Here is a 115,343-nt window from a genome sequence, read left to right on the forward strand (position 1 = left end):
CGGGCCATCAGTGGCTGGTCGCGCATTTCCCCGCGGCCTAAAGGGGCGTCAGCCCCCACCGGCCGGCACCCGGCCTCCGGCGTGAGGGGACGTGCCGGGGCGTCCGAGCGCCGCGCTTCCCGGCCGACCCGACTACCTCAGAGTGGCGCTCGGATGCCCCGGCGCGGCCCCGCCCCACAACCAACCCAGGGGCGCGGGGAACTGCGCGACCAGCCCCCACCCACCCGCAGACAAACGCAAACGACTCAACCCCGACTCCGCCAAGCCCGCAGCCGCGAATACGCCGCCAACCCATCCGGCACCCAAGCCCACTCCGCCAACCGCCGCCCCACCTCAGCCTCCGGCAGGAACCCGTACCAGTCGACCTCCTCCACCTGAGGCTGAACCGGCAACTCGCAGCGCACCTCGTACACGGCCGACCACCAGCTCTGCCCGGCCCCGTCGTCGTACAGGAACTTGAACAGGAACACCGGCCGAGGAAGCCCGGAGACCCCCAGTTCCTCCTCGGCCTCGCGGAGCGCCGCGTCGTCGTACGTCTCGCCCGCCCCCACGACCCCGCCCACGAACATGTCGTACAGGGAAGGGAAAACCAGCTTGGTCGGCGTGCGCCGGTGGACGAACAACCGCCCCTCCGCATCCCTGACCTGGATGAAAGCGCACCGATGCCGCAACCCCCGGGCGTACGCGTCACCCCGCCGGGCCTGCCCGACCACCTCGTCGTTCTCGTCGACGATGTCGAGGATCTCGTCTGCGGAACTCATACGGCCATCAGCGGAACTCATACGGCCATCAAATCGCACGCCACCTCATCAGCGAGGATGAACCTCATCAGCGAGGCTGAAGATCCCTCACCCGCTCCTTGGGCGCGGCCCCACTCGGCATCGCGGGATGCAACCCGAGCAGCACAACCCCCACCACAATCCCGGAAAGCCCGGCGGCCTCCCAGGCCAGCGCCCCCGCATCCGCCCGCAACCGGTCCCCGAGGAACCCCACCCCACAGGCGATCCCGGCGAGAGGCTGCGCGGCGGTGAGCGCGGGCAGCGACATCCGCAGCGGCGCGGTCTCGAAGGCGCTCTGGACCAGTACCAGGCCGGTGATCCCGAGCACGACGACCCCGTACACCTGCCACCCGGTGACCAGCGCCAGGAACCCGCCCTCCGAGAAACGCTGCCCGCTCACGCGAGTGAGAGCGTCCTGCACGCCGTACAGCAACCCGGCCGCGACTCCCAGCAGCACCGGCCCCGCACTCATCACCGACCGCTTGGCGTACGTGGTGAGGAGCAGCGCGAGCCCGAGCATGACCCCGATGATCAGCCAGTGCCGCACCGGATCGGTGATGGCGTCGCCGCCTTCAGGCTGACCGGCCACGATGAACGCCGTGACGCCGCCCGCGAGCAGCAGGAGTCCCGCCCAGCCCTGCCGCCCGAGCGGCTGCCGGGTCTGGCGGCGGGAGAGTGCGAGCGCGAAGAGGAGATTGGTCGCGAGCAGTGGTTCGACCAGCGAGATCTCGCCGTGCGCGAGGGCGATCGCGCCGAGCGCCATGCCGACGACCATGAACCCGATACCGCCCAGCCAGCGGGGCACCCGCACCAGGTCGAGGAGGAGCCGGGGGGAGAGGAAGTCGCCCAGCGGCGCGCGCGCCGCCGCGTTCTGCTGGAGAACGAAGCCGAAGCCGAGGCAGCAGGCCGCGCCGACGGCGAGGACGAGAACCAGAACCGACACGCGCGTACCTCGATACTCTCGGAACCTCGCGCGGCGGGGACGGGGCGAGGCGGGGGTATCGGGCGACTGTAGCCCGACTGCGTGGCGCCCGGCAGTTGACTGGGTCACTTCGTTGCCCAAGGATCTGACCGACCAGTAACAAAGCCGAGGAAGGGCCTGCTCATGGCGTACGACGCAGATGTGATCGTGATCGGGGCGGGCTTGGCAGGGCTCGCGGCGACCGCGGAGCTCGTCGACGCGGGGCGCAAGGTGATTCTTCTCGACCAGGAGCCGGAGCAGTCGATCGGCGGCCAGGCGCACTGGTCCTTCGGCGGCCTGTTCTTCGTCGACTCGCCCGAGCAGCGCCGGATGCGGATCAAGGACACTCACGCGCTGGCGCTCCAGGACTGGATGGGAACGGCGGCCTTCGACCGTCCCGAGGACCACTGGCCCCGGAAATGGGCCGAGGCCTACGTCGACTTCGCGGCCGGCGAGAAGCGGGCCTGGCTGCACCAGCAGGGGGTCCGCTGGTTCCCCGTGGTGGCGTGGGCCGAGCGCGGTGGCTATGACGCGAACGGGCACGGCAACTCCGTACCCCGCTTCCACATCACATGGGGGACCGGGCCCGGCCTCGTCGCTCCCTTCGAGCGGCGGGTACGCGCCGGGGTCGCCCGCGGCCTCGTACAGCTGAAGTTCCGTCACCGTGTGACCGGCCTGTCCCGCAGCGCGGGCACGGTCGACACCGTCAGCGGCGAGATCCTGGAGCCCTCGGACATCCAGCGCGGCAAGCCCAGCAGCCGCACGGTCAGCGGCGCCTTCGAGCTGAGGGCCCAGGCGGTGATCGTCACCTCCGGAGGCATCGGCGGCAACCACGAGCTCGTCCGCGCCAACTGGCCCGAGCGCCTTGGTAACCCGCCGGAGAAGATGATCTCCGGCGTGCCCGCGCACGTCGACGGCAAGATGCTCGCCATCGCGGAGGACGCGGGCGCGCACCTGATCAACCGCGACCGCATGTGGCACTACACCGAGGGCGTCCAGAACTGGAACCCCATCTGGGAGAACCACGGCATCCGCGTCCTGCCCGGCCCGTCCTCGCTCTGGCTGGACGCCCGCGGCAAGCGGCTGCCCGTCCCGCTGTTCCCCGGCTTCGACACGCTGGGCACGCTGGAGCACATCACGAGGACCGGGTACGACTACACGTGGTTCGTGCTCGACCAGAAGATCATCGGCAAGGAGTTCGCGCTCTCGGGGGCGGAGCAGAACCCGGACCTCACCGGCAAGTCCATCAAGGGTGTCTTGGAGCGGGGACGGGCCGATGTGCCCGGCCCGGTGAAGGCGTTCATGGACCACGGCGTCGACTTCGTCGTCGAGAAGGACCTGGGCGCGCTGGTGCGCGGCATGAACGCGCTCACCAAGGAACCCCTCATCGACGAGGCGGACCTGCGCCGTGAGATCACCGCGCGCGACCGGGAGATCGCCAACCCGTTCACCAAGGACCTTCAGGTGACGGCGATCCGCGGGGCCCGCAAGTACCTCGGTGACAAGCTGATCCGTACCGCCACCCCGCACCGCATCCTCGACCCCAAGGCCGGTCCCCTCATCGCGGTGCGCCTCAACATCCTCACCCGCAAGACGCTCGGCGGCCTGGAGACCGACCTGTCGTCCCGCGTCCTGACCGAGGGCGGAGACCCCCTGTCCGGTGTGTATGCGGCGGGCGAGGCGGCCGGGTTCGGCGGCGGCGGAGTGCACGGATACCGGTCCCTGGAGGGGACGTTCCTCGGCGGCTGCCTGTTCTCCGGGCGGACGGCGGGCCGAGCGGCGGCGAAGGCCGTGAACTGAGGCCGTGAACTGAGGCCGTGAACTGAGGCGGTGAGGTGAGGGTCGTGAGGTGAGGCTGGGTCAACTGTGGGTGGTTCGTGAAAAGTTGACGCGTGTAAGGATTCTGTCAGGTCTTGACGCGAACCATTGGCTCGGGGTTGGCTGTGCGTGATCGCCAGCTGACAAGCCGCTGACGGACCGCTGACATAAATCAACAGCTGCTGAGCGCTGAGAAATCAGTCGCTGACAGACCGCGTCGTGTGAGGAAGTTCCCGCGGTGTCCCCACCCCCGCCACCCCTCGGCCGCGCCCGCAAGCGCGCGGCTCAGGCCTTCGACGCCGCGCTCGACGACGCCGAACTCGTCGCCGCCCGCACCGCGTTGGCCCAGGGCCGGTGGACCGCCGTACGTGCCCTGCTCGTCGCGACCGGCGACGACTGGGACCGCCGGGGGCACCGCGTCACCGTCCTCGCGCAGGAGACCGGCACCTTCGCCTGGACCCGCGACTGGCTGCTCGCCGAACCCGAGTCGGGCGACGCCTCCGTCCTGCTCGCGCTCGCCACCGTGCAACGCGCCCTGAACGGCAAGGACAAGCCGGCCAGGGCGCGCGAGGCCTGCCGCACCGCGGCCGCGCTGCTGCCCGCCGACCCCACGCCCTGGCTCGGTCTGCTGATGCTGGAGCGCGTGCTCGGCGTCGAGGAGGACGTGGTCCAGCTCTTCGACGAGGTGCGCCACCGGTACGCCGACCACCACCACGCCCACCATCTGATGGTCGCCCGGCTCGCCGAGCGCCGCCCTGAGGCCGGCCAGGATCCGCTGCACGAGGTCTACGACTTCGCGACCTGGTCCGCCGAACAGGCGCCCGCCGACTCGCCGTTGGCGATCCTCCCGGTCATCGCGCACGCCGAGCGCTACCGCGTCCTGGCCCGTGCCGGGATCGAACCCACCGACCCCGTGGCCTCCGGGCACTGGGTGGGCCGCCGGGCCCGCCAGGTCATGAAGGCCGCCTTCGACTGGTGGCTGGAGTGGGAGCGCGACGACCACCCGCGCAGCCATGTCGACCTCAACTACCTTGCCCACGCCAAGTTCTGCGAGGGCCGGGGTGCCGAAGCCGCCGCCCTGTTCCACCGCATCGGTCCGCACGTGACCCCCGTGCCGTGGTCGTACCCCGACCGTGATCCCGCCACCGCCTTCCGTGCCGCACGCGACAGCGTGCTCGGCACGGCGTGAACCATCACCCCCGAGATCCCACAACGAGATCTGAAAATCCGAAAGGACAACCCCGCCATGACGACGGGCAGTTCGAAAACCCCGAGTGCGTCGAGCACGAGCGGACCGGCCACCGCGGACAGCGGCATCAGTACCTTCAAGGGCCAGGACCGTGCCCTGCGCGCCGACCGCCTCGGCACGGGGGGTCTGCTGCTCTCCGTTCTCGCGGCGACCGCCCCTCTCATGGTGGTCGCGGGTGTCATGCCCACGGCATTCGCGGTGATGGGCATCGTCGGCCAGCCGCTGCTCTTCGTCATCCTCGGCGTCGTGCTCGTCCTCTTCAGCGTCGGGTACGCCGAGATGAGCCGCCACGTCCACAACGCGGGCGCCTTCTACGCGTACATCTCCCGCGGCCTCGGCGGTACGGTGGGCTCGGGCGCCGCGGCGGTCGCGCTGGTTGCCTACAGCGCCCTGCAGGTCGGTATCTTCGGCATCTTCGGCTTCGAGGTGTCCGGCCTGTTCGCCACCTACCTCGAAGTCGAAGTCGCCTGGTGGATACCGGCGCTGGCCGCCGCACTACTCGTCGGCGCGCTCGGCTGGCTGAAGATCGACGTGAACGCGCGCGTGCTCGGTGTGCTGCTGCTCATCGAAGTGGCGCTCGTCGTCATCTTCGACGTCGCGGCCGTCGCCGACCCCGCGAAGGAGGGCCTGTCGCTGCACGCCTTCAACCTGGACACCCTCACGGGCGCGGGCATCGGCACCGCCCTGTGCTTCTGCATCGCTGCCTTCACCGGCTTCGAGCAGGCCCCCGTGTACGCGGAGGAGACCAGCCGTCCGCACATCCTGGTCCCGCGCGTGATGTTCCTCGCCATCGGCTTCGTCGCCGTCTTCTTCGCGCTCAGCTCCTGGGCGCTGACCGTCGCCGCCGGGCCCTCGGCAATCGTGGGCACCGCGCAGGAGCAGAGCGCGGGGCTGCTGTTCTTCCTCACCGAGTCGCGGCTCGGTGAGACGTTCACGGACGTGCTCCATGTGCTCTTCGTGACCGGCATGTTCGCGGCGCTGCTCAGTTTCCACAACGTCGTCGCGCGGTACGCCTTCGCCATGGGCCGGGAAGGCCTGCTGCCCGCCGCCTTCGGCCGGACGACGGGTGCGAGTGGCGCCCCCGGCACCGGCTCGCTGCTCCAGTCGGTCGTCGCCGTGGTGGTCATCGCGGCGTTCGCCTTCGCCGACGACAAGCCGACCGGCGACCCGACCGCGCCCGTGCTGCACCTGTTCACCTGGATGGGCAACATCGGAGCGCTCGGCGTCACCCTGCTCATGGCCACGGCCTCGCTCTCGGTCGTCGTCTTCTTCGCCCGCCGGGGTGCCGCGCGGGCCCAGGCCTGGCGCCTGGCGACCTCCGTGATCGCCGGCGTCTCGCTGCTCGTCATCGCGGGCTACACCGTGAAGGACTTCGACGTCCTGGTGGGCGCGGGCCCCGACTCCTCGCTCAGCTGGGTGCTGCCCGGCATCATCGCCCTGGCCGCCGTCGTGGGCGTCCTCCAGGGCGTGTTCCTGCGCACCCGCAAGCCCGAGGCGCACGCCAGGATCGGGCTCGGCAACGAGGCGTTCCAGCTGGACAAGGCGGCGGGGGCCGACTCCTGAGGCCCCCGCTCCTGAGAGGCACGTAGGAGTGATCACGTAAGACACGTAAGACAGATCATGTAAGAAGTGATCACGTCAGAAGTGATTACGGAATGCTGACGGGCACCCTTGGCCACTGGCTTACGGGAGCCAAGGGTGCTCGAATCAGTGTGTGAACTCGGAACAACCGGCAGCGGCCGCGCAACCACCGACAGCGGCCGCGGACCAGCCGGAAGAGGGCGGGACACCCGTGGGCCGGCGGCTCGTGCTCGGGATGCTCGGGCTCGGTGCGCTCGGCGTGGCCGCCGCGCCGCCGCTCCAGCGCGGTCTGGAGTCCTTCCTCGGCAGCGCCGCGGACAAGGACCCCACCGGCCTGACCGGCCTCCTCCCCAACGGGGGCGGCTTCCGCTACTACTCGGTCGCCTCGTCCGTCCCGCGCAAGGACGAGGACACCTACCGCCTCACCATCGACGGCCTGGTCGACAACCCCACCACCTACTCCCTCACCGACCTGCGCGCCCTGCCGCAGACGAGGATGGTCCGCGACGTCCAGTGCGTCACGGGCTGGCGGGTGCCCGACACCCCCTTCGAGGGGGTACGCCTGTCCCAGCTGCTGGACGCCGCGGGGGTGCGGGCTTCGGCCGGGGCAGTGCGTTTCACCTGCTTCGACGGGATGTACACGGAGAGCCTGACCCTGTCCCAGGCCCGCCGCGCCGACGTCCTCGTCGCCCTCCGCATGCAGGACAAGGACCTGAGCCACTCCCACGGCGGCCCCGTCCGCCTCTACGTCGCGCCCATGTACTTCTACAAGTCCGCGAAGTGGCTCTCAGGCATCACCGTCACGTCGGACGTCAAGCCCGGCTACTGGGAGAGGCGCGGCTACGACGTGGACGCGTGGGTGGGCCGCTCGAACGGACGTGACGATGACGCGACCTGAGATCGAGACCGGGGAGCCGCAGGCGGTGAGGACCGGGGAGCCCAGTGAGCCCCGTGAGCCCGGGGAGCGCTTGGCGAGTTCGCTGCGGGTACGTCGCTTCTCCCGCGCCGAGCGCTGGGTGCACCGGGTGACGGCCCTGCTGATGGGGCTGTGCGTGCTGACCGCGGCCTGCCTCTACGTGCCCCAACTCGCCGAACTCGTCGGCCGACGCGAGCTGGTGGTCAGGGTGCACGAGTGGTCGGGCCTGCTGCTGCCGGTCCCCGTTCTGATCGGTATCGCCTCACGCGCCTTCCGCGCGGACCTGCGGCTGCTCAACCGGTTCGGGCCGCACGACCGCGTGTGGCTGCGTTCGGCGCTGCGCCGCGACGCCCGCCCCGAGGCTCGGCCGGCCGGGAAGTTCAACGCGGGGCAGAAGACGTACGCGGCCTGGATCGCCGGAGCCGTCCTGGTCATGCTCGGCACGGGGCTGCTGATGTGGTTCACCCACCTCGCCCCGCTCGTCTGGCGTACGAGTGCGACCTTCGTCCACGACTGGCTCGCCCTGGCCATCGGTATCGTCCTCGCGGGTCACATCGGCATGGCCCTGGCCCACCCGGAGGCCCGACGAGGGCTCCGGACGGGCGAGGTCGACCGTGAGTGGGCGAAGCGGGAGCATCCGCTCTGGCGGCCTTAGCCGCCGCGGCTGTACGGGGGCCGCCCGAGCCCTGGCCCGGCCAGGGCTCGGGCCGGCCTGGGGCCTGGCCTGGGCTTATGCCAGCGCCGTCGCCAGCAGGGCGGCGGTCTCGGCGACGAGAGGTTCGTCCATCGGAGCGTCGGGGTCCGCCTTGGTGGTGAGGACGGCCAGCACGACGGGTGACCCGTCCGGCGTCCACGCGATGCCCACGTCGTTGGTGGTGCCGTACTTACCCGTGCCGGTCTTGTCGCCGAGGGCCCAGTCCTGCGGCAGGCCCTTGCGGAAGCGCGCCCCACTGGTGGTGTTGGCGAGCAGCCACGCGGTCAGCCGCTGCCGGTCGCGGGGGGTGAGAGCGTCACCGAGGGCGAGTTTCGCGTACGTCCGCCCGATGGCGCCGGGGCTCGTGATGTCCGTCGTACGCCAGGGTTCGGCCGAGTTCAGTGCCGGTTCCCAGCGGTCGAGGCGGGTCGTTCCGTCCCCGATCGAGCGGCAGAAGCGCGTGATGGCGGTCGGGCCTCCCAACTCGCGGAGCAGGAGGTTCGCCGCGGTGTTGTCGCTGTGGGCGATGGCGGCGTGGCACAGCTCGGCAACGGTCATGCCGTTGGCGAGGTTCTCCTTCAAGCCCGTGACGGGGGCGCCGCCCGACTCCTTGACGTCCTCCGCGGTGTACCGGATCCGCAGGTCCAGGTACTCGCCGTGCCGGTCGAGGTCCCTCAGCACGGCCGCGGCGGCGAGTGTCTTGAACACCGAGCACATCGGGAAGGCCTCATCCGCGCGGTGCCGCACGGTGGTCCCGGTGACCGTGTTGTGCGCGAAGACGCCGAGGCGGGCGGAGTGTTCGCGCTCGAGCTTGCTCAGTGCGTGGGAGATGTCGTCCCCGGCCGCCTTCGTCGCCGCGTGGGCCGACGGGGTCGCAGTAGCGGCGGCCAGTGCCGCCCCGGCGCCGAGGGCGAGTGCGGTGCGGCGGCTGCGGCGGGTTTCTAAGCCTTCCAAGGTTGTTCTCTCCTCCGAGCGGTGATCAGTACTCGTAGAGGCAGACTCGCTGGAGAGCTTCTGTGGTTCCCGATGCCTGGGGGAGAGGGGGTGCGTGGGAGGTTGCGGGCCGGTGGGGGTTGACCGCGCAGTTCCCCGCGCCCCTTAAGTAAGGGGCGCGGGGAACTGCGCGACCAGCCACGACGAAGCGGCACCCGGCAGACCAGACCTCAAACCCCCCACCTTCGCCGAGTCAGCCGTTCCCTCCGAAGTCCAGCAGTACCTTGCAGGACTCAGAGCGGTTCGCCGCCAGGGCGAACGCCGACTCCGCCTCTCCCAGCGGAATCACCGAGCTGACCAACAAGTCGAACCGCTGCTCGCGCGCGAGCAGCGCCAACGCGTCGTCGAACTCTCCGTCGAAGCGGAAGGCTCCCCGGAGTTCGATCTCTCGGCTGACCACGAGGTTTCCGGCGAAGGGGCTCTGGCCGGGGGGCAGCATGCCGAGCTGGACGACGACTCCGCCGCGTCGGACGAGGCGGAGGCAGGTGTCGAGGCCGGCGGCCACACCGGAGGCCTCAATGGCCGTGTCCACCTCGGAGGGCCACCCGGGAGAGGACGGATCGTCGGCGCGTACGATCTCGTCCGCGCCGACCGCCGCCGCGTACTCCAGAGCCCTCGGCAGCAGATCCGTCACCGTCACCCGCGCGGCCCCCGCGGCCTTCGCCGCCGCGACGACCAGACAGCCGATGGGCCCCGCACCGGTGACGAGGACGTGCTTCCCGGCGACGTCACCGGCTCGCCGTACCGCGTGCAGCGCGACGGACAGCGGCTCGGCCAACGCCGCCCGCCGCAGCGGAAGTCCGGAGGGAGCCTCCCGCAACTGCTCGACGGGCACGACGACTTGAGCCGCGAACCCGCCCTGGACATGCGGCATACGCGCCGCACTGCCGAGGTAGCGGGTGTCACGGCATACGTTCCGCCGCCCGGCCGCACACTCCGGGCACACGCCGCACGGCGACGCGGGATGCACGGCAACAGCCGTACCGGGAGAGAGCAGACCGTCACCCCCGGCCCCGTACGCCACCACCGTCCCCACGACCTCGTGGCCGAGCACCATAGGCTCCCGGAGCCGGAAGTCGCCGACCCCGCCGTGCCGCCAGTAGTGCAGATCGGACCCGCACACCCCGCCGTACCGCACGGCGACGAGCGCTTCGCCCGGGCCGGGGACGGGAACCGGCAGTTCGTCCACCCGCAGGTCACCCTGCCCGTGAATCACGCAACCGAGCATCGCGAAAGCTCCTTTCAGCCTTGCGGGGGACTCAGAGAACACTGGTCATGCCGCCGTCGACGTACAGCACCTGTCCGCTGACGAAGTCCGCCGCGGGGGAGGCGAGGAACAGCACCCCGCCGACCAGGTCCTCCGTACGCCCCCAGCGTCCGGCCGGGGTCCGTCGGCGTACCCACGCGCTGAACTCCGGGTCGTCGACGAGGGGTTGGGTCAGCTCGGTCTCGATGTAGCCGGGGCCGAGCCCGTTGACCTGCACGCCGGACGGTCCCCAGTCCGCGCACATGCCCTTGGTGAGCATCTTCAGCGCGCCCTTGGTGGCGGCGTACGGGGCGATCCCGGGCCGTACCACCTCGCTCTGCAGGGAGCAGATGTTGACGATCTTGCCGTGGCCGCGTGCGGTCATCCCCCGGGCGGCTTCCCGGCCCACCAGAAACGCGCTGGTGAGGTTGGTGTTGAGGATTCGGTGCCAGTCCGCGTCGGCGAACTCCAGGAGCGGAGCCCGCAGTTGCATACCGGCGTTGTTGACGAGGATGTCCAGCGGGCCCACCCGCTCCTCGACATCCGCTATCCCAGCGACCACTGACGGGCCGTCAGTGACATCGAAGGAGGCCGTGTGGATGTCGCCCGGCAGTTCCGCCGCGGCCTTGGTGAGCCGGTCGGTGTCGCGGCCGTTGAGCACCACCGTGCAGCCGGCCTCCGCCAGCCCCCGGGCCAGTGCGAGGCCGATGCCCCGGCTGGACCCGGTGACCAGCGCCGTACGGCCGCTGATGTCGAAGAGAGGATGAGTCATCGCCGTACTCCAGGGTTACGAGCCAGATCAGGAGCTAGATCACGAGGGACAGGAGGAGGACCAGGCCTCCCGCGACCACGGAGATGATCGTCTCCATGACCGACCAGGTCTTGATCGTCTGCCCGACGTTCAGGCCGAAGTACTCCTTGACCAGCCAGAACCCGGCATCGTTCACATGGCTGAAGAAGAGCGAACCCGCACCGATCGCCAGCACCAGCAGCGACGCGTGCGTGGTCGACATGTCGGCCGCGAGCGGGGCGACGAGACCGGCCGCCGAGATCGTGGCGACGGTCGCGGAACCGGTCGCGAGCCGGATCGCCACCGCGATCAGCCAGGCGAGCAGCAGCGCGGGGATCGACCAGTCCTCGGAGATGTCCAGGATCATCTGGCCGACGCCCGAGTCGATCAGCGTCTGCTTGAAGCCGCCGCCCGCGCCGACGATCAGCAGGATGCCCGCGATCGGGGCGAGGGACTTCTCGACGGTCGAGGAGATCCGGTCCTTGGTGAACCCGGCCGCCCGGCCGAGGGTGAAGATGCCGACGAGCACGGCCGCGAGCAGCGCGATCAGCGGCGAGCCGATCACGTCGAAGACCCGCTGCACCATGTTCTCGGGGTCGTCGATGATGATGTCCACCAGCGCCTTGGCCAGCATCAGCACGACCGGCAGCATGACGGTGGCGATGGTGACGCCGAAGCCGGGGCGCTTGTCCAGGTCCTCGGAGGCACGCTGGGGGATCATCTTCTCCGGGGCCGGTACGTCCACCCAGCGGGTCGCGTACTTCGAGAAGAGCGGGCCCGCGATGATCACGGTCGGGATGGCGACGAGGATGCCGAGAGCGAGCGTGACACCGAGGTTCGCCTTGACCGCGTCGATCGCGACCAGCGGGCCGGGGTGCGGCGGGATCAGCCCGTGCATCACGGACAGGCCCGCGAGTGCCGGGATGCCGATCCGCATCAGCGAGTAGTTGCCGCGCTTGGCCACCATCAGGACGACGGGTATCAGCAGGACTATGCCGACCTCGAAGAACAGCGGCAGACCGATCACCGAGGCGATCAGCACCATCGCCCACGGCATCGCACGGCCGCCCGCCTTCGCGAGGATCGTGTCGACTATCTGGTCGGCGCCACCGGAGTCCGCGAGCAGCTTGCCGAGGATCGCGCCGAGCGCGATGAGCACGCCCACGCCGGCGACGGTCGAACCGAGACCGGTCGAGAAGCTGGCGATCGCCTTGTCGAGCGGGGCCCCGGCGAAGGCGCCGAGGGCGAGTGACCCGATGGTCAGCGCGAGGAAGGCGTGGAGCTTGAACTTGGTGATGAGCAGGACGATGACGGCGATGCCCGCCAGAACGGCGATACCCAGCTGAGCGTGTCCCGCCGAGGTGATCGGCTCGACGGGATCCGCTGCCAGCATCTCGACGCTGAGTCTGGTCACGGTGCTTTTCCTTGAGGGGAGAGGGAGTTGGAGCAGGGGGTTACAACGGGGCAGTTGCTATGGGGGAGTTACTCGTCGAGGCCGTGCAGAGCGGTCACGGCCCGTTCGGTGATCTCCTCGGGGCTGCCGGAGACGTCCACGGCGACACCCGACTCGTCCGCCTGGAGCGGCTGCAGGGTGGCGAACTGGGAGTCCAGGAGCGCCGTCGGCATGAAGTGCCCCTGACGGTGCGCCATCCGCTCCTCGATGAGCCCCCGGTCACCGGTGAGGTGAACGAAGACGATTCCGGGAGCGGCGGCCCTGAGCCGGTCGCGGTAACTGCGCTTCAGCGCCGAGCTGCTGACCACCCCGCCGAGCCCAGCTCGTCCGTGTGCCCAGACGCCGATGGCGTCCAGCCAGGGCCAACGGTCCTCGTCGGTGAGCGGGGTCCCGGCCGTCATCTTGGCGATGTTGGCCTCGGGGTGGAAGTCGTCGCCCTCGGCGTAGGGAACGCCGAGCCGGCTCGCAAGCAGGGGACCGATGGTGGTCTTGCCCGTGCCTGCCACGCCCATGACCACGACGACGTGGGGGGTGCGCGGTTGCTTCATCATGCTCTCGCTGTCTTCTTCGACATCCGGATGCCGGATGAACGTGAGGTGCCGCATCCGTCACGACACTGAAACCTATAGGTCAGATGAATTCAAGAGTCTGTGACGCAAAAGTCTGACTTTTTGTTCCCGCCGCCAGCCTCGTAGGCTGAACCTCATGAGCACACCGGGCCGGGGGCTGCACGGCCATGTACTGGAGAGCCTCGGTCCCGCGATCACGGCCGGCGAGTATCCGCCCGGCAGCGTGTTGCGCACCGACGAGTTGGCGCAGCGCTTCGAGGTCTCGCGCTCCGTGATGCGCGAGGCCGTCCGCGTCCTGGAGTCGATGCACCTGGTCGAGTCCCGGCGCCGGGTCGGTGTGACCGTCCGTCCCACGAACGAGTGGAATGTCTACGATCCCCAGGTCATCCGGTGGCGTCTGGCGGGCGCAGACCGCCCGCGCCAGCTGCGCTCGCTGACCGTGCTGCGGTCCGCCGTCGAACCGGTCGCCGCCGGCCTGGCAGCCAAGCACGCCACGGCCGAGCAGTGTGCCGAACTCACCGAGTGCGCCCTGGGCATGGTGGCCAATTCGCGCGGCCACAAACTCGAGGCGTATCTCGTCCACGACATCGCCTTCCACCGGATCGTCCTGAACGCGTCCGGCAACGAGATGTTCGCCCGCCTCGGTGACGTGGTCGCGGAGGTCCTCGCGGGCCGGACCCACCACGAGGTCATGTTCGAGGACCCCGACCCGGCCGCTGTCACGCTCCACGTCCAGGTCGCGGAGGCGGTGCGCGAGGGCGACGCGTCCCGCGCCGAGGAACTCACCCGCGAGATCACGGTCGGCGCGCTCCAGGAGCTGGACATCCTGGCGCCCTGAGGCGTCCCGCGCCTGGGAGCTGCCGGTGTCAGCCGGGAGAGGCGAACGGAGTGGCCGTCAGTACCTCCGGCGTCAGCGCATCCGGCTCGAGTCGGGGCTCTCCCATGGCGAGGCGGTTGACCATGGCCGCCCGGGAGGACACCTGGAGCTTCACGAAGATCCGGCGCAGATGTGAGGCGACGGTCCAGGCGCTGATCTCCAGGACGGACGCGATCGTCTTGTTGGGGTGACCGCACGCGACCATGCGGGCGATCTCACGCTCGCGCGGGCTCAACAGACTGATGGGGCCCGCCCTGTCGCAGCGGATCACCAGGCAGCGGACTTCGTCGATCTCGAGATCGAGCAGGACCCGCTCCGGTGAGGAGGACAGCCTGCTGATCAGTGCCAGGGCCAGCGCTTCGGCGTCGTCCCTGAGCTCGTCCCTGGCTAACACGCCGCTGCTTGCCCCGTGATTCACCCGAGCCCCCTTGCCTCAGCGGACCGGCGGCTCAGCCGGACCCAGACCCACAGGCAGTGGGCGCACTCTAACAGCGGGGCCGACCGGTGCGTGCCCGGTTTGCGCGTAGCACGTCCGAGCGACGCTCATCCGGACGCGACCGGACCCGTCGTCTCCAGGACGTGTGACTGTCGGGCCAACCCGCCGCCGCCCAAGCTGAGTTGTCCGACCGCGTTGAGGGAGGCGGCCATGCAGATGCGCCAGTCCCAGCTGGAGTACGAGGACGAAGCGGCCCTGGAAGGTGAGTTCGAGGGCGCCGGCGAGGAGGAGGACGAGTACCTCTACGAGGACGAAGGTGAGGGCGAGGAGTTCCTCGGCCGCATCATGGGTGCCGTCGGCGGCCTTCTCGGTCAGGGCGAGGGGGAGTTCGAGGGCGAGTACGAGGACGAGTACGAGGATGAAGGCGAGTTCGAGGGGGAGTACGAGGACGAGGCCTTCTTCCGCCGTATCCGCTCCTTCGTCCGCCGGGCCGCTCCCGTGCTGCGGAGGGTCGCCCGCGCCGCCGCGCCCGTCGTGGGCAGGATCGTCGGCGGTCCGATCGGCGGCATGGCAGGCGACCTCGCGGCCAGGGCCCTGAGCGAGGGCGAGTTGGAGGACGAGTACCTCTACGAGGACGAGGGAGAGGACGAGTTCGAGGCGGAGGCCGAGGAGGAAGCGACCCGCCCCCTCACCCAGCAGGAGGCCATGGCGGAGATGATGGCCGCGGTCGCCGCCCAGTCCCGATCCGAGGCCGAGGCCGAGGGCATGATCGGTGCGGCGACGGTCGCCGCGCTCTCCGCTCAGGACCGTGCCGCCCTGCGCCGTGTGCTCCCGCACATGGTCCGGGCGACCTGCGTGCTGACCCGGATACTGCGCCGCCAGCGGATCACGCGGCCCGCCGTACGGACCGTGCCGGTGATCGTGCGGCGCACCGCCCGGGTGCTCAGCAGTCGCGCTGCCGCCGGCCGGCCCGTGGACCGGCGCGCCGCCGCCCGTGTGATGGCCGGCCAGACTCGTCGCGTCCTGGGCAGCCCGCAGCAGACCACCCGCGCTCTGCAGCGCAACGTCCGCGCCGCCACCGCGGTCCGACGTGCCACCGGCCCCGCCGCGCGCACCGGAATGCCCCGCCGTCCCGCCGCGGGAGCGCGGCCGCGCCGTCGCGGATACGCCCCCCTGCGCTGACAGCGGCGCCCGGATCAGAGAGGACCAGCGGTCATGAGCGTGAGTACGAACGGCGCCGGCCCCAGGACGTCAGGGGCACCCCCGCTTCCCGAGTTGGAGGGGGAGTGGGAGGCCCTGTACGAGGACGAGGGCGAGGAGTTCCTCGGCGGCCTCTCGGGACTCGCACGCAGTGCGGCCCAGTCGGCGCTCGGCGCGCTCACCGGCGGCGGCCAGAACCAGGAGTGGGAGACGGAGTTCGAGACCGAACTGGAGGGCGAGTCCGAGGACGAGCTCCTCCACGAGGAGGAGGGCGAGTTCGAGGACGAGTACGAATTCGAGGGGGAGCATGAGGGGGAGTTCGAGGGCGAGTTCGAGGCGATGACCAATCCGCTCCGGCGGATCTATCCGGACGCCTTGATGGAGCACCTCGGCCACGCCGCCGCCGAGGCCGAGAGCGAGGCGGAGGCCGAGGCGTTCGCCGGCGCCCTTGCCCCCCTCGCCATCGGACTTGCCCGGCGCGCCGCGCCCGCGATCGTCAGGACCGCCCCGCAACTGGTGCGCGGACTCGCCAACGTGACCCGCACGCTGCGCCGCAACCCCGCCACCCGCCCACTGGTCCGTGCCCTGCCCGCGATCGCCGTGCGCACCACCCGCAGCCTGGCCCGCCAGGTGGCTCGCGGCCGGCCGATCACCGCGCGGTCCGCCGTGCGGACTCTGGCGGGGCAGACCGCCGCCGTGCTGTCCGATCCACGGCGGCGCCGCGCGGTCGTACGGCGGTCCCGCACGCTGGACCGCAGGTACCACCGCGGGATGCGCCCCGGAGCACCGGCGAGTGCGCGCGCCGCCGTCGCTCCCCTTTCCGCGGGAGCCGTCCGCTCCGTGGCCGCGGGACCGTCGTCCGCACCGGCCCCGGTGTACCGGCGGCCGCCCCGGATCCGCCCGGCCACCGGAGCACGTGGCGTCCCGGGCCGAATCGCCGGCCTGCCGCCGATGTCCGTCGCCTGGGTGCCGGTGCCCGTCTACCGCCCGGACCGCAGGCGCGGCGCCCGCGGTCCGTACGGCTACTGACCGGCGGCCGGCCATGACCGCACCCACGGCTCCCGCCGAGCCGACCGGCACGCCGGATCCGGGCACCGCGACCGCCCGGTCCGGCCGGCCGGCACCCGGTCCACGGTCCGCGCCCGTCCGGCAGCCCTGGGTGCGTGCCCAGGGGCTGAACGTCACCCGGCACGCCGCCGCCCTGCGGCCGTTCCGCGCGGGCGAGTTCGGCGCCGGGGCCGCCGCGCCCTCCGCCGGTCACCTCCAGGCCGTCAACGCCCTGATGCGACAGCTGCGCGGCGAGTTGCTCCGGCTCAGCGGCCGGGTCGAGCGGCAGGCGCGGCAGGCGCTCCGGCAGCCGGACACCCGGCGGCTCCAGACCCTGGTCACCACCAAGGAACAGGCGCACACCTGGGTACGCGACGTCGAACGCATCTGGGACTTCTACTTCGAACTGTTCGGACAGCGGCAGTCCGTGTTCGCCGACGCGTTGCTGTCCTGCGACCGGATCGCCCTCTCCTGCTACCAGGCCGCGTACCTGGGCGTCGGCGAGGCCAAGCCCCTTCCGGCCCCGCCTCCGTTCTCGTACATGCGGACCGGTTTCTCACCGGCGACCTTCCGCCGCGGCATCCCGCTGCGCCGGCTCGGTCGCCGGATCAACCCGTTCCCGCTGGTCCAACTCCCGTACCACCGCCTGGTCAATCCCTGGACCCTGGGCGCGGTCCTGCACGAGGTGTCCCACAACCTCCAGAGCGATCTGGGTCTCAACGAGGCGGTGCCGCGGGCCGTCGCCCGGCGCCTCCTCGACGAGGGCTGCCCACCCGGCGTCGTACGCACCTGGGTGCGCTGGAATCGCGAGGTGTACGCCGACCTGTCGGCCCTGCTTCTCGGCGGACCTGCGGTGGTCGGTTCGCTGCTCGATGTGGTCGGCCGTTCGCCCGCTTCAGTCCTCTCCTTCAATCCGCGCGGGCCGCATCCCACTCCCTGGTTCCGGGTGTGGATCTCCGTCGAACTGCTGCGGCGTATGGGTTTCTCCGAACAGGCCGACCGTTACGGCCGGTTGTGGTCGAGGATCTATCCCGACCCAAGGGCCGGAACGCTGCCGCGAGAGCTCATCTCGACCTTCGCCACCGCCTGTCCGGCCGTCGTGGACGCCCTGTGCCATCGACCGTTCCCGCAGCTCGGCCGGCGCAGCCTCGCCCAGGTGATCCCCTTCGGAGCCAAGGAACACGCCATGCAACTGGAGGCCGCCGAGCGTCTCGCGGCCGGCACCGACCCCGGCATCATCCCGGCCCGCTTCCTGATCGGGGCCGCCCGCTCCGCCCTGGACCGGGGCCTTGCCTGCCCGGGCGTGATCACCCGCAACTTCTACACCGAGCTGGCGAGGCGATGACGGTGACTGTGCAGTCCGCGTATGCCGGTCTCGCGGCGTCGGTGCGGCGGCTTCGGGACACCGCCCGCGAGCTGGAGCTGATCGCGGTCTCCGACCAGCCACGCGGCGGCGACGTGCTCCTGGTCGACGTCGTGGCCAACGCGGCTCTGGAGGTGACGGGCGCGGCGGAGCAGGCAGCCATCGCCCTGGACGGGAACGACCGCACCTCGTCGGACGTGTCGCACTGCCAGTCGCACGTCCAGACCCTCGGCCGGGTCCTCGTCGACCAGTTGGCGGCGCCGGAACGGCTCGCCGAGCTGGGCGCGTTCGGTGCCGAGCACGGCCGGGAGGCCGAGGCCTGGGCGGACGAGGTTATCCGGTGCGTTCACTCATGTCAGCAGTCGCTCTGGAGCGATGTGCTGCCGGCGCTCTTCGCCCACGGGCAGGAGATCGCCGCGCTGAAGAGTCCATGCTCCACGTCCGGCGCCCGCCGCTGACCTGGAGAGGAAGGAGAGCACGATGCCGAAGCTCACGATCCGGGTCTTCCTCTGCCCCCGACGAGTGGTGAAGGACCCCGACAGGTGGCAGGCGGGCTGGCCGACGCCGTCCGGTGTCGTACTCGAACTGAGCAGGGAGAACGGAGCCGGTAAGGGCATTTACGATCCGCCGATCATGCTGGACGCTTCGGACGGCGGGGGGTTCATCAGGCGCGACAAACTGCCGGCGGGCACCTACCGGGTCCGCGTCGCCGACGGCCCCGATGAATTCGACATCCCGCGGGTGGCAAACGGTGGTTCCAAGCAGGTCCTCATCATGCCCGCCGTGGAATTCCCGGACGCGGAGATCGTCCTGCTGTCCGATCGTGGCAGGCGGCTGTTCCTGCTCAACGCCCAGTTCGAGAGCGGGCGACCGCTCTCCGGCGTCGAGGTCGAGGTGGCGGGGCACGACTTCACGAGTCGATCCGACGGCGCGGTCTACGCGGCCTGCCGGGACGAACTGGTCATCGTCAGCCCCCACAGCAGTTCCACGCCCAAGGCCACCCCCCTGGACGGCGATTTCGTGGTCGACCGGGGCGGACAGCCGCTGCCCGAGGACACCGTGAACGTGTGCTATCGCGCCGCCACCGCCCAGCTCAGCATCAAGCCCGAGCTGGGCGGTGAGCCGGTCTCCGGCGTGGTCTTCGAGGTGACCCGCGCCGACAACCGCGACCTCCCCGCGCAGCGTCAGGCCACCGGTGACAGCGCTCCCAAGTGCGTCTTCGACGACATCCCGGACGGGATGGTCACCGTGGCCGTCGCGGACACCTCCCGTGCGACGTTCGGAAAGGCACGGCTGCCGGTCGTCGCCGTCCCCGGAAAGCACCGGATCAACTGGAAGGTGTATCCCGGCGACGACCAGGATCTCTCTCCGTTCTTCGCCTTCAGGCCGCTGCCCATCGCCTCCGGAGACCTTCATGGCCAACTGGTGGACGACAACGGCACTCCGGTGCCGGGCGTGGACATCGTGGCCCGCCAAGGGGACCGTGAACGGGCAGACGTCACCAACGGCCAGGGCCGCTACGACATCACGGGACTGCCGGTCGGTGACTGGACCGTTTCCCCGCGCCGGACGCCGGTGCACATCGGCGGACGGCGGCTGATCCCCGATCCCCCCGCCGAGTACACCGTGACGGTGACGGACCAACGTGCCGTAGTGGTCCCCGACATCGTGCTCGGCGAGGAGAAGCACGGCATCAGGGGACATGTGAAGGACGAGGCGGACGAACCGGTCGCGTTCGCCACTGTCGAGATCCACAACGCCGACGGAAGCAAGCGCCTGGGCACCGCGCAGACCGACAAGAACGGCTTCTACGAATGGTTCTCACCGGTCCCCGGCACGTTCCTGGTGAGCCTGCTGAACCAGCAGGGTGCTCTGGTGCAGCGGTTCCCGATCGAGGTGAACTCGATCGCCGCCGGGAACATCAAGGTCAAGGGCGGGCGCGCACCGGCCACTCCGCCAGGTGGCACGCCGCCGCCCCCCACCAACCAGGCACTGTCGGACTTCTCGTCCTTCCCCGTCCTGACCGAGGAGGTCGGCGGGGCAGGTCGCGCACCGGCATCCGGCTCCGGTGACCGATCGGCCTCGTACGGACAGACCGTCGAGGGAGCCCTGAGGGACGTCCTCGGCTGGCGGCCCGGATCCAACACCTCCGGATTCCGGGCGGCGTTGACCGGCGCGTTCGAACTTCGCGACGTGCAGGGCCACACCGAGTTCACCTGGCACCCGCGCGGCTACGCGGTCCAGGCCGACCTGGGTGCGCTGACCGGCGCGCAGGCCAGCATCTACCAGCGGGCGAAGAACGCCCTGGAACAGATCACCCCGCTGCTCGACGGCCTGACGTCGCTCGACCCCGCCGCCGACTCCCAGGACACCGCGGCGATCCGCACCATCGTGCGTACCGAACTCGGGGAACTCGTAGACGAGTTGGCGGTCGAGGGTGGACCGCGCGTCCAGCGCGTCGACGAACTGTTCGTCCTGCTGCTCGGCCCCAGGACACCCGCCACCCGACTCGACCCCGACGCGGTGGGAGGGCAGTTCGCCCAGCTGCGTGATCGGTTCGGACTGAGCTCCAGCCGGGTCGGCACGCTCGACGAGGAACGGATCGTCACCAACTTCCGTATCGTCGTCGACCATGTGCTCGCTCTCGCCGCCGGCTGGGACAGCGACAGGTCGCTCTTCCTGGGCACCACCGACCAGACCTCGCTCGGCACCGTTCTGATCCAGCTGTCCCGGAGCCTGGACGTCGTCGCGCAGTCCGTCGAGGAGACCGTCTTCACCCTGGACTCGGTGTACGTGGACGCGGCGCAGCGCCAGACGATCCAGCTGCGCTTCGCCGGCCTGAACGCCCCGCTGCCGATTCTGCTGTCGGACCTGCTCGACTGGATCGTCCGGGTGTCCACCAGCGAGGGGCCGCGTCTGGTGCGTGAGGCCGGCAAGGACGGTGTGATCGCGCTCGCCCCGGTCCTCGGCCAGCTGGCCGACATCGTGCGGGCGACGGAGCAACTGGCGGTCGGCGACCCGTCCTTGCCCGATGGCCTCCGCACCCCGCGCGTCCTGCGCGCCCTGCGGGAGCTGCGCACGCAACTGGCCGACACGGTCCGCCTGGCCAGGGCCGTGCAGCGGACCGAAGCTCCTGTGATCGTCTTCGTCGACGACGTGGACCTCGACAACGGTGTGACCGTCACTCTCGTCGGCCGTGGCTTCCTCGCCCCGGCGACGGCCGTCATGTCGGCGATCGAACGTCCTGGTCTGGGGGAATTCACGGCAAGCACCGTGGACCTGAGCAGGGTCGGTCGCGCAGACGCCATCTTCCCCACCCTGCCCACCAACATCGTGGGCCTCACCTGGCAGGTGACGCTCATCAACCCGGGCGGCGTACGAAGCAACACGGTCGAGGCACTGCGGACCTGACGGAGGAGCCCCACGATGGCGAATGAACAGGACTACCAGGCCTTCCTCGACCGCATCGCGGCCCTTCGGGAGACCGTCACCGACCGACTGTCCGCACAGCTGGTGGCCGACCCCCAGCTCGCGGACGTGCTCACCAAGCAGATCGACGACCTGCTGCAGTCCGCGGTCAGGACCGACCTGGCCGAGAAGCCGCCGCCGGACAAGGGCCTGGCCCAGCTCGTCGGTATCGGGGACCAGGCGGCCGACTCGCTCGGCCAGACCCGGCTGCCGCAGGCCATCACGCCGTACGACGAGACGGTGTCGTCCGAACGCCTCGTGGCGATGGGCGATCTCTACTACATCTACCAGCACGAGATGATCGGCGTCTTCCGGGCGGTGCAGAAGCTCCAGGAACTGTTCCGCGCGGGCGCCGTCTATCTCTCCAGCGGCGCGGGTGCGTACGCGCTGTACCAGTTCGACCGGCGCGAGGTGCTGCGCTACAGCCGACGGGACCGGCTGGCCGCGTACCGCAGGGCGTTCGGCTACGGCCGGGCGCCGGTGCCGGCCGGCTCGCGGGCCAACGGCGACTTCCACGGCCAGTTCGAGCATTTCGTCAACCAGATCGCGCTGTTCCACCGCGACAAGCGGATCGCGGACGTGGTGCGTGAGCGGGCCTACGACCCGAGTTTCGGGAGCATCGCCGTGGTCCGCAGGGCGGGCCTCGATCTGCGCAACAACCTGAAGTTCACCTCGTACGGGCACGTCAACGTGTTGCGGGTCGAGGTCATGCAACTGCTCGACGAGGCGTACCGGATCCTCGACTCCGACGACATCCGGCGGTTGTACGGCGCGGACACCGCGTGGGACGTCGTCGAGATCGTGCTGGCCCAGTACTACGGCGAGCGGCTGGTCACCTCGCCGCGACAGCGGATGGCCGTCGCCGGTCGTGAGGTGCTGCGCTGGCTCGCCCAGCCGCATCTGCTGCAGACGCAGCGAGCGAAGTTCGAGACCCTGCTGCTGGAGATCGCCGAAAGCGCGGAGGAGTGGCTCACCAGCGCCCAGTCGTTGGGGCTCGTGGGCCCGCAGGGGGCCCGGCCGGGTATGCCGTGGGACCGGTCGGCCGCCCCGGCGGCCGGTGCCCAGCGGATCACCCGCAGGCCGCCCGCACCGCCCGCCGCGCGCGGCGGGGGTACGCGGGGCCGGGTGCCCGCGCCGGTCAACGGGACCCGCATGTGACCGCACGCCGGACCGCCTCCCGCGCGGGGACGGCAGCCGCACTGAACCATGCCCGCGCCCGCCGCCCGGCCACCCTCGGCCTGCTGGGCGCGATGATGAGCCATCCCACGGTGAGCGCCGCGCCCGCCCACCGTGCGGACCTGCGACGGTGTGCCGAGTGGCTGGCCGGCCGGCTGCGCGGCATGGGCCTGGACGCCGTCGCCGTCCGGCCCGGGCGGGTCGCGCCGGTCGTCACCGCGGAGTGGCTGCATCGCCCCGGTGCGCCCGTGCTCCTGATCTACGGGCACTACGACGTGCAGCCCGCCGGGCCGCGCGATGCCTGGGCGACGGATCCCTTCCGGGCGGTGGTCGACGGTCGGTATGTGTACGGGCGCGGCGCCAGCGACGACAAGGGCCAGCTCACCGCCCATCTCGCCGCCGTCGAAGCATGGCTCACCGCGGGGGGCGGGCCGCCCTTGAACCTGCGGCTCGTGCTGGACGGCGAAGAGGAGATCGGCAGTCCCACGCTGTTGCACGGGCTGCGCGACCGGGGCCGGGTGCCGGAGTACCTGTGCGCCGATCTGGTGGTCGTCTCCGACACCCGGATGCGGGACGAGCGGACGCCGGTGCTCGTCAGCGGACTGCGCGGGTCGCTCGCCGCACGGCTGGAGGTGACCGGCCCGGCGGTCGAACTGCACGCCGGCGCCTTCGGCGGCGCGGTGGCCGAACCCGCCCGGGTCCTGTCCGAGCTGGTGGCGAGCCTGCATGATCCCGACGGCCTGGTGGCGGTGCCCGGCTTCTACGACGACGTACGGCCCCCGACAGCGGCCGAGCGCGGGCAACTCGCCCGTGACGGGCCCTCGGCCGGCGAACTGCTCGCGCCGACGGGCGTCGCCACCGGCCACGGTGAGCCGGGGTACTCCCCCTTCGAGCGCACCACGATCCGTCCGGCGGTGGTCGTCACCGGGCTCTCCACCTCCGGCACCGCCAGATCGGCGATCCCGGCGCGGGCCGCGGCCGGCCTGAGCGTCCGGCTGGTGCCCGGGCAACGCCCGGCCGCAGTGGCCCGGTCCCTGCGTGCTCACCTGGCGGAGCGCACTCCCCGGACCGTACGCGCCCGGCTGGTCGTCCTCGCCGGCTGCCCGCCGTACACGCTCGCCCCGCGGAGCGCGGCTGTCGATGCCGTGTCGCGCGCGTGCGCGAGGGGCTTCGGCCGCACGCCGGTGCTGCTGCCGTCGGGTGGGTCGATCCCTTTCGTGAGCGCCTACGCGGACATGTGCGGCACCGAGGTACTGCTGCTGGGGTTCGGGCTTCCGGACGACGGGATCCACGCGGCCAACGAGCGCTTCCTGCTGCCCAACCTCTACCGGGGCACGGAGGCGTGCGTCGAGTTGTACGCGGAACTGGGCCGGTCGTGCGAGACGCGGGCGCCACGCGCGCGCACGCATCGGGCACCCGTCACTCGATGAAGTCCCCGTCCACGTACACCCATGCCCCGTCGACCCGCTCGAACCGGCTCCGCTCGTGCAGCGAGCCCCCCGCGTAGGACGCCCGGAACGTCACGGTCCCGGTGCTGTGAAAGGCCGATCCCTCGCCCGTGGCGAGGATCTCCAGGCCGGTCCACCGCATCCCCGGATCGAATGCGATCCGCGCCGGCCGGGTCCGCGGATGCCAGGTCCGCAGCAGATACGCCTCGTCGCGCTTAACGAACGCGCAATACCGCGACCGCATCAGCGCCTCGGCGGTCGGTGCCGCACTCTCACCCCGATGGAATCGGCCACAGCACTGTTCGTACGTCTCCGCAAGATCGCAAGGGCAGGAGGGGTTGTGCGCGGGAGTGGAAGAGCGCTGTCGGCGGGGTTGTGGGGTGCGTCGGGCCATGCGCCCATTCTGCTGCACCATCGCCCGTGGGGAATCGGTGAATCACCCGTCCCGACATGCGCACATCATGTGCGAGCTGTGCGCCGCCCCCTCCATGGAACCTCCCTCATGGGTGGCGTGAACATGTCTTGTTCTGCAACTCCCGACCTACGACGGTGGGTTCAGCACTTGAGCATCAGGAGTCACAAGCGTGCTGCTTGACCCCGGGCGGCCGTCTGTCCGGGGCACTGACGGGGGAAGCTGATGCGGTGCCGCGGACGGGCGCGTTGCTGCGCGCCCGGACCTATTCGCGCGCACCGCCCGAGACGTCTCCCTCTGCCGCCTCTTGGTGCCTTTCACCCGGTGCCTGAGAACGGATTAGGAGGGGGAATGCCGATGAGCGCGGTGAACACTGCCAGGCCGACGTATCCCGGCGTCTACGTCGAAGAGCTTCCCAGCAGCACCCGAACCATCTCGACCGTCACCACCTCGGTGACCGCCTTCGTGGGACACACCCGACGCGGCCCGCTGAACGAACCGGTGCGGGTCACGAGCTTCACCGAGTTCGAGCGCCGCTTCGGCGGCCTGAGCTCGCAGAGCGCCGTCGGCTACGCCGTGCACCAGTTCTTCGGCAACGGCGGCACCGTCGCCGTGATCGTGCGCGTCGCCAGGGCGGGCAGCGGCAAGGCCGCCTGCGTCACTCTGGAGTCCACCGAGGGCCACAGCGAGTCGCCGGTCCTCGAAGTGCACGCCAAGGAACCGGGCGTGTGGGGCAACGGACTGCGCGTCGCCGTCGACTACGACACGCCGAAGCCCGACGACACCTTCAACGTGCGCGTGTACGACGCCAAGGGTGAGGCCCGCGAGAGCTTCACCGGCCTGTCCATGGACGCCTCGCACGGCCGCCACGCGCCGACCGTGATCAACGCCGGTTCCCGGCTGATCCGCGTCGAGGCCGTGGGCGAGGGCCGCCCCGACCCGTCCGGCACCGTCTCCAAGCCGTTCGGGCACGAACTGCCCGACCTGGCCGTCGACCTGACCGTCAAGATCGGCGAGGTCGAGCGCGAGTTCACGCTGTACGACCCCGACTCGGACGGCGAGGCCCCGAGCGGCGTCGCCGAGCTGGCCCTGCTCCTGGAGCGCAAGCTGCGGGCCCTGCCCGACGCGCCGGGCAAGCACGCCTTCGCGGGCGCCGAGGTCACCGCCTTCGGCAAGCGCCTCCAGGTCGTCGCCGGCTCCACCGACCCCGAGGACGTCGTCCGCTTCCTCGGCGAGTGCGCCAACGACCTGGGCCTGGAAGCCTCCGTCAACCCGCCCGTGTTCCCGCTGGAGGGTGGCGAGGACGGCGAGGCGCCGGGACCGCGCGACCTGATCGGCGGCGAGGCCGACAAGACCGGCATCCAGGCACTGCGCGGCGTCGCCGACGTCAACCTGCTCGTCCTGCCCGAGCTGGCGTCGTACGAGTCGACCGAGGACATGGTCACCGTCGTCTCGGCGGCCCAGCGGCTCTGCCAGGAGCGGCGGATCTTCCTCCTCGTCGACGCGCCCGGCACCTGGGTCAGCGTGGACACGGCCCGTGCCGGACTCGCGGCCTTCGACGCCGTACGCGGCAACCACGCGGGCCTGTACTTCCCGCACCTCCAGCTGACCGACCCGCTCACCGGGCGGCTGCGCTCCTTCCCGCCGTCCGGCGCGGTCGCGGGCGTCGTCGCGCGTACGGACTCCGAGCGCGGCGTGTGGAAGGCACCGGCCGGCACCGAGGCACGGCTCTCGGGCGTGCACTCGCTCACGGTCAACCTCACCGACCGGGAGACCGGGCTGCTCAACCCGCTGGGCGTCAACTGCCTGCGCACCTTCCCGATGGTGGGCCCGCTGGTCTGGGGCGCACGCACCCTGGAGGGCTCCGACGCGCTCGACAGCGAGTGGAAGTACGTGCCCGTGCGGCGGCTCGCCCTGCATGTGGAAGAGAGCCTCCAACGCGGGCTGCAGTGGGTCGTGTTCGAGCCCAACGACGAGAACCTGTGGCAGCAGATCCGCCTCAGCGCCTCCTCGTATCTGCACAACCTCTTCCGTCAGGGCGCCTTCAAGGGCGGCACGCCGCGCGAGGCGTACTTCGTCAAGTGCGACCACGACACCACGACGGACGAGGACATCGCGAACGGCATCGTGAACGTCCTGGTCGGCATCGCTCCGGTCAGGCCCGCCGAGTTCGTGGTCGTCAGGATCCAGCAGACGTCCGGGCAGTTCGAGCTCTAAGGAATCTTGAGGAAGAGACTTGAGGAAGAAGATCGATGGCTGAGTTCACTGTCAACGCCCAGCGCTTCGACCCGTACAAGAACTTCAAGTTCCTCGTCCTGTGGGACGGCCGTACGGTCGCGGGCATCAGCAAGATCAGTCCGCTGAAGCGGACCACCGAGGTCGTCAAGCACCGGCACGGTGGCGACCCCAGCTCCCCGCGCAAGTCGCCGGGGCGCTCAGAGTTCGAGGGCATCACGCTGGAGCGCGGGGTCACCCACGACCCCGAGTTCGACCGCTGGGCCAACAAGGTCTGGCAGGTCGGCGCGGGCCTCGGTTCCGAGGTGTCCCTCGCCGACTTCCGCAAGGACATCGTGATCCAGGTCCTCAACGAGGCCGGTCAGGTGGCCGTCTCGCACAAGCTCTACCGGACCTGGCCGAGCGAGTACCAGGTCCTCGGTGAGATGGACGCCAACGCCAACGCGATCGCGATCCAGTCGCTGAAGCTCGAGTGCGAGGGCTGGGAGCGGGACTACGAGGTGCCCGAGCCGGAGGAGCCCTCGTTCCTCAATCCCGCCTGAGCAGCGGTGAGTTGAACGGAAATCGGGCCCCGGGGGCAGCGGGGCGCGTACGGAACGGGGGCGGGCATGGCGATCACTCGGGCGACTGAACTCCTGGACACCTGGGAGACCGGGCTTGCCCAGGCGCCGTCCGCACGCGCCCTGCTGCTGCACGGCGTCGCCCGCCCGGACACCGGCGGCGAGAAGCTGTCCACGCTGCCGGTGGGCGAGCGGGAGGCGGACCTCTTCGCGCTGCGCCGGGCCCTGTTCGGCGAGCGGATGCAGGTACGCCTCGCCTGCGGCACCTGCGGCGAGGACATGGAATTCGACCTGGACGCAGGGGAGTTCGCCCGGTCACTGGGTACTCCCGCCGACTCGGTGGTGCGGGTCGCCGAGGGCGGCTGGGAGGTCGAGTTCCGGGTGCCGGGCGTCGCCGACCTGACGGCGGCGGCCCGGCACCCGGACGCCCGGCGGGCGCTGCTCGCACGGTGCGTCGTCTCGGTGGTGCGCGACGGAGAGGCCGTCCCCGCCGACGGACTGTCCGACGCACTGCCCGAGGCGGTCCAGCGCCGGCTCGCTGAGGCGGCGCAGGCGGCCGACCCGGGCGCCGACGTGACGCTCAACGTCAGCTGCCCCGAGTGCGGAGCCGCCACCCGCGCCGAACTCGACATCGCCTCCTACCTGTGGACCGAACTGGACGCCTGGGCACGGGACGTCCTCCTCGACGTCCATCTGCTCGCCACCGCGTACGGCTGGAGCGAGCCGGAGATCCTGGCGCTCAGCCCGCTGAGGCGCCGCTACTACCTGGAGCTGTGTGCGGATGTCTGACTCCTCCGGAGGGCAGCCTGTCCAGTCCCGGGCGCCCGACTTCTTCGACCGGCTGCTCGCCCGGCACGCCCCGGCCGCCGCACCGCGCACCGACGTGGTGCGGGTGCAGCCGCGACTCGCCGGTCCCTTCGAGCGGGTCGAGGCGGTACGGGCCAACGCGACGGAACCGGACGCGACAGCGCCGCTGTGGCCCTCCTCCGCTCAATCACCTGTGCCCGAAGGGGACTTGACACGTCCGGCGGTGCGCGAGGTCCAGTTCCGTACGGAGCGCGAGCGGACCGTCGTACGGCCCGAGCGGGCGCCGCGAGCCGAGCAGCCCGCACCCCGACCCGCGGCACGGGATCTGCCCGAGGCCCCGCTGCTGCGTCCCGCCGCGCTGGTGGCGCCGGTCCCGCGGCCCGCTCCCGACGCCGCGCGGCGGACGGCCGGGCGGGGCGACGCGGAGCGGCCCTCCTCCCCGAGCGCGGTATCCGTGCCCACCCCCCCGGGTGCGGGCGCCGCTTCCCGCGTCGTGTCCGCCGCGCCGCGACCCAGCGCGGCGGACACGACGGCGGCACGTGACGCCGTACGGCAGGCGGCGGGCAGGCGGGCAGGGCGCGGGACCGAGCAGGTGGTGCAGGTGCAGATCGGCAGGCTCGAAGTGACGGCGGCGGGGCCGGCCACGGGTGGCGGGAACCGACGGCAGGCCGCCACGGAGCGAGCAGGGGCGACCGTGAGCCTGGCCGACTACCTGGCACGGGGGCGCGAGTGAGCAACGTACGACGCACCAGCGGGAGTGAGGAACGGACCGGTGGGTCCGAGCCCGAGGAACGGACTAGTGGGACTGAGGAACTGACGCCATGAGCAACGCACTCGCCATCGCCCACGTCACCCAGGCCCTCGCCCTGCTGATCGAGGACAACCTGCGGCCCGAGATCGGCATGGCCGTGAAGGTCGAGCCGCGCAAGCCGCCGGCCGATCCGCCGGCCGACCCCACCATCACCGTGTTCCTCTACCAGGTCACGCCCAACACCTCGCAGCGTAACAACGACGTGCCGACCCGCGCGAGCGACGGCACGCTGCTCAAGCGGCCCGCCGCGGCACTGGACCTGCACTTCGTGATCAGCGCGTACGGCGAGGAGACGGAGCTGGTCGGGCAGCGGCTGATCGGATCCGTCGTGCGCACGCTGCACGAGATACCCGTCCTGCCGAAGGACATCATCGAACAGGCGGGGGAGAAGCCCCACTTGGCGGGGAGCGACCTGGCCGAGGCGGTGCAGCGGGTGCGGTTCACGCCGACGGTGATGGACATCGACGAGACCTCGAAGCTGTGGGGGATGCTGCACCAGACCCCGTACTCGCTGTCGGTCGTCTACCAGGCGGCCCTCGTCTTCATCGAGGGCCGCGAGACGCCGGTACCGGCGAAGCCGGTGGAACGGCAGGCGGTACGGGTGCTGCCGTTCGGGGCTCCCGGTGCGCCGGTGCCGCCGGGAGGGGCGCAAGCGTCGGCGGAGGGCGCGGGCGGCCCGCCCGCGCCCGCGGACAGCGGAGCTTCCGAGAAGGCGCCCGGCAAGGCGGTCGAGAAGGCCGTCGGCGGGACGCCTGCCAAGGCTCCCGCCAGGCCCGGCGCGAAGGCACCCGCGAAAGCCGTGGCCAAGGTGCCCGCGAAGGCCGAGTCGAAGGCACCCGCGAAGGCAGCCGCCAAGGCACCGGCCCGTACCCGCAAGGCGGCGGGGGCGGCCAAGTCGGCCGGGCCGGGCAAGTCCGGGCACGGGACGGCCAAGAGCACGGGTGCCGCGCCTGCCTCGGACTCCTCGGCGGCCGACGGCCCCGAGGGCGCGGAGAGCTGAGGCGACGTGGGAACGACGGGGGCAGGTGAGGACATGGGGACGTACGAGACGGACGCGGCGGGCACGGCAGGTACCGCGGAGACACCGGGTGGCGGCCTGACGCTGACCGCGGAGATCCGGCGTGTCCTGGCCCGTGTCGACGCCCACGCGGCGCGCACGGCCGAGCCGGACACGGACACAGGCCCAGGCGCGGCACCGGAGTCCGGCGACGCTCCCCGTGCACGTGGGCGGGCCGGCACCGTCAACCCCGTACAGCCCCAGCCCCTGTTGGGCCCCGCGACCGGTCCCCTCGACGCGCTCGTCGCCTGCTTCGGCCTCACCCCGTTCGAGCGCGACCTCGTACTCCTCACCGCCGCCTACGAGTTGGACGCCACGACCGCCGCCCGCTGCGCCGCCGCGAGCGGTGACCCGGAGCGCGCGTACCCCACCTTCTCGCTCGCTCTGGCCGCCCTCGCCGAACCCCACTGGAGTGCGCTGACCCCGGTCGCGCCCCTGCGGCGCTGGCGCGTCGTGGAGCTGGACGACGCGTCGCGCCTGACGCTGTCCCGGCTGCGACTCGACGAGCGGATCCTGCACTTCCTGCTCGGCTCGCCCTACCTGGACGCCCGCCTGCACGGCCAGTTGCGCCGCACTCCGGTGCCGGAGGAGCTGCCGCCCTCGTACGACCTGGCCGCGAGCCGGGTGGCCACGGCCTGGACGACCGGTGCGCGCCCCGACGCGCCGATGCTCGTGGAGGTGGTCGGCGGCGATCTGCGCAGCCGGGCCGACATATCCGCCGCGGCCGCCGCGCGCTCCGGGCTCGGGCTGTACTCCATGAGCGCCGAGGACATCCCCACCGACGCCGCCGAGCGCGACCGGCTCGCCCGGCTCTGGCAGCGCGAGGCGATCCTGCTGCCCGCCGCGCTGCTCGTGGAGGCCGGCGAACTCGACCGCGACCAGCACGCGGCAACCGACGCCTTCCTGGCCGGGGCCGCGGTTCCCGTCATCGTGTCGAGCCCCGACCCGCGCCGGACGGACCGGCCGCACGGCGAACGGGTGAGCGTGCCGCGACTGGACGACGAGGAGCAACTCGGCCTGTGGGCCGGTGCGTTCGAGGACGTCGTCGACATCGGCGAGGGCGAACTGCGGTCACTGGTCGCGCAGTTCCAGCTGCCACCGCATGTCGTACGGTCCGCCGCCGCCGCGGTACGCCGCGATCTGCCCGGCGAGGACGAGTTCGACGCCGGTCGGCTCGCCTGGCGGGCAGGGCTGAACGAGGCCCGGATCGGCATGGACGAGCTGGGCCGCCGCATCGAGCCGGAGGCGGGCTGGAACGACCTCGTGCTGCACGAGCGGCAGACCAGCGTGCTGCGCGAGATCGTCGCGCATGTGCGGCAGCGGGCCACCGTCCACCAGGAGTGGGGGTTCGCGGCGACCCTGCGCCGCGGCCTCGGCGTCACCGCCCTGTTCGCGGGCGGCTCCGGCACGGGCAAGACCCTCGCGGCCGAGGTCATGGCGAAGGAGCTCGGCCTCGACCTGTTCATCATCGACCTGTCCCAGGTGGTCAGTAAGTACATCGGCGAGACCGAGAAGAACCTCCGCAAGGTCTTCGACGCCGCCGAGGCGGGCGGCGCGCTCCTCCTCTTCGACGAGGCCGACGCCCTCTTCGGCAAGCGCAGCGAGGTCAAGGACAGCCACGACCGGTACGCCAACCTCGAAGTCAGCTACCTGCTCATGCGCATGGAGGCCTACCGGGGCCTGGCGATCCTCACCACCAACATGAAGAAGGCCCTCGACACGGCCTTCATGCGCCGCATCCGCTTCGTCGTCGACTTCCCGTTCCCGGCCGAGCATGAGCGCGCCGAGATCTGGCGCCGCGTACTGCCACCGCAGACCCCGACGAAGGGCATCGAGCCGGAGCTGCTGGCCCAACTGACCGTCGCGGGCGGCTCGATCCGCAACATCGCCCTGTCCGGCGCCTTCCTCGCCGCCGAGGAGGGCGACCGGCTGCAGATGCGGCACATGCTCGCGGCGGCCCGCACCGAGTACCTCAAGCTGGAGCGTTCCCTGACGTCGGGGGAGGTCCGCGGATGGGTCTGAACAGGGGCACGGGCCGGGACGTGGGCACGGTCGCGGCCAGTGAGCCGAGCGCGATCCGGGTGAACATCGGCGAGCTGGTCCTCGACGGCTTCCGCGTGGACCCGGACCACGTCTCCGCCGCGTTCGAGCGCGAACTGACCCGGCTGGTCCGCGAACGCGGCGTACCCCTGGCCGCGGACGGCGCCCTGACCGTGGACGCGCTGTCCGGGCTGCCCCCGCTGCCCGCCGGGCTGTCCGCGCGACGCCTCGGCCAGGAGCTGGCACGCGCCGTGCACGCGGGACTCTCCGGGCGCGGGGAGGTGACCCGGTGAGCGGCAACTCCCAGACTCAGGACGGTCGTTCGGAGCAGGCAGCCGAACAGCGCCGCCGCAAGCGCAAGGAACGCGCCGCCAAGGCCCGTACGCCCGAGCCGAAGGACATCGTCAGCGGCGCCGGGCAGCCCCTCGACACCGGCGTACGGCGGGAGCTGGAGGAGCAGCTCGGGCACGACCTCGGCCGCGTACGGCTGCACACCGGGCGCGACGCCGGACAACTGACGGAGCTGCTCGGCGCCGACGCCGTCGCGGTCGGCCAGGACATCTTCTTCCGCGAGGGCGCGTACCGCCCCGGCACGGCGGACGGCAGGCGCCTGCTCGCCCACGAGCTGTTGCACACCGTGCAGAACCCGGACGGCCTCGGAGCCCTGCGTGCCGGCCGCGACCTCGGCGCGGTGAGCCTGCCGCAGCAGGCCATCGAGCGGGAGGCGGAGTCGGCGGCACAGGACCTCGTACGTCCTGAAGCGGGCCATGCCGTACGTCCAGGGGCGGGCGAGTCCGGGGCGGCCGGTCTGGGCACCGGCGTCGACGAGGGGCAGGCCACGCCCGGCTGGCTGCGCTACGCCACCGTGGACGCCGACCGCAACCGGATGGAGCGGATCGATCCGGCGACGCTGGTGGACCGGCTGACCAACTCCGTCGTGCGCTCGCTGCGCGGCGACCCCGAGGACCTGTCGAAGCGCACCCGGAAGCAACTGGCCCGGTTGCCCGAGGAGTTGCTCGACGGGGTGCTCGCACACCTGGAGAGCCGGCTGCTCAGCTCCGAGCACGAGCGGGTCCTCGACCTGGTGGAGGAGACCGACGCCGAGGCCGATCTCGGCGTCGACGCCGTGGAGCGCACCGCGCTCGACGCGCCGGACGTCGAGCCCGACGCCGCCGAGGACATGCGGTTCGAGCGGGAGAGCGAACAGCGCGCCGCGGATGAGGAGCAGCTCCGCGAGCAGCGGCCCGCCCTGGCACCCGGTCCGGAGAAGGACAGCGCCGAGCGGGAGGCCGCTCCCGGAAGCACCCCGCAGAACGGCGGCACCGCGTACGACGGCACGACGCCGCAGGGCGCGGGTGCGCCGCGCGGCGGGCAGGGGGAGCGACCGCCGGGAGCGGAGGCTGAGCGGCGTCCGGGCGCGGACGCACAACAGCGGCCGGGCACCGAAGCCGGGGGCGGCACGGAGGCTGCGTCCTCGCCTTCGCCTGCGCCCGCCGGGGCGCAGCAGCCGGAAGGTCCGGCGGCGGCGCAGCAGTCGTCCGCGGCCCAGGGCGAGAAGGCCGCGGGTGCGACGGACGGCGGTCAGCAGGCGGACGGTGGTCGGCAGGAGGACGGTGGTCAGCGGACGGATGGCGGCAAGCAAGCCCAGGGCGGTGAGAAGGCCGCCGGCGAGAAGGACGGGAAAGCCGCCGCGAAGGGGGAGGGCGGTAAGGAGGGCGCCGACCAGCAGGGCACGCCGACCGCCTCCAAGGAGGAGTCCGCCGCCAAGAACCGTCCGGGCGCGGCCGAGCAGTTCGCAGCGGGCCAGCAGCTGAAGAAGGAGGACAAGGGCGGTTCGGAGAAGCCCTCGGGTTCGCCCGGGGCGGCGGGCAGGGACACCCAGCTGCCGGGAAGGTCGAGCAGGCTCGACGGCGTACGCAACCAGGATCTCGAAGGTCCCGAGGACAAGGCCGACGAGGATCCGTTCGGCTCCGGCAGCGAGTCGGAGGTCGAGGCCGGGGGCGAGGAGAAGAGCGCCTGGGACACCAAGCTCCAGCCGGACGACTTCCTGCCGGAGCAGGACCTCGACGTGTCCGGCGTCCCGACCGCGGACAAGCTCGATCCGTCCGCCGCCAACGCCGCCCAAGCCCCGTCGTTCCCCGCGCCCCCGGTGACCAAGGCCGACAAGGTGCAGGCGGAGCGGGACGCCGAGGACGCCGAGGACGAGGCTGCCGAGGCCGAATACGACGAGGAGGGCGCCGATGCGCCCGCCGAGCCGGCGCCTTCGGTCGAGACGGAGGGCGGACCGGGCGACGACCGGCTCGGCGGACCGGACGCCGAACGGGCGGCGGAGTCCCGGCCGGGCCAGAGCAACACGTCGAAGGATCCCAAGAGCGGCGACGACCCGAAGGCGGGGCCGGTCGTCGCGCAGACGACGGTGCAGGAGGCGCCCGGCAAGACCGAGGGCGGCAAGGCGGAGACCGGTGGCGCGGCCAAGGAGTCCGCCGCCAAGGAGGAGAAGGGCGCTCCGGCCGCGGGCGACAAGGCGGGGGCCGCCCAGGAGAAGGGCTCTCAGCAGGCGGCCGTCGGCAAGGCCGCGGCGCCGGAGACCGCGGGCAAGGGCGAGCAGCCCAAGGACGCGTCGGGCGGAGCGGGCGGGAGCGAGGCCGGGAGCGGGACCGAGCCTGCGGGCACGAGCGAGTCGGCGGGCAGGAGCGAGCCGACGGACGACGCGAAGGCACCGTCGGCGTCGCGTGACTCGCACGTCACCGGCGGCGCCAACGCGGACAAGCCGGGCAGCTCGACCAGCGGCACGCAGAGCGGCGCCTCGTCCGATACGGACCGGTCGACCCAGTCGTCCCAGGAGGAGGCCCCGCGCTCGTCGCAGGCCCCGGAGCCCAATGCGTCCGCACCCGCGCCGAAGGCCCCCGAGGCCCCCGCGCCCAAGGCCCCCGAAGCCCCAGCGTCGACGCCCGCTTCCGCTCCGAAGGAGGAGCGGGAGCCCAAGGCCGCCGCGGCCCCCAAGGCGGCTCCCGCACCGAAGGCATCACCCGGCGGGGGCGGCGGAGGTGGGGGCGGCAAGTCCTCGGCGAAGGGCAAGGGCAAGAAGGACTCGGGCCCTGCCCCCAACCTCTCCCAGGTCTCCCCGGAAGCGGGCCTGAGCACGGCCGCGAAGCTCAAGCCCCACAAGGCACTTCAGGCCATGGGCGGGGTCGGCGGCGCCGTGGACCGTACGGTCGGCGACGAGCACAAGCAGCTCGCCTCCGCGCCCCCTTCGATGCAGCGGCCGGCGGGCGCTCCCCAGACCCTGGAGGGCAAGCCGAAGGCCGACGCCCCGGCGCGGTACTCGCAGGACCCGGCGAAGAAGTCCGACGCGCCCGAGCAGGAGAAGGCCGAGGTCAAGGACGAGAAGAAGCCCGAGGGCCAGATCGAGGCGGAGAAGGCGGAAGAGCCCGGCGGCTGGGACACCTTCATGATGGGCCTGGGCTTCGTCGGCGGGAAGCTCGTGAACGGGGTCGCGAGCCTGTTCGGCGCCGACGAACCCGTGGTGGACCCGCAGGCTCTGGCCGCGAAGTTCGCCGGGCTGCCGACCAAGGACGAAGCCCTCAAGGAGGCCCAGGCGGGCAACGCGCCGGGCGTGGAGATGAAGGGCGCCGCCGACGAGAAGGCGGGCGAGCAGGGACAGTCGGTCGACACCAAGGGCCAGGAGGCCGTCGCGACGGGGCGCGACGACGCCGGGCGTCCGATGGGCGAGGACCAGGTCTACCCCGACGCGCCCAAGGAGCAGTTGCAGGGGAAGGTGCCCGGCCGTGAGGGCGGCAAGGGCGGCGGTGTGCCCGGCGGTGGCGCGTCGACCGGTGCGGTGCCCGCGGAGGCGGCGTCGGAGGTGGCGGAGCACGACCGCGGTCCGCAGGTCCAGGCGGCGTTCAGCCAGGGCCAGAAGGGGGTGTCGGAGAGCCGTCAGACCAAGGACAGGGACTTCCGCGACTCGCAGCAGAAGCACAAGCGGCAGGTCGACGGCGAGGTCGAGAAGAACACCGCGACGCAGGCGGACGAGCGCGCGAAGGCCGAGGCCGAGGTCGGCGGGCAGCGCACGGACTGGCGCAAGGAGCAGGACGAGGAGCTCAAGAAGCTCGGCACCAAGAAGACGGACCGCAACGACAAGATCCGCAAGGACGTCAAGGAGCGGGAAGAGAAGACCGACGACGACGTCACGAAGGAGAAGACCGACAGCGACAAGAAGATCCAGGACAAGGCCACCAAGGCGGAGTCGGACGCCAAGACCAGGACCGACACCGCCGCCGAGGACTCGGGCAACTGGGTCTCCAAGGCCTTCGACTGGATCAAGCAGAAGGTCATCGAGATCAAGAACGCGATCGTCCGGATCATCCGGGAGGCTCGCGACGCGGTCGTCAACTTCATCAAGAACTTCAAGGACAACGTCGAACGCTGGATCAACGAGGCCCGCAAGTTCATCGTCGACGCGGTCAAGAACCTGATCAACGACCTGATCGAGTTCGCCACGGCGATGGTGAAGGCCGTCATCGACCTGGCCAACCGCATCCGGAAGTTCATCACGGACCTGATCGCCACGGCGATCGCCTTCGTCACAAAGCTCGCGGCACGTCTGAGGCAGATCGTCACCGATCTGCTCAACGCCATCGCGAAGGTGCTCAGCGACATCCTGAACATCCTCAAGAAGATGCTCATGGACGTCATCAAGGCCGTCGTGGACGCGGTCAAAACAGTCCTGGAGTACGCCTCCAAACTCCTGGGCGCACTCGGCGAGTTCATGATGGTCGCCGTCGACTTCCTCTCCGACCCGGGCGGCTGGCTGAGCGGCGCGAAGAACTCGGCGGTGGACGGCGCGAAGAACCACTTGTTCCGTGAGGTCCAGGCAGCCGTCAAACAGTGGTTCCAGTCGAAGATCGAGGAGATCATCGGCGTCCCCAAGGCGATCATCGACAAGCTGATCAAGGGCGGCTTCACCCTCGAGAAGATCGTGAAGGAGACCTGGGACGCCATCGTCCCCCAACTCCCCTTCATCATCGGCGAGATCGTCATCACGAAGGTCATCGCGAAGCTGATCCCCGGCGCGGGCTGGGTGATGGCGGTCATCGACGCGATCCGCACGGCGATCGGCGCGCTCGGCGAGATCCTGCGCGCGATGGGCGCGGTCCTCGACTGGCTGAAGGCGGTCCGCCAGGGCGGCGCGGGCGTCCTCTTCGCGAAGGCGGTGGCGGCCGGCATCGTGGCTCTGCTGGAACTGGCCTACGAGGCGTTGCTGAGCGGCATCGGCAAGTACGTCGCGAAGGTGGGGCGCCGCCTGAAGGGCGTGGCGGCGAAGCTGGGCGGAGACAAGGGCAAGGGCGACGGCAAGGCCCCGGCAGGTCAGGGCGGGGACGGCAGGGGCGGCGACAAGGACACCCCGGCCAACAAGCCTGCGGCGAACGTTCCGCCGGTACGCCCGACGACGACCCCGAAGCCCGGCACGCGCCCGGACCTGAACAAGCCGAAGGACGATGCCTCCGGCACGACCAGGCCCAAGGACACCGACGGCAAGAACCCGGCCAAGCCGGGCCAGCCGAAGATGGACAAGCCGGGCACCAAGCCCGGCGGGAGCCGGGACACCCGCCCGACCCCGACCCCCAAGCGGGAAACGCAGCCAAAACCGAAGTCCGGCCCGGACCCGAAGCCGAGAGACAGCACGCCGAGCAAGCCAAATGACACCGACGGCAAGATCCCCGACAAGCCGAAGGACCAGGACTCCAACAAGCCCAAGGACGACGTTTCCGGTACGACCAAGCCGAAGGACGCCGACGCCAAGACTCCCGGCAAGCCCAAGGAGGACAAGGACGGCCTCGACAGGCCGAAGGCCGGCAAGGACGCGCCGGGCACGCGGAAGCCCAAGGACACCGACGGCAAGAAGCCGAAACACGGCAAGGACCTCGACGGAAAGAAGCCGGAGGGAAAGAAGCCCAAGGACAGGGACGGCAGGGGCCCGAAGAAGCCGAAGCACAGCCAGAGCGGGAAGCCGGAGAGGGATCCGGAGAAGGAGAGGCAGGACAAGAAGGAAGAGCGGAAGAAGGAAGAGGACTCCAAGGAGTCGAAGGACGCACGCCTGCGGAAGATCGTCGCCAAGATCAGGCCCCGGATTGACTCCAAACTCCGCAAGGGCCTCAACGCCCCACTCATGCGGCTCACGCTTGCCGGCATGCGGGCCTGGTACCGCCTTTCCTCACTTGCTCCAGAGGGCAGCACAACGGCAACGGTCCAGGCCCGTCTCAACCCCGAACTCTCCGCCAGCGAGAAGCATAAAATTGCCAAGCAACTGCAACTCCATCGCGAACTGGACGACTTCGCCGACCGTCAAGCAGGTCGGCCGACGGAAGATGAGAAGAAGAAGCAGGAACCTCTGAGGCAGGACCGCGACAACGAGCAAACAGGCAAGGGCGCAAGGGCCGAACAAGCCGAGGGCGGCACCAAGAAGAAGTCCGGCGAAAGCACCCCGCCCCTCCTCCACGTCGTCAATCCCCACGAGCCGCTGCTGGTGCAGGCGGTCGCGGTGCACGAGGTGTTGAGTGGAGCCAAGCGCGGCAAGCGGCAAGCGATATTGCAGCATGGAGCTGAAGGCCCATCAGTGCGGTGGAGCGGCGGCTTCCCTCACGACCCAGGCGGCTTCCTCTCTCTCAGTGACGGCGACGTCCGTTACCAGGACGCGCGCCTCGCCGCGAAGCGAATGAAGGACGTCAAGGGCTTCCTGGCCGGTGTCGACGCCATCCAGCGCGGCGACCTGAAGGCAGCTGTGGCAACGGGCCAGGACATGCAGAAGATGATGGAGTTCGCCTACTTGCGCGGCTTCATTGAGAGTCGACGCGACCCGACCATGACCACATTCGCACAGAGCGAAATAGGTTGGGCCGCGAGGGTCAACTCGGAGGCAGCGGCCCGTCAGCAGTTCGACGACGTGTTGGGCCGGGGCATGATGACGCACAATCGGAACGTGAAACTCGCCAAGGATATGCGGCAAATCGCAAGGCATGTCGTGCCGAATGGGGAGATCGACATGAACCGCATGGACGACACCAAGGTGAAAAGGCTGCTACGCGCGCCCGCCCCAGGCGTTCTGAAGTCGGTGCACGAGAATGAGACCAATTGGGCAACGAAGGCAGGTCAGCGCGCACCAGAGAAAGAGGAGACCGAGACGTCCAAGGAGACCGGGCGCCAACGCTTGGACCGGATGACTCTTTGGTTCCACCGGATGGCGCCGAGTGACCTCCACGTCACCTATGACGGCTATGAGGAGCACCTGGCACGGATGCAGCAGATCCTTGAGGAGATCATGGACGCTGATCCCGACGTCCTGCAGCGTGCGCCCAAGCTGTGGACGCCGTAGCCCGAATCCCTATGAAAGGCCGCTGGATGAACTGGGGACCGCACCGCGGACGGAAGCTCGTGTTGCCCGAAGGAACAGGTGAGTCGGAAGTATTCGAATGTCTTGCCGATGTGAACGCGAAACTGATGCGTGACACGACTGCAGTTGTGGAGTTCGGACTCTCACGCGAAGTGACTTGGGAGGTTACCGAAGGTCACTACCTCCACTTCGGGAGGGAGTATCCCTTCGGCATTGAGTTTGTCTTCATCTCCGGCCCTCAACAGGGGAGCGTTGATGAACTGACTGGAATCTTCTCTCGCTTCTTTGAGCCTGTGAGCGACGAGTTCCTGCTCGCCGGGACCTCCAAGGAGGGTTCGGTAGACGAACGCCGCATGGGTCTCGTGCGTGCCGGGCTTGGCGCTCCGCTCACCGCGGATGCGAGATACCTCGATACGATCGTCGCCGCGATGCATCATGAAGACAGCCGCGTCCGGGAGGGTGGGCTTTGGGCCGCGCTTTATGCGTTGTGGCCGGAATTTCTCCATGACATCGAAGAAATGGCATCGGGAGATCAAAAACCTCTTCTTCGAGAGCAGGCCCAAGCCCTCGCCGCCCATATGCGGGAGAAAGGACTCATCCCGTGACCCGTTACGCCAACATCCCCAAGCCCATCCGCTCCGGCATAGTCCTGATCGACCCCGAACGCGGCACCCCCCAACGAATAATCATCCTTCAATTCAACCCGGACACCCTGGAACGCAGCCTCTCGCCCCAATCGGCGGGAGGCAGCGGAGACTCCGGCGGAGGCGGCAGCGGGACAGGAGACAGAAACGAGGCCCTCCGCCTCAAGGGCCCCGCTCAGGAGACGTGGAAGTTCACCGCCGAGATCGACGCCACCGATCAGTTCGAGATCGCCGCGCCGGACGGAATCCATCCCCAACTGGCCGTTCTCGAAATGCTGGTGCAGCCGACCGCGGCGCAGCTGCGCGAGGCGAGTCGGCTGTCCAAGAAGGGGACCATCGAGATCAGTCCGATCGAGATGCCGCTGACCCTCTTCACGTGGGGGAGCAAGCGCGTCATGCCCGTGCGGCTGACGGAGCTGTCCATCAACGAGTCCGCCTTCGACGTCAACCTCAACCCCATCCGGGCCTCGCTCAGCATCGGGCTCAAGGTGCTCACCGTCAGCGATCTGCCGCTGGGGCACCCGGGAGCCGAGTTGTACTACGCGCACCTCGCACAGAAGGAACGCCTCGCCGGCGCGGCCCGCGCCGGGGGCCTCGGCTCGCTGGGGCTCAGCGCCGGTGACATCGGAACGGGAAGGGGCTGAGCCGACGCCATGGCTGACATCGAGCCGTACGAGAACGCGCTGGACGCGATACCGGGCGCCCACCCCTACCCGCGCACCAGCCGCTACCACGACGCCGAGATCGGGATCCACCGACAGGCCGACGGGACCGAAGTGCGGTACGCCAAGCGGCGGTTGCTGCCGCCGATCGAGGACCGGACGGGCGACGACACCCAGTCGCACACCGTCCGTACCGGTGAGCGGCCCGACCTGCTGGGGCGGCGCTACTTCGGCGACCCGGGCCAGTGGTGGCAGATCGCCGACGCCAACCCGGTGCTCGATCCGCGGGAGCTGACCGATGAGCCGGGGCGGGAGATCGACGTGCCGCTCGCCGGGCACTTCCCGCGGAGCCCGCAGGGAGACCGGCGTGGCTGAGCTGCCCGTGGGGCAGGGCCCCGTCCACATCACCCTCCACATGGGTCCGCGGCTGGCCCGGCCGGTCCCGGCCGAGGTGTCCGAGGCACTCCTGTCGGCCCAGATCACCGCCACCGCGGGCGAACGGAGCGGGTTCCAGCTCGCCTTCGACCTGACCAAGAACGGGGTCATCAGCCGCCAACTCCTGCCCGAGGGGTTCTTCGATCCGAAGACGCGGCTCATCGTGACCGTCACCGTCCGCGGCACCCCCGAAGTGCTCTTCGACGGCCTGGTCGTGCGGCAGGAGGTCGGTGCCAGCAACCAACCGGGGCACTCCACCCTGACCGTCACCGGCGAGGACCTGAGCCTGATCATGGATCTCGAGGAGCGGACCGACCGCTACCCCAACCTGCCGCCCTCCGAACGCGTCCTCGCCATCCTGCGCCGCTACTCCGACTACGGCATACGGCCCGACGTCTACACCGAGAAGGTCTCCCAGCCCCCGCACCAAGACCTCCGCGTGCACTACCAGACAGGCACCGACCTCCAGTACATCACCGAGCTGGCCCGCGCCAACGGCTACACCTTCTACCTGGAGCCCGGCCCCAACCCGGGCCAGTCCTCGGCCCGTTGGGGTCCCGAAATCCGCCTCGGCATCCGTCAGCACGCCCTCAACGTCAACATGGACGCCAACTCCACAGTCGATCAGCTGACGTTCGCGTACGACGGAACGGCGAGAGAAGAGCCGCAGGCGCGGTGGCAGGATCCGGGGACCCGGCAGTCCATCCTGCTGCCGCAGCCGCCGATCAGCCCGTTGCGCCCGCCCCTCGGCAGGCGGGCCACTCCCGCCCTGAGGCGCAAGACGCTCTCCGGTACCGCCAAGCACCAGCGGGAGCAGGCCGAGGCCGAGCTGCTGGCGCGGGCCGCGGTGTCCGCCGATGTCGTCTCGGGATCGGGATCGCTCGACGTCAACCGGCACGGCTATCTCCTGCAGCCGCGTCAACTGGTCGGCGTGCGGGGCTCGGGGCGCACGTACGACGGCGACTACTTCGTCAAGTCCGTCACGCACAACCTGCGGCCGGGGTCGTTCCAGCAGAACTTCACGCTGTCGAGAGAAGGGCTCGAAGCGCGCAGCGCCTACGTCAGGCCCTGACACACACCGCGCATCACCAGGCCTCACCGCCGATGACCACCCATCCCAACACAGCATCAGCCATCAACCGCCACCCACCGGCAGCACCCGCAACACCCCACAAACCAGGAGCAGTTCAGCATGGCGGCACCCAGCAATCGCTACCTCGGCAAGTTCCGCGGCCGAGTCGTCGACAACAACGATCCGCTGCACATCGGCCGGATCACCGTCGAGGTCCCGGACGTCCTGGGCGATGAGCCGTCGACCTGGGCGCTGCCCTGCCTGCCGTTCACCGGGCCGCAGGCGGGCCAGTTCGTGGTGCCGCCGCCGGGGGCCGGCGTGTGGGTCGAGTTCGAGCAGGGCGATCCCAGCTTCCCGGTGTGGACGGGGTGTTGGTACGGCGAGGAGGCCGAGCTGCCGCCCGACGCCCGCCGTCTCGTGCAGCCCGCGTCGCAGGCCAAGCCCGTCGTGGTGCAGACACCCGAAGCGCACAAGATCGTGATGAGCGATCCGCCCGGTACCGATCAGGGAATCCTGCTGCAGGCCCAGGGCGGCGCGTACATCCGCATCACCAAGGAAGCCATCGTGATCTCCAACGGCCTCGGCGCGGAGGTCATCCTGCGCGGCGACCAAGTGGACATCAACGAGGGTCAGTTGACCGTCGCGTCGAAGCGATAGAAACGGGGGAAGGAAGAACGTGTCCGGGATATCCGGGAATCTGCTCGGCGCCGGTGCCGTGATCAGCTGCCCGCACGGCGGCCGCGCCACCGCCGCCACCACAGCCGCCGGCACCGTGCTCATGGACGGCATGCCCGTCGCGACGGCCGCGCACGGTTACGTCGTCACCGGCTGCCGGCACACCGTCGACGGTGTGCCCGTGCCCTGCGTCTCCGTCCGCTGGACGGCGGACGGCACCGGCGTCACGGTCGGCGGCGCGTCCGTGCTGCTCGACACCTCCGCGGCCCAGTGCTTCACGGCGGCCTTCGTGCCGCAGGGACCGCCCGTCGTCCAGGCCGCGCAGCGAAAGGTGACCGTTCGATGAGCCGGCGTTCCCGCCCGCGTACCGACATCGCGTTCCCCTTCGGGGCCGACCGCCGTGGCCGCACCGCGCACGCCGACCGCGACGAGCATGTCCACGACCTGATCGAGCAGTTGCTGTTCACCAGCCCCGGAGAGCGCGTGATGCGCCCCGACTTCGGCTGCGGACTGCTCGACCTGGTGTTCGCCCCCAACAGTCCCGAACTCACCAGCACGCTCGAACTGTCCGTGCAGGCCTCCCTGCACCGCTGGCTCGGCGACCTCATCGACGTGGAGGCCCTGGACGTGGTCAGCGAGGACAACGCCGTCCGCGTGTACCTCTCGTACGCAGTCCGAGAGACCGGGACCCGGCGCGACGACGTCTTCGAAGGGAGGACCGCGGCATGACGAGCACAAGTACGACCATGAGTACGAGCACGACCACCTCCCGGCGGGCCAAGGTAAGAGCCGCCCAGCTCAACGGAGTTGACGCCGTAGAGGTCAGCGACGACGGGCTGACGCTCACCGTCACGTTCCTCGGCAAGGCCCCGCACGGCCTGTGCCCCGAGAACGTACGCATCGACGGCGGACGCCGTGTCACAGGCATCGAGGCCCTCGACGTGAGCGTCGAACGCGAGGAGGACCCCGAGCTCGACGACCGGCTGTACGTCACCCTCGACAAGGCCGGCGACACCTCCCGCTACCGGCTCTCCCTCGTGGAGACCGATCCGTACGGCCGCCCCGGCACGGAACCCTTCCGCGGCTTCGACCAGCGCTACCACAGCGCGGCCTTCTCCTTCCGGCCCGACCGCCCCACGCCCTTCGACTGCAAGGACGAGCTCCTCCCCACACGGGAGTTCCCCGAAGCGCCCGTCGTCGACTACACCGCCCGCGACTACGAGACCATCCGCAAGCTGCTCCTCGACCGGCTCGCGCTCACCACCCCCGACTGGGTCGAGCGCAACCCCGCCGACCTGGGCATGACCCTGGTCGAGCTGCTCGCCTACACCGGCGACCAGATCAGCTACCAGCAGGACGCGGTCGCCACGGAGGCGTACCTCGACACCGCGCGCCGCCGGGTCTCCGTACGCCGTCACGTCCGGCTCATCGACTACGCGATGCACGACGGCTGCAACGCCCGCGCCTACGTCACCGTGGAGACCGCCGGCGAGCACACGCTGCTCCCGGGCACGTACCGCTTCGCCTCCGTCGACGTGCGCAGGCTCGACCCGCACGACCGGCCGGAGCCCGGCACGGTCATCGGCGACGGGGACCTCGCCGAGCTCGGCGAGCGCGGCTCGGTCGAGGTCTTCGAACCGGTCGCCGCAGCCGATCCGTTGGAGCTGCGCGCCGCGCACAACGCGATCCGCCTGTGGACCTGGGGCGGCGAGGTGTGCTCCCTGTCCAAGGGGGCGACCGCCGCCACACTGCGCGACGAGTGGCGCGACGCGGAGACCTGCGAGGAGCGCCAACTGGATCTGAAGCCGGGCGACTTGCTCGTACTGGAGGAAGTGAAGGGACCGCGCACCGGCACCCCGGGCGACGCCGACCCGGCCCACCGGCAGGCCGTACGCCTGACCTCCGTCACCCCCGGCGTCGACCGCATCGAGGACCAGCCGGTCCTGGAGATCACCTGGGCCGCCGAGGACGCGCTGCGCTTCCCGTTCTGCCTCGCCACCAGTGGTGGACGGGACTGCGAGCCGGTTGAGGACGTGACGATCGCGCGCGGCAACGTCGTCCTCGTCGACCACGGCCGCTCGCTGAACTGGTGCGGCGACGGACTGCCGGAGACGGTGACCGTGCCACCCGTGCCCGCCGTCGTCGGCTCCTGCGACCCCCCGGCCTTCGGGTGCCGGGACCACGACGAGGGCAACGCGCCCGCCCGGCTCATCAACTCCCTTACGGACAAGACCGAGTGCGGCGACGCGCTCACCGCCGACGACATCCGTGAGTTGTTCGAGGTCGTCGGCCAGGACGCGACCGTACGTGCCGGCCTCGGCCTCGAACTCGCCGGGCAGCGGCAGGAACGCGTGGTGCCCGGCACGGCGTACGCGCAGGCCGCCGCCCTCAGGACCCTGCTCGCGCAGTCCGTCTACCCCGGCATCGCGCCCCGCTTCCGGCCGGTCCTCGGCCGATCACCCGTGGCGCAGGCCGTGCCGTTCCCCGAACCGCGGACCGTCGCCGCCGGCCAGGCGGATCGGATCGGCGCCATCCCCGGCCGGGTCAGGCAGCGCCTGGTCGAGCTGTGGCGAAGTGCCCGAGACCGGGACGGGCTCAACCAGGAGGAGATCGCCGAACTCACCGTGCTCTACGGCCTGAAGGTCCTGGAGCGGCTCGAACTCCACCACCATCCCGTCCGCGCTCTGCGTGAACTCCTCTACCGCAGCGACTCGTTGCTCGACGCGAAGCTGCGCCGTGTCGAGGTGCTCACGGCACGGGCCCGCGCGGGAACGGTCCTCGACGGACACATCGCCTGGGAGATCGCCCACAGTTGGGGCCCGGGCTACGCGGCCGGACTGCATCCGGACGAGTACGTGCTGCGCGGCCCGGCCTCGGCCGCGCTCCGGCACGACCCGCGACAGGCGCTGCCCGCCGTACGGCTCCACGACGGCGACGGCAACCTCACCTGGGAACCGCGCCGCGATCTGCTCGAAAGCACCTCCCGCGACCGGCACTTCGTCGGCGAACTGGCGGACGACGGGCGGCTCGCCCTGCGCTTCGGCGACGGCCGGCACGGCGCCAGGCCGACACCCGGTGCCCGGCTCGAACTCCGTTACCGCCTCGGCGGCGGCACCGCCGGCAACGTCGGCGCCGAAGCCATCAACCACCTGGTCATCTGCGGCGGCGACGAAGAGCCGCCGGTGGTGGGCGGCGTACGCAATCCGCTGCCCGCCGTAGGCGGCGTGGAGCCCGAACCGATCGAGCAGGTACGCCAGTTGGCGCCGCTCGACCTACGCCGCACCCGCCTTCGCGCCGTCACCGGCGAGGACTACGCGGCCCTCGCCTCCGCCCTGCCCGGGGTCCAGCGTGCGGCCGCCGAGATCCGCTGGACGGGAAGTGTCCAGGAGGCCCATATCGCCGTCGACGCGTACGGCAGCGGCGCCCCCTCGGACGTACTGCTCGCCGAGGTGGCCCAGTCCCTGGAGGCGTACCGGCGCATCGGCCACGACCTCGTGGTCGGCCCCGCCCGGCTGGTGCCGCTCGACATCGCCCTGACCGTGTGCGCCAAACCCGGCCACCAACACGGGCAGATCGTGGCCGAGTTGTACCGCGTGCTCGGCAGCGGCCGCCTCCCGGGCGGACGGCTCGGCTTCTTCCACCCGGACGCGCTGACCTTCGGCGAACCGGTCCGGCTCAGCCGACTGGTCGCCGTCGCGGCCGCGGTGCCGGGCGTCGAGAGCGTCCATGTCACCCGCCTGCGAAGGCTGTTCCACGAGGACCGAGGAGAGAGGGAGGACGGCGTGCTGCGGCTCGGCCCGCTGGAGATCGCCACCTGCGACAACGACCCCGACCGGCCGGAGAACGGCCGGCTGGCGATATCCCTCGGAGGTGCCCGATGAGCGACAGCGACGAGTGCACCTGCGGCGGCACGTGCGGCAGCGGCTCGTGCGGAGGCGGCCATGACGAGCGCCTCGCGCCCGCCGCGCTCCACAACCCGCCCGGCCGCACCGCCCTCGACTACCGCGTCGGCGAGTACGGCTCCTTCCTGGCCGCCCTGCGCGACCGGCTCGCCTCGCCCGCCTACCCGGCACTGCGCGGCCTCACCGTCCGGACGCCCGACGACCCGGCGATCGGCCTGCTCGACGCCACCGCCGTCCTCGGCGACCTGCTCACCTTCCACTCCGAGCGGATCGCCGACGAGGCCTATCTGCGCACGGCCAACGAGCACCGCTCGCTCGCGCTGCTCGGCCGGCTGGTCGGACACCGGCCGCGGCCCGGCGTCGCAGCCTCCACCCATCTCGCGTACAGCCTCGAACGCGATCCGCGTGCCGAGACCCTGCCCGTGGTGATCCCGCGCGGCGCGCGCAGCCACAGCGTGCCCGCGTCCGCCGACGAGGAGTCGCAGACCTTCGAGACCGGCCGGGACCTCACGGCGCGCTGGGACTGGAACGAGCTGAAGGTCCGCCGTCGCCGCCCCTCCCTCGTCACCCCGGAGGACCTGGAGCGCCGCTCCGAGCTCTTCGTCGAGGGGACCGCCAACTCCGTGCGGACCGGCGACCAGTTGCTCTTCGTCTTCGGTGAACAGGCGGGCGCGGACCGGAAGCTGCTGCCCGTCGCGAACACGCGGATCGACCGGGACGACGAGATCACCGCGATCAGTCTGCCCAAGTCGGCCCCGCCCACCTTCAAGGAACTCGTCGACGAGGTGCGGCGGTGGATCGCCGAACCCGAGGCCCCGGGCGAGCCCGGCGACGAGCCGCCCACCCCGGAGGTCCCCAACCCGCGCCCGGTCAGCCGCCTGATCGAGGACTTCGACGAGCAGGTCCTCGCCCCGCTGCGCACCGACCTGGACGACATCAAGACCCCGGAACGCCTCGCGGCCCGCCTCGCCGAGCCGGTCGAACGCCTCGGGGAGGCCCAGGTCCTCGCGACGCCGTACGAGGACGTGGCGGCGTGGTTCGAGCAGTTGGAGGCCGTACTGGCCGAACTCGCCGAGCGCGCACTGGAGTCGGCGCCTTCCCAGCCACTGCCACCCGCGGACGACCAGAGCCCGGCCGCAAGCAGGAGCACCGCGACCAAGAGCACCGCCGTCGGCCAGCGCGAAGCCGCCCTCCAGGCCCTGAGCTCCGTACTGCCCGCACTCCGCGGCAAGGCGCCGGCGCCGGCATCGGCCGCGGGCGCGCAGTCCGGGCGCCCCGGCGCGGACGCGGCCCGGCTGCTGTCGGTCCTGAACCCCGGCCTGAGCGGCCTCTATCCCGCCTGGCGGACGACCGCCGCCCCCGGCACCCCGCGGCTCCTGCGGGAACTCCTCGCGATGCGCGTCACCACGGCACCCTTCGGGGCCATGGCCCCGCTCAAGCCCGTCCAGGACGACAAGGGCCGGGTCATCCGCACCGCGGACTGGCCCCTCACCGGCGCCACGGCCGTCAGCATGCGCGTCGTGTACGACACGGCGGGCAAGGTCCCGGTGCGGGCGGAGTTCCAGTACGTCGAGGGCAGCAGCTCCGACCAGCGCGCGGAGAACCTGCCGGTCGCGCAGCCGGTCACCTTCGCCCTCGGTACCGGCGAGGTCAACCTGTCCACCCGCGCGGGCCAGGACCGTGAACTGAGCTGGCTCAACCGCCGCCCCACCGACTCCCAGGAGCCCGGCGTCACCGCGGTCCTCCGCGCGGGCCTGCCCGAGCGCACCCTGTTCGTGTCGCGCCCGGACGATGACGGCCTGATCCAGGTGGGCGTGCACAACGGCACCTCGGAGCAGATCGCCCTGCGGCCGGGCGCGAGGGAACAGTTCACACACGGCGAGTACGAGGTGAGCCTCACGTACACCGTGGGCAGCGCCGCGCCCAATGTGGAGATCGTCATCGCCTCGAAGCCCGAGCCCACCAACCGCCGCATGCTGCAACTGGACACCGTGCACGACGGCATCACGGTCGGCAGCTGGGTCGCGATCCAGCGCCCCACCAAGGGAGTTGAGGGCGGCGTCCCCGGCGACGCCAAGCTCGCATTCGTCACCACGAAGGTGGTGGCCGCGCGCACGGCCGCGTACACCAACTACGGCATCACCGGCCGCGGCACCGAACTCTTCCTGGCGGACCCCTGGTTGGACGAGTTCGACGTCCTGCTCTCCCACATCCGCGACACCACCGTGCACGCGGCGGGCGAGCCCCTGCGCCTGGCCGACGAGCCGCTCGGCGAGGACGTGCACGGCAACGAGATCGAACTCACCGCGCTGTACGACGGGTTGAGGCCCGGCCGCACCCTGATCGTCGGCGGCGAACGCGCCGACATCCCCGGCACGGCGGGCGTCGAGGCCACGGAAGTCGTCACCATCGCCGCCGCCGACCCGGCCGTGGACCCCCAACTGCCCGGCGACCACGTCCACACCAAGCTGACCCTGACCACGGACCTCGCGTACCGCTATCGCCGCGAGACGGTGAAGATCCTCGGCAACGTGGTCGAGGCGACGCACGGCGAGGGCCGGGACGAGCCGATCGGCAGCGGCGACTCGGACCGTACGAACCAGACGTTCGCGCTCTGGCAGTCACCGCTCACCTGGCTCGCCGACGACAATCCGCTGGGCGCCAAGCCCGCCCTGGAAGTGAGGGTCGACGGAGTGCTCTGGCACGAGGTCGACAGCCTCGCCGGGCGCGGCGCGCGCGAGCGCGCCTACATCACCGGCACCACCGCCGACGGCCGCACCACCGTGACCTTCGGCGACGGTATCCACGGCGCCCGCCTGCCCAGCGGCCACGAGAACATCCGTGCCCGCTACCGCTTCGGCACCGGCAAGGCCGCCAACGTCGCCGCGGGCCGCATCACCCAGGCCCTCACCCGGCCCCTCGGCGTCACCGCGGTCACCAATCCGCGTGCGGCCACGGGCGGCGCGGACGCGGACGGACCCGCACTGACGCGGCGTACGGTCCCGCTGGCCGTGTCGGCCCTCGACCGACTGGTGTCGGAGCCCGACTACGAGGACTTCGCCCGCTCCCGGGCCGGCATCGGCCGGGCCGCCGCGCGCGAACTCTTCGACGGACGACGGCGCGTGCTGCACGTGACGGTCGCGGGCACGGACGACGTCCCGATCGCCGAGGATGCGGACCTGCTGCGCGCTCTGCGCGGGGCACTCACCGAATACGGCGACGCGAACCTTCCGGTTCGCGTGGACGTACGCGAACTGGTCGCCCTACTGGTGGCCGCGAACGTGAAGGTGGCGCCCGACCACACCTGGGAGGTCGTCGAACCGCGCCTGCGCCAGGCCCTCATGCGCCGACTCGGCTTCGAGGGACGGGAGTTGGGCCAGCCCGCCCGCCTCTCGGAGATCCTGGCCACGGCGCACCAGGTACCCGGCGTCGACTACGTGGACGTCGACGTCTTCACCGGCGTACCCGCCTCCACGACCGCCGCCGAACTCACGAAGCTGCTCGCGAACCCAGGCCTGCCGAAGGCGTCGGTCCCGGCGCGTCAGGCGACGTACGACGAGAAGATCCACACCGTCCGCGCGAAGGACGGCGAGACGCTGTCGGCGATCTGCGCCCGCTACGGCGTCCCGCTCGCCGAACTCCTGCGACTGAACCCGGACATCACCGACACCCGCCGCCTGGCGAAGGGCCGGTCGGTGTTCGTCTTCCGCGGCATCCGCCCGGCCCAGCTCGCGCTGCTGTCGGCGAAGGCCGCGGACACCCTGATTCTGACGGAGGTCAAGTGATGGCCGCGATGTCTGTGATGTTCTCGGACATCCAGTTCAACCGGTTCGAGACGGAGAGTGCCTAATGTCCAGGGAACCGGACGGACTCGCCGAGCTGCTCCCGCAGTGGCACCGGCTGCGGGACGCCCAGGAGGGCGAACCGCTGCGCGCCCTGCTCGCCGTCATGGCCGAGCAGATCGACCTCGTGCGAGGCGGAGTCGAGCAGGGCTACGAGGACCTGTTCGTCGAGACGGCGGCCCCCTGGGTGCTGCCGTACCTCGGCGACCTCGTGGGCTACCGGACGCTGCCGGGCTACGAACGGGTCCTCACCACCGGTCCGCGCGGCCGCAGTTCGGCCGCGCTGACGGAAGCCGTCGCACCGCGCCGCGACGTGGCCGCCACCGTCGGCAACCGCCGCCGCAAGGGCACCCTCCACCTCCTCGAAGAACTCTCGGAGGGCGTGGCCCACTGGCCCGCACGGGCCGTCGAACTGTCCCGGCACGTCTCGCACCAGCAGCCCGTGAGGCTGTACGGGACCGGGGGCGGCGCCCATCGCGGGACGCGCGGCCGCCTCGCCGACCTCAGGGACGGCTCCGCGCTCGACCTGGCGGGCGGCCCCTTCGGGGAAGTGGCCCGCTCGGTCGACGTCCGCAGGGCCGACTCCCGCTACCGGCAAGGGGGTTGGACCCCAGCCGGCGTCGGACTCTTCGTGTGGCGGCTGAAGGCGTACTCGCTGACGTCCTCACCGGCGTACTGCATCGACCGGGCCCGCAACCTCTACACCTTCTCCATCCTCGGCAACGACACCCCGCTGGTCACCAAGCCGGTCCCGGAGCCCTCGACCACGCACATCGCGACGATCGACAACGTCCCGGCGTTCATCCGCCGCCACCAGCTCCACGACCGCCTCGCCGACTACTACGGCCCCGGCAAGAGCTTCGTCATCCGGCGCGACGGCGAGGACAAGCCCGTACCGCCCTCCGACATCGTGGTCGCCGACCTGTCGGACTGGCGCTACCGGCCGGGGCGCGGCCAGGTCGCGGTCGACCCGGAGCTCGGCCGGATCGCGTTCGGCTCGCGGTCCGCGCCCAGGCAGGGTGTGTGGGTCGACTACCACTACGGGTCCGGCGCCGACATGGGCGGCGGCGAGTACGTACGGGACCGTGAGCCCCGGCCGGACGCCTCCTTCTACCGGGTCGGCCCCGGCGAGACGTACCGGCAGATCATGGACGCGTACCGGGCCTGGCAGAACGACCGCCGGGCCGGCCGCTGCGGGCCCGAGGGCATCATCGAGATCACGCACAGCGGCGCCTACCAGGAGCAGCTGGACTTCGACCTCGACCCGGGCGACCGCCTCGAACTGCGGGCGGCCGAGGGCGCCCGGCCGGTGATCCGCCTGCTCGACTGGTACAGCAACCGCCCCGACGCCCTCAACGTCCGTGCCGTGTCGGAGGATTGCGCCCCCGGTGAGCGACCACGGATCGTGCTCGACGGACTGCTCGTCGCGGGCCGCGGCATCAACGTCACGGGCCAGATGGGCGCCGTCGTGGTCCGCCACTGCACGCTCGTGCCCGGCTGGTCCCTGGAGCCCGAGTGCGACCCGCACTCGCCCGAGGAGCCGAGCATCGTCCTGGACCGCACCACCGCGTGCCTCCAGGTCGAGCACAGCATCCTCGGCACGATCGAGGTCATCGGCGACGAGGTCTCCGAGGAGCCCCTCGACATCCACCTCCGCGACAGCATCCTGGACGCCACCGCCGACGACCGGGAGGCACTCTCCGCGCCCGACTGCCGGCACGCCCACGCCGTCCTGCACCTGCACCGGACGACCGTGATCGGCGAGATCCACACGCACGCCGTGAAGATCGCCGAGAACTCGGTCTTCACCGGACGGCTGCACGTGGCCCGGCGCGGCATCGGCTGCGTCCGCTTCTCGTACGTTCCCAGCGGGTCCCGTACGCCGCGCCGCTACCGCTGTCAGCCCGACCTGGCCGGTTCCGGGCAGGCCTCGCGCGTACGGCCGCTGTTCGCGTCGCAGCGCTACGGGACGCCCTGGTACGGGCTGTTGGCGGACCGGTGCGCCGAGGAGATCCGGCGCGGCGCGGAGGACGGGGCCGAACTGGGCGCCTTCCACGACCTGTACCGGCCGCAGCGCGAGGACAGCCTGCGGGCGCGGCTCGCGGAGTACACGCCCGCGGGGACGGACGCGGGGATCTTCTTCGTGACCTGAGCCGCCCCGGCCTCCCGAATCGCGCCGGCCGACGACTTTGTGAACCCGCACATTCCTGAACCTGGGGGACTCCCTTCATGCACGCAGACCTCTCCCGCTCCACGTTCCACCCGGAGCGGCACTACTCCGCGGTCATCGCCCAGCAGGGCCGCGTCCAGCTCGACGCGGACGCCAACGAGCAGACCGCCATCGAGCTCCACCGGGCCCGCACCCTCACCGCCGACCTGATCGGACCGCACGGCGGGCCGCGCGACGCCGCCGGCTTCCGGATCGAGTACGTCGGCGGCAAGCTCGACATCGACACCCTCCACATCCACGGCGGCCGCTACTACGTCGACGGCATCCTCTGTGACGCGGACCGCCCGGCGCCCGGCGTGCCCGTCCCGGACGAGGACGCCGACGAACAGGAATCCCCGCAACCGCCCGCCTACTGGACCTACTGGGACCAGCCGGACGCCTTCCGCGACCCGGAGAAGCCCGGCGACCGGCTGCCCTCGCCCGCCCAGGAGCCGTTCCTCGTCTACCTGAACGTGTGGGAGCGCTCGGTCACCGCGGCCGAGGACCCGGCGCTGCGCGAGGTCGCCCTCGGCACGGCGATGCCGGACACCGCCGCGCGCGCCAAGGTCGTCTGGCAGGTCCTGCCGCTGGCCCTGGGCGAGTTGGAGACCGAGGAGACCGACCCGTCCAAGGAAGTGGTCCGCGCGGCCTTCGCGCGCTGGGCGCAGAAGCAGGCGACCTACTCGGCCCGGCTCGCGGCCCGCGCCGAGCGGCCCGACCACGCGGACGAGGACCCGTGCCTGGTCAAGCCGGACGCCCGCTACCGGGGCCCGGAGAACCAGCTGTACCGGGTGGAGGTCCACGAGGGCGGCGAGGCGAAGGACGCCACGTTCAAGTGGTCCCGAGAGAACGGCTCCGTCGTCTTCCCGGTGGACGAACTCGACGGCACCTGGGTGCAGTTGGCGTCCCTAGGGCACGACCACAAGCTGGACCTGGACGTCGGCGACCGGGTGGAGCTCACCGACACCGCGTATGCCTCCCGCCTCGAACCCCTGCCGCTGCTCCGGGTCGAGGAACTGGACCTGCCGGGCCGCCGCGTACGCCTCTCCGCCGAACCGGAGCCCGGCGTCGGACGCCTGCCCCACCTGCACCCGTTCCTGCGCCGCTGGGACCACAACGAGGGCCCGAAGCGCCGCGGCCGCACCCCCGCCCTGCGGAACGGGGCGGTCCGGGTGGAGGAGGGGGAGTGGCTGCCCCTGGAGGACGGCGTCGAGGTCTACTTCGCCAAGGACGGCATGTACCGCACCGGCGACCACTGGATCGTGCCCGCCCGCACCGCCACCGGCAGCGTCGAGTGGCCGGTGGACCCGGCACGCAAGCCCCTGCTCCAGACCCCGGCCGGCATCGCCCGCCACTTCGCGCCCCTGGCCCTGGTGAAGGGGGAGGGCGGCACTATCGACCTGCGCCTCGCCTTCGGCCCCCTCGCGAGCAGCATTCCGGCGGCGGACGAGGCGACGCTCGCGGCGGAGGCACGGGCCCGCGAGGAGGAGGCCGCGGCGGAGGCGAGCCCGTCCCCGGGGAACAGGTCGCAGACCACGGCCGAAGCGGAGGCCGCGGCGGAAGGAGACAAGTGATGGCCAAGCCACTGACCGCGTCCAAGCTGGTGGAGATACTCCGGGCGGAGGGCCTGACGGTCCACGAGGTACGCAACTGGCGCCGCCACAATCGCAATTCGAAGGGCCCCTGGGGCCCGATGAACGGCGTGATGATCCACCACACCGTCACCTCCGGCACCAGCGCCTCCGTGGACATCTGCTACGACGGTTACTCGGGCCTGCCCGGACCCCTGTGCCACGGCGTCATCGACAAGAAGGGCCACGTCCACCTCGTGGGCAACGGCCGCGCCAACCACGCCGGCCTCGGCGACGGCGACGTCCTGCGCGCCGTGATCAACGAGACGAAGCTGCCGTCCGACAACGAGGCCGACACCGACGGCAACCGCCACTTCTACGGCTTCGAGTGCATCAACCTCGGCAACGGCAAGGACCCCTGGCCAGAGGCGCAGAAGGAGGCCATCGAGAAGGTCTCCGCCGCGATCTGCCGCGCCCACGGCTGGACCGAGCGCTCCGTCATCGGCCACAAGGAGTGGCAGCCGGGCAAGCAGGACCCGCGCGGCTTCACCATGGACGGCATGCGGGGGCGCATCCGCGAGCGGCTGGGCGGCAAGGGCGGGGGCGGCGGTGGGAAGGACCCCGACCCGAAGCCCGCGCCCAAGCCGTCGTACGAGCCGTTCCCGGGCGGAGGCTTCTTCCACATCGGCCAGAGGTCCCCGATCATCACAGCCATGGGCCGCCGCCTGGTCGCCGAGGGCTGCGGCCGCTACGAGGTGGGCCCGAGCCCCGAATGGTCCGAGGCCGACCGCAAGTCCTACGCGGCCTGGCAGGAAAAGCTCCGCTTCAAGGGCAAGGACGCGGACGGCATCCCGGGCAAGTTCAGCTGGGACAAGCTGAGGGTGCCCAGGAGCGCCCCCTAAGGGGCGCGGGGAACTGCGCGACCAGCCACATACGACCCGCAGCCGCCGTATCCCGACCCCAGCCGAGCTCTTAGGCGTTCCGGGGCGGATACGGCGGCCGAGCCGGAATCGCCGCACTGGGAGACGGCAGAGCGGGAAGCGCCGTCTCATGCAGCCAGGACGAGAACAGCTCGTCCAGCGGCTCGGCCGAGTAGCGGGCGACATGTGCGGCAAAGGCCGCCGAGGTCACCGCCCCACCCCGATGCAGAGCGGCCCAAGCCCGCAGCATCCGGAAGAACGCGTCATCGCCCAACACACACCGCACCGCGTGCAACACCAACCCACCCCGCTCATAAAGGCGGTCGTCGAACATCGACTTACGCCCCGGGTCGCCCAACCGGAGGTCCTGCGGCATCGAGGCCAGCTTCCGGTGCGCCACGCCCGCGAGCGCCTGCGCGCTGCGGCCGCCCGACCGCTCCGACCACAGCCACTCCGCGTACTTCGCGAACCCCTCGTTCAGCCAGATGTGCCGCCAGTCGGCGATGCTCACACTGTTGCCGAACCACTGGTGCGCCAGCTCGTGCGCGACCAGCCGCTCCGAACCCCGAGCCCCGTCCGCGTGGTTGGCGCCGAAGAGGGACAGCCCCTGCGCCTCCACCGGGACGTCCAGCTCCTCCTCGGTGACGACCACCGCGTACTCGCCGAACGGATACGGGCCGAAGAGCTCCTCGAACAGCTCCATCATCGCGGGCTGCCGAGCGAAGTCCCGGGAGAACTCCGTCAGCAGGTGCGCCGGAATGTGCCCCGCCTGCGGCACCCCGCCCAGGCCCGGGTCGCCCAGCAGCACCGTCTGGTACTTCCCGATGGACAGCCCGACCAGATAGCTGGACGTCGGCGCCGACTGCTCGTACACCCATGTGGTCGTGGACGCCTTCGTCGTACGGGTGAGCAGGCGCCCGCCCGCGACCACCGAGTACGCCGACGGTGTGGTGATCGAGATCTGGTACGAGGCCTTGTCCGCGGGGCGGTCGTTGCACGGGTACCAGGACGGCGCCCCGACCGGCTGGCTGGCCACCAGCGCCCCGTCCGTCAGCTCCTCCCAGCCGAGCCCGCCCCACGGACTGCGCACCGGCTTGGGGTTGCCCGACCAGTGCACCTCCACGGTGAACGCGGCCCCGGCGCGGATCGGCTTCGCCGGGCGGATCCGCAGTCTGCCGCCGCGGTGCGTGTAGTGCGGCGCCCGCCCGTCGACCCGGAGCCGGCCGACCCTGAAGTCGGCCAGGTTCAGCTGGAACTCGGCGAGTGGCGCACGGCCCGCGATCGCGTTGATCCGCGCGGTGCCGGACAGTCGGTTGGGACCCGGACGGTAGTCCAGGGCGAGTTCGTACCGATGCACCCGGTAGCGGGCATCGCCGTTCGCCGGGAAGTACGGGTCCGCTCCCGCTGTCTGCTGAACCACTGAAGTTTCTGCTCCCTGCGCTGTGCTCGTACGACGTGCCGGTGCACCGTCCCCGCGGTCCCCCGGCGCCGTACGAGCCGCGCCTAGGAACGCCATGCCTCGATCGGGTTGCCCAGCCAACGGGTGTCGTCGGGAACGGATTCCGCCGCCATGACGAGGGACGCGGGTCCCAGTGTGCTGCGCGCTCCGACGGTGCTGCCGGGCAGAACGATTCCGCCCGGGCCCAGCGTCGCGCCCTCACGGAGGACCACAGTATCCGTCCGCAAGATCCGGTCGTGGAAGAGGTGGGTCTGCAGGACACAGCCGCGGTTCACCGTCGCCGCGTCCTCCAGCGTCACCAGGTCCGTCTCGGGCAGCCAGTAGCTCTCCACCCACACGCCCTTGCCGATCCGGGCACCGAGGCCGCGCAGCCACAGGTTCATCACCGGAGTACCGGGCACGGAACCGGCCAGCCACGGCACGGCCACCACCTCGACGAACGTGTCGGCCAGCTCGTTGCGCCACACGAAGCCGCTCCACAACGGGTGCTCACCGGTCTTGTGCCGCCCCACGAGCAGCCACTTCGCCACGATCGAGAGCCCGCCCGCGACCGCGCCCACGGCCAGCAGCACGACTCCGGCCAGCAGGAACGACCACGCACCGAGCACGCTCAGCGCCGCCACCGTCAGCACGGCAAGCGCCGCAGAGCAGAAGACCGGAACGATCCGGCACAACTCCACGAGGCCGCGCGCCCACAGCAGCCGCGCCGGCGGGTCATAGGTACGGCTCTGATCGCCGTCGTTCGCCGACCGAGGCAGCCTGACCGGCGGCAGACCCAGGTACGAGCTGCCCTTCTTGGCCTTCTTGGGCGTCGCGGACAGCACCCCTACCAGGCCACCGTCCGGCACGGAACGGCCCGGCGCGGTCATCCCGGAGTTGCCGAGAAAGGCCCGGCGCCCGATCTCCGCGCGCCCGATCCGCATCCAGCCGCCCCCGAGCTCGTACGGCGCGGTCAGCGTGTCGTCGGCCAGGAACGCGCCCTCGCCGACCGTGGTCAGACTCGGCAGCGCGAGCACCGTCGACACCTCGGCACCCCGCCCGATCTTCATCCCCAGCAGCCGCAGCCACACCGGCGTGACCAGCCCGGCGTACAGCGGGAACAGCGTGTCCCGCGACCGGTCCATCAGCTGAGTGACCGTCCAGGCCTGCCAGCCGATCCTGCTGTGCGTCGGATGCGTGCCCGGCCGCAGACCGAGACTGAGCAGCCGCACGGAGACCAGCAGGATCAGCGCGTACACGAACCCGAAGGCCAGCGTGGCGGGCACCAGCGCGACCGCCGCACCCCGCATCGCCTCGCCGAGCCCGGCTTCCGGCGTGACGAAGACGCTCGCCACGAGCAGCGCGACAAGGCCCGCGACGAGCGGCAGCGCCGTCAGAGCGAAGCCGGTCGCGCCGTACATCAGGCCCCAGTACGTCCCCTTCTCCGGGCGCTCCTTGGGCCAGTCCCGCTTCGCCTTGCCCAGCTTGCCCGCGGGCGCACCGGCCCACCGCTGACCGGTGGGCACATGCCCCGCCACGGCCGAACCGGGGGCCACCTCGGCCCGCTTGCCCACACGGGCACCCGGGAAGAGCATGCTCCGGGTACCCACCACGGCGTGCGCGCCCACCTTGACCGGGCCGATCTCCAGCCGGTCGCCGTCCAGCCAGTGCCCCGACAGGTCCACCTCGGACTCGACGGCGGCACCCCGGCCGAGCTTGAGCATGCCGGTCACCGGCGGCAGCGAGTGCAGATCCACGTCCGGGCCGACCTTGGCGCCGAGCGCCCGCGCGTACCGCTCCAGCCAGGACCCGGTCAGCGAGGCCGCCCCGCTGAACTCGGCGAGCCGCTCGGCCGTCCACAGCCGCAGATGCACACTCCCGCCCCGCGCATACCGTCCGGGCCTCACGTCACGCAGCAACAGCCGCGCACCACCGGCGGCGATCGCGAGACGTCCCGGCGGACTGAAGAGCAGCCCGGCTCCGGCGGCCACGAGCCACCAGGAGGCGGTCGGCGCCCACGCATACGGCCCGAACCAGTGCAGTACGTTGCCGAGCGCGGCCAGCGCCACGGTCCAGCGCAGCCCGAGCAGCGTGAACAGCGGGACGAGTACGAGCAGTTGGACCACCTTGGCCCGCAGCGGAACCGGAGCGATCACCCGCTCCGCTCCATCGCCCTGCGCGGACTTCTCCAGATGCCGGGCCAGCTTGCGCAGCACGGGCTGCTGGTAGATGTCGAGCACCGCGGCGCTCGGGTAGCGGGTGCGCAGCTTCGTGGTGAGCTGAGCGGCGGCGAGACTGCCGCCGCCGATCGCGAAGAAGTCGTCCCGCGCGGAGCTCACCGGGATGCCGAGGACCTCGCTCCACTGCTCGGCGAGCCAGGCCTCGGTCCCGTACAACTGCTCGGCCCGACCGCTCGTCTCCAGCTCGGGCAGCGGCCAGGGCAGCGCGTTGCGGTCGACCTTGCCGGACGTGCGGGTCGGCAGGTCGTCGACGGGCGCCAGCAGCGGGACGAGGGCGGCGGGCAGTTCGGCGCGCAGCTTCTCGACGGCCGTGGCGTGGTCCCAGCCGTCCTGGGTGACGACATAGCCGACGAGCAGCTGATTGCCGCTGCGCGCGGTGCGTACGGCGGCCGCGGCGCCCGCGACACCCGGCAGGGCCTGCAGAGCGGCGTCCACCTCGCCCAGCTCGATCCGGCGCCCGCCGAGCTTGATCTGCTCGTCGGCCCGTCCGAGGAAGACAAGGCCCTCCGGCTCGGCCTTGACCAGGTCACCGCTGCGGTAGGCGCGCTCCCAGCCGAGGGACTCCAGCGGGGCGTACTTCTCGGCGTCCTTCTCGGGGTCGAGATAGCGGGCGAGTCCGACTCCGCCGATCACGAGCTGGCCGCTGCCGCCCATCGGCACGGGCTCCCCGGCCTCGTCGACCACGGCCAACTCCCAGCCGTTCAGCGGCAGCCCGATCCGGATCGGCTCCTCGCCGGTCATCAGCGAGGCACAGGCGACGACGGTGGCCTCGGTCGGGCCGTACGTGTTCCAGACCTCGCGGCCTTCTGTCACGAGCCGCTGCGTCAGCTCGGGCGGGCAGGCCTCGCCGCCGAAGATCAGCAGCCGGACCTCGTTGAGCGCTTCGGGCTCCCACAGGGCGGCCAGCGTCGGCACCGTGGAGACCACGCTGATCTCCTGCTCCACCAGCCACGGCCCGAGATCGGCACCGCTGCGCACCTGGGAGCGCGGCACGGGCACCAGACAGGCCCCGTAACGCCAGGCCAGCCACATCTCCTCGCAGGAGGCGTCGAAGGCCACGGAGAGACCGGCCATGACCCGGTCGCCGGGCCCGATCGGGTCCTCGGTGAGGAACAGCTCGGCCTCCGCGTCCACGAAGGCGGCGGCGCTGCGATGGCTCACGGCCACGCCCTTGGGCTTCCCGGTGGAGCCGGAGGTGAAGATGATCCACGCGTCGTGCTCGGTGCCGGGGCGCGCGGCGAGGGTGGCCGAGGCGCCCGCGACGGGGGTGGCCGGGGCGCCCGCGACGGGGGTGTCGGAGACGCCGGTGACGGTGATGTGGTGCTCGGCACCGATGACGGCGCGCACGTCCGCCTCGCCGAACACCAGCTCGGCCCGCTCGTCCGGGTCCTCGGCGTCCACGGGCACGTAGGCGGCGCCCACGGCGAGAACGGCCAGGATCGCCACGTACAGCTCGTTGGTCCCGGACGGGACGCGGACGCCGACGCGGTCCCCGAGGCCCACCCCGGCGGCGCTCAGCCGCTGCCGCAGGGTCTCGACGGCCACGGCCAGGGCGCGGTAGGTGAGGCAGCGGTGGCCGTCGTCCAGCGCGGGCTCGTCGGGGTACGCCCGGACGGAGGCGTCGAAGATGTCCACGAGCGTGCGCGGTGAGGCGGCGGACGCGGCGGAGAAACGCGCCCGGTCGCCGAATTCCGCGCGCACCTCGTCGTCGAACAGCGCAAGAGCGGGGCCTTGCTGGAGGGCTGCCATCGGGTCCTCAACGTGTCGTTCCCGGAGGGTCCGGGGCTGGTGGGCCCGCAGGTATGCCTGGGGATGTTCCGGTCCAGCACGCAACAAGCGTGAAATTTTAGTACGACGCTAGCCGCGGACCTGCGCGTATGCCCTGTGATGAGCCGCCGATAGGGTGCCGGAGACGCCCCCTTCGAAGCCCTGACGTCGAGGTATGTCGTCCTGACGAGATCTGCCCCACACATTCCCGTAACAAGGGGAACGGGGTCGTATTTCAGACGGATCTCGCGGATTTCGCCCGGGCGACGGATGGACCCAGGGCCCCGCGATGTCGTCGAAGCCCGGAATTCGGGCTGGGTGTCGATCGTTCGGGTACGGGACCTCCGGTGGGGTGCCATGGTCGTGAACGAGGGAGTGGGACATGCGTGGTGTGGCGGGTGCGCAGGTTGTGGTGGTGGGGGGCGGGCCTGTCGGCATGCTGCTGGCGGCCGAGTTGGGGGCCTACGGTGTGGACACCGTGGTGTGCGAGGCCAATTCGGCTGTGATGGACGTCCCGAAGGCCAACACGTTGCACGCGCGGACGGTCCAGTCGCTTGTGCGGCGCGGATACCTGGACAGGTCCGTGTTCCCGACGACGGATGCGGGAAGGCGACGCGCGTTCCACTTCGCCGGGATGCCCGGGCTGGAGATGACGGCTCCGGTGGGGGAGCCGAAGCCGTTGGTGAAGTGCTCTCAGGCCGACTTGGAGCGAGACTTCGAGACTCGCGCGCGGGAGCGGGGGGTGCGGGTGCTGCGGGGCCACCACGTGGTGGGCGTGCGGGAGTACCCGGACGGTGTGGTGGCGATGGTGGAAGGGCCTGACGGGGCGACCGAGTTGAGAGCCGATCACCTGGTCGGGGCCGATGGTCCGCGAGGTGTGGTGCGGGAACAGGCCGGGGTGGGCTCGGAGACGTTTCCGGCGACGGTGGCGGCCCTGATGGGGCTGGTGCGGCTCGAGGTCCCGGAGGCGGTGCCACCGGGCTGGTGGATGACGCGCCGTGGCTGGATCGTCTCCCGGGAGACGGGGGAGGGCCAGCGTTTGGTGCGCACGGTCGACTCCGCGGGGGATCCCCCCGACCGGCGCGCGGAGGTCACGCTGGAGGACCTGGCCGCCGAGGTGTCACGGATCGCGGGCTATGAGGTCGGCCTGTCCGAGGGGCGCCATCTGACGCGCTTCAGCGACTTCACACGGCTGGCGAGCACATTCCGCAAGGGCCGGGTCTTCCTGGTCGGGGACGCGGCGCACCTCCATTTCCCCATCGGCGGGCAGGGGTTGAGCACCGGGCTGCTGGACGCGCTGAATCTGGGCTGGAAACTCGCCCTCGCGGCGTGGGGGAGCGCGGGCAAGGACCTGCTGGACACCTATGACCTGGAGCGCCGACCGGCCGCTCAGCGAGTGGTGGACAACACCCGGGCCCAGGTGGCTCTGATGCGTCCTGACGCGGACGTCGACCCGCTGCGGGCGCTGATGGGGGACATGCTGGAGGATCCCGCGCACCAACGGTTCATGGCGGGCCTGATCAGCGCGCAGGACACGCGGTACGTCTCCCGTTCGGCGGGCGGTTCCGAGTGGGAGGGGCGGTTCTTGAACAACGTGCCGCTGGCGACGCCGACGGGCCCGACGGACGTCATCGGCCTGCTGCGCGTCGGCCGCCCGTTGCTGCTGCTCGCCGGCGAGACGGCCGCCCGGCACGAGGCAGCGGCCTCCGGCTGGGCCCACGTCCTGCAGACGGTACGTGTGTCGGAGGAATCGGCACTGCCCTGCGCGGCCCTGCTCGTGCGCCCCGACGGCTACGTGGCCTGGGCGGCGGACGGTGACGACATGCCGGAGGCGCTGCGAACGTGGTTCGGCGAGCCGCGGTGAGGGGCCACGGGACCGCGGTGCGGGGGAGGAGCGACGGGGGCCGAGGCGTCGGGAGATGTCAGCCGTGCGACAACAGGGCGTGCTCCGTACCGTGCTCCATGTCCGGCTCGGCGTCGGCTTCCATGGCGGACTCGGTGGCGGACTCGGAGATCTCGGCGAACACCCGTGCCCCGCGGTCCTCGGCGAGATCCAGCGAGGCAAGTACCGACGGGAGCACGATGCTGGGCAGCAGATGCCGCATGAGGGCGGCCACCCGTAGGGCCAAGTCCTCGTAGTCGCTGGCGACTTCGGACATCGACTGCACGCCGGCGAAGCTGCCCACGATGACTCCGGCGGTCTCGACGGTGTCGACGTGCGGCAGCAGCTCACCCTGGGTTCTGGCGGCGTCGAGAAGGCCCTGGATGACCTTGACCCAGCGGGTGAACGGGCCGCTGCGATCCAGGCCGTGCGCCTGCTGGTTCATGGACAGCCGCACACCTGCCCGGACCATGGGACTGGTCTGCAACTGATGGCCGTGCAGCGCCACCACGTCGATGAGCTCCTGCATCTCGCAGGCGCGCTGAGGCACCGTCAGCCTCTGGTTCTGCTCGGTCAGCACGCCGTGCGCCAGGTCTTCCTTGGACTCGAAGTGGAAGTACAGCGCCCCCTTGGTCACCCCCGCCACCTTGAGGATCTCGGTGATCGTGGCGGCCTGGTAGCCGTACTCCTCGAAGACCTTCGCCGCTGCCTCCAGGATGATGCGACGCGTCCGGATTGCCCGGGCCTGCTTGGCCACGCGGCTCCTCCATAACTCGTTGGGTTTCGCCAACATCAGGAGCCCCTCAGGCCCCTCGCAAAGAAACCATCAAGTCTGTATTTTTTACGTTCAACAGTGGACACTTTACAGCTGGCCACTACATGGACATCCGGTACATGGACATCACTGTGGGGGACTCATGACCCAGACATCCTTGGCTTCTGGCTTAGCACATCCCTGGGCGCCCGATGCCGGAGCCGCGACCCTCGGACTGGTCCACCGGGTCAGAGCCAGCGACGCCTTTCCCGTCAGCTGGATACGGACCGGGCAGGACCGGTTCTCGGTCGCCGTCCGCCTGCCCCACGACCACCCTTTCTACGCCCCTGTGCGCGGGGGGCACGACCCCGTGCTGATCGCTGAGACGCTGCGACAGGCGGTCGCTCTGGTATCGCACGCGGCCTACGAAGTGCCGCTGGACCACGCCTTCTCGCTGACCTCGATGAAGTACGTCTGCGTCCCGGAGCGGTTGGGCGTGGGCGACTGGCCGGTCGCGGTCGACATCGACGTGCACTGCACCGAGGTGGTCCGCCGTCGCGGGAACCTCGCCCAGCTGGAGGTCGAGCTGGCGATCCGGCACGTCGGGCAGGTGGTGGCCACAGGCGCGATATCCGTCCGGATCGTCACGGCCGCGGTCTACCGAAGGCTGCGCGGAGGGCGTACCGAACCGGTCTCCTCCCCGCTTCCCCTCGCGCCGCCCGTACCGGCGGGCCTCGTGGGCCGAGAGCGAACCGACGACGTCCTGTTGGCCGCCACGGGGCACCGGCGGACATGGGAACTGCGGGCGGACACCAGCCACCCCACGCTGTTCCAGGGCCCCAAGGACCACGTACCGGGCATGCTGCTGCTCGAAGCGGCCCGGCAGGCCGCCCACGCCGTGACCCGGTCGGCGTCCTTCGTCCCGTACGAGGCCGAGGTCGTCTTCGGCGGCTACGTGGAGTTCGGCGTCCCGTGCCGGCTCGAGGCGCACCCTCTGCCCGAGCTGTCCGAGGCCGGCCCGGCCGTCCGGGTGACCGGCCTTCAGGAGGGCCGGGCGGTGTTCCACGCCGACCTGCGGGACCGCACCGCCGCACTCGGCTCCGGCAGCTGACGGCGGCACGCGATGACGATCCTGCTGACCGGGGCGTCCGGCACGGTGGGCCGGGAAGTAGCGGCCCGCCTCGACCAGAAGCTGCCGGTGCGGATTCTGGCCAGAAACCCCCAACGCGTCATCGGAGCCGGCCCACGCGCCGAGCTCGTCGTCGGCGACTACGCCGATCCGGCGTCCCTGGAACGTGCGATGCGCGGCGTACACACCGCCTTCGTGGTCACCAACGATGTCGGAGGAAGCGACGACGCCCGCCTGGTGCGGGCGGCTCACATCGCCGGGGTACGGCGCCTGGTGAAGCTGTCCGCCGCCGCTGTCGAGGATCCGCAGGCGGACGACCTCATCACGCGCTGGCAGCGCGACAGCGAAGACCTCATCCGTTCCTCCGGCCTGACCTGGACGTTCCTGCGGCCCCGCTCGTTCATGTCCAACACCCTGGCCTGGGCGTCATCGATCCGTTCCGAGGGCGTGGTGCGCGCCCTGTACGGCACCTCCGCCAACGCCTGCGTGGACCCGCGCGACATCGCCGAGGTCGCGGTGCGCGCCCTGACCGAGGACGGCCACGAGGGCCGGGCGTACACCCTGACCGGTCCCGAGCCGCTCACCGCCGTCGAGCAGACCGCGGAGCTGTCCCGTGCACTGGGCATACCGCTGACCTTCGCGGAACTGACGCCAGGCCAACAGCGCGACCAACTCCTCGCCCGCTACCCGGAGCCGCTGGCCAGAGCGCTGGTGCAGAGCGCGGAACGTCAGCGCGCCGGCGCCAAGGCCCGCCCGACGCCCACGGTCGAGGACCTGACGGGCCGCCCGGCCAGCCCGTTCGCCACCTGGGCCAGAGATCACGCGTCGGCCTTCACACCGGGAAGGGAACGGCTGCCGGAGGCGTGAGCCGAGGGGAGTGCGCGGTCCCTTCCCGTTCACTCCCCGCAACGAGCGTGACGGAACGTAACTCTCCGCTCGAAATGCCAAACCAAGTTGCCGGTTTTCAACGCCGCCCTCGGGGCCGCAGACCACGAGAGGTGCGGCTGTCGTGGGGGTGCGACCGCACGTGGCGAGACAGGTGGCCGGATCGATCAGGAATCGAGAAGCGCGGGTCGCGGGCCGCACCTAGCCTGACAGCCATGGACATCACCATTCACACGACCTTCCTCCCGCACGACGACCCGGACGCGTCCCTGGCCTTCTACCGCGACGCCCTCGGCTTCGAGGTCCGCAGCGACGTCGGACAGGGCAAGATGCGCTGGATCACGGTCGGCCCCGTCGGTCAGCCCGGCACGTCCATCCTCCTGGCGCCGCCGGCCGCCGACCCCGGGATCACCGAGGACGAGCGCCGCACCATCGCCGAGATGATGGCGAAGGGCACCTACGGCTGGATCCTGCTGGCCACCCGGGATCTCGACGGCACTTTCGAGAAGGTGCAGGCCGGCGACGTCGAGGTCGTCCAGGAGCCGACCGAGCAGCCGTACGGCATCCGCGACTGCGCCTTCCGCGATCCCGCGGGCAACCTGATCCGCATCCAGGAGCTTCGCTGAGCCGTCAGGTCATCGATGCGGCCATGACGGACGGCGTCGCGACCACCCCGCTTAGAGTGCGACGGCCGGCGTTTCAAGGCTGCAGTCCTGCCGACGTCGAGCAGTTGCTCGACCTGCTCGACCGGCCTGATCTGCTCGACCGGCCCTGCCGGTTCGTCGATTCCGGCAAGTCGGCCATCGCCATCGAGCACCTCGCTGCCTGCCTCGGCTTGCAACCCAGGTGCTCGCGGACATCGATGAAGGGACTTCGCTCATGTGTCACCCCTCGTGGGGGCGCGCACGCACCGGGGCGCAGCGACTGACAGACCTCGCGCGGCTGCGCCGTGTCCGCGACCGGATCGACCGGGAGTACGCGCAGCCGCTGGACGTGGAGGCGCTCGCCCGCGGTGTGAACATGTCGGCCGGGCACCTCAGCCGCCAGTTCCGGCTGGCCTACGGCGAGTCGCCGTACTCGTACCTGATGACGCGGCGCATCGAACGCGCGATGGCGCTGCTGCGCCGGGGCGACCTCAACGTCACCGAGGTCTGCTTCGCGGTCGGCTGCTCGTCGCTGGGCACCTTCAGCACCCGCTTCACCGAGCTGGTCGGTATGCCGCCCAGCGCCTACCGGCGCCAGGCGGCGCGCGCGACGGCGGGGATGCCGTCCTGCGTGGCGAAACAGGTGACCAGACCGGTCAGGAATCGAGAAGCGCCGGTCGCCGAGCCGCAACTGGCGTGATGGCCATGGCATCCATCGAAATGCGACTGGAGGAAGCATGACGGGCGCGCCGCCGCGTGGACTTGAGGAGAGGCTGCGGGACACTCGCGCGAAACTGGAGAGCGAGGTCGATCTCTGGCTCGCGACGTCGGGACCCCCGGACGGCGTTCACCTCATCCCGCTCTCGTATCTCTGGGACGGGACCGCGTTCCTCATCTCGACGCCGCGCGCCTCGGTCACCGGCCGCAACCTGCTGGCGGACGGCCGGGTGCGACTCAGCCTCGGGCCGACCCGCGATGTCGTGGTCGTCGACGGCATCGCCGAACCGGTGGACATCGCCGGCCTCGCCCCCAGGACGGGCGACGCGTTCGCGACCAAGACCGGTTTCGACCCGCGCGGGCTCGACGAGCCCTACCAGTACTTCCTGATCCGGCCGCGGCGCGTCCAGGCCTGGCGTGAGGCGAACGAGCTGCGGGGGCGCGATCTCATGCGCGACGGCCGCTGGCTCGGCTGACCGCGGCTCCGGAACACACGTTCCCGCTGTGTACCACCGGCCTGGTCCAGGCCGGACCTGAGCAGCGGTTCGACGCAGCTCCACACCTGCGAGCACGGTAGCGACGGATTCGCGTGCTGGTGCTGGTGCTCTACGCGTCAGGCGTCGCGAAGCGGCGGCGGGCGGCCTCGATGTGACCGAGGTACTGGTGAGTCCAGCCGCACATTCCATCGACCGTCGCTCGCAGGCCTTGGCCCGGCTCGGTGAGGGTGTATTCGACCCGGGGCGGGACGGTGGGGTACACGCTGCGCTCCACCAGGCCGTTGTGCTCCAGCATGCGCAGGTTCTGGGTGAGCATCTTGTGGCTGATGCCCTCGATCTCGTTCCGCAACTCACTGAAGCGCAGGGTGCGTTCACCGAGGGCCTCGATGATCAGGAACGCCCACTTGTTGGCGACGTCGGAGAAGATCTCCCGCGCCAAAGAGTCCGCGCGCCTCAGGTCCGCATCCTCGGGTGAATTGCTGAACTGCTTGGTAACCATAAGGTTCCCCAGTCACTGAAAAGTGCGTTCTTCCATGTCAGCGACCACTCTCTTACGGTTCCTGAGTAACCACAAGAGAGCGCGAGTGTCTTGGTCGGTTGGACGCGAGCCCACAGGCGCTCATGACAAGGAGGCAGACAGCATGGCCATCACCCTGGTGAACCCCGACGGATTGCCGAAGATCGATGTCTACCGGCAGGTGTCGATCGCGACCGGGTCGAAGCTGGTCTTCATCGCCGGGCAGGTCGCCTGGGACGCCGAGGGAGTCACGATCGGCGAAGGCGACCTCGCCGCCCAGGTCGAGCAGTCCTACCTCAACATCGGCACCGCCCTCGCCGAGGTGGGTGGCTCCTTCGACAACGTGGCGAAACTGACCTTCTACGTCGTCGACTGGACCCCCGACAAGATGCCACTGCTCCTGGAGGGCATCTCCCGGGCCGCTGCGAAGCTGGGGGTCACTCCGGTTGCGCCGGCCACGCTGATAGGCGTTGCGGCACTGGACGTCCCCGACCATCTGGTCGAGATCGAAGCCACCGCGATCCTCGACTGAGCAGCGGCGCTTCGCCCGATGAGCACCGAAGTGGCCAACTGCGGCATTCAGTGGTCAACTGCGGCATTCAGTGGTCAACTGGCGCGCACGGCTGGGTGACCGGGCGCTTGATCCATCCCCCAGCCACAGCCGGAGACCGACGGCACGGCTGACCCTCCGTAGCGGGAAGCCAGTAGCGCCTGGTCTGCCCGGGACAGGTGGGTAGAGGGACATAGGGGTGCCCGGGGCGAAGGCGAGGGCCCAGTCGACCGGCCCTCCAGCGGGGTTTCGCTGGGCGACGTCAGGCATCGATGCCGGGTGCGCCGGGGAAGCGGCAGGCCATACCGGTGATCGCCACCGGCTCGTGGAGGCTGCCTGCTGGTGTCGCCGGTTCATGGAAGGTCACGTGAGCCTTGGGCCGCGACGGACGGGGGTGGGAGGGCGGGCCGTGTGTTGACGTACTCCCGCTCCAGGCCGGAGGCGGTCGCACAGCGGGCGGAGGTCTGGGCGAGTTCCCGTTCGGACATCACCTCGCGCAGATCGCGGAACCCGTCGGGGGCCCGTTGGTGCACCTTGGTGACCGATTCGGGGCCCTGCCGACGGTAGTCGGCCTGCAGCCGGGTCATCGCGGGCCGACGCTCGCCCTCATAGCGGGCCAGGGCCTGCGGGATGTCGTCCGCGGTGGCCAGCGCGTGGGCCAGGACGCGGGCATCGATGATCGACTGAGTGGCCCCGTTCGACCCCATGGGATACATGGCGTGGGCCGCGTCGCCCAGCAGGGTCACGTTGCCGAACGTCCAGCGGGGCAGGGGGTCGCGATCCACCATCGGGTGCTGGTGGACGCGCCTGGCGCCGCCGAGCAGGGCGGGGATGTCGAGCCAGTCGAAGGCCCAGTCCCCGAAGTGCTCCAGGACGCGGGCCGTGGTCACGGTCCCGTGTCCCTCGTCGCGACGGGTCGGCCGGTCGCCGGTGGTTGCGGCCGGCCGGGCGGCCACCCAGTTGACCAGCACACGCGTGCCGGTCGGGTGCCGGGCGACCGGATACAGCGCGATCCGCCGGGTGCCGTCCCCGGTGACGATCATCGACTCGCCGGTGAGGAACGGCTCGGCCCAGGTCGTTCCGCGCCACACCACCATCCCGTTGCTCGGTGGCGGACCTTCCTCCGGGTAGAAGGAGGCGCGTACCGCGGAGCGAATCCCGTCGGCGCCGATCACCAGGTCGGCCCGGCCGGCCTTGACGGTGCCCGTGCCGGCCCGCACTGTCGTCACCGCGACCTGTGCGTCCGGCAGCGGTGAGCAGCCCACTACGCGTGTGCCGTTGACGATCGCGTCAGTGCCCAGCCGCTCGCGAACGGCCTGCGCCAGGACGGTCTGCAGATCGCCTCGGTGGATGGAGAGCTGGGGCCAGTGACAGCCGGCCGCACGTCCCCGGGGCTCCTGCCGGATGAGCCGGCCGTGTCTGCTGTAGAACCTCAACTCCCGGGTGATGACGGCTCGTTCGGCCAGCCGGTCGTAGAGGCCGAGTTCGGTGAGCTCCCGGACCGCGTTCGGGAGGATGTTCAGTCCGACTCCGAGGGGCCAGATCGTCGTCGCCGCCTCCACGATCCGGACATCGGTGAAGCCGGCCGCGTGCAGGCTCAGGGCGGCGCTGAGGCCGCCGATCCCACCGCCGGCTATCAGAATTCTCATGAGGCCGCCCGTCCAGTGGTTGAGGCCGCCCGTCCAGTGGCTGAGGCCACCCGTTCACCGGCGGTGTACGGCCTCCCGTCGTCGTTGACCGGTGCTGCGGCTCGGGCTCGGGCTTGGGCTCGGGCTTGGGCTCGGTTGGCGGGCGCGGACAACTTCCGCATGCTGGTGGTGTTCTCGCAGGTGAGGGTGGCCAACTCGTCGAGGAGTTCCAGGCTGCCGCCGCCACAGCCGAGTGGGTGCGGACGGACTTCCTCGGCGCAGGTCTCGCGCGCCACCGCCGGGTGCCGGCCGCGAAGGACCGGCATGTCCGCGATACCGAGCTCGGCCGCCACGTGGACGGCCTGTCCGGACCACGCGCCCGTCAGCACCGGCAGGGCGTGCGGGCGAGTCCGCTTCTGCTCCATGAGAGTCTCCAAAGGTGCGTCCAGGGTGTGCAGTCGGCGTAGTGGACACTCACCACGTGACCGGCAACGACTCCAGGGAACTGAGTTCCGCCCCCTCGGTGAAGCGCAACTCCTCGAGCCGTGCGGCCAGTCGCAGTCCGGGCAGGCGCTCCGCCAACAGCCCCAGGCCCACCTGGAGTTCGGCCTTTGCCAGATGAGCGCCGAGGCAGAAGTGCGGCCCGCCCCCGAACATCAGCTGCACCGAGCTGTTCCGGTCGAGGAGCACCTTGTCCGGTGCCTCGTACACGGCCTCATCACTCAAGGCCGAGCCCATCGCGATGACCACGGCCTGCCCCTTCTCGACCGTCCCGGACGGCAGCTCGACGTCCTCGGTCGCCAGGCGCAGCAGACGGAGGTCGCCCAGCGACCTGACGCGCAGCACCTCGTCGACCGCGGCCGGAACGAGCGCCGGGACGGCGGCGAGCCGACGCCACAGAAAGCGGTCGTCGCGCAACAGGGTGAGCACGCCCCGGCCGAGCACGTTCGACGTCGTGTGGGTCCCGGCCACGATGATCGACATCACGAGGTAGGCGAGTTCCGGTTCGCTCAACCTGTCCTCGCCGTCCCGGGCCGCGATCAGGTCGTCGATCAGATCGTTCCCCGGTGTCGCCCGCCGGGTGGCGAGCAGTTCGGCGATGTACCCGGCGAACTCCTCGATCCGTTCCTTTCGTTCTTCCGCGGTCATCCAGGCGGCCAGGGCGAAGGCGTTGCTCCAGCGCTCGAAGCGCTCCGTGTCGTGGTCCGGCACGCCGAGCAGCTTGCCGATGACGACGACGGCAGCGGAGTGCAGTACGCGTCGACGAGGTCGGCCGTCGGTCCGGCGGACTCGATACGGTCGATCAGGTCACTCGCGACTGCCCGTATCGTCGGTCTCCAGCGCTCTACGCGCCGCGGGGTGAATGCCGAGGCGACGATCCGGCGAATCCGCAGATGTTCCTCGCCGTCCTTGTTGAGCAGGGTCTCCGGGTCGTCGAGAAAGCTCGGGCCGACGGTGACCCGCGGCGAGCCCGGAGCGGTGAGGTCGTGGGACAGACGTACATCGGCGAGCGCGGCTGCCGCGTCGGCGTGGGTGACCAGCAGCACCGCGTCATGCCCGCTGGGCAGTCTCACCTGCCCGAAGGGACAGTGGGCGCGGCGTTCCGCGTATTCGGCAGGCAGCCCGGACAGCGGTCCCGGCGCGAAGGGATAAGCGGAGACTTCGTGGTACACAGCCATGACGTCGCCCTCCAGGCGTCGTGAGAGCAGAAGCGGGAACTTGCGCAGGCCGGCTTCTCCGGGCGCGTTCTGGCTGCCTCTTGATGTCACATGTCGCTGATGTCATTGAATTCATCGATGGGCTGAGGTCATTTGGGCCGAGGCGGGATCCCTCGAGCACAAGGGGAAGCAGCGCGTCGCAGGGCCGCGGCGAAACCTCCGGCCTCCACGTCGTCGTGGCAGGTGCCGCATGGGGCCCCGACAACTCTTCCAGAGCGCGGGGCACGTCGTAAGCGCGACACCTGCTCAACCAGTGCTCACATGTGCCCACCGCCGCTTGGCACCAGCGACGCCACAGAGGGGCCGCATGTGTGGTCGCGGTGCTCAGAAGGGCGGCGTGCACGAGCCGCTCGCCGGCATGCCGCGGAGCCGAAACTTGCCGAAACCGCAAGCATTTTGACCAGTCCGGCGGCGGTCAACGCACTCTGACGACATGAACGCTCAGATGACCGGGCCCTCGCGGGGCAGACGCTTCGACGTCGTCGTGGTGGGCGGCGGGGCAGCGGGTCCGAGCGCCGCTTTGACCTCGCGCCGAGCTCGTCCGTCCTGGACCAATCCGTCCGGGGCCCCGGAGGCGGCCGGTGTGTGGCCGGCGGGCAACGTCGCCAACCCCGCCGAGCAGGTGATCGGCGCCGCTGCCGCCGGCGTCAACGCGGCAGCGGCCATCAACGCCGACCGGGTGTCCGAGGACACCCGCCGGGCCGTGGTGCTGGCCGCCTCGATCGCCGAGGCACTCGGCCTCGATGGCCCCGAACCCTGGGACATCGAGGCCGCCGGCGCCTTCTGGGGGCCCGAATTCACCACCGGTGCCCTGGCCTCCAACAGCCGCGTCCGCACCACACGAGCCCGCGACATTCTCGGCTGGAAGCCCCGCCACGGCTCGGTCACCGAGTGGATCGCCGCGGACTTGACCTCGTGACCCCCGACGCGGGGCGTGTGAGTGACGGCACCACTGCCTCGTCCGTCAGTGGTGGTGTGTGCCGTACTCCTAGGAAGATCCCGGCCTTCTCCTGCCATCGAAAGCACGGCAAGTTCGCAGGTGAACGATCCGTCAACGGGGCTTCTGCCCTGACTGAGCAAGGAGGACGCGGTGACACGGACACCCTCGGAGACCACAGAGCAGCGCAGCGACCGGAAGGTCGTACTCGTCACGGGTGCCACGAGCGGCATCGGCGAAGGCATCGCCAGGCGGCTCGCCGCGGAAGGCCACCACGTCGTTGCCGGTGCGCGTCGAGAGGATCGGCTGACCAGCCTGGCGGAGAGCGTCCGGGCCGACGGCGGCAGCATCGAGGTACGTCGTCTCGATGTCACCGACCGGGCCGACGTGGCGAGGTTCGTCGACGAAACGGTCACTGCTCGGGGGCATATCGACGTGATCGTCAACAACGCCGGCGTCATGCCCCTGTCGCGCCTTGACTCACTGCTGGTGGACGAATGGGACTGGATGATCGATGTCAACGTCAAGGGCCTGCTGCACGGCATCGCCGCGGCCATGCCGCACTTCCAGCGGCAGAACAGCGGGCACTTCATCACCATCGCGTCGATCGGCGCCTACTCCGTGGTTCCCACGGCCGCCGTGTACTGCGCCACGAAGTACGCGGCCTGGGCGATCACGGAAGGGCTGCGGCAGGAGGCAGAGCCGTTCATCCGCGTCACCACCGTCTCACCCGGCGTCGTCGAGTCCGAACTGGCCGACACCATCACCGAACCGGAAGCCGCGGCGGCGATGAAGGCCTACCGCTCGGCGGCCGTCTCTCCCGATGCCATCGCTCGTGCGATCTCCTACGCGATCAGCCAGCCCGCGGATGTCGACGTCAACGAGTTGGTCATCCGGCCCGTGCGGCAGCGCCCGTAGCGTCGCGGCTGTTGGGCGGTCTGCGCCCGCAGGCCTCCGCATGCCGGCGCACGACGAGCACTCCGTACCGGTCGAAGCGGCGGCCGGTGAAGACGCCTGTGGCCGAGCGAGGCGACGAGTTCCCCGGTGGGCGGCACGGCGTCGACCACCGGCCCGAACGGTTGCGTGAAATACGGCATACCGACGCGCCTTCTCAACCCTTCGATGGGACCGATACGTGCGACGTAGGCTGTTCGGCCATGTACGGGTTCGGTTTGGCTATGAGGGACTCATGAACATGGGGGATGGTGGCTCTTTGGGCGACCTCGTGGTCGCGGCGCGGGACCGGGCTTTCGCCGGACGGGTGGCCGAGCGGGCCCTGTTCCGGTCCGCGCTGGACAGAGACCCCGGCTCTTCGCCCGTGCTCTATCTGCATGGGCCCGGCGGAATCGGCAAGTCCGCGCTGCTGAGACGGTTCGCTCTCGAGGCGCGGGAGGCGGGACGGCTGGTGGTCGAGGTGGACGGCCGCACGGTTCGCGCGACGCCTGAGGACTTCGAGCAGGCCGCGGGGAAGGAGGCCTGCGAGCCGGATTCGGTACTCCTGGTCGACACCTTCGAGCACTGCCAGGGGCTGGAGAACTGGTTATGGGAGCACTTCCTGCCGCGGCTGCCGCTGGGTGCGGTCGTGGTGGTCGCCGGACGCGCGGCCCCCGATCCGCGCTGGGTCGCGGACCCGGGCTGGGCGGACCTGATGCATGTGGTGCCGCTGCGGAACCTGGCGCGGGACGACGCCGCGGCCTTCCTGCGAGTACGCGGCGTTCCGGCCCGCGCACACCAAGCGCTGCTGTCCTTCACCGGCGGCAATCCCCTGGCCCTGTCCCTGGCCGCGGCGGTCGCCGTCCAGCACAAGGCGGACGGAACACCTCGGCCGGCCGACTGGTCACCGGGCCGGGACGTGATCGCGACGCTGCTGCCGCAACTCGTGGGCGAGCCACCCAGTCAGGCCCACCGCACGGCGCTGGAGGTGTGTGCCCAGGCCGAGGTCACCTCCGAGGCGCTGCTGCGGGCGATGATGGGCGAGCGTGCCGGCGAACTGTTCGCGTGGCTGCGCGCCCAGCCGTTCATCGAATCCACCACGGCCGGGCTCTTCCCGCACGATGTGGTGCGCGAGGTGCTGGCAGCTGATCTCCGCTGGCGTGACCCGGACGGTTTCGTCTCCCTGCGCCGACGAATGCACCGGTATCTGCTCGGCCGGGTCCGGGAGGTGCCCGCCGCGCAGATGCTCCAGGCGGTGCACTCCCTGGTGTACCTGGAACGGACCGCCGGGGTGATGACCGACGCCCTCGTGTGGCATCCCGACGGCGCGGTGCGGGAAATGCCCTGTGCTCCTGCCGACGAGAGCCGCGTGGTGGAGCTGGTGCATGAGATGGAGGGCGCCGAGTCCGCTGCGATCGCCCGCTTCTGGCTGGACCGGCAGCCCGAAGCGTTCAGTGTCTATCGCTCGGCCGGGGCCGATGACATCGTTGCCTGCTCGGCCTGGCTGCAGCTCAGCGAGCCGCAGGGGGAGGACGTCGATCCGGTGGTGGCCGCCGCCTGGACCCATGCACGGGCCGACAGGCCACTGCGAGCGGGCGAGCACATGGCCATCGCGCGGTTCCACGTGGACCCGCAGCAGTACCAGCGCCCCTCCGCGACCATGAACCTGGTGACGTGGCGGGTGATGGGGGAGATCATCCGGGCCGACCGTCTCGCATGGTCGTTCGTCGTGATGCGGGACGACGGCTTCTGGAACGGCTACTTCGAGGACAGCGACATGATGCCGACGGATGCCAGACCTGTGGTCGGTGATCACGGGTACCGGCTGTTCGCCCGCGACTGGCGTACCCAGTCCGCCATGGCGTGGGTGGCGGAGAGGAACGACGTTCTGCAGGAGGGGATGGCTACCGTCACGCCTCCGGCCGGTACGTCGCAGGAGCGGGAGGAACACCTCGTGCTGTCCCGGCCGGAGTTCGACGTGGCCGTACGGGAGGCCCTGCGTGCCCTGTGGTGGCCCAATGAGCTCGCGGCGAACCCCCTCAGCCGCGGTCGGCTGGTCGCGGAGACGGGCCGCAGCCTCCAAGCGGAGACGGGCCGCAGCCTCCAAGACGTCCTGCTGCGTGCCATCGACACCGTGCTGGAGGAGCGCGGTGGCGAGAAACGTCACCTCGTCATCATGACCACGTACAGCAAGGCCGCCCCCACCCAGGAAGCGGCGGCCAGGCGCCTCGGAATGTCCTTCAGCACCTACCGCCGGCATCTGACCGCCGCCGTGAAGCGCGTCACCGACGTCTTGTGGAGTCATGAACTGAGCGGAGCACCGATCACCGCCGGCCGGGACCGATCGGCGGAGCGGTGAGGCAGGCAACTCGGCCGCGGCCATCCCGCGTGAACCGTGTCGTGAACGAACTGGGCAAGGAGACGCTCGTGAGTGCCCATCCCCCGCCCCACGGCCAGCCGATGATCCGCGACGGGTCTCAGCGGACCGCGCTGAGCGTGCGACTGCGCACAGCGCGCAGAGGCGCCTTCGTCGGGCGGTCGCAGGAGCTGGAGATCTATCGGGCGGCGCTCGAAGGCAAGCCTGGGGCGCCCGCGGTGATGCATGTCCACGGGCCGGGTGGTGTGGGCAAATCCGCGCTGCTCCTGCGGTTCGCCGAGGAGGCGGAGGCTCGGGGACGCACGGTGATCCACCTCGACGGCCGGACTCTGCTTCCGATGCCTGCGGCCTTCGAGGAAGAGGCCGCCGACGTACTGATGAACTCCCGTACGGTGCTGCTGGTTGACGCGTTCGAACGAATTCAGGGTCTGGAGAGCTGGCTTCGGGAGGCATTTCTGCCACGGCTGCCGGAGGGCTGCGTCGTGGTACTCGCCGGGCGCGGACCGCTCGCCCTGCAGTGGCGAACGGATCCGGGATGGCGGGATGTTCTGCACAGCGTCGCCCTGCGCAATCTCAACCCTGAGGAAGCGGTGGCTCTGCTGGCCGCTCACGGTGTCGCGGCGGATCGGCGACCGGTGATCCTGTCCTTCGCCGGCGGGCATCCCCTCGCCCTGTCGCTGGCCGGCGGAATCCCCGACGTCGGCCTTCCCGACGTTGGCCTTCCCGACCCGGAACACCGGTGGATGCCTCCGCACGATGTCATCGGTGCGCTTCTCTCACGGATCGTGGACAACGTTCCTTCGCCGGTGCACCGACAGGCACTCGAGGTGTGCGCCCACGCACGTACGACCACCCAGAGCCTGCTGCGGGCGGCGCTGCCGGACGAAGATCCGGCACCGCTCTTCGACTGGCTGCGTGATCAGCCGTTCGTCGATTCCCGCCGGGACGGTCTCTTCCCGCATGACGTGGTTCGCGAAGCGCTCGACTCCGATCTGCGCTGGCGTGACCCGCAGGAATACGAGGCCATGCACCACCGGCTGCGGGCCCATCTCCTCGAACGGGCCCGCACAGCCGTGGGCAACGGCGTGCTGCCGGCCATGGAGGCGGTGAAATACCTGCACCGTGCGGGCGGCGTCACCCCCAGGTTCTTCGTCTTCAGCGGTGACGGCGGAGTGTTCGAGGACAGCCTGCGCCCCGGCGACGTACCAACCGTGCTGCGTCTGGCACGTGAGGCCGAAGGTCCGGCGGCCGCGGCCGCGGCGGAGTTCTGGCTGGACCGCCAACCTGAGGCGTTCCATGTCCACCGGGACTCCGCGACCGGTGACGCCGTCGCCTTCGTCGCCTGGCTGCGCCTGACCGAGCCCGCCGACGCGGAGCTGAAGGCCGACCCGGTGGTGGCAGCGGCCTGGCGGCACACACACCGACGTGGGCCGGTGCGCACGGGGGAGCACATCGCTCTCGCACGGTTCATGGTGCACCCGACGGCCTACCAGCGGCCTTCCCCGGTGATGGACTTGATGATGCACCGGGTACTCGCCGGGTTCATCGACGTCGACCGGCGCGCGTGGTCCTTCGTCGCTTTCGAGGACGCGGCCTTCTGGGAACCGTTGATGACCTACTCCGACCATCACGCTCTCCAGGACGAGGGCGAAGTGCCACTGGGCGACCGTTCCTGGACATTGTTCGCGCATGACTGGCGCAGCATGCCGATGGAAGCCTGGCTCGAATTCACGGCACAGGAAGAGCTGTTCGGGCCGCAGAGCCGCCGGGCAACGGTCGTGCCCGAGGTGACCGTGCTGTCCCGGCCCGAGTTCGACAGCGAGGTACGCGGCGCTCTGCGCATGTGGCACCGTACCGACGCACTGGCCAAAAGCCCTCTGATCCGCAGCCGCCTGGTGACCGACCAGAACTCCGACGACCCCGTGGAGGTCCTGCGGGAGAGGCTCACCGACGCCGTCGACCAGTTGAACGCGGATCCGCGCGATGCGCGACTGCACCGGGCCCTGGCCGCGACGTTCTTCCATGGCGCCACCTCGCAGGAACAGGCGGCGGAGCAGCTCCGCCTGCCGTTCAGCACCTACCGCAGGCACCTCAGCCGTGGGCTCGCACGCGTGGCCGACCGACTGTGGGAGCTGGAGCACGACGCGGGTGCGCCGGGAGCGAAGGCCGACTGAGCGCGTAGTGAACAACTAGCGGACAGAGAAAGGGCTGGTCCGGGCCTGGTCGGCGGCCGAGAGTGGAGCTGTATCCACCGTCCGCGCACCCACCGGATCCGGAGCGTGTGCGGACCATGTTCGCCCGAGGAGCACCATCGTGACGACGGCCCCAGCGCAGTCCACCACCATGCCCGCAGAACGGCCGCTCGGCGTGGCTGAGCACTTCATGTGGCTGATGAACCAGAACCGCCCCACCCACTCGGCCACCGCCATCGAGGTCGCGGGCCCCACCGAGGTCCATGAGTGGCGAACGGCGCTCAACACCCTCCAGCGCCGCCACGCCCTCCTCGGGGCCCGTATCCGCGACAGCGGCAACGGCCCCCGGCTCTCGTTCGGCCACGCCGCACAGATTCCGCTACGAGTGACCGACCTGGCGGCGACCGGGTGGCAACACGAACTGGCCACCGAAATGCGCCACAAAGTCGATGCGGCCGCGATGCCGCCCGTACGCGCCGTCCTGCTGCACAGCCCCGAACGGTGCGCGCTGGTTCTCGTCGCGCACCATGCGGTGGTCGACGGGCTGTCACAGGCATATCTCGTACGAGACCTGCTGACCCTCGTCAGCGGCGGGCGCGGCGACGGGGCGGCCGAAGGACCGGCGGAAGCGCATCCCGGACATCCGGTGGACCACTTCCTGGCTGGAGAGATCGCCGACGCGGCGGCGACCCTGCCCAGTGACATGGACATCCCGCTCTCCGACAGGCCCGGCGTCTACCGGACGCCCGACCCGGACGCCGAGCTCTCCATCGATGCCGCCACTCTGAGCCAGAGCCGGACAGCCGCACTGCGCGAACGCGCCCGAGCAGAAGGAACCACCGTGCACGGCGCTGTCGCCGCCGCGGCCCTGGGCGCGGCGGCCGAACTCAACGCGGACTGGTCGACCGTCCCGCTGCGGGTGCACTCGCCCCTCAGCCTGCGCGGACTCCTTCGCGCACCCGCACCGGCCGAGGGCATGGGCAACATCCTCGCCCCGGCCACCACCGCACAGGTCGGCAAGTGGAGCGACCCGTGGGAGGCGGCCCGGTCCTTCACCGACACCCTCGCCCCGTTCCGCGACAGGAGCGCACTGCTTCAGTCGCTCGCGCTGTGGACAGGCGTCCTGCAAAACCGCCCGGCCCCGGCCGACATGGCCGGTATGCTCGCGGCCGCCGCACCCCACGAGCTGCTGCTCACCAATCTCGGGGCCCTGCCCATCGCGACGTCCTACGGTTCGTTGACCCTCGAAAGCCTGTGGGGACCTTCGGTCCTCTTCGGATTCGAAGGAGAACAGACCCTTGGTTTGAGCACACTCGCCGGCACACTGCGCATTCTGCACACGAGCTTCAGGCCCGTGCCCGAGCTCCTGGAGTTGACCCGAGAGCGGCTGCTGTCAGCCATTGGTGGCACCGGCTGATCTCTTGACATCCCCTGACATCGGCTGACATCAGCGCGGTGCCCCAGTCGGCCTCGTCTCCGACCGCGTCCGACCGCGCACCGCGAAATGCCCGGACAACACTCAGATCGGTTATGGGCGGCTGTCCATGTGCGGCACGGATGCGCACCAGCAGCGCCCGCCGTCCCGTCCTGTTCCGCCTCCGACGCTCCGCGAGGTCGGCGCCGTCATCGTGGACGGTACGGCACAGCAAGTGCGCCTCCCGCTCGTTGAACCTGCGCCCGGCGGCGCACCCGCGCGCCCAGTCCCGCAGTCCGGTGTCGCGATCCGGGCCCGCGGCAGCCTGAACGGCGCGATCACGCGCACAGGCCACGGCTGCCGTGCCGCTTCCAGACCCTGCTCAGGCCTGTGTCTGTCCGAGTTCGTTCGCACTGGGAGTCATGTCCTGGGTGCCGATGACGGAGAGGAGTTGCAGCTGGGCGGCGCCTTCGGTGCCGGGCGGGGCGCTGAACCACAGCAGACGCTGGCGTCCGTCCTCGCTGAACAGGCTGTGGCAGTCCAGCTCGATGACGCCCAGCGTGGCGTGCACGATGCGTTTGTGGTCGGTCCGTCGGAGGGCGACGTCGTGGGTGTCCCACAGTCCGGCGAACTCCTGGTTGCGCCGTCGAAGCGCGGCCACCATCTGGGTCACTTCGGTGTCGCGGCCGCGCCGGGCGGCGACCGCCTGCAGGTCGGCGACGAAGACCCTGGAGTGGTACGGGTGGTCCTCGGCCGGGTAGAGGGTGCGGGCGTCGGGGTCGGTGAACCAGCGGTAGACGAAGCTTGCCGCGGGGCCGCGCGCCGCCGGGTGCCGGCCGACGAGCGCGACTGCCAGAGGGTTTTGGACGAGGGTCTCGTGCAGGTCGGTGATGACCTGGGCGGGAGTGGTGGTCAGCTGGTCCAGCAGACCGAGCAGGCCAGGCTGGACGTGCGCGGTCGGGCCGTGCGCGGCCGGGGGGACCATCCGGTCGGCGAGGTGGAACACGTGGTCGCGTTCGTCGCCGTCCAAACGCAGAGCCCGGGCCAGCGAGGCCAGCACCTGGGCGGAGGGCTGGGTGCCGCGTCCACGTTCCAACTCGGTGTAGTAGTCGGCGGACAGGCCCGCCAGTTGGGCGACCTCCTCGCGTCGCAGTCCGGGCACCCGGCGACGGGGACCAGTGGGCAGGCCGACGTCGGACGGGCGGATTCGGGCGCGCCGGGACTTCAGGAACGCGGCGAGTTCGGAGTGGTTCACGCTCCCTATCGTCACGCGCACCGGCGTTCTGAGCCAGGGGGTGGCAACCCCTGGGTAGAGACAGCCATGGCTGGCGCGGCGGCACCGGCCCACGCTGGAGACGCAAGCAGGGAGCAGCCGGTGACAACGCCGACGCCCCACGCCCCGATCCACCCGTCGTGGCATCCCCGCCTCTGGCATCGCTCAAAGGAGTCTCCATGTCCTCCCAAGAAACCGAGTCCTCCCAGGAAACCGCGGCGAGCCGCGGCGCGCTCAACCACCATGCGGACCAGCCCCGCGTCGCCATCGTCACCGGCGGCTCCCGCGGTATCGGCCGCGAGACGGTGAGTCGGCTGGCCGCCGACGGATTCGCCGTCGTGGTCGGTTACGCCGGCAATCGTGATCTGGCCGAGGCCGCCGTCAAGGAGGTCACCGCCGCCGGCGGCCGGGCCATCGCCGTCCAGGCCGACGTCGCCGACGAGCAGCAGGTGGCCGAGCTGTTCGCCACCGCCGAGTCCGAGTTCGGCGGCGTCGACGTGGTCGTCCACGCGGCCGGCCGACTGTACCTGGCCCCTGTCGCCGACCTGGACCTGACGGAGCTGGACGCGGTCCACCGAACCAACATCCGCGGGAGCTTCGTCGTCGCCCAGCAGTCCGCACGGAAGATCCGCAGCGGCGGGGCAATGGTCACCTTCTCAACTTCCGTAGTGGGCCTGGCCTTTCCCGGCTACGGCGCCTACAGCGCCAGCAAGGGTGCCATCGAGGCGCTCACGATGATCCTCGCCCGGGAGCTGCGCGGCCGGGACGTCACCGTCAACGCCGTCGCCCCCGGTCCAACGGCCACCGATCTGTTCCTCGAGGGCAAGGACGAGGAGACCATCGCCCGCTTGGCCGCCCAGGCCCCGCTGGAACGCCTCGGCACCCCCGCCGACATCGCCGAGGTCGTCGCCTTCCTCGCCTCACCGGCCGGCCACTGGGTCAACGGCCAGGTCGTCCGCGCCAACGGCGGCATCATCTGACCGACCACGGCGCCTTGGCCGTACGTATTCCGCACCTTTCCCCTCGCAAGGACCGCCATGTCCTCCGACACCACCGGGATCATCCTGGTGACCGGGGCCTCCAGTGACTTCGGCGCGCTGATCGCACGTGCTCTCGCCCGTGCCGACCACACGGTCCTCGCGGGAATCCGGCAGCCGGCCACCCGCAACACACGCGCCGTGGAAGACCTGATGCACTACGCCGCCGGCCGTAACGCCAACCTGCACGCCGTTGAACTCGACGTCATCTCCCCGACCTCCCGTACTTCACCGCGAAGGCGGCCACGGACGCCCTGGCCGTCGGCTAGGCCGCCGAAGTGCCGTGCTTCGTCATCGACACCGCGATCGACGTCCCCGGCGCCTTGACCTCCGGCAGCAACCGCTTCCTCCACACCGACGCACCCGCCGGCACCGACCGCGCGGCAGCCCACGACGAGAGCCACGGCCCCCTGCCGGCCGGACTCGACACGAGACTGGCCGCGCTCATCCCGCCGGAGCGGACGCCGCCCAAGTCGCCGATGCCGTCGTACGCCTGGTGGCCGTGCCCGCAGGCACCCGGCCGCTACGTACCCACATGGACCCCAGCCTTGACGGCGGCGAAGTCGTCTCCGCGGTCGCCGACCGTTCCCGTGCCGACTTCGTCCGCCGCGTCGGGCTGGACGACCTGCTCACCGCAGGCAGCACCCTGTAACCCCATCCCAGAAAAGAGAACCACCATGCCGTTCGCCAACTTCAAGGTCCCCGCCGGCACCCTCGACGAGAAGCAGAAGGAGAGAATCGTCACCCGCACCACCGAGCTCTACGTCGAGATCTACGGAGAGCGGGCCCGCGCCAACACCATGGTCCTGGTCGAGGAGGTCGCCGACGGTGGCTGGGGCATCGGAGGCAACGTCCTGACACTCGCCATGCTCGACCAATCGCCCGAGGCCTGACGCCTCCGGACCCGCAAGGCGGGCTCAGTCGGCACAGGCCGCCACCCGGTCGGGACCCGCCACCGGATCTCAGGGTCACCCCGCCCGCCCGCCTCAACAGGGCCAACGTCTCCCAGCGCCGGCCGCCCCGGCATCCTGCCGTCGGGAGACCGCCCCGCTGTGGAGAGGTACCGGCCTTCAGACGGACCTCAGCGGCCACAAGGAACCGAGGCATCCGCTCCGCACTGCATCAGATAGGCGGGCCCTCAGCGGGTCCCGGATCTCGGAGAGCCGGTGCTTGCTCTGATCGAGGACCTCGGGCAGGGAGTCGGCCAGGCTGGGACGGTAGTGATCGGTGGCTGCCGCGAGATCGCCCGGCCCGGCCCGCCGGCCCCCGTACAACTCGCAGTCGGCACACCGACCTGGCCGCGCGTCCACAACTGCTCTGCAGGTCCCAGCTCACATGCTGGTGATCCAGCCTGCGCCGACGACGACAAGTGGCCACGCAGCAGCCCCCAGCCAGAACACTCACGCGATCACTCACGCCGCGTTCAACGCCCCGGAACCCCTACCGTTCGGATCAATAACGCCACGCGAGGCCATGGCGGATCACAGAGCTCTGATGGCATGACATGAGCGAGATTTGACATTTCCGGTAGATATTCTCGGTGCTTTCGAAGTCTGAGCGGTGCTCTGATCGAAAAGTAAATCTCGCGAGGCGGGATTGATCGTCGCACCAGTAACCGCACCAGTAACTGTCCGCCGCCAGTCGGTCGTTTTTCACGGCTTCTCCACAACCCATACCGAGAGAGTGAGCGCACCATCACGCAGCGCACTCAATGAAAGATCGTGGATACTGGTTGAGCACTTTTCGAACATCGCATTGACTGTACGCGGCCCAATGATTCAGCGATGCTCGTAGTCATCGTCCACTATCTGTACTACGTCGGGTTTCCGAAATGCCCATCTCTCAGACCATTTATGGGTCGATAGGCTCTCGAGCGGCCGACTCAGGAGTGCCAGGTCCGGTCGACGTACTTTTCTCGATACAGCGGGATGAAACGGCAGCCTTGCTGCGCGATATGAGGAGTCAGCACATCATGCCGACGTTCCCCCAGCCGTGGGGATCGATCGACGCCTACCTTTCCCTGCTGCGCCGGCCGCGCCCCCTGGCGGTTCTGGATGTGCCGGACATCAGCCTGGTCCCTGACCTGCCGCAGCGCATTCACGTACTCAGCAGGCTGTCCGCCGTCGTCGTCCTGGTACCCGATGGCGCCGACTCGGTCTCCTTGCTGCGGGCCGGCGCCGCCAACGTACTGCCTCGACTCACGTCCCCCATGGAGTTGGCCAGCCGAATAGCTGCCGAGCGTCGCTGGCTGGCGGTGCTTCCCCCGCTTCATTACGCAAGCGACGCCCGCCGACGCCGGTCGCTCACACTGAACATAAAGCAGGGCTCCCAGGAGATTCTTCTGGAGCTCATCCAGGCTGCGAGGCATCCATGGTGCTGCCATGACCTGTGCCTTCTTCTTGGTGATGCACGGAATCCGCTCAGCCGACGCGCCCTGCAGGCCCGCATGACGCGCCTGACTCGCCGTATGACGGAGTGCGATATGTCATTCGCCATCACCAATCAGTGGGGTCGCACCACCTTCATCGGAGTGAACGATCGCTCGTAGGCATTCCTGCCGGAAACGCGCGAGCCGAAATGTGACAGCGCGTCAGCTGCGGGGGGCCTGACTCATGGTCATATACGTACCTGGACAGGTAACCCGGTGCTGTGGCCGGACAGGTTCGCCCGGTCGTGCCGCGACATCGCCGGCGGGCCCAATCGAAAGCGAGCCGTGGAGCCGGAGCGATACACCAGCCGGTTCTCGTCGACCGGCTGTTGGGCCCCTCGTCCGCCTCCGCCACGGCACCATCCGCGACGTACTGGCCTGCTTGGTTCGGCTTGGACCACTCCAGCACCGCACGCGCAATCGGTGAAGTACGTTCCGTTCTGGCGATGTGCGGCCGCACCGACGCGCCCGACGTACGCCTCCGCCCATTCGCCGAGGTCAGTGACCGAATCGATGCCGGCCCCCGCTGGTGATCACGACACTCGGCAGCATCGGTGACGTGCTCGCCGACGCCGAGCCAGAGAGGGAAGGCAGACGTCTGCCTGAACCTCGGTCTCCGGCTCACCTACGAGCCCGGAAAACAGCTCGTGCGGGTCGAGGCTCGCCTCGACCCGCACAAGTTGGGGATACGGTCTGTGTCCGAGGGGGGACTTGAACCCCCACGCCCGATAAAGGGCACTAGCACCTCAAGCTAGCGCGTCTGCCATTCCGCCACCCGGACCAGGTGTCTGTCGCGCGGGGTTCCCCTCGCGGCGACGGAGAAAACATTACCAGGCTTTCGAGGGCCCTCGATCACGGGTCGACGGCGTGTGAATCGCGTGTGACGAGCCGGGTCCGCCCTTGGGAAGGGGCGGCTCGGAGGGAGAGGATGAGAGGGACCACCAGCAGTGACCGTGGGAGGAAGCAGCGTGAGCGAGCCGGATACGAGCAGGAGGATCACGGGTGAGGACGAGGTCGTCGACCTCTGCCGCGAACTGATCCAGATCGACACCAGCAACTACGGAGACCACTCGGGGCCGGGAGAGCGCAAGGCCGCCGAGTACGTCGCCGAGAAGCTCGCCGAGGTGGGACTCGAACCTCAGATCTTCGAGTCGCACAAGGGTCGCGCCTCCACGGTGGCCAGGATCGAGGGGGAGGACCGTTCGCGGCCCGGGCTGCTCATCCACGGCCACACCGACGTCGTACCGGCCAACGCCCGGGACTGGACGCACGACCCGTTCTCCGGAGAGATCGCCGACGGCTGTGTGTGGGGCCGGGGCGCGGTCGACATGAAGGACATGGACGCGATGACCCTCGCGGTCGTACGCGACCGGCTGCGCAGCGGACGCAAACCGCCCCGGGACATCGTGCTGGCCTTCCTGGCGGACGAGGAGGCCGGCGGCAAGTTCGGTGCGAAGCACCTCGTCGACAAGCACCCGGATCTCTTCGAGGGTGTGACCGAGGCGATCGGCGAGGTCGGCGGGTTCTCCTTCACGGTCAACGAGAAGCTGCGGCTGTATCTCGTCGAGACGGCCCAGAAGGGCATGCACTGGATGAAGCTGACCGTGGACGGCACAGCCGGGCACGGTTCGATGATCCACCGGGACAACGCGATCACCGAGCTGTCCGAGGCCGTCGGGCGGCTCGGCCGCCACAGGTTCCCGGTGCGCGTGACCAAGACGCTGCGGCACTTCCTCGACGAACTCGGCGACGCGCTCGGCACCGAGCTCGACCCGGAGAACATGGACGAGACGCTCGCCAAGCTCGGCGGCATGGCCAAGCTCATCGGCGCCTCGCTGCAGAACACCGCCAACCCGACCCAGCTGGGCGCCGGTTACAAGGTCAACGTCATCCCGGGCCAGGCCACCGCGCACGTCGACGGCCGTTATCTGCCGGGCTACGAGGAGGAGTTCCTCGCCGACCTGGACCGGATCCTCGGCCCGAACGTGAAGCGCGAGGATGTGCACGCCGACAAGGCCCTGGAGACCACCTTCGACGGGGCTCTCGTGGACGCCATGCAGACCGCGCTGGTCGCAGAGGACCCGATCGCGCGGGCTGTGCCGTACATGCTCTCGGCCGGCACCGACGCGAAGTCCTTCGATGATCTCGGTATCCGCTGCTTCGGCTTCGCGCCGCTGAAGCTGCCGCCGGAGCTGGACTTCGCCGGGATGTTCCACGGTGTGGACGAGCGGGTGCCGGTCGATGCCCTGAAGTTCGGTGTGCGGGTACTCGACCGCTTCATCGAGGCGTCCTGAGGCACCTTGGACAGCGACCGGACGGCGATACCAGCAACCAAGTGTCCTGAATTAGGCCGCTGAAACGAAACTCCAATAATCGCCAGCGCGTACGGAGTCGACTGAGAAGGGTGAATGCGCTCATAGGCTCGTAGCTCTATTACTCCCTCCTCGTTACTGATGATGTGATCCGCGGCTGGGATCGCATTGCCAACTAGGAGGAATAATGATCAAGAAGGTCGTCGCTGCTGCGGCTGCCACTGGTGGCCTCGTTCTCGCTGGTGCGGGAATCGCTGCTGCCGACGCCGGTGCTCAGGGTGCTGCCGTGCACTCGCCCGGCGTGCTTTCGGGCAACGTCGTTCAGGCGCCGATTCACGTGCCGGTGAACGTCTGCGGCAACACGATCTCTGTGGTCGGGCTGCTGAACCCTGCCTTTGGCAACACCTGCACCAACGCCTGACGTTGTGCCTCGTCTCATGAGGATCTGAACCCTGTGAGGATCTGAACCCACATGAGGTTCGGACCCCGTGAGGGTCTGAGTCCGCGGCCCCGGAGTGCGCGCCATGCGCTCCGGGGCCGCCGACATTCCGCATTCCGCGCACGCGCATTCGGGCGCGTGCGCGTTCCCGAAGCTACAAGGCTTACAAGGCAGGGAAAAGCTATGCGACAGGTCACCCGCAAAGGCCTGATGACCGTGGCGGCCGCGAGCGGCGTCCTGGCAGCGACCGGCGGATACGCGCACGCCGCCTCGGGGGCGCACGGCTCCGCTTCGGACTCCCCGGGCGTGCTCTCGGGGAACTCGGTGCAGGCGCCGGTGGACGTGCCGGTCAACGTCTGCGGCAACACCGTGAACGTGGTCGGGCTGCTCAACCCGGCGATGGGCAACAGCTGTACCGACGAGAGCGGTGGCTCCGGCACCGGTAAGCCGTCGTCCGGCGGTGGATCGCAGGTCGGCGGACACACCGGTGACTCGCCCGGCGTGGGCTCCGGCAACCACGTGCAGATCCCGGTGGACGTGCCGGTCAACGTCTGCGGCAACAGCGTCTCCGTGGGCGGCGTCGGCAACGCGGCCACGGGCAACGACTGCGGGAACACCTCGGGAGGGCACGAGACGACGCCTCCTGGGTACGGGGAGCCGAATCCTCCCGGTCAGCCCGGTCGGCCGGGCGACCCCGAGGAGCCGGGCAAGCCAGGGGTGCCCGGTACGCCGGGACAGCCGGGTGAGCCTGGTGAGCCGGGTCAGCCGCCGTCTTCCGGCGGCGAGGGCCCGGGCGCCTCGAACCCGAACCATCCGGGCACCCAGGTCGTCACGCAGCCCAGGGGCACCTCGCAGCTCGCGCAGACCGGCAGCGACCTGCCGCTCGGCCTCGCACTGCCGGTGGGCGCGGGCGCGCTGCTGGTGGGCGCCGTGCTCTACCGCAAGGCACGTGCCTCGGCGTGAAGCGACGCATGACACGGTGACGCATGACACGGTAATGAACGTCATGACACGGTAATGAACGTCATGGCGCGATAAACGCCCCAGTGGTCGGTGAAACGGAGCGGGCCCCGCGAGTGCGGGGCCCGCTCCGTTTCAGCCGTCCTGAGTCACCACGTGGCGCGCACCTGGCGGATGATCCGTCGGCGCAGCCGCACTCTGCGGCTGCCGTCGGGGTGCAGGCTGAGGCGGTCCAACTCCCAGTGTCCGTACTCCGCATGGTCGGTCAGCAGGCGTGTGGTCTCCTTGCGGGAGACCCCGCGCGGAACGTACACGTCGACAAATTCGTATTCCGGCATCGCATCTATTGTGCGTGCGGAGGCCGTGTACGGATAGCGTCTGCACTATGTCTGATGCTGCGCAGCCCACCGCTGCCGAGGTACGCGCCGCCGCCGAGGCGGTCAAGGCTGCGCTCGACCGCCACCTGGCGGCGGTCGAGCGCAGGTCGGGTGAAGACGATCCGGCCGTCTACGAGGCGTTCAACGAGCTGGCCGCGGCCGCCGAGGAGTACGACGAGCTCCTCTACGACCGCTATGACGAGGTCACTCCCTTCGAGATCCCGGGTACGGACGACACACTGCCGCCGTATACGGGGCCGGAGGAGCCCAACGCGCTGAGCGTGCTGATCCGCCGGGACTACGTGGTGGTCGAGCCGCAGCGGCTGCTGGCGCAGGCCCAGCGGGTGGAGGCCGTGGAGGAATCCGGGGCCGTGGCCGAGGGGTTCGACGCGGCGGCGCGCACCGTGCACGGTGCGCTGGGCGTCCTCTTCGGCGAATTCGAACCCGACGAGATCGCCTCCCGGCACAAGGAGTTCGGCCTGGAGGAGGGCGACTCCACGCTGTGGGTCACCGCCGCGGACGAACCGGCTGACCCCGGCGAGTGGCTGGAGGCCCCGTTCGACGACGCCGATTCCCACCGGATCGTGTGCCGCTTCGACGTCAGCGCCGTCTTCGACGACGAGACCGGGGACGACCTCGAGGACGACGGGGAAGACGCGGAAGACGTGGCGGACGGAGCCGAGGAACTGGAGTCGTTGGACGCGGATCGCTGAGGTTCGTGCGGGTGGCGGTCACCGGGCCTGTGGGCCGGGTGACCGCCACTGGCGTGTTCGGGCGTCGGCCTCGGCGGGGGCGAGGGCATGGCGGCAGCGTGTCTGCGAGGCCGGCGGGCTTGCTCGCAGGCTGCCCGGTGGCGGTGGCGGTGGCGGTGGCGGTGGCGGTGGCGGTGGCGGTGGCGGTCGCGGCCGGAGGCCTGGGCCCGCCCTCGGCCCAGCACTCCGGACACGCCCACCGCCCGGTCTCCAGGGCCGCTCGCTGCCGGCGCTCCTTCCGGCCCTCAGCCGGACGCCGGGACCTGGGCCTTGAGCAGAGCCGGCAAACGGGTGGTGCGGGGCTTGGCCGAGACCTCCGCCACCGCGCGCGGCAGCGCCTGCTCCACTCCGTGGACCACCGAGAGGTGGTGCTCGGCACGGCCGAAGGCCGTGTAGACCCAGGGCCTGGTGAGCGCCTGCGCGGCGTCGCCGGGCAGTACCACGACCGCGGCGGACCAGCGCATTCCGACCGCCTGGTGCGCGGTGAGCGCCCAGCCGTGACGCACGGTCTGCTCCACCCGCTCCTTCGGTACGACGACCGGGGCGCCCGCGCACTCCAGATGCAGCCCCTCGGCGTCGGCCTTCACCACGTGGCCCGGCACCGTCCGGCCCAGCGCCGGAGCGTAGGCGATCCGGTCGCCCGGGTCGAAGCCCCCGAAGCGGCCGGGGCCCGGGTTGAGCCGCTCCTTCAACGCGGCGTTGAGCGCGCGGGTGCCCGCCGCGCCGCCGTGGCCCGGAGTGATCACCTGGGTCTGCTCGGCGGGGATCCCGATCGCTCGCGGCACCGAGTCCGCGACCAGTTGCACGGTGCGGTGGACCGCCTCTCCGGCGTCCCGCACCGGGACGATCACGACTTCCTTGCCGGGGGCCGCGACCTGGTTCAGCTCGCCCACGCCGACTCCCGAGACCAGCTCGCCGACGGGGCCGGGGTCGGGTGTCCGTGAGGCGATCTGCGGGCACGCCCGCGCGGCGAGCAGATCCGCGAAGACCCGCCCGGGCCCCGCCGACCACAGCACACCGGGGTCCCCGCTCAGCACGAGCCGGGCCCCGTCGGGGAGCGACTCGGCCAGCATCGCCGCGCTCTCCACGTCCAGCTGCGGCGCGTCGAGCACGACCAGCAGGTCCGTCCTGAGCATGCCGTCCGTGTCTCGTCCCGGCCCTTCGGAGCCGGACAGCAGCCCGGAGACGGTGGCCACGGCTTCGTGGCCCTCGTGGCCCCGGCCGTCCACGACGGCGCCCTCGGTCGCTCCGGCGCCGGGGTGCCCAGGCGCGGCGCGGCGCGCTTCGGCCGGGGAGCCCGGTCCCGTGCCCGCGTCCGCACCGTGGCCGGGTGCCGACGACGGCCCGGTACCCGTGGCTCCGGGGCGCGTTCCCTCCGCGGCGGCGAGCAGCGCGGCGAAGCGGCGGCGGCCGTCCGGGCTGTGCGTGGCGGCGCACACCCGAAGACCGAGAGCCCGGGCGGCGGCGACCAGGGCCGCCGGTTCCGCGCGGGACGCCTCGCCGCCGGTGTGCAGGACGAGGCCGTGGCCCGCGACGGCGCGGATCAGTTCGGCGGCGGAGCCGGTCGCGGCCGGCTCCCAGTCCATGGCCGAACCGTCCTCCTTGGGCGGCGAGTTGACCACCCGGGCGAGCCCGTCGGCGAGGCTCTCCTCGGCGAGTGCGTATCGCTCCAGGCCGATGAGGACGCGGACCGGGCGTTCCTGCTCGCCCTCCTCGCTCTCTTCCCCGTCCTCGGACTGGCGGGGAGCCAGGGGCGTGCCGGGCTCGTCCAGCGCGTCCTGGAAGACCAGGGCGTCACCCTCGGCGAGAGCGCTCTGCACGGCGGCATCCGGGTCCGGCACCGAGCGCTGCGCGAGTGCGGCATGCAGCGCCTGGGCCTCCAGGGCGGTGTGCCCGGCCAGGGCCGCCTGCTCGAGGAGCCATACGGTGACCGCACGGCCCCGCCGCTCGTCGTCCGGCCCGCACTCCGCGCCGAGCAGCGCCCGGGCGAAACCGTCGGCCTGCTCGGGCCGCACCCCCGGCACGCGCAGCAACTGCCAGGGGTCCGCGCGGAGTTGTCCGTCCGCTCCTTCGCCGAGGGCCGCGGCGACCTGCGGCGCGAGCGTGTCGGGAGCGCCGCCCTCGACGAGCACGGCCCGTACGCTGTCGACGGCCTCGGGGGCCACTGACGCGTCGGCGCCGGAGGGCACGGGCTGCTGAGGCCGCCGCACCGGCTCGGGTGCGGGCCTGCGGGGGCCCGGGTCCGGCTCGCCGAAGACGCTCGCCGGGGGCTTCTCTCCGCTCTCCACCGCCCGTACGGCCGCGAGCAGGTCGGCCGCCTTTCCGCTCAACCGCGCCCCGCTCCGAACCGGCGCGGCCTTCTCGGCCTTCCGCTGTTCGATCCGCTCCCGCAACTCCCGCTGCGCGGCCAACTCGGCCGCGGCCTCGGACAACTCGCCCGCGTCCGCACCGGCCGTGCCGCCTTCGGTGGTACCGCCGTCCGCGCCTGAATCGGTCGTGTCGCCCTCGGCCGTGTCGCCACCCGCCTCCTCGCCGCCGGTCGTGCCGTCTGCGGCAGCGAGCCCTTCCGCCTCCGGTGCCGCGTCCGTACCGCTGCCCGGCCCGTCCTCGGCTCCGTTGTCACCGGGCTCGGCAGGATCCTCCTCAGGGGCGTGGCTTCCGCCAGCGGCACCGTCGACGGTCGAGCCCCCGCCCGTACTCGTACTCGGCGAGGCGACCGCTTCGCCCTCGGCACCGGGCCGAGCCCCGACCCCAGGCTCCCGGGGCTCGGGGCCGGCGCTCGGCGTCCCCGGCTCGGCTTCCTCTGCGGCGGGCGGCTCCGTGGTCACAGCGTGCTCCAGTTGTGATCGGGATAGTGGTGCACGGGCGCTGACACGTCGTCGAGCGCTCGGCAGATCTCGTCAGGAAGACTAAGGGTCTCCACTGACAACGCGGCCGTGAGCTGCGCCGCGTTACGCGCGCCGATGATGGGGGCGGCCACCCCGGGCCGGTCGCGGACCCATGCGAGGGCCACCTGGAGCGGGGTTACCGCGAGCCCGTCCGCCGCGGTCGCCACCGCGTCCACGATGCGGCTCGCCGGGTCGTCCAGATACGGCGCGACGAAGGGCGCCAGGTCTTCCGACGCGCCCCGGGAGTCCGAAGGCGTCGCATGCCGGTACTTGCCCGTCAGCACGCCCCGGCCCAGCGGAGACGACGGGAGCAGGCCTATGCCGAGGTCCAGCGCCGCGGGCAGCACCTCACGCTCGATGCCGCGCTGCAGCAGCGAGTACTCCATCTGCGTACTGGACAGCCGGGTCCGTACGCCGGGCGCGGCGAGCTGCCAGGTCGCCGCTTTGGCGAGCTGCCAGCCGCAGAAGTTGGACACCCCCGCATACCGGGCGCGGCCGCTGTTGACCGCGAGGTCGAGAGCTTGGAGGGTCTCCTCCAGCGGAGCCTCGGGGTCGAAGGCGTGGATCTGCCACAGGTCCACGTAGTCCGTGCCGAGCCGCGCCAGCGAGGCGTCGAGCGCGGACAGCAGATGCCCGCGCGAACCGTCGAAGCGCCGGTCCGGATCCGGCACGCTGCCCGCCTTGGTCGAGATCACCAGGTCCCGGCGCGGCACCAGCCCCTCCATGAGCTGCCCGAGCAGATACTCGGCCTCCCCGCCCCCGTACACGTCGGCCGTGTCGACGAGCGTCCCGCCCGCCTCCCAGAACGCCTTCAACAGGTCCGCGGCGTCATGCTCGTCGGTGTCCCGGCCCCATGTGAGGGTGCCGAGTCCGATCCGGGACACGCGCAGGCCGGTACGGCCGAGATGCCTCTGCTCCATGTGGGCTGAGATTACTGGCCATAAGTCGGAACGTGGGGGCCCTGTGGACAACCAGGATCGCGTCAGCCCGAACTCGTCACTGCCGCTGTGCCCATCCGCGCGCTAGGGTTCGCCGCAAGGGACGTTACTGATCAGTAAGGGGATTCGGCCATGCAGCTCGGGATCAACCTCGGCTACTGGGGCGCCGGAATGGACGCCGACAATCTCGCCGTGGCCAAGGAGGCCGACCGCCTGGGCTACGCGGTCTGCTGGGCCGCCGAGGCATACGGATCGGACGCGGCCACCGTGCTGACATGGGTCGCCGCCCAGACCGAGCGCATCGACGTCGGCTCGGCCATCTTCCAGATTCCGGCCCGCCAGCCGGCGATGACCGCGATGACGGCCGCGACGCTCGACTCGCTCTCCGGCGGCCGCTTCCGCCTCGGTCTCGGCGTCTCCGGGCCGCAGGTCTCCGAGGGCTGGTACGGCGTCAAGTTCGACAAGCCGCTGGCCCGCACCCGTGAGTACGTCGAGATCGTGCGTAAGGCGATGACCCGCGAGCGCCTGTCGTACGAGGGCGAGCACTGGACGCTGCCGCTGCCGGGCGGGCCGGGCAAGCCGATCAAGCTGACCGTGCACCCGGAGCGCGAGCGCATCCCCCTCTACATCGCCGCGATCGGTCCGAAGAACCTGGAGCAGACCGGCGAGATCGCCGACGGTGCCCTGCTGATCTTCCCCTCGGCCGACCACCTCGAGGACACCGCGATCAAGCACCTGCGTGCGGGCCGCGAGAAGGCCGGCAAGACCATGGACGGCTTCGACGTCTGCCCGACGCTGCCGCTGGCGCTGGGCCCCAAGGAAGGGGACAGGGACGTATCCGCCCTGGCCGACAACTTCCGCCCCTACACCGCGCTCTACGTGGGCGGCATGGGCAGCCGCAAGCAGAACTTCTACAACCAGCTCGCGCAGCGCATGGGCTACGAGAAGGAGGCCGCCGAGATCCAGGACAAGTACCTGGCCGGCGACAAGAAGGGCGCGGCCGCCGCCATTCCCCAGCAGCTCATCGACCAGACCACGCTGCTCGGTTCCGTGGACCGCATCGCGGACCGGATGAAGGCCTACGCGGCCGCGGGGGTCACCACGCTGACGCTGGCCCCGGCGGGCTTCACACTGGACGAGCGGATCGCCTCGCTCCGGGCCGGTTCCGACGCCCTGGAGCGGGCCGGACTCGCGTAACACGGCGTACGACGGGCGGGAGAGGTTCTGCGGCCGTGGTGGGGGCTCGGGGGTCTTCCCCGCCACGGCCGTCACGGGGAACAACGCGCCACGGCCCCCTTGGTTACGCGCCTCACAGTCCCTCCGCGTCCTCCGTTCGGCGGATTTGTCCGACACAGATGTTGCCGCACCCCTGGTACCGCATTTGACTCGTTCTTTGCGGAGTCCTGCATGGAGGTGGCAGTCATGCTTTCGGCCAAGAGTCTTTTCCAGGAGATCCTCGACAACGACGACTCGTTCCAGCTCTTCTGCTCCATCGCCGCAAGCGGGGAGTCACAGGGAGGCTGGGAGAACGCGCGGATCGCGGCCCTCGTCCCGGACAGCGAACGCGCACTCGCACCCAAGATCACCCGGCACGGCGCGGACGAGGACAAGCACGGGCGGATCTTCAACGCCCTCCTGAAGAAGCGTGGACTGAAGCCGGTCGAAGTCCCGTCCGAGACCGACTACACGATGATCCTGGAGCGTCACGGCATCGGGCTCGCGCACGACAAACTCAAGAGCGACGAGCCGCTCACCGTGCAGGACATCGTCACGTACCTTTCCCACAGCAGGGTCACCGAGCAGCGTGCCGCGGACCAGATGGTCATGCTGCGCAAGGACTTCGGGGACCACCCGGAGATCGGCAAGGCCGTGCGGATGATCTCCAACGACGAGGACAACCACCTCGCCTACTGCCACGAGGAACTGCTGCGCTTCGCGTACGCGGGACACGGCCGCGCCATCCAGCGGACCCTGCGCGAGTGCGCGCTAGCCGAGATCCGGATCTACCGGGACGTCAGTCTCGCCGTCATGGACCACATGGGTCGTATCCTCGGCTGGCCGAAGGCCAAGGCATCGGTGCTCGCCGCGGGCATCCACGCCGTGTACGCGTACGAGCGTCTCGTCGGCTGGCGGCGGATGGTCTCGCTGAAGATGCCGGAGCGGCGCGACGCCCTGGGCGGGCCGACGACGGAACCGGAGTTCGCATAGGCAGGCGCCACGCGCGCGTGGAGCATTCGTACGGGCACACACGCGTGGAGCGCGAAAAGCAGCCGCCTACAGCCAGCCGCGGTGCTTGAAGAGCCGGAACAGCAGGATCTCCAACACGGCCATCACGAGCACCACCGTCGGGTAGCCCCACAGCCAGTGCAGCTCCGGCATGTGGTCGAAGTTCATGCCGTAGATCCCCGCGATCATCGTGGGGACCGCGGCCATGGCCGCCCACGCTGAGATCTTCCGCATGTCGTCGTTCTGCCGCACGCTGATCTGCGCCAGATGCGCCGACAGGACGTCCGAGACCAGCCGGTCCAGGCCTTCCACGGACTCGTTCACCCGGGTCAGGTGGTCGCTGACGTCACGGAAGAACGGCTGGGCCTTGTTGTCGACGAACGGCACGCCGGGGCTGTAGACACCCGAGCCGGCGAGCCGGATCAGCGGGGCGCCCAGCGGGCCCGTGGCCCTGCGGAACTCCAGGATCTGCCGTTTGAAGGTGTAGATCCGGGACGCGGTGTGCCGTGAGCCGCCGCTGTCCGGCGAGAAGACCTCCGCCTCCGCCTCCTCCAGGTCGTTCTGGAGCTCGGTCACCACCTCCAGGTAGTGGTCGACCGTGGCGTCGGCGATGGAGTAGAGCGCCGCCGTCGGGCCCAGGCGCAGCATCTCCGGATCCTGCTCCAGGCGGCGCCGCACGGCCGTGAGGGGCGAGCCCTCGCCGTGCCGCACGGTCACCACGAAGGAGTCGCCGAGGAAGATCATGAGCTCCCCGGAGGAGACGGTGTCGCTGTCCGGTTCGTACGTCACGGGCTTGAGGACCGCGAACAGGGAGTCGTCGTACACCTCGAGCTTGGGCCGCTGGTGTGCCTTGAGGGCGTCCTCGACGGCCAGTGGATGCAGACCGAACTCCTCGGTGACGAGGTCGAACTCCTTCCCCGTGGGTTCGTACAGTCCGATCCACACGAACGCGTCCACCGAGGTACGTGCCTCGTCCAGGGCGTCGGAGAGGTCGGAGGGACCCTCCGTCCGGTGTCCGTCGCGGTAGATGGCACAGTCGACGATCACGGAGCGTATTCTCCCGTCGCTCGGGCCGTGACGCACTCCGGCCACCGCCCAGGCCCTGTCGCCGCACGCCCGGCTGCCCCGCGACGACACCCCCTCGGGCCCTTCTGATGGATCTCCGCGGCGTCGCGACGCCCGGCACGCTCCCCCACAGCCTTAAGGACGTGGGAGGTGGCCCCACTCGCCGCACCGCGCGAAAGCCCAAGTAGCTCCTCCACCACGCTCGGCGTCGCTCGCGCGGGGGGACCCCCATCGAGGACTTCCGCCCGGCACGACGAGAGCACGCACCGAACGCCGCTCCTTTTCCCACGGAGATCCATCAGAAGGGCCCTAGGCTGGGCCGCATGCCCACCTTGATCCTTGTCCGGCACGGACGTTCCACCGCCAACACCGCGGGACTGCTCGCCGGGTGGACACCCGGTGTCGCCCTCGACGAGCGCGGGGCCGCGCAGGCCGCCGCGCTGCCCGCGCGTCTCGCCGAACTGCCGATCTCCGAGGTCGTCACCAGCCCACTGCAGCGCTGCCAGGAAACGATTCAGCCGCTCCTCGACGCCCGGCCCGAACTGCGCCCGCACACCGACGAGCGCATCGGTGAGTGCCACTACGGAGACTGGTCCGGCCGCAAACTCGCCGAGCTGATGGACGAGCCGCTGATGGAGGTCGTCCAGGCGCATCCGTCCGCCGCCGCGTTCCCCGGAGGGGAGTCGATGCGGGCCATGCAGACGCGGGCCGCCGAGGCGGTGCGCGAGTGGAACGCGCGCGTGGAGCGCGATCACGGCGGCGACGCCGTATACCTCATGTGCTCGCACGGCGATGTCATCAAGTCCCTCGTCGCGGACGCGCTCGGACTTCATCTGGACCTCTTCCAGCGGATCTCCGTAGAACCGTGTTCCATCACCGCGATCCGTTACACCCGGCTGCGGCCCTTTCTCGTACGCCTCGGGGACACCGGCGATTTCGCGTCCCTCGCGCCGCGCGAGGAGCCCCCCGGCGAGGACGCCACGGTCGGGGGCAGTGCGGGCGCACCGTGATCGTCGGCCGCAGTAGGGTGAAGCGGTCGAAGCAGCGCAGTAGTTGTCAGCAGCAGACGCGAGTCATGGCGGATGCAATCGATCCAATGGAGACAGGACGTGTCCCGTCAGGTGTTCCTCTACGACCCACCGGACCGTTTCGTGGCCGGTACGGTCGGACTGCCCGGGCGCCGGACCTTCTTCCTGCAGGCCATCGCCGGCCCCCGGGTGACCAGCGTGGCCCTGGAGAAGACGCAGGTGGCGGCACTCGCCGAGCGGATGGAAGAGCTTCTCGACGAGGTCGTGCGGCGTACCGGGGGCAGCGCTCCCGTTCCGGCGATGGCCCCGGCGGAGGTCTCCGACACCGACCCTCTCGACACCCCCGTGGAGGAGGAGTTCCGGGTCGGCACCATGGCGCTCGCCTGGGACGGTGACGAGCAGCGCATGATCGTCGAGGCGCAGGCGCTCGTGGAGCTGGACGCCGACTCGGAGGAGGACCTCGCGGCCGCCGAGGAAAGGCTCCTGCAGGACGAGGAGAACGGACCGCCGATGCTGCGGGTCCGCCTCACCGGCGCGCAGGCCCGCGCCTTCGCCAAGCGCGCCCTCGACGTCGTCAACGCCGGCCGGCCGCCCTGCCCGCTGTGCAGTCTCCCGCTCGACCCGGAAGGACACGTATGTCCGCGCCAGAACGGATACCGCCGCGAAGCGTGACCAACGCCGAGCTGCTCACCGAGGGCGAGCTGACGGTGCGCGGACAGATCCGCGAGGCCTCCAACGCGGTGCTGCTCTGCGACGTGTCGTACGAGGGGCGGAAGTCGTCCTGCGTCTACAAGCCGGTCGCCGGTGAGCGACCGCTGTGGGATTTCCCCGACGGCACGCTGGCGCAGCGGGAGGTCGCGGCGTACGAGGTGTCCGAGGCGACCGGCTGGGGGCTCGTCCCGACGACGGTCCTGCGCGACGGCCCGTACGGCGAGGGCATGTGCCAGCTGTGGATCGAGCCGATGCCCGACGGCGCGGAGCTGCTCGCGCTGGTCGACGGCGAGGAGCCCGGTGAGGGCTGGAAGGCCGTCGCGTTCGCCGAGGTCGGCGAGGGGCGGACGGCGCTGCTCGTGCACGCCGACGACGAGCGGCTGCGCCGGATGGCGGTGCTCGACGCGGTGATCAACAACGCGGACCGCAAGGGCGGGCATCTGCTGCCGGCACCCGAGGGCCGGCTCTACGGGATCGACCACGGGGTCACCTTCAACGTCGAGAACAAGCTGCGGACCCTGCTGTGGGGCTGGGCGGGGGAGAAGCTCACCCCCGAGGCGCTAGGGGTCCTGGAAGGCCTCAGGGACGCCCTGGGCGGCGCGCTGGGCCTGCGGCTGGTGAAGCTGATCACGGAGGCCGAAGTGGACGCCACGCGCGCGCGTGTGGCCCGTCTGCTGCAGTCCGGACGGCACCCGGAGCCCTCGGGGGAGTGGCCCGCGATCCCCTGGCCGCCCGTATAGCGGGTGGAGCACACTTCGGTCGCGTATGCAATAGCGCCTTCCCGGCCGTAAGGCCTGGTCCGGTTCGTATACGGAACCTCCGTCCGGTTAGGCTCGAGACATGTATGCCTGGCCCGCTTCTGAGGTCCCCGCCCTGCCCGGCGAGGGCCGCGACCTCCGGATCCACGACACCGCGACCGGTGGTCTTGTCACTCTCGACCCCGGTCCCGTCGCCCGTATCTACGTCTGCGGGATCACTCCGTACGACGCGACCCACCTGGGTCACGCGGCGACCTACAACGCGTTCGACCTCGTGCAGCGCGTGTGGCTCGACACCAAGCGGCAGGTTCACTACGTCCAGAACGTGACGGACGTCGACGATCCGCTCCTGGAGCGCGCCGCGCGGGACAACGTCGACTGGGTCGGCCTCGCCGAGAAGGAGACCGCCCTCTTCCGCGAGGACATGACCGCCCTGCGGATGCTGCCGCCGCGGCACTACATCGGCGCCGTCGAGGCCATACCCGGGATCGTCCCGCTGGTCGAGCGGCTCCGGGACGCCGGGGCCGCGTACGAGCTCGAGGGCGATGTCTACTTCTCCGTCGAGGCGGACCCGCACTTCGGCCGGGTGTCCAACCTGGACGCCGCGGCGATGCGGCTGCTGTCCGCCGAGCGCGGCGGCGACCCGGACCGCCCGGGCAAGAAGAACCCACTCGACCCGATGCTGTGGATGGCCGCCCGCGAGGGCGAGCCGAGCTGGGACGGCGGTTCACTCGGGCAGGGCCGGCCCGGCTGGCACATCGAGTGCGTCGCGATCGCGCTCGACCACCTGGGCATGACCTTCGACGTGCAGGGCGGCGGCTCCGACCTCGCCTTCCCGCACCACGAGATGGGTGCCTCCCACGCGCAGGCGCTGACCGGCGAGTTCCCCATGGCCAAGGCGTACGTGCACGCCGGCATGGTGGCTCTCCACGGCGAGAAGATGTCCAAGTCCAAGGGCAACCTGGTCTTCGTGTCGACGCTCCGCCGCGACGGGGTCGACCCGGCGGCCATCCGGCTCGCGCTGCTCTCGCACCACTACCGGGCCGACTGGGAGTGGACCGACCAGGTGCTCCAGGACGCCCTCGCGCGCCTCGACCGCTGGCGGGCCGCCGTGTCGCGGCCCGACGGCCCGCCCGCCGAGGCACTCGTCGACGAGATCCGCGAGGCCCTCGCGAACGACCTGGACGCGCCGGCCGCGCTCGCGGCCGTCGACCGCTGGGCCGTGCGGCAACACACCGAGGGCGGTACGGACGAGGGCGCCCCCGGCGTCGTGTCGCGTGCCGTGGACGCCCTGTTGGGCGTGGCCCTGTGAGACAGCGGGACCTCCCCGGTACCTGAGAGAATCGGTACTTCACAGAATGGGGCGCTTCCTCCGCGCGGAGGAAGCGCCCCATCCGTTCGTTCACGTGCGAGTCAGAGCCTCTGGATCCGGACGCTCCGCAGGACGTTCGGAGACTGGGTGTCCCAGATGCCCACCACCTGGTGGCCGAACGCGAAGGCCTCCTGGATCTGGTCGTGAGCCTGCGGGGTCGGGTTGTTGAGGACCCGGAACTGGTTGTTGATGCGCAGGAAGATCTGCCTCGGCTGCCCCTGGAGCGGGTGGACGATGTCGATGTAGCCGTTCGCCACACCGGAGGTGAGTGCCTGCGCCGAGACCTGCTGGACCACCTGCTGGAGCGCGGCCTGCGAGACCTGCGCGAGCTGCTGCTGCGCCTGCTGCTCGACCTGCTGAGCCTGCTCGTCCTGCTGCTGTTGCTGGCCGAACTGCTGTTGCTGGCCGAACTGCTGTTGCTGCCGGCCGAGCTGCTGGAGCAGTTGCTGGTACGGCTGCTGCTGGCCGAGCTGCTGGAGCTGCTCGAGCGAACCGGGCATGCCCTGCTGGCCGAACGGCTGCTGTTGCTGGTACGGCTGCTGCTGGCCGAAGGGCTGCTGCATCTGCTGGCCGAACGGCTGCATCTGCTGGCTCGGCTGGCCCTGCTGACCTTGCGGTCCGAAAGGCTGCTGGCCCTGCTGGCCGTACGGCTGTTGCTGCTGATACGGCGAGGTGCCCGGGAACTGCTGTCCTTGCTGTCCCTGTTGGCTCATCTGCGGGGTGGTGCTCATGCGGGTGCCACCTTCCCTCAATGGTTGAGCAGTGGTTGGTCTCGTCAGCCCGTGACGACCAGGCCGACGATCTCGTCGTCCGAGAACCAGACGCGAACGTCGGGCCGTCCGCCCGCGAAAGCGGCGTGCACGGCCTGGCGGATCTCGGGCGACGGGTGGTTCAGACTCCGCCAGTCGCCGGCCACGAACAGCCGGAGCCTGGGCGGGAGTTCACGCGGATACGGCAGCAGCTCGTCCCAGTACCGCTCGGCCTGGCCCGAGCCGACCGCCTCCGGCAGCAGATGTGCGACCGCCGCCTTGATGTCGGGCCGGTTGCCGATCCGCTGCGACGCAGGCCGGCCCGGCGCGTCCTGCTGCGGGGAGCCCGTGACCCGCAGCACCTTGCGCGCCCGCTCCGGGGACATCGGCTCCTGGCCGGCCGCCTTGAGCATGCCTTGCAGCGCGGCCAGGGCGCCGACCACCACCGGGGAGGCGGAGGAGGTCCCGGAGAAGGTGTCCGTGAACCAGGCGATCTCCTCGGCGCCGCCCTGCAGATCGCCGGGCCGGTCCCAGAAGCCGCCGGTCGTGGTGACCTCGCGGCCCCAGCCCTGCGCGTCCACGCGCGCACCGTAGTTGGAGAACGCCAGGCGGGAGCGGTCCGGGCCGTGGTCGCGGCCGTGCGTGCCGGGCGGCGGAGCGCCCGCGCCGACCAGGATCGCGCCGGAGGACTGGTTGGACGGGTTGAAGGGGTTGCGCCACCACTCGGGGAACTCGTCGGGGCGGCGCTCGTACACCGCGTCGTCGAGCGACTCGCCGCCGTTGCCCGCGGCCTCCACCACGAGCACGCCCTTGGCGGTCGCGTACCGGATGGCCGCGAAGTCGTCCGGCCACCATTCCAGCGCGATGTAGCCTTGCTGGTCGTCGCGCACCTCGAAGTCCAGCCGCGGTCCCGGGCGGTGCAGTTCGATCAGGATGATGTCGCCCGTGTTCAGCCGCTCGGCCGCCGCGTGGATCGCGGCCGCGGTGCCGATGCCCTGGAAGGACGCGGCCGCGGTCACGGTGTCCGGCACGATGCCGGTGATCCCGTACTCGTTGCGGTCGCCGCCGATCACGCCGATGACGGCGGTGCCGTGATTGCGCCAGGCCAGGTCCTGGATCGGGGTGCCGACGACGACGCCCGCGAGCTTGGCGGCCAGATCCTCGTGGCCCAGCTGCCAGGCCCCCTCCACGTCGATCACGGTGACGCCCTGGCCGGACCCGCCGGGACGCTGCCAGGCCCAATGGGCGTCCACCCCCTCCGGCGCGGGACGCAGATAGCCCTGGCGGCTGGTGAAGTCGGGCGTGACCGGGGCGCCTTCCTTACGCTGCTTGTCGTCGGTGCGCTGGCCGACGGACCCCAGCGAGGCCGGCATGGCACCCGGCTTCACATACGCCGTGTCGATCTCCGGCAGTGCGGCGATCCGTGACCGCAGCTCCTGGGCTCGCGTGTCGACCCCGCGGACCCGGTAGAAGAGCTCGAGGTCCGGCAGCGTCTCGGCGCCCGAGCCCGGGGGCTGCGCCGCGGACTGCAACCGCTCCTCGCTGCCGAACAGCGGTTCCAGGGCGAGTTGTTCGTCGCTGAGGAACATGTTGAGCGCCGACACGTCGGCGCCGGCCGCCGAACGGATCCCCTCGGCCCCGGCACGCAGCCGGGCCTCGGGCCGTGCGACGACGATCAGCTCCTGCTCGGCTCCTCGATAGCTGAATCCCGCTCCGTCGGGCCCCGGCCCGGACGCTCCCGGGCCCTGCGCCGGCTGTACCTGGTCGGTCATCGCGTGCCGCTCCCTTCGGTCCGTGCGGGATGCTGAATCTGAAGTTGTGTGCCTCGATCTGTGTCGATCTGTGTCGAGTCGATCTGTGTCGAGCTGTGCCGATCCATTTCTGTTCTGTTTCCTCGGACCGCGCCTTCGGGGCACACCCTGCTCCTCCCGAGCCGACTCGTCCAGCCCCGAGTTGGTCAACTGCGTTTGAAAACAAGTTGAATGGGGAACCCTGTGCAATCCGTCCGGAAAACGATGTCACGCCACAATCCGGCCAGACGCTGTCGAGATGCTGTCGGTCAGCCACCGGGGGCTGTGGGGAAAGCCGGCATGTGATGGGCTGGCGGGGCCAGTTGACCGTTGGACCGGCCAACTACCGGTCCCTTCCAGGAAGGACACCAAAGTGGCACCCACGCACGGTTCCTTCGCACGTAGTCTCAGCCGCCGAAGAGTGCTCACGGCCGGTGCCGCGACCGCGGGCGCCGCGCTGCTCGGATCACCGGCCGGCGCGTCCGCACAGTCCGGAAAGCAGTCCGGAAACCCCTGGCCCACCACGATCCCGCTGCCCGACGGCTTCCGCCCGGAGGGCATCGCGATCGGCGGCGGCCCGTACGCCTACCTGGGGTCGCTCGGCAACGGCTCGATCTACCGAGCCGATCTGCGAACCGGACAGGGCGGCATCATTTCGGCAGGCCCCGGTACACCGTCCGTCGGGCTCAAACTCGACGACCGGGGGCGGCTGTTCGTCGCGGGGCGCGGTGAGGGTGCGCGAGTGGTGGACGTACGCTCGGGCGCGATTCTCGCCTCGTACGTACTGGCCACCGGAACTCCGACCTTCGCCAACGACGTGCTCCTGACCCGCCGCGCGGCCTGGTTCACCGACTCGTACAGGCCCGCGCTCTACGCCCTGCCGCTGGGCCGCGATGGCGCGCTGCCCGGGCCGGGCGAGGTCGTACGGCTCACGCTGGGCGGTGACTGGAGCCAGGTGCCCGGCGAGGTCGTGAACGCCAACGGGATCGCGCCCACTCCGGACGGCTCGGCGCTCCTCGTCGTGCAGTCCGGCGTCGGCCTGTTGCACCGCGTCGACCCGAAGACCGGCGTGACCGAGGTGGTCGACCTCGGGGACGCGGCCCCGCTCACCAACGGCGACGGGCTGCTGCTGACCGGACGGACGCTGTACGTCGTGCAGAACCGGCAGAACGCGATCGATGTCTTCCGGGTCGCACCCGACGGGCGCAGCGGCACCTTCCTGCGGCGCCTGACCGCCCCGGGCTTCGACGTGCCGACCACTGTGGCCGCGTACCGGGACCGGCTCTATCTGCCCAACGCCCGCTTCACCACGACGCCGACACCGGAGACGACGTACTCCGTGGTGTCGGTGGAGAAGCACTGACGGGTGTCCGACGAATCAGCGAATCAGGGGCGGTGCGCGGCGTGTGCACCGCCTCTGGCGGTTCAGTCCTCCGACGGGTCGTCCGGAGCCGGGTCGTTCGGAGTCTGATCGTCCGGGGTCGGGTCGTTCGGAGCCGGATCGGCGTCGACATCCGAGGGATCGGACCGCTGCGGCTTCGGCGGCCGGGCGCGGCCGCCCGGGTTGTCACGGAGGTACGTGGCCGGGTCGCCGCTCTCCGTGGCGTGGCCGCCGGGCGGAGTCGCCGGACCGCCGCCGTCCCGTCTGCGCAGATAGCGCTCGAACTCGCGGGCGATCGCGTCACCGGACGCCTCGGGCAGCTCGGCGGTGTCCCGGGCCTCCTCCAGCGTCTGCACGTACTCGGCGACCTCGCTGTCCTCGGCCGCCAACTGGTCGACGCCCAGCTGCCAGGCCCGCGCGTCCTCGGGCAGCTCGCCCAGCGGGATCCGCATGTCGATGAGGTCCTCCAGGCGGTTCAGGAGGGCCAGCGTCGCCTTCGGGTTCGGCGGCTGCGAGACGTAGTGCGGGACGGCCGCCCACAGCGACACCGCTGGTACGCCCGCGTGCGTGCACGCCTCCTGGAGGATGCCGACGATGCCCGTGGGGCCCTCGTACTTGGTCTCCTCCAGGTCCATGGTGCGGGCCAGGTCCGAGTCGGACGTGACTCCGCTGACCGGGACCGGCCGCGTGTGCGGGGTGTCACCGAGCAGGGCGCCCAGGATCACCACCAGCTCCACGCCCAGCTCATGCGCGAAGCCCAGGATCTCGTTGCAGAACGAGCGCCAGCGCATCGACGGCTCGATGCCCCGCACCAGCACCAGGTCGCGCGGCTTGTCCCCGCCGACCCGGACCACCGACAACCTTGTCGTCGGCCAGGTGATCTTGCGTACGCCGCCGTCCAGCCACACGGTGGGCCGGTTCACCTGGAAGTCGTAGTAGTCCTCGGCGTCGAGCGCCGCGAAGACCTCGCCCTTCCATTCCCTGTCCAGATGCGCGACCGCGGTGGAGGCGGCGTCGCCGGCGTCGTTCCAGCCCTCGAACGCGGCCACCATGACCGGGTCGACCAGCTCGGGAACCCCCTCGAGCTCGATCACCCAGCGCCTCCTTCCGACGTGCCCTCGCGTACGCCCCAACCTTACGGCTTGCGCGGGGGGCGCCCGCAGCCCCCTTGCGTGGGGGAGTGACCGGATGACTGCCCCGTTCGCCACCTCGGAACACCCCGCAGTCATCCGAGCTGTCCCGGGCCGACCTCGACCGTGAGCTTGAGCCTTGTGGACAAGGTGGCGTTATACGTCGGATGACCGCCAGAGGTCCGGCGTCCCCGGCCGAGCGAGGGGAGGGGGCTAGCACGCAGGCGACCCTCACCGGCGGGGCCGCCGAGCAGGTCGGGGCGGTGCTGATCGGCATTCAAGGCTGCTTCGCCCAGCTCTGGGGTTCGACGCGGGTGTGGGGCGGGGAGGCCGCCGGCGACTTCTTCGGGCCCTGCGTCGTCGGTCTGATCCCCGCCTGCCGACGGGCCTGGCGATCGGTATCCGCCAGGCAGCCTGGAGCTGGTACACGGTCGCCCGCTGCTACCTCTCCTCCGGGCCGGCCTCCCCCGCGACGTCGTGATCTTCCTCGCGGACGCCCACGAACACCACGGCGTCCTGCGGCAGGTCGGCGCCTCCACCGGTTCCGCCACATCGAGTTGCGGCACCATCCGGCCTCACGTGGAACGGCAGTTCACAGTGTCGACCGCAGCCACTGCTCCACGCTCGCGATGTGCACCGTCGCCCACGAGCGCGCCGCCTCCGCGTCCCGGTCGCGCAGCGCGGTGAGGATCGCGCGGTGCTCGTGCAGGGTGCGGCTGACCGCGTCCTCCTGGGTCAGGCCGCGCCAGATGCGGGCGCGGGTCGTGGGCCCGGAGAGGCCGTCGAGGAGGGAGCAGAGCACCGAGTTGCCGGAGCTCTGCACGATGCCGCGGTGGAACTCCAGGTCGCAGGCGACGAGCTCCTCCACCGAGGGGGCGGTGCCCAGCGCGTCCAACTGGGCGGTCAGCGCGTCGACTTGCTGCTCGCTGATGCGCGAGGCGGCCATCGCCGTCGCGGCGGGTTCCAGGATGCGGCGCACCGCGAGGAATTCCAGGACCGTGTCGTCGCGGTGGAAGTCGACGACGAAACTCAGCGCCTCCAGGAGGAGCTGCGGGTCCAGGCTCGTGACGTACGTGCCGTCGCCCTGTCGGACGTCCAGGATGCGGATGAGGGACAGGGCCCGCACCGCCTCCCGCAGGGAGTTGCGGGACAGGCCCAGGTCGGCGGCGAGCTCGCTCTCCTTGGGAAGCCTGTCGCCGGGGCGCAGCGCGCCGGAGACGATCATGCCCTTGATCTTCTCGATCGCCTCATCGGTGACTGCCATGGCGGGCCTCCCTGTCGCTCAGACATCCGATGTCTGGGCTCATTATGCGGGCAAGAAGCACGTCAGAGCGCCGATGATACGGGGATCGGGTGCGCTGTACCGGTGCGCGGACCCGTCGCCCGTACGCGCCGGATCGTCACATCGTCCGCGTCCGAACGTCAAAGGGTATGTGGATACGGTGAGTTCGGGTGACGACCGAGGTTCGGACGGTGACAATCCGTCCATGGACACACTACGGGGCGGTGGGGGCGGACGGGACGAGTGGAGGCCACCGTCCGAAGTGCGCAACAACGTGCCGGACAGCACGGTCGAGTACCTCGTCATGGCCGGGCACATCCACGGCGACCTCGTCGTCAACCTGCCGCCCCCGCGTGAGCCCGCGGACAGCGCGGCCGAGGAGCTGGCCCGCGCCGTACGCGCCCAGTGGTCGGCCGAGGTGGCCGCCTGGGAACTCGGCGACACCGAGGCCCCGCTCGCGGTGCGCCGGCTCGCCCGCCGGCGCGCGTCGGCCGCGCACGACACCGGCCCGCGCCCCGTGCGCGGCGACCGGCTCGGTGACGTCGCGGACGCCCTGCCAGGGCTCGACGTGCGCCGGCTCCTCGTGCTCGGCGGCCCCGGCTCCGGCAAGTCGACCCTGCTCGCCATGACCGTCGTGCTGCTCGCCGGGCGGCACCTGGGCGACGTGACCGCCGCTGCACGTCCGCGACATCATGCCCGCGGATGTCGTCGAGGCCTTCGTCCGCTTCTCCGGCGGCCGCTGGCAGGGCTGAGGAACGTACGCCGAAGGGGCGGCTCCCCGCGTGGCAGCCGCCCCTAGACCAAGGCCGTACGCCTACCCCTCGCCTACTCCTTGTCGAGCAGGTCCTGCACCTTGTCCCGCACCTCGTCCGTCGCGAGCCCGCGGATCGTCAGCGTCGTACGGCGGCGCAGCACGTCGTCCGCCGTCTCGGCCCACTCGTTGTCGCGGGCGTAGACGACCTGCGCCCAGATCTCCGGGGCGTCCGGGTGGACGCGCTCGGCCAGCTCCGGGTTGTCGTTGGCGAGGCGCGCGATGTCGAAGGCGAGCGAGCCGTAGTGGGTGGCCAGGTGCCTGGCGGTGTCCGCCCCCATACGCGGGCCGGACGCCGCACCGTCGACCAGGAGCCGGTGGGCGACCGCGCGCGGGTTGGCGACACCCGGCAGCGGCAGCTTCTTCGGCAGCTCCGAGATGGGCTCGAAGTCCTCGCCGAGCGGATGACCCGGCAGCGCCTCCAGCTTCTTCATGACCGTACGGCCGATGTGCCGGAAGGTCGTCCACTTGCCGCCCGCGACGGACAGCATGCCGCCCCGGCCTTCCGTGACGACCGTCTCCCGCTTGGCCTTCGACGTGTCGCCAGGTCCGCCGGGCAGCACCCGCAGCCCCGCGAAGGAGTACGTGATCAGGTCACGCGACAGCTGCTGGTCGCGGATCGAGAACGCGGCCTCGTCCAGGATCTGGGCTATGTCCTTCTCGTTGACCGCGACGTCCGCCGGGTCGCCCTCGTACTCCTCGTCGGTCGTGCCGAGCAGCAGCATGTCCTCCCACGGGAGGGCGAAGGTGATGCGGTACTTGTCGATGGGGGTCGCCAGCGCCGCCTTCCAGGGCGAGGTGCGCTTGAGGACCAGGTGCGCGCCCTTCGACAGGCGGATCGACGGAGCCGCGTCGGGGTTCTCCATCTTGCGCAGGTGGTCGATCCAGGGGCCGGTGGCGTTGAGGACGAGGCGCGCGTTCACGCCGAACTCCTCGCCGTTCGTGCGGTCCTTGAGGTCCGCGCCGGTGACCCGGCCCTTGGTGAAGCGCAGCCCTGTGACCTCGGCGTGGTTCAGCACGACGGCACCCGACGCGACGGCCGCGCGGACCGTCATCAGGGCCATCCGGGAGTCGTTCATCTGGTCGTCGCCGTAGACGGCCACGGCCTTGAGGTTGTCCGTACGCAGCTCGGGCACGTCCTGCGCCGCCTTCGACGGGCTCAGCAGATGCCCCACGCCGTCGCCGAACGCGGACAGCGCGGAGTAGGCGAAGACGCCCGCGCCGAGCTTCGCCGCGCCGTGCGGCCCGCCCTTGTACACGGGGAGGTAGAACGTGAGCGGATTCGCCAGGTGGGGGGCCACCTGGCGGGAGACCGCACGGCGCTCGAAGTGGTTCTCCGCCACCAGCTTCACCGCGCCGGTCTGCAGATAGCGCAGACCGCCGTGGAGCAGCTTGGAGGAGGCGGAGGAGGTCGCGCCGGCGAAGTCGCCGGCGTCGACCAGGGCCACCCGCAGGCCCGACTGTGCGGCATGCCAGGCGGTGGAGATGCCCAGAATCCCGCCACCGATCACCAGGAGGTCGTATGTCGCCTTGGACAGCTGCTCCCGGGTCTCGGCGCGGCTCACTGCTTTCGAATAGAACGCAGCTGAGCCGTTGGCCGGGCGCGTCCCGAGAGCCGGGACACTCTGCAGGGTGGTCATTGCGTCTTACTCCTCGTCAGAGTTCTCATCGAGCCAGCCCATGGACCGCTCGACGGCCTTGAGCCAGCTCTTGTACTCACGGTCGCGGGTCTCCGCGGCCATGTTGGGGGTCCACTCGGCGGCCCGGCGCCAGTTGGCGCGCAGGTCTTCGGTGTTGGTCCAGAAGCCCACGGCGAGACCGGCGGCGTAGGCGGCGCCGAGGCAGGTGGTCTCGGCGACCATCGGGCGCACCACGGGGGCGTCCAGGACGTCGGCCAGGGTCTGCATCAGCAGGTTGTTGGAGGTCATGCCGCCGTCGACCTTGAGGGCCGTGAGCTCGACGCCGGAGTCCTTCGTCATGGCGTCGCTGATCTCACGGGTCTGCCAGGCGGTGGCCTCCAGGACGGCACGCGCGATGTGCGCCTTGGTGACGTACCGGGTCAGACCGGTGATCACACCGCGGGCGTCCGGGCGCCAGTACGGGGCGAACAGACCGGAGAACGCCGGGACGAAGTACGCGCCGCCGTTGTCGTCGACCGACGACGCGAGCGTCTCGATCTCGGCGGCGGACTTGATCAGGCCCATCTGGTCGCGCATCCACTGCACCAGCGCGCCGGTGACGGCGATCGAGCCTTCCAGGGCGTAGACCGGCTTCTGGTCGCCGATCTGATATCCGACGGTGGTCAGCAGGCCGCTGTACGAGTTGATGACCTTGTCGCCGGTGTTCATCAGCATGAATGTGCCGGTGCCGTACGTGGACTTGGCCTCGCCCTCGGCGAAACAGGTCTGGCCGAACAGTGCCGCCTGCTGGTCGCCGAGCGCCGAGGCGACCGGGATGCCGCCGAGCAGGTCGCCCAGCTTGCCGCCGGTGACCTCGCCGTACACCTCGGCGGATGAGCGGATCTCGGGGAGCATCGCCAGCGGGACGCCGATGGACTCGGCGATCTTCTCGTCCCACTGCATGGAGTGCAGGTTCATGAGGAGGGTGCGGGAGGCGTTGGTCACGTCGGTGACGTGCCGGCCGCCGTTGACACCGCCCGTCAGGTTCCAGATGACCCAGGAGTCCATGGTCCCGAAGAGGATGTCGCCGGCCTCGGCGCGCTCGCGCAGGCCCTCGACGTTGTCCAGCAGCCAGCGGGCCTTCGGGCCGGCGAAGTAGGAGGCCAGCGGGAGGCCGGTCTCGCGGCGGAAGCGGTCCTGGCCGACGTTGCGGCCGAGCTCCTTGCACAGTGCGTCGGTGCGGGTGTCCTGCCAGACGATGGCGTTGTGGACGGGCTCACCGGTGTTCTTGTCCCAGAGCAGCGTGGTCTCGCGCTGGTTGGTGATGCCGATGGCCTTGATGTCGTCGCGGGTGATGCCGGCCTTCTCGATGGCGCTGGCGACGACTTCCTGGACGTTGGTCCAGATCTCGGTGGCGTTGTGCTCGACCCAGCCCGGCTTCGGGAAGATCTGCTCGTGCTCCTTCTGGTCGACGGAGACGATGCGGCCGTCCCGGTCGAAGACGATGCAGCGGCTGGACGTGGTGCCCTGGTCGATGGCGGCGATGAAGGGTCCCGCGCCGTGGGAATGCGTTCCGGCGGTGTGCGCGTCGGTCACGGTGTGCTCCTGAAGGTCCGTGGGTGTCCGTGGATAAGGGGCTGGCTTACGGCGTATTGCTCTCGGCTCCGAGCCGATGTACCGCACTGGGCGGACTTACGGCTCCGAGCGGACGTACGGCTCTAAGCAAAAGCGACGTTGTAGATGCCTGCGGCGATCGCTCCGCCGATCAGCGGACCGGCGACCGGGATCCAGGCGTAGCTCCAGTCGGAACCACCCTTGTTGGGCAGGGGCAGCAGGGCGTGCACGATGCGCGGGCCGAGGTCACGGGCCGGGTTGATCGCGTATCCCGTCGGACCACCGAGCGAGAGGCCGATGCTGACGACCACGAGGGCGGTGATCAGCGCACCAAGGGTGCCGAGACCCTTGCCGCTGTCGTTCAGCCCCTGCGTGAGGATGGCGAGCACCAGCACCACCGTGCCGATGATCTCCGTGGCGAGGTTCTGCCACGCGATCCGGATCTCAGGACCTGTGGAGAAGATGCCGAGCACCGGGCCCGCCTGGGCCTCCCGCGCTTCCACGGACTTGGTGTCCTGCGCGCCCGGACCGCCGACGATCTCGCGGTCGGTGAGGTGCGCGTGGAACTGCCCGTAGTACGCGATCCACGTGAGCGCCGCGCCGATCATGGCGCCGAGGAGCTGGGCCGACCAGTAGGTCAGGACGTTGCTCCAGTCGTCGTCCTTGATCGCGATCGCGAGGGTGACGGCCGGGTTCAGGTGGGCGCCGGAGAGGGGCGCCGTGGTGTAGACGGCGGTGAGTACTGCGAAGCCCCACCCGAATGAGATGGCGAGCCACCCGGCGTTGCGCGCCTTGGAGGCCTTCAGCGTGACGGCGGCGCAGACACCGGCGCCGAGCAGGATGAGTATGGCGGTACCGATGGTCTCGCCGATGAAGATGTCGGAGCTGGACACCCGCGACTCCTTTGTCCTTCGTCCAGGGGAAGCCGAACCCCGGGTCCCTCCGGTGGTCCGTCGCTCTCGACGGTGAGAGCGATGCCGGCCCTTGGCGTTGCCACACTCTAGCGCGTATTGCCGGTAGGTGTTCGACAATGCCGACCGATGGACGCGAGTCTCGCCCTGCCGTTACCAGCTCGTCAAGGCTTCTGTTGTCGAAAACACGATCGTTATTGACTGCCGACGGCCATCGATCTTGGGGCGGCCGCGCAGCGTGTGAGCAGGTGCGTCCCGTGGTCGCCGAGACATGCGAAAGGCCGGTGCGTCGTCGACGTACCGGCCCTTTTCGGACTGCTGAGCGCTCCGCTGGAAGAACGGTGATGCTGTGTCGATGTGCGGCTCCGCCGCGTGCGCGGCCTGCCAAGGCCGCTCAGAACCGTCCGGCGCCCAGATCCCGGGACACCGCGCGGGCGCAGTCCCGAACCGCCGCGATCAGCTCGGGGCGCAGCTCGCCGTTCTTGCAGACGCGCTCCACGGCCCCGGTGACGCCCACCGCGCCGACCGGCATCCGCCGCTGGTTGTGGATGGGCGCGGCCACCGAGGCGACTCCTGTCCAGGTCTCCTCGACGTCGGCCGCGTACCCGCGCGCGCGGGTGATGTCGAGGACGCCCTCGAACGCGTCCGGCTCGCACACCGTGCGCGCCGTGAACTCCTTGCGCTCGGCCTCCAGGACCTCGCTGTGCGCCACCGGGTCGTACGCCGCGAGTACCTTGCCCAGTGCGGTGGAGTGCAGCGGCTGCATGGCCCCGACCTCCAGCACCTGCCGGCTGTCGTCGGGCCGGAACACGTGGTGCACGATCAGTACGCCCTGCTGGTGCAGCACTCCCAGGTAGACGCTCTCGCCGCTGGACCGGGCCAGGTCGTCCGTCCACACCAGGGCGCGCGCCCGCAGCTCGTGCACGTCGAGATACGTGGTGCCCAGGCGCAGCAGCTCCGCGCCCAGCTGATAGCGCCCGGAGGCCGTGTCCTGCTCGACGAAGCCCTCCTGCTGCAGCGTGCGCAGGATGCCGTGGGCCGTGCCCTTGGCGAGGCCCAGCGACGAGGCGATGTCCGACAGGCCGAGCCGTCGCTCGCCGCCCGCGAGCAGCCGCAGCATCGCGGCCGCCCGTTCGAGCGACTGGATGTTCCGTGCCATCGCCGTCCTGCCCTCCGTCCCCTTGGACCGTCGGTCGGCGCTTCGCTGCCACCGTTCGGCAATGTCGAACACTACCCGCCCCGGCCGACCTCCCGCCAATGGATGGCCGTGATGAGTCGCAGTCGCATCCCACCGGTGCCGAAACCGGTATCAGGGACCGGTGCCGGATGCCGGTCGAAGCCGCGTCCCCACGGAGGCCGTATACGAATCGCGTACGAATCGCGTGTCCCGTCCCGTGGACGCACTGACCGTCCGGGGCCGCTCCGGGCTACCCTTGCGGCGTGCGCCTTCCATGAGAAGGGCAAAGCCGACAGCCGTCGCACTCCAGGGAGCATCTTCCATGGCCTCGTTGCCGAACCCGTCCCTTTCGTCCGAGCTCGCCGAGAGCCGAAAGCGCACCGACGCACTCCGCCAGGCCCTCGCCACCCGTGTCGTGGTGGCCGACGGCGCGATGGGCACCATGCTCCAGGCCCAGGATCCGACGCTGGAGGACTTCCAGGATCTCGAAGGCTGCAACGAGATCCTCAACGTCACGCGTCCCGACATCGTGCGCTCCGTGCACGAGGAGTATTTCTCCGTCGGTGTCGACTGCGTCGAGACGAACACCTTCGGCTCGAACCACTCGGCGGCGAGCGAGTACGAGATCGCCGACCGGATTGTCGAGCTGTCCGAGGCGGGTGCCCGGATCGCCCGCGAGGTCGCCGACGAGTTCGGCGCCAGGGACGGTCGCCAGCGCTGGGTGCTGGGCTCGATCGGGCCGGGCACCAAGCTGCCGTCGCTGGGCCACATCGGATACGACGTCCTGCGCGATGGTTACCAGCAGAACGCCGAGGGCCTGCTCGCCGGTGGCGCGGACGCCCTGATCGTGGAGACCACCCAGGACCTGCTGCAGACCAAGAGCAGCCTGATCGGCGCGCGCCGGGCCATGGATGCCCTGGGCGTGAACGTGCCGCTGATCTGCTCGCTGGCCTTCGAGACCACGGGCGTCATGCTGCTCGGCTCGGAGATCGGTGCCGCTCTGACCGCCCTGGAGCCGCTCGGTATCGACCTGATCGGCCTGAACTGCTCGACCGGCCCGGCCGAGATGAGTGAGCACCTGCGCTATCTGGCCCGTCACTCGCGTACGCCGCTGATGTGCATGCCGAACGCGGGCCTGCCCGTACTGACCAAGGACGGCGCGTACTTCCCGCTGACGGCGCCCGAGATGGCCGACGCCCAGGAGACCTTCGTACGCGATTACGGCCTCTCCCTGGTCGGTGGCTGCTGCGGCTCGACCCCCGAGCACCTGCGCCAGGTCGTCGAGCGGGTACGGGACATGACGCCGACCGACCGCAGTCCGCAGCCCGAGCCGGGTGCCGCCTCGCTCTACCAGACGGTGCCGTTCCGTCAGGACACCGCGTACATGGCGATCGGTGAGCGCACCAACGCCAACGGCTCGAAGAAGTTCCGCGAGGCCATGCTGGAGGGCCGCTGGGACGACTGTGTGGAGATGGCCCGCGACCAGATCCGCGAGGGCGCGCACATGCTCGACCTGTGCGTGGACTACGTGGGCCGCGACGGCGTCGCCGACATGAAGGAACTCGCCGGCCGGTTCGCCACCGCCTCCACGCTGCCGATCGTCCTCGACTCCACCGAGGTCGATGTGCTGCGGGCCGGGCTGGAGAAGCTCGGCGGGCGTGCGGTCATCAACTCGGTCAACTACGAGGACGGCGACGGCCCCGAGTCGCGCTTCGCGAAGGTCACGAAGCTGGCTCAGGAGCACGGCGCCGCGCTGATCGCGCTGACCATCGACGAGGAGGGCCAGGCCCGGACCGTCGAGCACAAGGTGGCCATCGCCGAGCGGCTGATCGAGGACCTGACGGGGAACTGGGGCATCCACGAGTCGGACATCCTCATCGACACCCTCACCTTCACCATCTGTACCGGCCAGGAGGAGTCCCGCAAGGACGGCATCGCCACCATCGGGGCGATCCGGGAGCTGAAGCGGCGTCACCCGGACGTGCAGACCACGCTGGGCCTGTCGAACATCTCCTTCGGCCTCAACCCGGCCGCGCGGGTCCTGCTCAACTCGGTCTTCCTCGACGAGTGCGTCAAGGCGGGCCTGGACTCGGCGATCGTGCACGCCTCCAAGATCCTGCCGATCGCCCGTTTCGACGAGGAGCAGGTCACCACCGCCCTGGACCTGATCTACGACCGGCGCGCGGAGGGCTACGACCCGCTGCAGAAGCTGATGGCGCTGTTCGAGGGCGCCACCACCAAGTCGCTGAAGGCGGGCAGGGCCGAGGAGCTGGCCGCGCTGCCCCTGAACGAGCGGCTCAAGCGGCGCATCATCGACGGCGAGAAGAACGGCCTGGAGGCCGACCTCGACGAGGCCCTGCAGGAGCGGCCCGCCCTGGACATCGTCAACGAGACGCTGCTGGACGGCATGAAGGTCGTCGGTGAACTGTTCGGATCCGGCCAGATGCAGCTGCCGTTCGTGCTCCAGTCCGCCGAGGTCATGAAGACCGCGGTGGCCTACCTGGAGCCGCACATGGAGAAGACCGACGACGAGGGCAAGGGCACCATCGTGCTGGCCACCGTCCGCGGCGACGTCCACGACATCGGCAAGAACCTCGTCGACATCATCCTGTCCAACAACGGCTACACCGTCGTCAACCTGGGCATCAAGCAGCCCGTCTCCGCCATCCTGGAGGCCGCCCAGGAGAACCGCGCCGACGTCATCGGCATGTCCGGCCTGCTGGTCAAGTCCACGGTGATCATGAAGGAGAACCTTCAGGAGCTCAACCAGCGCAAGCTGGCCGCC

At 70.6% G+C, this 115,343-nt stretch carries 92 protein-coding genes, 1 tRNA gene and 1 pseudogene (1 of these 94 running past the window's edge); 63 read left to right on the forward strand and 31 right to left on the reverse strand.

Features of this window, described 5'->3' with window-relative positions; all coding sequences use genetic code 11:
- Window positions 1–245: 245 nt before the first annotated feature.
- On the reverse strand, window positions 246–761 hold the full coding sequence (locus tag ACTWQR_RS24625; protein ID WP_443229321.1) for an NUDIX hydrolase: 516 nt from the start codon (window positions 759–761) through the stop codon (window positions 246–248).
- A 67-nt stretch (window positions 762–828) separates the two neighbouring features.
- Window positions 829–1,722, reverse strand: a complete 894-nt coding sequence (locus ACTWQR_RS24630; protein WP_443229322.1) for a DMT family transporter — start codon at window positions 1,720–1,722, stop codon at window positions 829–831.
- Between the two features lie 162 nt (window positions 1,723–1,884).
- On the opposite strand from ACTWQR_RS24630, the gene ACTWQR_RS24635 reads away from it, so the two are divergent.
- The 5 genes from ACTWQR_RS24635 to ACTWQR_RS24655 all read left to right on the forward strand — a co-directional run bounded on the left by ACTWQR_RS24635 (window position 1,885) and on the right by ACTWQR_RS24655 (window position 7,959).
- Window positions 1,885–3,540 (forward strand): FAD-binding dehydrogenase, encoded by a 1,656-nt coding sequence (locus tag ACTWQR_RS24635; protein ID WP_443229323.1) that lies wholly within the window; start codon window positions 1,885–1,887, stop codon window positions 3,538–3,540.
- Between the two features lie 256 nt (window positions 3,541–3,796).
- Window positions 3,797–4,747, forward strand: coding sequence for a hypothetical protein (locus ACTWQR_RS24640; protein ID WP_443229324.1), 951 nt, complete (start codon window positions 3,797–3,799; stop codon window positions 4,745–4,747).
- Window positions 4,748–4,804: 57 nt separating this feature from the next.
- A complete protein-coding gene (locus ACTWQR_RS24645; RefSeq protein WP_443229325.1) occupies window positions 4,805–6,370 on the forward strand; it encodes an APC family permease in 1,566 nt (521 codons plus the stop codon).
- A 151-nt stretch (window positions 6,371–6,521) separates the two neighbouring features.
- Window positions 6,522–7,286, forward strand: a complete 765-nt coding sequence (locus ACTWQR_RS24650; protein ID WP_443229326.1) for a molybdopterin-dependent oxidoreductase — start codon at window positions 6,522–6,524, stop codon at window positions 7,284–7,286.
- Entirely contained in the window at window positions 7,273–7,959 is a 687-nt protein-coding gene (locus ACTWQR_RS24655) for a cytochrome b/b6 domain-containing protein (RefSeq protein WP_443229327.1), read from the forward strand. Before ACTWQR_RS24650 ends, ACTWQR_RS24655 begins: the two co-directional genes overlap by 14 nt.
- Window positions 7,960–8,034: 75 nt before the next feature.
- On the opposite strand, the gene bla is transcribed toward ACTWQR_RS24655, so the two are convergent.
- The 5 genes from bla to ACTWQR_RS24680 all read right to left on the reverse strand — a co-directional run bounded on the left by bla (window position 8,035) and on the right by ACTWQR_RS24680 (window position 13,028).
- Window positions 8,035–8,952, reverse strand: a complete 918-nt coding sequence (gene bla / locus ACTWQR_RS24660) for a class A beta-lactamase (RefSeq protein ID WP_443229328.1) — start codon at window positions 8,950–8,952, stop codon at window positions 8,035–8,037.
- Window positions 8,953–9,184: 232 nt separating this feature from the next.
- Window positions 9,185–10,219, reverse strand: a complete 1,035-nt coding sequence (locus ACTWQR_RS24665) for an L-idonate 5-dehydrogenase (RefSeq protein WP_443229329.1) — start codon at window positions 10,217–10,219, stop codon at window positions 9,185–9,187.
- Between the two features lie 31 nt (window positions 10,220–10,250).
- Complete coding sequence (locus ACTWQR_RS24670) at window positions 10,251–11,009, reverse strand: SDR family oxidoreductase (RefSeq protein ID WP_443229330.1); 759 nt, start codon at window positions 11,007–11,009, stop codon at window positions 10,251–10,253.
- 34 nt (window positions 11,010–11,043) lie between these two features.
- The gene (locus ACTWQR_RS24675; protein ID WP_443229331.1) at window positions 11,044–12,441 is read right to left on the reverse strand and encodes a GntT/GntP/DsdX family permease; all 1,398 of its coding nucleotides are present in this window, start codon (window positions 12,439–12,441) and stop codon (window positions 11,044–11,046) included.
- Between the two features lie 68 nt (window positions 12,442–12,509).
- Window positions 12,510–13,028 carry a gluconokinase gene (locus ACTWQR_RS24680; protein ID WP_443229413.1) on the reverse strand — a complete coding sequence of 173 codons (519 nt, stop codon included), beginning with the start codon at window positions 13,026–13,028 and terminating at the stop codon, window positions 12,510–12,512.
- A 157-nt stretch (window positions 13,029–13,185) separates the two neighbouring features.
- On the opposite strand from ACTWQR_RS24680, the gene ACTWQR_RS24685 reads away from it, so the two are divergent.
- Window positions 13,186–13,887, forward strand: a complete 702-nt coding sequence (locus ACTWQR_RS24685; RefSeq protein ID WP_443229332.1) for a FadR/GntR family transcriptional regulator — start codon at window positions 13,186–13,188, stop codon at window positions 13,885–13,887.
- A gap of 28 nt (window positions 13,888–13,915) precedes the next feature.
- Here ACTWQR_RS24685 and ACTWQR_RS24690 read toward each other — a convergent pair whose 3' ends face one another.
- On the reverse strand, window positions 13,916–14,344 hold the full coding sequence (locus ACTWQR_RS24690; protein ID WP_443229333.1) for a helix-turn-helix transcriptional regulator: 429 nt from the start codon (window positions 14,342–14,344) through the stop codon (window positions 13,916–13,918).
- 228 nt (window positions 14,345–14,572) lie between these two features.
- On the opposite strand from ACTWQR_RS24690, the gene ACTWQR_RS24695 reads away from it, so the two are divergent.
- Genes ACTWQR_RS24695 through ACTWQR_RS24725 form a run of 7 tightly spaced genes read left to right on the forward strand, consistent with a single transcriptional unit; the run spans window position 14,573 to window position 24,046 of the window.
- Window positions 14,573–15,544 carry a hypothetical protein gene (locus ACTWQR_RS24695; protein WP_443229334.1) on the forward strand — a complete coding sequence of 324 codons (972 nt, stop codon included), beginning with the start codon at window positions 14,573–14,575 and terminating at the stop codon, window positions 15,542–15,544.
- 33 nt (window positions 15,545–15,577) lie between these two features.
- Window positions 15,578–16,591, forward strand: a complete 1,014-nt coding sequence (locus ACTWQR_RS24700; RefSeq protein ID WP_443229335.1) for a hypothetical protein — start codon at window positions 15,578–15,580, stop codon at window positions 16,589–16,591.
- Window positions 16,592–16,604: 13 nt separating this feature from the next.
- Window positions 16,605–17,954: a hypothetical protein gene (locus tag ACTWQR_RS24705; RefSeq protein ID WP_443229336.1), complete on the forward strand. Its 1,350-nt coding sequence runs from the start codon at window positions 16,605–16,607 to the stop codon at window positions 17,952–17,954.
- Between the two features lie 2 nt (window positions 17,955–17,956).
- Window positions 17,957–18,430, forward strand: a complete 474-nt coding sequence (locus ACTWQR_RS24710) for a hypothetical protein (protein ID WP_443229337.1) — start codon at window positions 17,957–17,959, stop codon at window positions 18,428–18,430.
- A gap of 22 nt (window positions 18,431–18,452) precedes the next feature.
- Window positions 18,453–21,383, forward strand: coding sequence for an MSCRAMM family protein (locus tag ACTWQR_RS24715; protein WP_443229338.1), 2,931 nt, complete (start codon window positions 18,453–18,455; stop codon window positions 21,381–21,383).
- Window positions 21,384–21,398: 15 nt separating this feature from the next.
- Window positions 21,399–22,598, forward strand: coding sequence for a hypothetical protein (locus ACTWQR_RS24720; protein ID WP_443229339.1), 1,200 nt, complete (start codon window positions 21,399–21,401; stop codon window positions 22,596–22,598).
- Complete coding sequence (locus tag ACTWQR_RS24725; RefSeq protein WP_443229340.1) at window positions 22,595–24,046, forward strand: M20/M25/M40 family metallo-hydrolase; 1,452 nt, start codon at window positions 22,595–22,597, stop codon at window positions 24,044–24,046. Before ACTWQR_RS24720 ends, ACTWQR_RS24725 begins: the two co-directional genes overlap by 4 nt.
- On the opposite strand, the gene ACTWQR_RS24730 is transcribed toward ACTWQR_RS24725, so the two are convergent.
- Entirely contained in the window at window positions 24,036–24,458 is a 423-nt protein-coding gene (locus ACTWQR_RS24730; RefSeq protein WP_443229341.1) for a YchJ family protein, read from the reverse strand. The two genes, ACTWQR_RS24725 and ACTWQR_RS24730, sit on opposite strands and share 11 nt — an antisense overlap.
- 369 nt (window positions 24,459–24,827) lie before the next feature.
- On the opposite strand from ACTWQR_RS24730, the gene ACTWQR_RS24735 reads away from it, so the two are divergent.
- From ACTWQR_RS24735 to ACTWQR_RS24830, 20 genes are all read left to right on the forward strand, one after another.
- Window positions 24,828–26,693: a phage tail sheath family protein gene (locus tag ACTWQR_RS24735; RefSeq protein ID WP_443229342.1), complete on the forward strand. Its 1,866-nt coding sequence runs from the start codon at window positions 24,828–24,830 to the stop codon at window positions 26,691–26,693.
- A gap of 35 nt (window positions 26,694–26,728) precedes the next feature.
- Window positions 26,729–27,253 (forward strand): phage tail protein, encoded by a 525-nt coding sequence (locus ACTWQR_RS24740; protein ID WP_443229343.1) that lies wholly within the window; start codon window positions 26,729–26,731, stop codon window positions 27,251–27,253.
- A gap of 66 nt (window positions 27,254–27,319) precedes the next feature.
- The gene (locus ACTWQR_RS24745; RefSeq protein WP_443229344.1) at window positions 27,320–28,060 is read left to right on the forward strand and encodes a T4 family baseplate hub assembly chaperone; all 741 of its coding nucleotides are present in this window, start codon (window positions 27,320–27,322) and stop codon (window positions 28,058–28,060) included.
- A complete protein-coding gene (locus tag ACTWQR_RS24750; RefSeq protein ID WP_443229345.1) occupies window positions 28,053–28,811 on the forward strand; it encodes a hypothetical protein in 759 nt (252 codons plus the stop codon). Before ACTWQR_RS24745 ends, ACTWQR_RS24750 begins: the two co-directional genes overlap by 8 nt.
- A gap of 88 nt (window positions 28,812–28,899) precedes the next feature.
- On the forward strand, window positions 28,900–29,889 hold the full coding sequence (locus ACTWQR_RS24755; protein WP_443229346.1) for a Pvc16 family protein: 990 nt from the start codon (window positions 28,900–28,902) through the stop codon (window positions 29,887–29,889).
- 33 nt (window positions 29,890–29,922) lie between these two features.
- Entirely contained in the window at window positions 29,923–31,968 is a 2,046-nt protein-coding gene (locus tag ACTWQR_RS24760; RefSeq protein ID WP_443229347.1) for an ATP-binding protein, read from the forward strand.
- A complete protein-coding gene (locus tag ACTWQR_RS24765) occupies window positions 31,959–32,279 on the forward strand; it encodes a hypothetical protein (protein WP_443229348.1) in 321 nt (106 codons plus the stop codon). Before ACTWQR_RS24760 ends, ACTWQR_RS24765 begins: the two co-directional genes overlap by 10 nt.
- On the forward strand, window positions 32,276–39,361 hold the full coding sequence (locus ACTWQR_RS24770) for an eCIS core domain-containing protein (protein WP_443229349.1): 7,086 nt from the start codon (window positions 32,276–32,278) through the stop codon (window positions 39,359–39,361). Before ACTWQR_RS24765 ends, ACTWQR_RS24770 begins: the two co-directional genes overlap by 4 nt.
- Window positions 39,362–39,486: 125 nt before the next feature.
- Window positions 39,487–39,984, forward strand: coding sequence for a hypothetical protein (locus tag ACTWQR_RS24775; protein WP_443229350.1), 498 nt, complete (start codon window positions 39,487–39,489; stop codon window positions 39,982–39,984).
- A complete protein-coding gene (locus tag ACTWQR_RS24780; RefSeq protein ID WP_443229351.1) occupies window positions 39,981–40,667 on the forward strand; it encodes a hypothetical protein in 687 nt (228 codons plus the stop codon). Before ACTWQR_RS24775 ends, ACTWQR_RS24780 begins: the two co-directional genes overlap by 4 nt.
- 9 nt (window positions 40,668–40,676) lie before the next feature.
- A complete protein-coding gene (locus ACTWQR_RS24785) occupies window positions 40,677–41,060 on the forward strand; it encodes a hypothetical protein (RefSeq protein WP_443229352.1) in 384 nt (127 codons plus the stop codon).
- Window positions 41,053–42,192: a hypothetical protein gene (locus ACTWQR_RS24790; RefSeq protein ID WP_443229353.1), complete on the forward strand. Its 1,140-nt coding sequence runs from the start codon at window positions 41,053–41,055 to the stop codon at window positions 42,190–42,192. Before ACTWQR_RS24785 ends, ACTWQR_RS24790 begins: the two co-directional genes overlap by 8 nt.
- Before the next feature lie 120 nt (window positions 42,193–42,312).
- Window positions 42,313–42,849, forward strand: coding sequence for a phage baseplate assembly protein V (locus ACTWQR_RS24795; RefSeq protein ID WP_443229354.1), 537 nt, complete (start codon window positions 42,313–42,315; stop codon window positions 42,847–42,849).
- A 28-nt stretch (window positions 42,850–42,877) separates the two neighbouring features.
- Window positions 42,878–43,213, forward strand: coding sequence for a hypothetical protein (locus ACTWQR_RS24800; RefSeq protein ID WP_443229414.1), 336 nt, complete (start codon window positions 42,878–42,880; stop codon window positions 43,211–43,213).
- Window positions 43,210–43,596, forward strand: a complete 387-nt coding sequence (locus tag ACTWQR_RS24805; protein ID WP_443229355.1) for a GPW/gp25 family protein — start codon at window positions 43,210–43,212, stop codon at window positions 43,594–43,596. Before ACTWQR_RS24800 ends, ACTWQR_RS24805 begins: the two co-directional genes overlap by 4 nt.
- Window positions 43,597–43,613: 17 nt before the next feature.
- A complete protein-coding gene (locus ACTWQR_RS24810) occupies window positions 43,614–46,748 on the forward strand; it encodes a putative baseplate assembly protein (RefSeq protein WP_443229415.1) in 3,135 nt (1,044 codons plus the stop codon).
- Complete coding sequence (locus tag ACTWQR_RS24815; protein WP_443229356.1) at window positions 46,745–50,554, forward strand: putative baseplate assembly protein; 3,810 nt, start codon at window positions 46,745–46,747, stop codon at window positions 50,552–50,554. Before ACTWQR_RS24810 ends, ACTWQR_RS24815 begins: the two co-directional genes overlap by 4 nt.
- Before the next feature lie 64 nt (window positions 50,555–50,618).
- Entirely contained in the window at window positions 50,619–52,763 is a 2,145-nt protein-coding gene (locus ACTWQR_RS24820; protein WP_443229357.1) for a hypothetical protein, read from the forward strand.
- 77 nt (window positions 52,764–52,840) lie between these two features.
- Window positions 52,841–54,394: a DUF6519 domain-containing protein gene (locus ACTWQR_RS24825; protein WP_443229358.1), complete on the forward strand. Its 1,554-nt coding sequence runs from the start codon at window positions 52,841–52,843 to the stop codon at window positions 54,392–54,394.
- A complete protein-coding gene (locus ACTWQR_RS24830; protein ID WP_443229359.1) occupies window positions 54,394–55,293 on the forward strand; it encodes a peptidoglycan-binding protein in 900 nt (299 codons plus the stop codon). The genes ACTWQR_RS24825 and ACTWQR_RS24830 overlap by 1 nt, the downstream gene beginning before the upstream one ends.
- A gap of 70 nt (window positions 55,294–55,363) precedes the next feature.
- Here the strand turns inward: ACTWQR_RS24830 and ACTWQR_RS24835 are convergent, their stop codons facing one another.
- Together ACTWQR_RS24835 and ACTWQR_RS24840 are read right to left on the reverse strand one after the other, a co-directional pair.
- Window positions 55,364–56,731 carry a M1 family metallopeptidase gene (locus ACTWQR_RS24835; RefSeq protein ID WP_443229360.1) on the reverse strand — a complete coding sequence of 456 codons (1,368 nt, stop codon included), beginning with the start codon at window positions 56,729–56,731 and terminating at the stop codon, window positions 55,364–55,366.
- A gap of 83 nt (window positions 56,732–56,814) precedes the next feature.
- Window positions 56,815–60,738, reverse strand: a complete 3,924-nt coding sequence (locus ACTWQR_RS24840) for a Pls/PosA family non-ribosomal peptide synthetase (RefSeq protein WP_443229361.1) — start codon at window positions 60,736–60,738, stop codon at window positions 56,815–56,817.
- A 400-nt stretch (window positions 60,739–61,138) separates the two neighbouring features.
- Here ACTWQR_RS24840 and ACTWQR_RS24845 point away from each other — a divergent pair, with 400 nt between their 5' ends.
- Entirely contained in the window at window positions 61,139–62,620 is a 1,482-nt protein-coding gene (locus ACTWQR_RS24845) for an FAD-dependent monooxygenase (RefSeq protein WP_443229362.1), read from the forward strand.
- A gap of 58 nt (window positions 62,621–62,678) precedes the next feature.
- On the opposite strand, the gene ACTWQR_RS24850 is transcribed toward ACTWQR_RS24845, so the two are convergent.
- A complete protein-coding gene (locus tag ACTWQR_RS24850) occupies window positions 62,679–63,395 on the reverse strand; it encodes a ScbR family autoregulator-binding transcription factor (RefSeq protein ID WP_443229363.1) in 717 nt (238 codons plus the stop codon).
- 160 nt (window positions 63,396–63,555) lie between these two features.
- On the opposite strand from ACTWQR_RS24850, the gene ACTWQR_RS24855 reads away from it, so the two are divergent.
- The 5 genes from ACTWQR_RS24855 to ACTWQR_RS24875 all read left to right on the forward strand — a co-directional run bounded on the left by ACTWQR_RS24855 (window position 63,556) and on the right by ACTWQR_RS24875 (window position 67,243).
- A complete protein-coding gene (locus ACTWQR_RS24855) occupies window positions 63,556–64,503 on the forward strand; it encodes a ScbA/BarX family gamma-butyrolactone biosynthesis protein (RefSeq protein WP_443229364.1) in 948 nt (315 codons plus the stop codon).
- Window positions 64,504–64,515: 12 nt separating this feature from the next.
- Complete coding sequence (locus ACTWQR_RS24860) at window positions 64,516–65,388, forward strand: NAD(P)H-binding protein (RefSeq protein ID WP_443229365.1); 873 nt, start codon at window positions 64,516–64,518, stop codon at window positions 65,386–65,388.
- Between the two features lie 233 nt (window positions 65,389–65,621).
- Window positions 65,622–66,032 (forward strand): VOC family protein, encoded by a 411-nt coding sequence (locus ACTWQR_RS24865; RefSeq protein WP_443229366.1) that lies wholly within the window; start codon window positions 65,622–65,624, stop codon window positions 66,030–66,032.
- Between the two features lie 253 nt (window positions 66,033–66,285).
- Window positions 66,286–66,750, forward strand: coding sequence for a helix-turn-helix transcriptional regulator (locus ACTWQR_RS24870; protein WP_443229367.1), 465 nt, complete (start codon window positions 66,286–66,288; stop codon window positions 66,748–66,750).
- A gap of 37 nt (window positions 66,751–66,787) precedes the next feature.
- On the forward strand, window positions 66,788–67,243 hold the full coding sequence (locus ACTWQR_RS24875; protein WP_443229368.1) for a pyridoxamine 5'-phosphate oxidase family protein: 456 nt from the start codon (window positions 66,788–66,790) through the stop codon (window positions 67,241–67,243).
- A gap of 130 nt (window positions 67,244–67,373) precedes the next feature.
- Here the strand turns inward: ACTWQR_RS24875 and ACTWQR_RS24880 are convergent, their stop codons facing one another.
- The gene (locus tag ACTWQR_RS24880) at window positions 67,374–67,763 is read right to left on the reverse strand and encodes a winged helix-turn-helix transcriptional regulator (protein WP_443229369.1); all 390 of its coding nucleotides are present in this window, start codon (window positions 67,761–67,763) and stop codon (window positions 67,374–67,376) included.
- A gap of 142 nt (window positions 67,764–67,905) precedes the next feature.
- On the opposite strand from ACTWQR_RS24880, the gene ACTWQR_RS24885 reads away from it, so the two are divergent.
- Complete coding sequence (locus tag ACTWQR_RS24885; RefSeq protein ID WP_443229370.1) at window positions 67,906–68,313, forward strand: RidA family protein; 408 nt, start codon at window positions 67,906–67,908, stop codon at window positions 68,311–68,313.
- Window positions 68,314–68,684: 371 nt separating this feature from the next.
- On the opposite strand, the gene ACTWQR_RS24890 is transcribed toward ACTWQR_RS24885, so the two are convergent.
- From ACTWQR_RS24890 to ACTWQR_RS24905, 4 genes are read right to left on the reverse strand one after another with little or no spacing between them, the layout of a single operon-like run.
- Window positions 68,685–69,980 (reverse strand): FAD-dependent monooxygenase, encoded by a 1,296-nt coding sequence (locus tag ACTWQR_RS24890; protein ID WP_443229371.1) that lies wholly within the window; start codon window positions 69,978–69,980, stop codon window positions 68,685–68,687.
- Window positions 69,977–70,384, reverse strand: coding sequence for a hypothetical protein (locus ACTWQR_RS24895; RefSeq protein ID WP_443229372.1), 408 nt, complete (start codon window positions 70,382–70,384; stop codon window positions 69,977–69,979). The genes ACTWQR_RS24890 and ACTWQR_RS24895 overlap by 4 nt, the downstream gene beginning before the upstream one ends.
- Window positions 70,385–70,433: 49 nt before the next feature.
- A complete protein-coding gene (locus ACTWQR_RS24900) occupies window positions 70,434–71,171 on the reverse strand; it encodes a cytochrome P450 (RefSeq protein WP_443229373.1) in 738 nt (245 codons plus the stop codon).
- Window positions 71,105–71,638 carry a hypothetical protein gene (locus tag ACTWQR_RS24905; protein WP_443229374.1) on the reverse strand — a complete coding sequence of 178 codons (534 nt, stop codon included), beginning with the start codon at window positions 71,636–71,638 and terminating at the stop codon, window positions 71,105–71,107. Before ACTWQR_RS24905 ends, ACTWQR_RS24900 begins: the two co-directional genes overlap by 67 nt.
- Window positions 71,639–72,230: 592 nt before the next feature.
- Here ACTWQR_RS24905 and ACTWQR_RS24910 point away from each other — a divergent pair.
- The 5 genes and pseudogenes from ACTWQR_RS24910 to ACTWQR_RS24930 form a co-directional block, all read left to right on the forward strand.
- A pseudogene (locus ACTWQR_RS24910) lies at window positions 72,231–72,383 on the forward strand (thioredoxin reductase); the annotation flags it as partial.
- A 384-nt stretch (window positions 72,384–72,767) separates the two neighbouring features.
- The gene (locus ACTWQR_RS24915) at window positions 72,768–73,532 is read left to right on the forward strand and encodes an SDR family oxidoreductase (protein WP_443229375.1); all 765 of its coding nucleotides are present in this window, start codon (window positions 72,768–72,770) and stop codon (window positions 73,530–73,532) included.
- Window positions 73,533–73,803: 271 nt separating this feature from the next.
- The gene (locus ACTWQR_RS24920) at window positions 73,804–75,906 is read left to right on the forward strand and encodes an ATP-binding protein (RefSeq protein WP_443229376.1); all 2,103 of its coding nucleotides are present in this window, start codon (window positions 73,804–73,806) and stop codon (window positions 75,904–75,906) included.
- 68 nt (window positions 75,907–75,974) lie between these two features.
- Complete coding sequence (locus ACTWQR_RS24925) at window positions 75,975–78,098, forward strand: AAA family ATPase (RefSeq protein WP_443229377.1); 2,124 nt, start codon at window positions 75,975–75,977, stop codon at window positions 78,096–78,098.
- A 139-nt stretch (window positions 78,099–78,237) separates the two neighbouring features.
- Entirely contained in the window at window positions 78,238–79,533 is a 1,296-nt protein-coding gene (locus ACTWQR_RS24930) for a phthiocerol/phthiodiolone dimycocerosyl transferase family protein (RefSeq protein WP_443229378.1), read from the forward strand.
- A 379-nt stretch (window positions 79,534–79,912) separates the two neighbouring features.
- Here the strand turns inward: ACTWQR_RS24930 and ACTWQR_RS24935 are convergent, their stop codons facing one another.
- On the reverse strand, window positions 79,913–80,785 hold the full coding sequence (locus tag ACTWQR_RS24935) for a helix-turn-helix transcriptional regulator (RefSeq protein WP_443229379.1): 873 nt from the start codon (window positions 80,783–80,785) through the stop codon (window positions 79,913–79,915).
- Between the two features lie 197 nt (window positions 80,786–80,982).
- Here ACTWQR_RS24935 and ACTWQR_RS24940 point away from each other — a divergent pair, with 197 nt between their 5' ends.
- The 5 genes from ACTWQR_RS24940 to ACTWQR_RS24960 all read left to right on the forward strand — a co-directional run bounded on the left by ACTWQR_RS24940 (window position 80,983) and on the right by ACTWQR_RS24960 (window position 84,388).
- Window positions 80,983–81,783 carry an SDR family oxidoreductase gene (locus ACTWQR_RS24940; protein ID WP_443229380.1) on the forward strand — a complete coding sequence of 267 codons (801 nt, stop codon included), beginning with the start codon at window positions 80,983–80,985 and terminating at the stop codon, window positions 81,781–81,783.
- Window positions 81,784–81,840: 57 nt separating this feature from the next.
- Complete coding sequence (locus ACTWQR_RS24945) at window positions 81,841–82,167, forward strand: hypothetical protein (RefSeq protein ID WP_443229381.1); 327 nt, start codon at window positions 81,841–81,843, stop codon at window positions 82,165–82,167.
- 208 nt (window positions 82,168–82,375) lie between these two features.
- Complete coding sequence (locus ACTWQR_RS24950; protein WP_443229382.1) at window positions 82,376–82,492, forward strand: short-chain dehydrogenase/reductase; 117 nt, start codon at window positions 82,376–82,378, stop codon at window positions 82,490–82,492.
- 25 nt (window positions 82,493–82,517) lie between these two features.
- A complete protein-coding gene (locus tag ACTWQR_RS24955) occupies window positions 82,518–82,733 on the forward strand; it encodes a tautomerase family protein (RefSeq protein WP_443229383.1) in 216 nt (71 codons plus the stop codon).
- 1,079 nt (window positions 82,734–83,812) lie between these two features.
- On the forward strand, window positions 83,813–84,388 hold the full coding sequence (locus ACTWQR_RS24960) for a hypothetical protein (RefSeq protein WP_443229384.1): 576 nt from the start codon (window positions 83,813–83,815) through the stop codon (window positions 84,386–84,388).
- 576 nt (window positions 84,389–84,964) lie between these two features.
- On the opposite strand, the gene ACTWQR_RS24965 is transcribed toward ACTWQR_RS24960, so the two are convergent.
- Window positions 84,965–85,049, reverse strand: a tRNA-Leu gene (locus tag ACTWQR_RS24965).
- 187 nt (window positions 85,050–85,236) lie between these two features.
- Between ACTWQR_RS24965 and ACTWQR_RS24970 the strand changes: the two genes are divergently transcribed.
- The 3 genes from ACTWQR_RS24970 (at window position 85,237) to ACTWQR_RS24980 (ending at window position 87,982) form a co-directional block, all read left to right on the forward strand.
- Window positions 85,237–86,562 carry a M20/M25/M40 family metallo-hydrolase gene (locus ACTWQR_RS24970; protein WP_443229385.1) on the forward strand — a complete coding sequence of 442 codons (1,326 nt, stop codon included), beginning with the start codon at window positions 85,237–85,239 and terminating at the stop codon, window positions 86,560–86,562.
- A gap of 205 nt (window positions 86,563–86,767) precedes the next feature.
- Window positions 86,768–87,001 carry a chaplin ChpH gene (chpH, locus tag ACTWQR_RS24975; RefSeq protein WP_443229386.1) on the forward strand — a complete coding sequence of 78 codons (234 nt, stop codon included), beginning with the start codon at window positions 86,768–86,770 and terminating at the stop codon, window positions 86,999–87,001.
- A 201-nt stretch (window positions 87,002–87,202) separates the two neighbouring features.
- Entirely contained in the window at window positions 87,203–87,982 is a 780-nt protein-coding gene (locus ACTWQR_RS24980; RefSeq protein ID WP_443229387.1) for a chaplin family protein, read from the forward strand.
- A gap of 146 nt (window positions 87,983–88,128) precedes the next feature.
- On the opposite strand, the gene ACTWQR_RS24985 is transcribed toward ACTWQR_RS24980, so the two are convergent.
- Window positions 88,129–88,317, reverse strand: a complete 189-nt coding sequence (locus ACTWQR_RS24985) for a DUF5703 family protein (RefSeq protein WP_033323315.1) — start codon at window positions 88,315–88,317, stop codon at window positions 88,129–88,131.
- A gap of 47 nt (window positions 88,318–88,364) precedes the next feature.
- On the opposite strand from ACTWQR_RS24985, the gene ACTWQR_RS24990 reads away from it, so the two are divergent.
- On the forward strand, window positions 88,365–89,069 hold the full coding sequence (locus tag ACTWQR_RS24990; protein WP_443229388.1) for a hypothetical protein: 705 nt from the start codon (window positions 88,365–88,367) through the stop codon (window positions 89,067–89,069).
- Between the two features lie 284 nt (window positions 89,070–89,353).
- Here ACTWQR_RS24990 and ACTWQR_RS24995 read toward each other — a convergent pair whose 3' ends face one another.
- Window positions 89,354–91,936: a helix-hairpin-helix domain-containing protein gene (locus ACTWQR_RS24995; protein WP_443229389.1), complete on the reverse strand. Its 2,583-nt coding sequence runs from the start codon at window positions 91,934–91,936 to the stop codon at window positions 89,354–89,356.
- Window positions 91,933–92,916, reverse strand: coding sequence for an aldo/keto reductase (locus ACTWQR_RS25000; RefSeq protein WP_443229390.1), 984 nt, complete (start codon window positions 92,914–92,916; stop codon window positions 91,933–91,935). The genes ACTWQR_RS24995 and ACTWQR_RS25000 overlap by 4 nt, the downstream gene beginning before the upstream one ends.
- Before the next feature lie 150 nt (window positions 92,917–93,066).
- Between ACTWQR_RS25000 and ACTWQR_RS25005 the strand changes: the two genes are divergently transcribed.
- On the forward strand, window positions 93,067–94,131 hold the full coding sequence (locus tag ACTWQR_RS25005) for an LLM class F420-dependent oxidoreductase (RefSeq protein WP_443229391.1): 1,065 nt from the start codon (window positions 93,067–93,069) through the stop codon (window positions 94,129–94,131).
- A 225-nt stretch (window positions 94,132–94,356) separates the two neighbouring features.
- Entirely contained in the window at window positions 94,357–95,142 is a 786-nt protein-coding gene (locus ACTWQR_RS25010) for a ferritin-like domain-containing protein (protein WP_443229392.1), read from the forward strand.
- Between the two features lie 66 nt (window positions 95,143–95,208).
- On the opposite strand, the gene corA is transcribed toward ACTWQR_RS25010, so the two are convergent.
- Complete coding sequence (gene corA, locus ACTWQR_RS25015) at window positions 95,209–96,207, reverse strand: magnesium/cobalt transporter CorA (protein WP_443229393.1); 999 nt, start codon at window positions 96,205–96,207, stop codon at window positions 95,209–95,211.
- Window positions 96,208–96,548: 341 nt separating this feature from the next.
- Between corA and ACTWQR_RS25020 the strand changes: the two genes are divergently transcribed.
- The 4 genes from ACTWQR_RS25020 to mshC all read left to right on the forward strand — a co-directional run bounded on the left by ACTWQR_RS25020 (window position 96,549) and on the right by mshC (window position 100,034).
- Complete coding sequence (locus tag ACTWQR_RS25020; protein WP_443229394.1) at window positions 96,549–97,235, forward strand: histidine phosphatase family protein; 687 nt, start codon at window positions 96,549–96,551, stop codon at window positions 97,233–97,235.
- A 99-nt stretch (window positions 97,236–97,334) separates the two neighbouring features.
- Entirely contained in the window at window positions 97,335–97,925 is a 591-nt protein-coding gene (locus ACTWQR_RS25025) for a DUF3090 domain-containing protein (RefSeq protein WP_443229395.1), read from the forward strand.
- On the forward strand, window positions 97,889–98,704 hold the full coding sequence (locus tag ACTWQR_RS25030; protein WP_443229396.1) for an SCO1664 family protein: 816 nt from the start codon (window positions 97,889–97,891) through the stop codon (window positions 98,702–98,704). The genes ACTWQR_RS25025 and ACTWQR_RS25030 overlap by 37 nt, the downstream gene beginning before the upstream one ends.
- A gap of 100 nt (window positions 98,705–98,804) precedes the next feature.
- Entirely contained in the window at window positions 98,805–100,034 is a 1,230-nt protein-coding gene (mshC, locus tag ACTWQR_RS25035) for a cysteine--1-D-myo-inosityl 2-amino-2-deoxy-alpha-D-glucopyranoside ligase (protein WP_443229397.1), read from the forward strand.
- Between the two features lie 101 nt (window positions 100,035–100,135).
- Here the strand turns inward: mshC and ACTWQR_RS25040 are convergent, their stop codons facing one another.
- Together ACTWQR_RS25040 and ACTWQR_RS25045 are read right to left on the reverse strand one after the other, a co-directional pair.
- Window positions 100,136–100,825, reverse strand: coding sequence for a hypothetical protein (locus ACTWQR_RS25040; protein ID WP_443229398.1), 690 nt, complete (start codon window positions 100,823–100,825; stop codon window positions 100,136–100,138).
- A 44-nt stretch (window positions 100,826–100,869) separates the two neighbouring features.
- On the reverse strand, window positions 100,870–102,615 hold the full coding sequence (locus tag ACTWQR_RS25045) for a S8 family peptidase (protein ID WP_443229399.1): 1,746 nt from the start codon (window positions 102,613–102,615) through the stop codon (window positions 100,870–100,872).
- 391 nt (window positions 102,616–103,006) lie between these two features.
- Between ACTWQR_RS25045 and ACTWQR_RS25050 the strand changes: the two genes are divergently transcribed.
- The gene (locus tag ACTWQR_RS25050) at window positions 103,007–103,996 is read left to right on the forward strand and encodes an SMP-30/gluconolactonase/LRE family protein (RefSeq protein WP_443229400.1); all 990 of its coding nucleotides are present in this window, start codon (window positions 103,007–103,009) and stop codon (window positions 103,994–103,996) included.
- A gap of 62 nt (window positions 103,997–104,058) precedes the next feature.
- Here ACTWQR_RS25050 and ACTWQR_RS25055 read toward each other — a convergent pair whose 3' ends face one another.
- Window positions 104,059–105,108 carry a PAC2 family protein gene (locus ACTWQR_RS25055; protein WP_443229401.1) on the reverse strand — a complete coding sequence of 350 codons (1,050 nt, stop codon included), beginning with the start codon at window positions 105,106–105,108 and terminating at the stop codon, window positions 104,059–104,061.
- 628 nt (window positions 105,109–105,736) lie between these two features.
- On the reverse strand, window positions 105,737–106,408 hold the full coding sequence (locus tag ACTWQR_RS25060) for a FadR/GntR family transcriptional regulator (protein WP_443229402.1): 672 nt from the start codon (window positions 106,406–106,408) through the stop codon (window positions 105,737–105,739).
- 223 nt (window positions 106,409–106,631) lie between these two features.
- On the opposite strand from ACTWQR_RS25060, the gene ACTWQR_RS25065 reads away from it, so the two are divergent.
- Window positions 106,632–107,225, forward strand: coding sequence for a hypothetical protein (locus ACTWQR_RS25065; RefSeq protein WP_443229403.1), 594 nt, complete (start codon window positions 106,632–106,634; stop codon window positions 107,223–107,225).
- A 26-nt stretch (window positions 107,226–107,251) separates the two neighbouring features.
- Here ACTWQR_RS25065 and ACTWQR_RS25070 read toward each other — a convergent pair whose 3' ends face one another.
- The 4 genes from ACTWQR_RS25070 to ACTWQR_RS25085 all read right to left on the reverse strand — a co-directional run bounded on the left by ACTWQR_RS25070 (window position 107,252) and on the right by ACTWQR_RS25085 (window position 112,540).
- Window positions 107,252–108,877, reverse strand: coding sequence for an FAD-dependent oxidoreductase (locus ACTWQR_RS25070; RefSeq protein WP_443229404.1), 1,626 nt, complete (start codon window positions 108,875–108,877; stop codon window positions 107,252–107,254).
- 6 nt (window positions 108,878–108,883) lie between these two features.
- Window positions 108,884–110,452, reverse strand: a complete 1,569-nt coding sequence (glpK, locus tag ACTWQR_RS25075; protein ID WP_443229405.1) for a glycerol kinase GlpK — start codon at window positions 110,450–110,452, stop codon at window positions 108,884–108,886.
- A 122-nt stretch (window positions 110,453–110,574) separates the two neighbouring features.
- Window positions 110,575–111,363: an MIP/aquaporin family protein gene (locus tag ACTWQR_RS25080; protein ID WP_443229406.1), complete on the reverse strand. Its 789-nt coding sequence runs from the start codon at window positions 111,361–111,363 to the stop codon at window positions 110,575–110,577.
- A 412-nt stretch (window positions 111,364–111,775) separates the two neighbouring features.
- Complete coding sequence (locus ACTWQR_RS25085; RefSeq protein WP_443229407.1) at window positions 111,776–112,540, reverse strand: IclR family transcriptional regulator; 765 nt, start codon at window positions 112,538–112,540, stop codon at window positions 111,776–111,778.
- A 340-nt stretch (window positions 112,541–112,880) separates the two neighbouring features.
- Between ACTWQR_RS25085 and metH the strand changes: the two genes are divergently transcribed.
- On the forward strand, window positions 112,881–115,343 hold the 5' portion of the coding sequence (gene metH, locus ACTWQR_RS25090; RefSeq protein ID WP_443229408.1) for a methionine synthase. Its footprint extends 1,065 nt past the window's final position; the window shows 2,463 of its 3,528 coding nt (coding positions 1–2,463); its start codon is at window positions 112,881–112,883; its stop codon lies beyond the right edge, outside the window.

The organism is Streptomyces sp. 2A115 (assembly GCF_052245575.1).
In the GTDB taxonomy this organism is placed as follows: Bacteria; Actinomycetota; Actinomycetes; order Streptomycetales; family Streptomycetaceae; genus Streptomyces.

Coding starts and splice junctions, on each gene's coding strand:
- ACTWQR_RS24625 (WP_443229321.1), bottom strand. CDS start 761: ATGAGTTCCGCAGACGAGATCCTCGACATCGTCGACGAGAACGACGAG.
- ACTWQR_RS24635 (WP_443229323.1), top strand. CDS start 1,885: ATGGCGTACGACGCAGATGTGATCGTGATCGGGGCGGGCTTGGCAGGG.
- ACTWQR_RS24645 (WP_443229325.1), top strand. CDS start 4,805: ATGACGACGGGCAGTTCGAAAACCCCGAGTGCGTCGAGCACGAGCGGA.
- ACTWQR_RS24655 (WP_443229327.1), top strand. CDS start 7,273: ATGACGCGACCTGAGATCGAGACCGGGGAGCCGCAGGCGGTGAGGACC.
- ACTWQR_RS24665 (WP_443229329.1), bottom strand. CDS start 10,219: ATGCTCGGTTGCGTGATTCACGGGCAGGGTGACCTGCGGGTGGACGAA.
- ACTWQR_RS24670 (WP_443229330.1), bottom strand. CDS start 11,009: ATGACTCATCCTCTCTTCGACATCAGCGGCCGTACGGCGCTGGTCACC.
- ACTWQR_RS24680 (WP_443229413.1), bottom strand. CDS start 13,028: ATGAAGCAACCGCGCACCCCCCACGTCGTCGTGGTCATGGGCGTGGCA.
- ACTWQR_RS24685 (WP_443229332.1), top strand. CDS start 13,186: ATGAGCACACCGGGCCGGGGGCTGCACGGCCATGTACTGGAGAGCCTC.
- ACTWQR_RS24695 (WP_443229334.1), top strand. CDS start 14,573: ATGCAGATGCGCCAGTCCCAGCTGGAGTACGAGGACGAAGCGGCCCTG.
- ACTWQR_RS24700 (WP_443229335.1), top strand. CDS start 15,578: ATGAGCGTGAGTACGAACGGCGCCGGCCCCAGGACGTCAGGGGCACCC.
- ACTWQR_RS24705 (WP_443229336.1), top strand. CDS start 16,605: ATGACCGCACCCACGGCTCCCGCCGAGCCGACCGGCACGCCGGATCCG.
- ACTWQR_RS24715 (WP_443229338.1), top strand. CDS start 18,453: ATGCCGAAGCTCACGATCCGGGTCTTCCTCTGCCCCCGACGAGTGGTG.
- ACTWQR_RS24720 (WP_443229339.1), top strand. CDS start 21,399: ATGGCGAATGAACAGGACTACCAGGCCTTCCTCGACCGCATCGCGGCC.
- ACTWQR_RS24730 (WP_443229341.1), bottom strand. CDS start 24,458: ATGGCCCGACGCACCCCACAACCCCGCCGACAGCGCTCTTCCACTCCC.
- ACTWQR_RS24735 (WP_443229342.1), top strand. CDS start 24,828: ATGCCGATGAGCGCGGTGAACACTGCCAGGCCGACGTATCCCGGCGTC.
- ACTWQR_RS24740 (WP_443229343.1), top strand. CDS start 26,729: ATGGCTGAGTTCACTGTCAACGCCCAGCGCTTCGACCCGTACAAGAAC.
- ACTWQR_RS24745 (WP_443229344.1), top strand. CDS start 27,320: ATGGCGATCACTCGGGCGACTGAACTCCTGGACACCTGGGAGACCGGG.
- ACTWQR_RS24750 (WP_443229345.1), top strand. CDS start 28,053: ATGTCTGACTCCTCCGGAGGGCAGCCTGTCCAGTCCCGGGCGCCCGAC.
- ACTWQR_RS24755 (WP_443229346.1), top strand. CDS start 28,900: ATGAGCAACGCACTCGCCATCGCCCACGTCACCCAGGCCCTCGCCCTG.
- ACTWQR_RS24760 (WP_443229347.1), top strand. CDS start 29,923: ATGGGGACGTACGAGACGGACGCGGCGGGCACGGCAGGTACCGCGGAG.
- ACTWQR_RS24765 (WP_443229348.1), top strand. CDS start 31,959: ATGGGTCTGAACAGGGGCACGGGCCGGGACGTGGGCACGGTCGCGGCC.
- ACTWQR_RS24775 (WP_443229350.1), top strand. CDS start 39,487: ATGCGTGACACGACTGCAGTTGTGGAGTTCGGACTCTCACGCGAAGTG.
- ACTWQR_RS24785 (WP_443229352.1), top strand. CDS start 40,677: ATGGCTGACATCGAGCCGTACGAGAACGCGCTGGACGCGATACCGGGC.
- ACTWQR_RS24795 (WP_443229354.1), top strand. CDS start 42,313: ATGGCGGCACCCAGCAATCGCTACCTCGGCAAGTTCCGCGGCCGAGTC.
- ACTWQR_RS24805 (WP_443229355.1), top strand. CDS start 43,210: ATGAGCCGGCGTTCCCGCCCGCGTACCGACATCGCGTTCCCCTTCGGG.
- ACTWQR_RS24810 (WP_443229415.1), top strand. CDS start 43,614: ATGAGTACGAGCACGACCACCTCCCGGCGGGCCAAGGTAAGAGCCGCC.
- ACTWQR_RS24815 (WP_443229356.1), top strand. CDS start 46,745: ATGAGCGACAGCGACGAGTGCACCTGCGGCGGCACGTGCGGCAGCGGC.
- ACTWQR_RS24820 (WP_443229357.1), top strand. CDS start 50,619: ATGTCCAGGGAACCGGACGGACTCGCCGAGCTGCTCCCGCAGTGGCAC.
- ACTWQR_RS24825 (WP_443229358.1), top strand. CDS start 52,841: ATGCACGCAGACCTCTCCCGCTCCACGTTCCACCCGGAGCGGCACTAC.
- ACTWQR_RS24830 (WP_443229359.1), top strand. CDS start 54,394: ATGGCCAAGCCACTGACCGCGTCCAAGCTGGTGGAGATACTCCGGGCG.
- ACTWQR_RS24840 (WP_443229361.1), bottom strand. CDS start 60,738: ATGGCAGCCCTCCAGCAAGGCCCCGCTCTTGCGCTGTTCGACGACGAG.
- ACTWQR_RS24845 (WP_443229362.1), top strand. CDS start 61,139: ATGCGTGGTGTGGCGGGTGCGCAGGTTGTGGTGGTGGGGGGCGGGCCT.
- ACTWQR_RS24855 (WP_443229364.1), top strand. CDS start 63,556: ATGACCCAGACATCCTTGGCTTCTGGCTTAGCACATCCCTGGGCGCCC.
- ACTWQR_RS24860 (WP_443229365.1), top strand. CDS start 64,516: ATGACGATCCTGCTGACCGGGGCGTCCGGCACGGTGGGCCGGGAAGTA.
- ACTWQR_RS24865 (WP_443229366.1), top strand. CDS start 65,622: ATGGACATCACCATTCACACGACCTTCCTCCCGCACGACGACCCGGAC.
- ACTWQR_RS24870 (WP_443229367.1), top strand. CDS start 66,286: ATGTGTCACCCCTCGTGGGGGCGCGCACGCACCGGGGCGCAGCGACTG.
- ACTWQR_RS24875 (WP_443229368.1), top strand. CDS start 66,788: ATGACGGGCGCGCCGCCGCGTGGACTTGAGGAGAGGCTGCGGGACACT.
- ACTWQR_RS24880 (WP_443229369.1), bottom strand. CDS start 67,763: ATGGTTACCAAGCAGTTCAGCAATTCACCCGAGGATGCGGACCTGAGG.
- ACTWQR_RS24885 (WP_443229370.1), top strand. CDS start 67,906: ATGGCCATCACCCTGGTGAACCCCGACGGATTGCCGAAGATCGATGTC.
- ACTWQR_RS24890 (WP_443229371.1), bottom strand. CDS start 69,980: ATGAGAATTCTGATAGCCGGCGGTGGGATCGGCGGCCTCAGCGCCGCC.
- ACTWQR_RS24895 (WP_443229372.1), bottom strand. CDS start 70,384: ATGGAGCAGAAGCGGACTCGCCCGCACGCCCTGCCGGTGCTGACGGGC.
- ACTWQR_RS24905 (WP_443229374.1), bottom strand. CDS start 71,638: ATGGCTGTGTACCACGAAGTCTCCGCTTATCCCTTCGCGCCGGGACCG.
- ACTWQR_RS24920 (WP_443229376.1), top strand. CDS start 73,804: ATGAACATGGGGGATGGTGGCTCTTTGGGCGACCTCGTGGTCGCGGCG.
- ACTWQR_RS24940 (WP_443229380.1), top strand. CDS start 80,983: ATGTCCTCCCAAGAAACCGAGTCCTCCCAGGAAACCGCGGCGAGCCGC.
- ACTWQR_RS24945 (WP_443229381.1), top strand. CDS start 81,841: ATGTCCTCCGACACCACCGGGATCATCCTGGTGACCGGGGCCTCCAGT.
- ACTWQR_RS24950 (WP_443229382.1), top strand. CDS start 82,376: ATGGACCCCAGCCTTGACGGCGGCGAAGTCGTCTCCGCGGTCGCCGAC.
- ACTWQR_RS24955 (WP_443229383.1), top strand. CDS start 82,518: ATGCCGTTCGCCAACTTCAAGGTCCCCGCCGGCACCCTCGACGAGAAG.
- ACTWQR_RS24960 (WP_443229384.1), top strand. CDS start 83,813: ATGCCGACGTTCCCCCAGCCGTGGGGATCGATCGACGCCTACCTTTCC.
- chpH (WP_443229386.1), top strand. CDS start 86,768: ATGATCAAGAAGGTCGTCGCTGCTGCGGCTGCCACTGGTGGCCTCGTT.
- ACTWQR_RS24980 (WP_443229387.1), top strand. CDS start 87,203: ATGCGACAGGTCACCCGCAAAGGCCTGATGACCGTGGCGGCCGCGAGC.
- ACTWQR_RS24985 (WP_033323315.1), bottom strand. CDS start 88,317: ATGCCGGAATACGAATTTGTCGACGTGTACGTTCCGCGCGGGGTCTCC.
- ACTWQR_RS24990 (WP_443229388.1), top strand. CDS start 88,365: ATGTCTGATGCTGCGCAGCCCACCGCTGCCGAGGTACGCGCCGCCGCC.
- ACTWQR_RS25000 (WP_443229390.1), bottom strand. CDS start 92,916: ATGGAGCAGAGGCATCTCGGCCGTACCGGCCTGCGCGTGTCCCGGATC.
- ACTWQR_RS25005 (WP_443229391.1), top strand. CDS start 93,067: ATGCAGCTCGGGATCAACCTCGGCTACTGGGGCGCCGGAATGGACGCC.
- ACTWQR_RS25010 (WP_443229392.1), top strand. CDS start 94,357: ATGCTTTCGGCCAAGAGTCTTTTCCAGGAGATCCTCGACAACGACGAC.
- ACTWQR_RS25020 (WP_443229394.1), top strand. CDS start 96,549: ATGCCCACCTTGATCCTTGTCCGGCACGGACGTTCCACCGCCAACACC.
- ACTWQR_RS25030 (WP_443229396.1), top strand. CDS start 97,889: ATGTCCGCGCCAGAACGGATACCGCCGCGAAGCGTGACCAACGCCGAG.
- mshC (WP_443229397.1), top strand. CDS start 98,805: ATGTATGCCTGGCCCGCTTCTGAGGTCCCCGCCCTGCCCGGCGAGGGC.
- ACTWQR_RS25040 (WP_443229398.1), bottom strand. CDS start 100,825: ATGAGCACCACCCCGCAGATGAGCCAACAGGGACAGCAAGGACAGCAG.
- ACTWQR_RS25045 (WP_443229399.1), bottom strand. CDS start 102,615: ATGACCGACCAGGTACAGCCGGCGCAGGGCCCGGGAGCGTCCGGGCCG.
- ACTWQR_RS25060 (WP_443229402.1), bottom strand. CDS start 106,408: ATGGCAGTCACCGATGAGGCGATCGAGAAGATCAAGGGCATGATCGTC.
- ACTWQR_RS25065 (WP_443229403.1), top strand. CDS start 106,632: ATGGACACACTACGGGGCGGTGGGGGCGGACGGGACGAGTGGAGGCCA.
- ACTWQR_RS25070 (WP_443229404.1), bottom strand. CDS start 108,877: ATGACCACCCTGCAGAGTGTCCCGGCTCTCGGGACGCGCCCGGCCAAC.
- ACTWQR_RS25085 (WP_443229407.1), bottom strand. CDS start 112,540: ATGGCACGGAACATCCAGTCGCTCGAACGGGCGGCCGCGATGCTGCGG.